This window comes from Pseudoxanthomonas sp. 134C1 (genome assembly GCF_057773065.1).
Window position 1 is genome coordinate 467,394 of record NZ_JBYMTH010000001.1, and the last position, 113,316, is coordinate 580,709.

Sequence of the window (113,316 nt, forward strand, 5' to 3'; positions counted from 1 at the left end):
GTGGAGAATTTTGACGATAGTCACAGAAGCAATGTTACCGGCGGCGCTACGGTGCACGCCGACATCACCGCGCCGGCCGCCTGCTGCGACCACGCGGCGTAGTCATTGTGCTCAGGGGGAATCTGGCAGACAGGCACGGCGCCGGACAGGCGGCGTCGCCCTGCGTCGCGTTTCCGGCCATGCGGCGCAATCAGGAAACTTCCTTGCCGTCCCGCTGCCAGGCCGCCCATTTGTCATGACCCGCCCCGATCTGCTGGAACGCGTCCACACCCAGCGCAAGCTGCGCGCCGCGCAGGGGCGCTCGCGCGTGCGCCGCACCGTCACCCGTCGCGACGGCGTGCGGGTGGAGGTCAACGGCCGCTGGCTGACCGAGTTCGCCGGCAACGACTATCTGGGCCTGTCGCGGCAGTTCGAAGTGCTGAACGCGCTGCAGGATGCGGCCAGCCGCGAAGGCGCGGGCGCCGGTGCTTCCCACCTGATCACCGGGCATCATCTCGCCCACGACGGGCTGGAACAGGACATCGCCGACTGGCTGGGCTATCCGCGCGCGCTGCTGTTCGGCAACGGTTTCCTTGCCAACCTCGCCGTGCAGCAGGCACTGCTGGAGGACGGCGACGTCTGTGTGCAGGACCGCCTCAACCACGCCAGCCTGATCGACGCCACCCGCCTGGCCGGATGCAAGCTGCGCCGCTATCCGCACCTGGATCCGGAAGGTGCGATGCGCCAGCTGCGGCAGGCACCCGAAGGCGCGGCGATGCTGGCCACCGATGGCGTCTTCAGCATGGACGGCGATGTCGCACCGTTGCGGGCGCTCAGCCTGGTGGCGCGGATGCAGCAGGCGATGCTGTATGTCGATGATGCGCACGGTGTCGGCGTGCGCGGACCGGAGGGACGCGGCAGCGTGGCCGAGGCGCGCATGGGCGTGGAGGAAGTGCCGCTGCAACTGGTCACGCTCGGCAAGGCGCTGGGTGGTTATGGCGCGGTGCTGGTCGGCAGCGATGTGCTGATCCAGCATCTGGCGGAAACCGCGCGACCGTACATCTACACCACGGCGCTGCCGCCGGCGCTGGCGGCCGCCACCCGGGTGGCGGTACGGCATGCGCGGCGGGATCACTGGCGGCGCGAGAAGCTGCAGATGCTGGTGGATCGGTTCCGCGGCGCCGCGCAGGGACGCGGGCTCGAACTGATGGCGTCGGACACGCCCATCCAACCGGTCCTGTGCGGCAACGAAGCCAACGCGCTGGCGCTGTCCTCGGCGCTGGAGAGCGCCGGATTCTGGGTCCCCGCGATCCGCCCGCCGACCGTGCCCGAGGGCAAGGCACGCCTGCGCGTCACCCTGTCCGCCCTGCACACGCCGCAGGACGTGGATCAACTGGTCGAGGTGCTGGCGCGGTCGTGGGACGCCGTACGCCGCATCCGCAACGTCGGCACCTGAACGTGCAGCACTTGTCCGGCCGGTCGCCGCCGCGGAATCGGCGACAATAGGCACCGTCATTTCCGCCGGCCCCACCGGCGGCCTTCCGTTCCGTATCGCATGCATATCGAAGTCGTGGGCCAAGGCCCCTCGCTGGTTCTGATTCATGGCTGGGCCCTGCACGGCGGCGTGTTCGCGCCGCTGATCGAACGGCTGGCGGATCGCTGCACCCTGCATCTGGTCGATCTGCCGGGCCACGGCCACAGCCGTGATTCGTCCACACCGCTGGAACCGCGGGCATGCGTCGAGGAGATCCTGGCGCGCACCCCGCCGGCGGTCTGGCTGGGCTGGTCGCTGGGCGGTCTGTTCGCGATGCAGGCCGCGGCCTCTTCGCCACGGGTGAAAGGTCTGGCGCTGATCGCGGCGACGCCGCGGTTCGTGCGCGGCGACGACTGGCCGCACGCGGTCGAATCCTCGGTGTTCCTGCAGTTCGGCGAGGAACTGCGGCGCGACTACCGCGGCACGCTGGAACGCTTCCTGGCCCTGGACACGATCGGCTCCGAACACGCGCGCGAGGAACTGCGTACGCTCAAGCAGGCCCTGTACGCGCGTGGTGAGCCGGCGCCGCAGGCGCTGCAGCAGGGACTGCAGTTGCTGGAACACACGGATCTGCGCGATGCGCTTGCCGGCCTCGCGCTGCCCAGCCTGTGGATTTCCGGTCGCCGCGACCGGCTGGTGCCCGCCGCCGGCATGCGCGATGCGGCAGCGCTGGCACCGTGGGGCCTGCACGTGGACATCGCCGGCGGTGGACATGCGCCCTTCCTCGGCCACGCCGACCGGGTGGCGCACGAGCTGTCCGACTTCCTCGCCGCCATCGGCCACACGGCCGGCCCGCACGGTTGAACACGGCAGGCCGGTCTTTCCACTCGATTAGAATCCCGCGATGAATTCCCAGTTCGATCACCGCCACATCCGCCGCGCGTTCTCGCGCTCGGCCGCCGGCTACGACGCGGTCGCCGTGCTTCAGCACGAGGTCGGAAAACGCCTGCTGGAATCGCTGGACTATCTGGGCGACCGCGCGCCGAAGCTGGCCGTCGACGTGGGCAGTGGGCCGGGACATGCCGCCGCGACGATGCACAAGCGCTGGCCGAAGGCGCAGGTGATCGCGCTGGATCTGGCGCTGCCGATGCTGCGCGAGGCGAAGAAACAGGCGGGGTGGTGGAAGCCTTTCGCACGCGTGTGCGCGGATGCGCGCGCGCTGCCGCTGGCCGAGGGCAGCGTCGACGTGCTGTTCTCCAACCTGTGTCTGCAGTGGGTGGAGGATCTGCCCGCCGTGTTCGCCGGGTTCCGCCGCGTGCTCAAGCCGGGCGGCCTGCTGCTGTGCTCCACGTTCGGCCCGGACACGCTGCAGGAACTGCGCGATGCCTTTGCCGAGGCCGACGACACGCCGCACGTCAGCCGCTTCGCCCCGATCGCGCAGTTCGGCGACGCGCTGATGATGTCCGGCTTCCGGGATCCGGTGCTGGATCGGGATCGCTTTACCCTCACCTACGCCGATCTTCCCGCGCTGATGCGCGAGCTGCGTGCGATGGGCGCGACCAATGCGATGAATTCGCGGCGGCACACGCTGACCGGGCGCCGCCGTTTCGCGGCGGCCAGCGCCGCCTATGAACCGCTGCGCGGCGCCGACGGCAAGCTGCCCAGCACCTGGGAAGTGATCTACGCCCACGCCTGGGCACCGGAACCCGGCGCGCCGATCCGCGGCCAGGGTGGCGAGGAGATCGTGAGCGTGCCGCTGTCGCGGATTCCGATCCGCCGGCGCGGGGAATAGTGACGGCAGCGTGTTATCCCCCTTCAAACAAGGGGGACCGAGGGGGATCAGCTTCGACCTGTCCCGACCCGCGCCGTACTACCTGCTTACCTGCGCAATCCAGTCCTGCAGGTTGTAGTAGTTGGTGACGCGGGCGATCCGGTCATCGCGGATGTCGAAGAACGCACCGCCCGGCAACACGTAGGCCTGGCCCTTGGCCGGCGGCAGGCCTTCGTCGGTGTTGAGATACTCGCCATGCACCACGTATTCGGCGGCGGCGCGATCGCCATCCAGCGAGGCGAGTACCACGATGTCCCGCAACTGTTCGCGGTAGCTGGCGTTCATCCGGCCGAGGAAGGCGGCGAAGGCTTCGCGCCCGGTTTCGCGCGCACCCTGGTTGAGGTCGTGCACCACGTCGTCGGCGAGCAGCGCCAGCATGCCGTCCCAGTCGCCGCGGTTGAAGGCCGCGTAATAGGTCAGCACCAGTTCGGTGGCGCGATCCTGCCTGCGGTTGCCGTCGATCTTCATGCGCGTGGCCTCATCCGGTGCGAACCCGGATGATACTCCCGGACGGCTCCGCGGCGGCGTCTCAGCGAGACTGCGGCAGGCGGTCGCGGTGGAAAAAGTACACCTCGGCCAGCAGGAAGCGCCAGCGCGTGGTGAAGCTGCGGAAACGACTGGTCGGCGTGGGCGAACCCAATGCGTCGATGCCCAGCTCGTGGCTGATGCGCAGCGCGCGCGCCATGTGCAGCGGATCGCTGACGACGACCGCGCTGTGCAGGTCATGGGTCTGCATCAGCGCCGCGGCCTGGCGCAGGTTCTCGTGGGTGTTGCGCGAGACCGATTCGATCAGGATGGCCCGGGCCGGGACGCCCTGTCGGATCGCATAGCGGCGGCCCACCTGCGATTCGGAGAAGCGCGCGCCGGACCCGCCGTAGCCACCGGTGAAGATCAGCGTCTTGGCCAGGCCGCGCTTGTACAGTTCGATGCCGTGACGGATGCGCTCCTCGAACACCGGCGAAGGCTTGGCGTCGTAGGCCGCCGCGCCGAGCACGATGATGGCGTCGGCGGGCGCGGCCTGATCGCGCTGGCCCACCCAGGTGATGTAGCCGGCCACGCCGGCCAGCCACAACAACAGCAGCAGCAGCAAGCGGCGGACCCAACCCCAGAATCCCGTGCGCCGCTTCCGGCGCGCCGTGCCCACGCTCACGCCGGCCCCCACGGAAGGGCATCGAGATCGACATTGCCGCCTGACAGCACCAGGCCGACGCGCTGTCCCGCGAAGTGTTCGCGATGTTTCAGCAATGCCGCCAGCACCAGCGCGGAGGAAGGCTCGACCACGAGTTTCAGGCATTGCCAGAGCAGGCGCATCGCCGAGATCGTTTCCGCATCGTCGGCCACCAGCACCTGCACTCCGTGCTGGCGCAGGGCGGCGAAATTGGGTTCGCCGACCAGGGTACGCAGGCCATCGCAGACTGTGTCCGGGCTGAAATCAGCCACGCGCCGACCGAGCGCCAGCGAACGCGCGGTGTCGTCGGCGCCGGCCGGCTCGGCCGCGTAGATCCGGCAGGTCGGGGCCATCCGCGCGGTGGCGATCGCGGTGCCGGTGCTCAGGCCGCCGCCGCCCACCGGCGTCATCACCGCGTCGAACGCGCCATGGCTGTTGTGCAATTCCAGGATCGCGGTGCCCTGTCCGGCGATCACCGCCGGATGGGTGAAGGGGTGGATCAGCCGGGCCCCGGTTTCGGCCTGCACCTGCGCGCAGGCGGCTTCGCGCGCGGCCTGGGTCGGGGCGCAGCGGTGGATCGTCGCGCCGTAGCGTTCAATGGAGGCGAGCTTGGTGGCCACGGCGCCTTCGGGCACGACCACATGGCAGGGGATGCCGCGGGTGCGCGCCGCCAGCGCCAGGGCGCCGCCGTGGTTGCCGGAGGAATGGGTCACCACGCCGCGCCCGGCATCCGCTTCCGGCAGCGACCACACCGCGTTGCAGGCGCCACGGAACTTGAAGGCGCCACTGCGCTGCAGCGGTTCGGCCTTGAAGAACAACGAACAGCCGGCCAGCTCGTCCAGTTCGCGCGAATGCAGGACCGGCGTGGCGTGGGCATGGGGGGCGATGCGGGCGGCGGCGGCCAGGATATCGTCGAACGTGGGCAGGGTATGCGGCATGGACAACAGGTTAACGCACCACCCGCCCCGACTGGATGCGCCGCCGGGGCAACCGCGGGTGAAGCAGGGCGCGCGTGATGGCCAGGGTTAAGCACGGATTCAATCCGCCGGCCCGATGCTGGCAACCGCAGGAAAAGTCAGGGGCTGCACATGAAACCAAGATTGCTGATCATCGCCGCGTTGGCCGCAGCCGCCTTGAGCGGTTGCGCCACGTACGACCATGTCGGCGCCAGTGCGGCCGGTGGCTATTACCAGGGCCGCCCGGTGGTCCGCTATTACGACGCCTATGGCTATCCGGTCTACGGCAGCTACTACGGTGGCGCCTACAACCGGCCCTATTACTCCGGTCGCCAGCCCTACTACGGCTACTACGGTCCGTATTACCCGTACTATCCGCCGCCGGTGCATCGGCCGCGTCCGGGCCACGATCACGGCGGCTACCGGCCACCGCCGGGCAGCGGTCCGGGCGGCAACCGCCCGGCTCCCTGGCGGGATCCGACCCGCGGGGCCTGGCGTGAGCACGGCCAGCAGCCGGCGGTTCCGGGCCAGCCACCCCGGGTTTCGCCGGGCGCGCCGTCGCGGCCGCAGTCGATGCCCCGGAGCATCAATGAGCGGCCGGCCGGGGCGCCGCGGATCCAGCCCCGTGGCGGGCGGGTCCGGGTCATCGAGAACTGATCCGGGGGCCAGACCGCCGGCCGTCGGGCCGTTGGAGCCGAAGTTGACCGGTTGCGTCGCTTTCTGACGTCACAGGCGATAAAGGTTCCATGTCGACGTCCGGTGGGGAGTTCTGGATCCCCCCTGTTCCGGTCCCTGCCGGGCGTCGGCGCCTCTTCAAACCCGGCTTCGGCCGGGTTTTTCATTGCCTGACGCGGTATCCTTCGCGCACAAAAAAAGGGCCGGCAGTCCCCCGACTACCGGCCCCCGGCATCCCCGCTGTGCGCATGGCTGGCCCCTGTTCCAATCCCAGCCCACGCCCCTGTCGCTTGCCACATCGGGTGCCGTGGATACTTCGCAGGAAGCGTGCCAATCCGGTACCACCCGGTCCGGCGCCCGCCACCGCGAACGCCGGTCGCCAAGGCTGAACACGAACCATGAACCACGACTTCTACCGTTACGACGTCATCATCATCGGCGGCGGCCACGCCGGCACCGAGGCCGCGCTCGCCGCGGCGCGCGCCGGCGCACGCACGCTGCTGCTGACCCACAACGTCGAGACCGTCGGCGCGATGAGCTGCAACCCGGCCATCGGCGGCATCGGCAAGGGCCACCTGGTCAAGGAAATCGACGCGCTGGGCGGGGTGATGGCATGGGCCGCCGATCGCGCCGGCATCCAGTGGCGCACCCTCAACGCCTCGAAGGGACCGGCGGTACGGGCGACCCGCTGCCAGGCCGATCGCGCGCTGTATCGCCGCGCCATCCGCAGCGCGGTGGAAGCCCGGCCCAACCTGACCGTGTTCCAGGCGGCGGTGGACGATCTGATCATCGGGGACGAGAGCATCCGCGGCGCCATCACCCAGACCGGGCTGCGTTTCCATGCGCCGGCGGTGGTGCTGACCGCCGGCACCTTCCTGGCAGGCAAGATCCATGTCGGCGAGACCCAGTACGCGGCCGGCCGCGCCGGCGACCCGCCCGCGACCGCGCTGGCGCACAAGCTGCGCGAAGGCCGCTTCGTTGTCGATCGGCTGAAGACCGGCACGCCGCCGCGCATCGACGGCCGCACGCTGGACTACGCGGTGATGGAGGAGCAGCCCGGCGACACGCCCATGCCGGTGATGTCCTTCATCGGCGACGTGGCGGACCATCCGGCCCAGGTGTCGTGCTGGATCACCCACACCAGCGAGCGCACCCACGAGATCATCCGCAACGCGCTGCACCGCTCGCCGCTGTACACCGGCCAGATCGAGGGCATCGGCCCGCGCTACTGCCCGTCCATCGAGGACAAGGTGGTGCGTTTCGCCGAGAAGGCCAGCCACCAGATTTTCGTCGAGCCGGAAGGCCTGGACGTGGTGGAGATCTATCCCAACGGCATTTCCACTTCGCTGCCGTTCGATGTGCAGTTGGATCTGGTGCGCAGCATCCGCGGCTTCGAGCAGGCCCACATCACCCGCGCCGGCTACGCCATCGAGTACGACTTCTTCGATCCGCGCGGACTGAAGTCCTCGCTGGAGACCAAGGCGGTCGCCGGCCTGTTCTTCGCCGGCCAGATCAACGGCACCACCGGTTATGAGGAGGCCGCCGCGCAAGGCCTGATCGCCGGCCTCAACGCCGCCCGTTTCGTGCAGCAGAAGGATGCCTGGTCGCCGCGTCGCGACGAGGCGTACATCGGCGTGCTGATCGACGATCTGATCACGCATGGCACCAACGAGCCGTACCGCATGTTCACCAGCCGCGCCGAGTACCGGCTGCAGCTGCGGGAGGACAACGCCGACCAGCGCCTGACCGGCGTCGGACGCGAGCTGGGCCTGGTCGACGACACACGCTGGGCGCGCTTCAGCGCCAAGCAGGAAGCGGTCGAGCGCGAGGCCGCGCGCCTGCGCGCGCTGTGGGCCACGCCCAACAACGCACTGGGCCGCGAACTGGAAACGGTGCTGGGCGTGGCGGTGAGCCGCGAGACCAACGCGCTGGATCTGATCAAGCGTCCCGAACTTGACTACGCGAAGCTGATGCAGGTGCCCGCGCTGGGACCGGCGGTGGAAGACGCCAAGGTCGCCGAGCAGGTGGAAATCGGCGTCAAGTACGCCGGCTACCTGGACCGCCAGCGCGAGGAAATCGAACGGCAGCAGCGCAACGAAGCCACCCCGATTCCGCAGGGCTTCGATTTCGCCGGCGTGCACGGACTGTCGGCCGAAGTGCAGCAGAAACTGGCGCGCGTGCAGCCGCAGACCGTCGGCCAGGCCCAGCGCATCCCTGGCATGACCCCGGCCGCGATCTCGCTGCTGCTGGTGCATCTCACCCGCGCGCGCCGCGCCCAGGTGGCCTGAAGCAGACAGGGCCAGTGTTTCTACTTGCCCGCGTCGCCGCGCCGATGCTTTCACCGGCGCGGCTCAAGCCGGTTTACTCCGCCGGCAGCCCCATTTCCTTCAGCAGGTGCGGCGCCGGCTGGACCTTGGCCATCAGCCAGCGCATGTAGCGCAGGTCCACGTGCACGGCACGCTTGTAGCGCGGGTCGAACATCCAGCTGGCGCTGACCGATTCCCAGTTGCTGTCGAAGTTCAGGCCGATCAGTTGGCCCCGCGCGTTGAGCACGGGTGAACCCGAGTTGCCGCCGGTGGTGTCCAGGTTGGTCAGGAAGTTGACCGTCTGGGTTTTCAGCGCCGGATCGGCGGTGCTGCCGAAATCGCCCTTGGCGATCGCGGCCAGCAGCGGCTTGGGCGCATCGAACGGCACCATGTTGGTGTTCTTCTCGACGATGCCGGCCACGGTGGTCACCGGCGAGTAGCTCACGCTGTCGCGCGGATGCAGCGATTCCACCTTGCCGTAGCTGACCCGCAGGGTGCTGTTGGCGTCCGGATAGACCGAACGGCCCTGGCTGCGGTACCAGCCGGTCAGCGCCTGCATGTAGGCCGGGCGCAGGCGCAGAAGATCGCCGTCACGCTGCTTGCGTTCGTTCTCGATGCGCAGCAGGGCGGGCTGCAACTGCGCGGCCAGCGCCAGCAGCGGATCGGTCGAGCCGGTGATCGCGGCCGGTTCGGCTTTCAGCAGGCCGACCCGGCTCGCTTCCTCGCCCAGTGCGGTGCCGCCGTAGACACGCGCGAGTGCGGCTTCCAGGCTGGCGGCGTCGCGGCCGAAGGCGGCATCGAATTCCGGCAGGCGCTGCGCGTCGGGCAGCTTCTGGTAGCGGCCGACCAGTTCGGTCAGGAAGGCGCGTTCCATGCCGGCGTCGTAGCGGCGCTGGACCTGCTTCAACTGGCCTTCGATGAGGGCCAGATCGCGCTCCTGGTAACCGCCTTCGCGGTCGGCGTCCGCCTTGCCGCGCTCCAGCGCCAGTCGTTGCAGGGTGATCGCGCTGCGCAGCAACTGGGTGCGGCCGTCGATCATGCCGACCAGCATGTCGCGCGCCCGCATGGCGCTGGCCTGGTCAAGCAGCGCCTGCGCCTGATCGATGCGCGCGCGCACCGCCTTGGCATCGCCCCCCGACTTCGCCAGCCAGGCGTACATCGCCTTCTCGGCGTCGGCGCGCACCTGGATGGCGTTGCTGCGGCGCAGGCCTTCCAGTTCGCCGCTGAAGCGCTTGCTGCTGTTCTTCAGGCCGGACAACTGGCTGGCGTATTTCACCCCGGCCGCCGGATCCGCCTTGCCGCGCTGCTGGACAATGTCGATCAACGCATCCAGCACTTCGACATTGGCCGGCAGACCCCATTCGATGCGCTCCTTGAACTCGCTGGCGAAGCGATGGCGGTAGGTGATGCCGGGATAACCGGCGAGCATGGCGAAATCGCCTTCCTTCGGTCCGTCGAGCGCGACCTGCAGATGCGCGGGCGCGCGATAGGGCACGTTGTCCGGGCTGTATGCCGCCGGCTTGCCGTCCTTGCCGACGTAGGCGCGCAGCAGGGTGAAGTCGCCGGTGTGGCGCGGCCACATGAAGTTGTCGATCTCGTCGCCGTAGTTGCCGATCGCGCGCGGTGGCGCGTAGACCAGGCGGATGTCGCGCAGCTCCAGCTGTTTAATGCGATAGAAATCGGCGCCGTAGTACATGGTGGCGACGCTGCAGCGCATGCCGGCTTCCTGCTCGCACTCGCTGACGATGCGCTTGTTGGCGCGATCCACCGCGTCGTAGTAGTCGCGACCGGTCTTGCCGTCGGCGGCCTTGAGCACCTCGTCGGTGACGCGATCGAAGCCCACCGTGACCAGCACGCGGAAATCCGGATTGGCCGGCAGTTCCGTGCCGCGATCGGCGGCGGTGTAGCCTTCGTCGATCAGGTTCTTCTCCGGCTTGGAGTTGTACTGGATCACGCCATAGGCGACGTGGTGATTGGTCAGCACCAGGCCGTCGGCGGAGACGAACGCACCGGTGGCGCCGCCCACCTTGACCACCGCGTTCAGCGGCGGCCGGGTCAGATCCGCCAGCGCGGCGGGATCGCCTTCGAATCCCGCCTGTCGCAGCGGTCCGGCCAATTGCGGCAGCTGCGAGGGCATCCACATGCCTTCGTTGGCCTGCGCGGGCAGGACCAGGGCGATGCCCAGGGCCAGGGCGGTGAAAGGCGTGCGTGCGCTCATCGGCGGGAATCCTCGGAAAAAGACAGCCTGCGACGATAGCGGCCCGCGCCGTGCGGGGCAATTGCGGCGGCCCGCGGGCCCGGATGTCAGCCCGCGTCCAGCGCCACCGGCCGGCCGATGAACTCCCCGTAGCGTTTGGCGGCTCGAGCGAGTGCCGGTCGATCCGCCTTGCGCAGGGGCCGCAACGGGGTCAGCGCGAGCGTGGCACCCTGCCGACCCAACGTGCGCTTCCACAGCGCGCTGACGCGTCCATCGACGATCAGGCTTGGACTGACCAATCCATTGATGCCGACGACTTGACGGTTGTGCGCGGCGTCCAGCATGGCACTGCGATCCTTGTAACCGACCAGATACTCGTCGAACGGCGGCAGCAGGTGCACCGCCGGCGCCACCGGCGCGGCGCCTTCCGCCGACGCGATGAACCAAGACCGGGCGCCGTCGTGATCGTGGTGCGAAAGCGCGGGCTTCGCGCCTTCCAACGCCGTCTGGGCATCGCGCACGGTCAGGCCCGACCACCAGGCCAGATCCTGCACGGTGGCCGGGCCGTGTCCGGCGAAATAGCGCCGCCCAAGTTCCGCCAGCGCCTCGTCGCGGTCGAGGGGCGCGGTGCGCGGTATCCATTCGTCCAGCAGCACGAAGGTCGGTTGCTTGCCTTCGCGCGGTCCCTGGCAGATCACGCCCTCGTGGGCGAGCCGGCCCAGGATGTGCAGGCCGCGTTGTCCTTCGGTATCGATACCGCGCTCGGCCAATGCCTCGTACAGCGCGCCGCGGGTCATCCGCCGGTCGCCTTCGAGCAGTCGCGTGATCACCTCGGCACAGCGACCCGTCGTACGCGCATCCAGACCGAAGTCGCGCTCCTGGCGCGCGCGGTCGCGGGCAATCGCGCGGCTGGCCATCAGCGTCAGCATCCAGCGCGTGTCCTCGGGCGCCACCAGATGCAGCGTGCCGCGCATCGGCCAGGTGCGCACGATGCGACGCTCGGCGATGGCTCGTTCGACATCGGCCTCGCGCGCGCCCGCGGTCCGCAGACCGACCGCCCACAGTGATCCGTAGTAGTCCTGCGCCTGTACCGCCAGCAGATGGCGGACGGTGGCCGCGGGATCATCGCCCAGCGGCGCGCTGATGCCTTGTTGCTGAAGCCGCCACTCGGCTACTGGCGGAGGGCCTTTCATCTCAGCGCTTGAGCTCGAAGACCGCCCTTACGTTCTCCCTGTATTCCACGGTGGGCTGAACGTAGCGTCCGGAGGCGTTGCTTCCGGTGACCGTCATCGCGTCCAGCGTTCCCCCCTGGTATCCCAACACTGCCTGCGAAGCGATGCTGTCGATGCTGTAGATGGGCCCGAGCGCCGCACCAAACGCTGCGGAGGTGTCGCGTGCCTGCGCCTGCGCATCCTGGATCGCCTTGCGCTTGGCCTCGGCGCGAAACTCGGCCGCGCGCGAGGATTCGAACTGAAGGTTGCGGAAACTCGTGGCGCCCGCGGCGAGTCCCGTGTCAATCAGATCATTGAGTTGGTGGATCCGTGTCAGCAGCACGGTGACGGTCCGGTTGGCCTCGTAACCATTGGAAACCCGCTTTCCGGCATCCGTGTAGTCCACATCCTCGGAAGCCTGCAGGCTTCCGGCCTCGATATCCCCGTCCGCGATGCCGAAGCGGGAAAGCGCCTCAAGCAACCGGTTGACCCCCTGATCCACGGCCTTCTTGGCGGGCAGCGGCTGTGCGGCGCGGGATTCGAACTCGAAACTCAGGCGCGCGCTGTCGGGCTTGGCGGTGACCTCGCCCGTGCCCGACACCACGATGTGCGGCGCGTCGGGAAGCGGAGTGCCGGCGAAGGCGGGGGCTGCCAGGACGAAAAGCACGGCGAGAAGAACCTGACGCATGAAATCTCCTTTTCCAGCGAAGTGGATGAACCCGTTCTATTTTTCCTTGCGCCAGTTGATCGAGCCACGGCTCTCGATCGTGCTGGATTCGATTTCGATGTCGAAGCCCTTGCGCAGCAGGTACTTCAGCGTCACCGCGGAGCCCGAGCCGACCATCGACACGCCGTAGCTGACGTACAGCCGGGGCGAAAGGTACTTGCCGACGCCGAACACCGAGCCGCCCAGCGTGCGCGACTCCAGCACGCCGGCGTCGTCCAGGCCGATCTTGGCGCCCAGCTGCGACGCCAGCAGGCCGGCGCCCGCCGACAGCGCCGAGGAGGCGGCGTTGATGCGCTGGCTTTCGTCGCTGCTGGCGCTGTTGAGCGAGCGGCCCAGCACCAGGTAGGCCAGCGCCTCGGATTCGGAACTGGCCGGATCCGACCACACCTTGGCGCGCGGCTGGCTGGCGCGGCCGGTGACATCGATGCCGGCGGTGACGCCGGCGCTGATGACCTCGCGCTGGGCGCGGATGTTGATGCGCGGGTCACTCACGGCATTGTTGCTCCAGGTCAGTTCGCCGCGGGTGATCTGCAGCTTCTGTCCATAGGCTTCGTAGCGGCCGTCCACGTCGAGCCGGCCGGTCGCGACCATCTCGCGGCCCAGGCGCGAGCGCACCCGCATGTTGCCGCCCAGCGTGCCTTCCAGGCCGTAGCCCTTCAGCGCGACCTTGTCGCCGAGGGTGATGCCGAGATCCAGATCCAGCCGCGAACTCGGCGTCCGTTCCGGATCCGCCGGATCCAGCACCACCACGTCCTCGGATGCGGAGACGCCGTCGTCGAGCTTTTCAACGTCGATGCTCGCCGACGGCACGGTGACGTCGCCGCGGACCTGGATGGTGTTGTCGGCGAAGCCGACCTGGATGTTGGGCGATGCGATCGCGCGGAGGTCGGTGGTGTCCGATACCAGCACGTTGTCGCCGCGCACGTTGAACTGCAGCGGCGTGGTGTCGTTGTTCCAGCCGAGGCTGCCGTCGATCCGCAGCACGCCTTCGCCGGACTTCACGCTGCCGTCGATGCGCGCGCTGCCGTCGGCCAGCGCGACCAGGCTCGCGGTGCCGTCGGTGAGGGTGATGCCGAGCGCGGGCAGTTCGCCGGTGAACTCGGTCAGGTCCGCTTCGCCGGTGAGCGCCGGGCGGCCACGGGTACCGGCCAGACCGATGTGGCCGGCCAGCTTGCCGCGCGGACGTACCAGATCCGGCGAGAACAGTTCCAGCCAGAACAGCCGCGAATTGTGGAAATACAGATCGCCACGCAGCGGCGAGAACTCGTCCCAACCGGTGTTGACGGTGGCGTCGACGTAGCCGTTGCCCTTGAAGCCGCTGCCCAGGCGGGCCTGGATGCGTTGCGGGTTGAAGTCGGCGTCGAAGGTGAAATTGTCGTAGCTGATCAATTCGCCGCGCGCGTTGGTGCCCAGTTTCATGCCGCCTTCCAGCGACGCCAGATGGACCTTGCCTTCCCAGGCGTTGCCGCGCGGCCGCAGGCTGGCGTCGAGGGCGAGATTGCCGCGCAGGATCAGCGGACGGCCGCTGTTCTGCGGCAGCCACGGATGCACCAGCGTCAACGGCAGCGAATCCGAATGCAGGCTCAGGCCCTGGCGCGGCCAATCGGCCTCGGCGCACAGCGAGCCGCCGTCATTCGACGCCAGGCAGGTGCTGCCCAGTGTCCAGTTGGCGCCACGCTGGGCGAACCGTGCCGGCTGCTGCAACTGCCATGCGCCGCCCTTGGACGGCGCGATGCGCAGCGCGTCCAGCGCGCCCTGCCAGTTTTCGCCGCGTCGCTGCGCGCTGCCGGTCAGCGCGATCGCGCCCATCGGATTGCGGGCATCGCCATCCACCCGCAGGTCCTCGACCGCGCCGCGGGCATCCAGCCGCAGTTGATCCAGCACCATGCCGACGTCGACCGCGCTCGCGCGTATAGCCAGTTCGCCGTTGCCGCTGCGCCACGGCAGGCGGCCGCGCAGGCTGACGGTGTCGGCGCTCCAGTCGTTCCAGCGCAACTGGCTGCCGGAAAGGTCGGCTTCGATGTCCGGCGCCGTGCGCGCGCCGGTCAGTTTCACCGTGCCCTGCAGGGTACCGCTGCCGGTCGGCAGCAGATCGGCCAGATGCAGCGGCGACAGCGAGGCATCCACCGCGAGCCGGTCACCGACCTTGCCCTTGGCCTGCACGCGGCTGCCGCCGAGCGTCATCGCCAGCTGGCCTTCGCCGTCTTCGCCATGCAATGCGAACTGGCCGCGCGCGTCCAGCGGCCTGCCGCGCAGCCGGCCCGCCAGTTTCGGCAGATCCAGGGTGGCGTCGAAGCCACCGGCTTCGCGCGCCTGGCCCCGGCTGCTGAATTCGCCGGACAGGTTGCCGTCCCAGTCGGCCAGGAAATAGCCGGGATCGAAGCCGGCCAGTTTCGCTTTCATGTCCCACTTCAACACCGGTGTCCATGCGACTTCGCCACCCGCGTCGAGCTGTCCAGTCGGCATCTTCGCGCTCAGTGTCTTCACCGTGGCGCGCTCGCCGTTGCCGGCGGCGTCGAACTGCACCTGCGCCTTGTCGCCGGCGCGGGTGAAGTCGGCCTTGCCGAGCGCCGCCCAGTTCTCCAGTTGTCCGGCCATGCCCAGATCGGCGTTGGCGCCAATGGCGGTTTCGGCGCTGTCGCCCCAGCGCAGCCCACGCGCATTCACCGCGAAGCGGAACTTCGGATTCGCGGGATCCTTGAAGTCGGCACGTCCGCGCAGGGTGGTGATGCCTTCGAACGCGCGCACGACCAGCGGTTCCACCGTCAGCACCTCATTGGCGATGGCGACCTGGGAAGGATCGATCACCACCGTGATTTGATCCTGGACGACGCGTCCTTGCAGGGTTGCTTTTCCGCCCGCGCCGTCGGCCTTCAGATCGAAGGCAAGCGGCAGACTGTCTTCGGTGACGGCCAGCGCCGCCAGATCCAGCGACTCGGTCTTTCCGGTGAAATGCCAGGTCGGATTCTCGGCGCCCTGCAGGGTGAGCAGCACCCGCACCGGCGCCGGCGCGTTGCCGGCCAGTGCCATCTCCATCTTGTTGATGTCGCCGCGCGCGACCAGGCCCAACCGGGCCGGGGCCTTGCCCGTCGGCGCGGGAAACACGCCGGTGGCGACCAGATCGGTGCGATAGGACTTGCCCGGCGCATAGCCGCCGTTTGCGTTGAAGTGACCGCGATCGGTGTCGATGGCGAGCTTCTCGGCGAGGAAATAGCCATTGCCGATGTCGATGCCGCCACGACCGCGGCGGATGTCGATCACCGGCTCGCCGGCCTGCGAAATCCTGAACCCGTCGATGACCAGCGTGTCGGCCTGGATCGCCAGCGGCATCTGGATCTGCGGCAGCGATTCGGGCCAGCGCGGCAGTTCGAACGGTTCGTCGCTCTCCGGAACGTCCAGGGTGGCGTTGCGGATCTCCAGCGCGTCCAGCCGCAGGCGCTTGCCCAGCAACGGCCTCAGATCCGGATCCAGGTACACGCGCTCGGCGGTGAAATGGATCTTGTCCCAGCGGAAATCCACGCCATGCAGGGTGAGCGGTCCCGCGATCGGTCCCTCGACCTGTTTCCAGGTCAACGACGAGTTGGCCGGCAAGCGCGCCACCACCTGCGCCAGCAACACATCACGACCGGCCACGGTCTGCAGCAACCAGTACAGGCCGAAGCACAGCAGCAGGACCAGCACGCCGGTGCCGATCGCGCTGCGGATGGCCAGCACGCGCATGCGCGCGCGGCGGCGCGCACGCAGTTCGGCGATGCGCGCCTCGCGTTCTTCCGGGGTGATGTCGTCGGCGGGCCGGCTCACAGATCGGTTCCGATGTTGAGGTAGATCTGGAATTGCGAATCGGGATCGTTCAGGCCATGCGCCAGATCCAGACGCACCGGCCCGATCGGCGAGCGCCAGCGGAAGCCGACGCCCACGCCGGTGCTCAGATCCGGCATGCCGCCATCGAAGGCGCTGCCGGTGTCGACGAACACCGCGCCGCCCCATGGCCCGCCGCCGGGGTAGTACTCATACTCGGCGCTGGCGGTGACCACGTTCTTGGCGCCCAGCGCGTACTTGCCGATGCGGGGCCCGACCTCGCGCCAGGCATAGCCGCGGATGCTGCGATCGCCACCGGCGAAGAAGCGCAGCGAAGGCGGCATGCCGACCAGGCTGCTGGTGAAGGTATGGCCATACTCGCCGCGGAAGATCAACGCGCTGTTGCGGCCATATTCGCGCGACCAGCGCGCACGGATGTGCGCCTGCAGGAAGCTGGCGTCGGAACCGGCGCCTTCCACGCCACCGCGCAGCAGCACCGAGCCGGCCAGCCGGTCGGGGCGGTTCGATCCGACCGGCGCATTGAGGTAGTCGGCCTGCAGCGACGGATAGGTGAAGGTGGCGTAGCGGTACTCGGGCGAGTCCAGCTCGTTGCCGTCCTCGTCCTCGTAATAGGCCCAGCGCTCGCGCAGCGCGTGGATCGAGGCGACCGCGGTCCAGTCCTCGTTGATCTGGCCGCTGCGGCTGCCGATGAATTCGATGTGGCGCAGGTCGATGTAGTCGGTCTGCTCGTCGCTGGCCTGCACCGCGAGGGTATACCAGCCATCCAGCCACTTGAAGGCGGGGATGCGGTACTGGGTGAGCAGGGTCTTGCGGTTCTGCGCGTAGTCGAGCTGGGTCGACAGCTTGTGCCCGCGAGAATTGAGATAGCGCCGATCCACGCCCATGCGGATACCGGCACCGCTTTCGGAGCCGTAGCTCACGCCGGCAGTGTAGATGGTGCGTTTGGCCAGGCTCAGGTTGACGTCGATCGGCACGCGCCCGTCCACGGCCTTGTCGGGGTTGGCCTGGATGTCGATGTTGCTGAAGTAGTCCAGTCCCACCAGTGATTCACGCAGGCGATCCAGCTTGCCCTGGTGGAAGTAGCTGCCTTCTTCCCAGTACACCAGTTTGTCCAGCAGCCCGGGCTCGAACTTGCTCTGGTGGAAGGTGGTGGGGCCCATGTCGTAGCGGATGCCGCTGACCCAGGCCAGGTCGATGTCGGCCGCATGCTCGGCGCGGGTGACTTCCACCCGGCGCTGGGTGAAGTCGGCGTCGAAGTAGCCGCGATCGGCCAGGCGCCGCACGATCTTGAGCTTGCTGGCTTCGTAGGTGGTGTGATCGAACACCTCGCCGGTGCGCGGCGCGAACGCGGCCAGGTCTTCCTTCAGGTAGCGATCGCCGCCACCTTCGCCATCGATGCTCAGGCTTGAACGGCGCACCCGCACCGGTTCGCCCCTGGACACGTGGATGACCACTTCCACCCGTTCGTTTTCGCCATCGCCGGTACGGTTGGCCTGGACCTGGATGTCGGGCGAGTAGTAACCGAAGGGTTCCAGCGCCTCGCGCGTCTGCGCGGTCGCCTCGTTCAGCAGGTACTCCAGGCGCGACTCGCCCAGGCGCTTGCCGACCACGTCGTTCAGTGAAAGCGCGACGTGGATGTTCTCCACCATCGTCTCGTCGTCGATGCCCTCGATGCGGATCTTGTCGACGGTGGCCGCGGCCCGGGCGGGGCCAGTGGCGGCAAGCAGGGCGAGCAGGATGGCGAGGGGGGCGATTCGTCGCATGCGGGCAGGATAACCGGCGAAGGGATTTTCGGGTTAAAGGAACATGAGGGCGTGCGTGGCCCCGATGCGATCAGCGGGTCGATGCTGAATGACGGAACGGGCTCATGCGAGATGAGCGCCCCAAGGTGAAAGCCCCGGGCTCCGCGCATCGATCGGCGCGCGGCGGAGCGATGCCCGGCGGGCGATGAAGCGGCCTCCCCGCGATCGCGGGGAGGCCGTCGATTCAGACCGAGAGATGTTCGATCGCGGCGACGGCGCGGAAACGATCGGCCAGCCGCTTGAGCAGGGCCAGGCGGTTGGCGCGGATGGCCGGGTCGTCGGCGTTGACCATCACGTTGTCGAAGAACGCATCGACCTGCGGACGCAGGCGCGCCAGCCGGTTCAACACGCTGACGTAGTCGTGGCGGTGCAGGGCGTCGTCCGTGTCGCCGAGCGCGGCTTCCACCGCTTCGGCGAGCGCGCTTTCGGCCGGCTCCTGCAGCAACGTGCGATCCTCCATCGCCGGAATCGCGATGTCGGCCTTCTTCAGGATGTTGTTGATGCGCTTGTTGGCCGCGGCCAATGCTTCGGCTTCCGGCAGGCTGGCGAAGGTGCCGATCGCGTCCAGGCGGGTGTCGAAGTCGTACAGCGAAGCGGGCTTGAGCTCGGCGATCGCGTTGAAATGCGCGGCCGGCACGCCCTTGTCGGCGTAGTAGCCGCGCAGGCGGTCGAGGATGAAGTCGTGCAGTTCGTGCGTGTCGGCCTGCACGCCGCGCGCGGCCAACGCCGCATTGGCGTGATGGAGCAGGGCAGGCAGATCAAGGTTGAAGCCGGACTCGATGATCGTGCGCGCCAGCCCCAGCGCATTGCGGCGCAGGGCGAACGGGTCCTTGTTGCCGGTCGGCTTCAGGCCCGCGGCGAAACCGCCGGCCAGAGTGTCCAGGCGCTCGGCGATGGCCAGCACCTTGCCCAGCGGCGAAAGCGCGATATCGTCTCCGGCGAAGCGCGGCTGGTAGGCCTCGTCGATCGCCAGTGCGATCTCCTTCGACTCGCCCGCGGCCAGCGCATAGTGGCGGCCGGCGATGCCCTGCAGTTCCGGGAACTCGTTGACCATGCGCGATTGCAGATCGTTCTTGGACAGTTCCGCGGCGCGACGTGCTTCGGCCGGCTCGGCACCGGCCTGCGGCGCGATCATCTCCGCCAGCGCGGCCACGCGCGCGGCCTTGTCCGCCACGCTGCCCAGCTTGGCCTGGTAGGTGACCGTCTTCAGGCCGTCACCCATCGACAGCAGGCCCTGCTTGAGATCCTCGTCGAAGAAGAACTTGGCATCGGAGAAGCGCGGGCGGATCACGCGCTCGTAGCCCTTGCGGACTTCGGCGGCGTTCTGCGATTCGATGTTGGCGATGCCGATGAAGTGCTCGGTCAGCTTGCCGGCGTCGTCCAGCACCGGAAAGAACTTCTGGTTGATCTCCATCGTTTCGATCAGCGCTTCCTGCGGTACCGCCAGGAACGCCGGCTCGAAGCCGCACAGCACCGCGGCCGGCCATTCGGTCAGGCAGACCACCTGTTCCAGGTTGTCGTCGGTGACGCGGGCGACGCCGCCGGCGGCACGCGCGGCCTGGTTGACCGCGTCCACGATGCGGCGGCGGCGCTCGTCGGCGTCGACCAATACCTTTGCCGAACGCAGCGAATCCACATAGTCGCCGGGCTGGCCGATCCAGACCGGCTTGTCATGCTCGAAGCGGTGGCCGCGGCTCATGCGGTCGGCCTTCACGCCGAGCACCTCGGCTTCAATCACTTCGCCGCCCAGCAGCAGCACCAGCCAGTGAACGGGGCGGGCGAACGCATAGTCGTGATCGCCCCAGCGCATCGGCTTGGGAATGGGCATGCCGGCCATGGCCTCGCGCACGATCTCCGGCAGCAGGCTGGCCGTCCTCGCCCCCGGCTTGATCGCGCGGTGGACGAAGCGCTCTCCCTTGCCGTCGGTGGTGCGTTCCAGCCGGGTCCAGTCGATCCCGGCCTTGGCGGCGAAACCCTGCAGCGCCTTGGTCGGCTCGCCGTTGGCGTCCAGCGCGATGTTGAGGTAGGGCCCCAGCACTTCCGATTTCTGTTCCGGTTGTTCCACCGCCACGCCCGGCAGCAGCACGGCCAGGCGGCGCGGCGTATACAGCGGCTTGGCGTCGCCGTGCCGGAAATCGATGCCGCGCTTCTCCAGCGCGCCGATCACGCCGTCGAAGAACGCCTGCGCCAGTCCGGGCAGCGCCTTGACCGGCAGTTCCTCGGTTCCGAGTTCGATCAGCAGGGATTTTTGTTCGCTCATGTCGTGCAACCTGGTTTTCTGTGCCGCTCCCCGCGTGGGGATCGTGGTGGAGCGTGCGGGCTTGCCCCCATCCGCCCTTCGGGCACCTTCCCCCGCGGGCGGGGGAGGGAGTGCGTCATGCCGTCTTCTGCTTCAATCCCGGAAAGCCGAGCTTCTCGCGCTGCGCGTGATAGGCCTCGGCGACCGCTTGGGCCAGCTTGCGCACGCGCAGGATGTAGCGCTGGCGTTCGGTCACCGAAATCGCGCGGCGGGCATCGAGCAGATTGAAGCTGTGCGAAGCCTTGCAGACCTGCTCGTAGGCCGGCAGCGGCAGGCCGGCCTCGACCAGCTTCATCGCCTCGGCCTCGCAGGCGTCGAAGCGATGGAACATCTCCGCGACGTCGGCGTATTCGAAGTTGTAGGTGCTCTGCTCGACTTCGTTCTGGTGGTAGACGTCGCCGTAGGTGACGATGCCCTGCGGGCCTTCGGTCCACACCAGGTCATAGACGTTGTCGCAGTTCTGCAGGTACATGCACAACCGCTCCAGGCCGTAGGTGATCTCGCCCAGCACCGGCCGGCATTCCAGGCCACCCGCCTGCTGGAAGTAGGTGAACTGGGTGACCTCCATGCCGTTGAGCCAGACTTCCCAGCCCAGACCCCAGGCGCCCAGGGTCGGCGATTCCCAGTTGTCCTCGACGAAGCGAAGGTCATGCACGCGCGGATCGATGCCCAATGCCTTGAGCGACTCCAGGTACAGCTCCTGGATGTTGTCCGGGTTGGGCTTCATCACCACCTGGTACTGGTAATAGCGCTGCAGGCGGTTGGGGTTTTCGCCATAGCGGCCGTCGGTCGGACGGCGGCTGGGCTGCACGTAGGCGGCATTCCACGGCTCCGGGCCCAGTGCGCGCAGGAAGGTGGCCGGATGGAAGGTGCCGGCGCCGACTTCCAGGTCCAGCGGCTGGATCAGGACGCAGCCCTGGGCGGCCCAGTACTGGTTCAGGGTCTGGATGAGCCCCTGGAAGGTCAAGGCGGGGGTCGAAGTGGCGGCCATCGGCTTATCGTGCACTGCGGAAAAGCGGGCTAGTATACGGGGGAAGCCCCCGCCCCACCTTCGTTTGCCCACCGTGGACGTCCCTGTGAAAGCGCCCTTCCTCATCGTCGAAACCGGCCAGCCGGTACCGTCGATGCGACGCTATGGCGGCTTTCCGCACTGGATCCGGGTGGCGGCCGGTCTGGAAGCGGACGAGGCGGTGGTGAGCAATGTCGAGCGCGGCGACGCATTGCCGCGCCGCGAGGGATTCGCCGGGGTGATCGTCAGCGGTTCGGCGGCGATGGTCACCGACCGCGCCGACTGGAGCGAGCGCAGCGCCGACTGGTTGCGCGAGGCCGCCCACGAAGGCGTGCCGGTGCTCGGCATCTGCTACGGCCACCAACTGCTGGCGCATGCGCTGGGCGGCGAGGTCGCCTACAACCCGGCCGGGCGCGAATCCGGCACGGTGACCATCGATCTGCATCCGCACGCGGACGGCGATCCGCTGTTCGCCGGCCTTCCGGCCAGCTTCGCCGCCCATGCCACCCATGTGCAGACGGTGCTGCGGGCGCCGGACGGCGCCACCGTGCTGGCCCGCTCCGAACAGGACCAATGCCATGCCTTTCGCTGGCGGGACCGGGCCTGGGGCGTGCAGTTCCATCCCGAGTTCGCCACCCACCACATGCGCGGCTATGTCCATGCGCGCGCCGACCACCTGCGCGACGAGGGGCGCTGCCCCGGCAGCATCGCCCGCAGCGTGACGGCGGCGCCGCAAGCCCGCAAACTATTGCGGCGTTTCGTCGCGCACGCGCGCGGGCTGCAGGCCCGCTAACCCCAAGAGAATCTGTTCATGTTAGAAGCACGCAAGCTGCCGCTGGAACGCGGTCTGGCTTGGTTCCTACAGGCCGTGAATGTTGGTCGCCGCAATCCCAGGACAGTCCTCGGAGCCGCGGCGCTACTGATCCTCACCCTGTATGTGATCACTTTCCTGCTGCTGCTTCCCGTGGCCTGGCAGGGGGTTGGCAGCGATGGCTTGCCGATGTTGGGTGTTTCCTCGCTGATCCTCATTTTCGCCACCTTGATGTGCATCCTTCCCGTACTCCTGGGAGGACTGATACACGTCGTCAGGGAATCCGAAGAGGGACGCGAGGTCGGCGTCCGCGATCTTTTCGTGCCTTTTCGCAATGGCAGCTTCCTGAAACTGTTCACGCTGGGCCTGGTCCAGCTTGGACTGAATGCGCTCGCGGCGGCGGCGGTGGCGCTGCTGGCCGGCCCCGACTACTGGAGCCAGTACTTCGCGGTTCTGCAGCAGGCGATGAGCGGAACCATCTCGGTCGCACCGCAGCCGCAGCATCCCTACCTCATGTTCATCGTGCAGACGCTGTTCAATTACGTCAGCGCCGCGATCCTGATGTTCTCGATACCCTCGTTGATGTTCCTGCGGGTATCGGTTCCCGAAGCGGTGAAGATGAGCTTGAATGCAGCGATCCGGAATGTGGTGCCAAACCTGGGCGCGGCCGCGCTGTTCCTGCTTGGCGTCGTGGTCGCCACCGTGGTGGCGAGCGTCATCGGCTTGATCGCAGCCACCTTGGGAAGCCTCGTCCATCCCGCCATCGGCGTGGCGATCCTCGCCCTCGTCTATCTGTGCTTCGGCAGCACGATCCTTCTGGTGCTGGCGGGCTGCGCCTTGGCCGCGTGGAGGGATACGTTCGGTATCAATGGCGAGGCGAACGATCCGCCCACGCCTCCAGGAAGCTTCGCGGCATAGTGGTTCCCGACCGTTCTGCGGCAAGCATCTTTTCAGGCGCGGTGCCCGGTCCCCAGATACTCCGCGCTCTGCATTTCGATCAGGCGCGAAGCGGTGCGTTCGAAGGCGCCCTGCAGGCGCTCGCCGGTGTACAGCGCCGTCGGCGCGGCATCGGCCGTGCATACCAGATTGACCTGGCGGTCGTAGATTTCGTCGATGAGGTTGACGAAGCGGCGCGCGGCGTCTTCGTTGAGGCGATCGAAGCGGGGAATCCCGCCCAGCAGCAGGGTATGGAACTCGCGCGCCACCTCGATGTAGTCGGTGGTGCCGCGCGGGCCTTCGCAGATTGCGGCGAAGTCGAACCAGACGATGCCCTTGCCGCGGCCACGCACCGGAATCCGGCGGTCGTCGATGATGATGTTGCCGTCGCGGGTCGCGCTGCCGGCGCTCAGTTCCTTCCAGCGTTCGCACAGCCAGGCGTCCGATTGCGCATCCAGCGGCGCGCGATAGACCGGTGAACGGGTCAGCGCGCGCAGGCGATAGTCCTCGGTGCCAATGGCATGGACTTCCACGCAGTACTTCCGCAGCAGCGCGATGGCCGGCAGGAAGCTGTCGCGCTGCAGCCCGTCCTTGTAGAGATTGTCCGGCGCGGTGTTGGAACTGGTCACCAGGGTCACGCCCTCGGCGATCAGGCGCTCCAGCAGGCGCCCCAACAGCATCGCGTCGCCGATGTCGGTGACGAAGAACTCGTCCAGCACCAGCACGCGCAGGCGATCCCGCCACTCCTGCGCGATCTTCGCCAGCGGATCGCTCTGGCCGGCATGTTCGCGCAGGCGTTCGTGCACGCCGCGCATGAAGCGGTGGAAGTGGGTGCGGTACTTGCCGCCGGCGGCGTGAGGTGAATCCGGGTGGAACGGTTCCAGCGGCAGGCCGTCGTAGAACAGGTCGATCAGGAAGGTCTTGCCGCGGCCGACGCCGCCCCACAGGTACAGGCCGCGGACCGGCTCGGGCTTCTTCCAGAAGGAGGACAGGCGATCCAGCCAACCGTCCTGGGAATCCTCGAGCAGGGCCAGATGGATCCGGTCCAGTTCACGCAGCGCGTCGTACTGCGCCGGATCGTCGCGCCAGTGGCCCTCGGCGACGCCGCGCGCGTAGGCCTGCGACGGCGTCAGGGGCGCCGGGGTGTCGCCGTCCGCCATCATGCCTCCGGCAGCCAGGCCTTCATCGCGTGCTTGATCGCGCCGCGCAGGTCCATCAGCTTGCGGTGGAAGAAATGGCTGGTCTCCGGCATGCGGATCAATTCCGGCGGATCCCTGAGCCCGTCAATCCAGTCGTAGACCGCCTGCGGCTCGACGATTTCATCCTGCTCGCCCTGGATCACCAGCCATGGGCAGGATGGTGGCACGATCGCGGCGAAATCCCAGCGCCCGGCCGGCGGCGCGATCGAAATCAACGCGTCGGGCCTGAGCGTGTCCGCGCAACGCAGCGAGACATAGGCGCCGAAGCTGAAACCGGCCAGCCAGAGCCGCGTCCCCGGCCGCTGCGCGCGCACCCACTCGACCACGGCCGTCAGATCCTCGGCTTCGCCGTCGCCGTGGTCGAAATTGCCGGCCGAGCCGCCGGTGCCGCGGAAGTTGAAACGCACCGTCACCGCACCCAATTCGCGCAGGCTGCGCGCGGTCATCACCACCACTTTGTTGTGCATGGTGCCGCCCTCGGTGGGCAGCGGATGGCAGACGATGGCGAGCAGCGGCAGCGGTGTGACGCCGTCGTCCGGCCACTCGACGGCCAACTCCAGCGGACCCTCCGGACCGGACAGGGTGAGCGTGGCGGTTTGCGGGGGGAAATCGGGAATCGACATGCGTCAATGATAAGCCCTGGCTTCTCCGCGGCCGCGATGAGACGTGGTGTCGGCGATGCCGGCAACGCAATGCTGCGTTCGACGATTCGTCTTGCGACGGCCATTGCTGCGGCGCACAATATCCCGCTTCCCCGCCCGCGATGTCCGGTTTTTCCGGCATTTCCGCCCGCATGCGCCTTCCCCTCCTTGCGCTCGCCGTGAGCGCTTTCGCCATCGGCACCACCGAATTCGTGGTGATGGGCCTGTTGCCGCAGATGGCGCAGGACCTCGATGTCTCGATCCCTTCCGCCGGCATGCTGGTGTCCGGCTATGCCCTGGGCGTGGTGTTCGGCGGCCCCCTGCTGGCGATGGCCACCGCCCGGTTGCCGCGCAAGGCGGTACTGCTGGTGCTGATGGGCGTGTTCGTGCTCGGCAATCTGCTGTGCGCGCTGGCGCCCGATTACCCGACCTTGATGGTGGCGCGCGTCGCCGCCGCGCTGGCGCACGGTTCGTTCTTCGGCGCCGGCGCCGTGGTCGCCGGTCATCTCGCGCCGCCCGGCAAGCGCGCGCAGGCGATCGCCTTGATGTTCACCGGCCTGACCGTCGCCAACATCCTGGGCGTGCCCGCCGGTACCTGGCTCGGCCAGGCGCTGGGTTGGCGGGCGACGTTCTGGGCGGTGGTGGCGCTGGGCGCGCTCGCGCTGATCGCCATCGCCCGCTGCGTGCCGGCGCTGCGCGACCTGACACCGCCGCGGCTGGGCCGCGAACTGCGTGTGCTGCGCGAACCTCAGGTGCTGCTGGCGCTGGGCATGACGGTGTTCGGTTTCGGTGGCGTATTCGCGGTGTTCACCTACATCGTGCCGATCCTGACCGACGAGGCGGGTGTGGCCAGCCATTCGGTGGGCGCGGTGCTGGTGCTGTTCGGGCTCGGCGCCACCCTCGGCACGCTGCTGGGCGGTCGCCTGGCCGACTGGAAACTGATGCGCGCGCTGATGATCGCCCTGTCCGCGCTGTGCGTGTTCTTCCTGCTGTTCGCCGCGACCATGCATCTCAAGCCGTTCGCGATCGCCGGTGTGTTCCTGATCGGTTTCATCGGCTTCATCGGCGGTCCCGGCCTGCAGGCGCGTTCGGTGCAGCAGGCGAAGGACGCGCCGTTGCTGGCGTCCACCCTCAACCAGAGCGCCTTCAATCTGGGCAATGCGGGCGGCGCCTGGATCGGCGCGACGCTGCTGGCGAATGGCGCCGCGTATCCCGTCCTGGGCGTGGCCGCCGCCGCAGTGACCGCGGTGGGACTGGGCCTGACCGTGCTCAGCGCCCAGCGCGATGCGCGGGACGCCCCGTTCGACGCGGTCTGCGAAAGCGGTACCGCCGGGCACTGATCCGCGACGGCGCGGCCGCCCGCGTCCGGACCCTCAGTCGGCAGGCACCGTGCGCTCGCGCGCCCATTCCCGCAGCGCACCGACCTGTTCGGCCATCAGCACCGACAGCGGGCGGGTGTTGCGGATTTCCTCCATCAACAACGCGGTGTCCAGCGCGCGCTGTTCGCCGTGTGCGGTATACAGCGCCGAGACGATGGCCTGTTCCAGTTCCGCGCCGGAAAACCCGTCGGACGCGGCGGCCAGCGCCGGCAGCTGCAGATCCTCCACCGGCAACTGGCGCCGGGCCAGGTGCACGCGCAGGATCTCCACGCGGGTGTCGGCGTCGGGCAGGTCGACGAAGAAGATCTCGTCGAAGCGGCCCTTGCGCAGCAGTTCGGCCGGCAATTCCTGGACCTGGTTGGCGGTGGCGACCAGGAACACCGGCGCCTTGCGTTCGGCCATCCAGGTCAGCAGGTAGCCGAGCACGCGCCGCGAGACGCCGCCATCCTCGCCGCCGCTGGCCAGTCCCTTCTCGACTTCGTCGATCCACAGCACGCACGGCGCCAGTTGTTCGGCCGAGGCGAGCACGGCGCGCAGGTTCTTCTCGGTCTCGCCGTGGTACTTGTCATACAGGGTGCCGAAATCCAGCCGCAGCAACGGTACGCCGAAACCCGCGGCGGTGGCCTTGGCGAGCATCGATTTGCCGCAGCCCTGCACGCCCAGCAGCAACACGCCGCGCGGCGGATCCAGGCCCGGCGGCGCGCTGCCGGCGAAGACCGCTCGGCGCTGTTCGATCCAGCGCTTCAGCCGGCGCGCGCCGGCCACGTCGGCGAAGCGCGCCGTGTCGTACTCGTAGTGCAGGTGGCCGCTGCGGTTCAGCAGTTCGAATTTGAGCCGGGCCAGCTGGGGCAGATCGTCGGCGTTGAGCGCGCCATCGGCATGGATCAGCTGGCGCGCGATGCGACGCGCGTCGGACAGGCTCAGGCCCTGCAGGTTGCGCAGGATCTGGCGGGCGGCATCGCCGTCCACCACGACCCGCCTCCCGCCGTTCTCGCGGGCATAGCCTTCGGCTTCCTCGCGCAGCATCTTCTGCAGGGCGGTGGCGTCGGGCAGGCGCGGGCTGAACCGCACCGCCATCGATTCCAGTTCCGGCGGCAGTTCCACCTTGTGGCCGATGAGCACGATCACGTGCGGCAGGCAGTGACGACGCTGGATCAGGTCGCGCAGCGCGCGCTGGCTGCTGGCGTAGCCCAGGTAGGGGTGGAAGTCCAGCAGCAGATAGATGCCGCGCTGGCTGGCCTGGCGCATCGCCTGGAGGGCGGCGCTGGCGTCGGGCGGCCCTTCCGGCTCGTCCTCGCGGTCCATGTCGATGCGGCGAAGGCCCTCGGTGATCGTCCACCGGTACAGGGCCCGCCATACCTGCGAGAGGGTCTGGCGGAACAGATCGACCGCGCGGGCCTCATCCTGGGTCTCGATCACGATCAGCGGGGTGTTGGCCCGGATCAGCGCGGTCAAATCCTGGAGTTCGTTCATGAAAGCGGTCGTTCCGTCGGGTGAAGAAAGATAGCAAAGCGATTCACGCCGCGTGGACACGTCGGGCGATTCCCGCCCGCCTGCCGCCGGTGTACCCTGCGGCTTCCCGGGCAATGAGGTGAGCGCATGAAGACGATTCTGGTCGCCAGCTCCAAGGGTGGCGCAGGCAAGAGCACCCTCGCGACGAACCTGGCGGCGAGCTTCGCCCTCGACGGCAAGCGAACGGTGCTGGTGGACGCGGATCCGCAGGGATCCTCCACCCGCTGGGCCGAGCGCCGGGCGGGACTGGAAAGCGCGGTGCTGCCGGTGGACGGCACCGGCAGGCGCGCCTGGCGCGACGCGGTGCCCGACGACGCCGACCGGGTGGTGATCGACGCGGCGGCCGGCGCGATGGCCGCCGACCTGGAATCGTTCCTGGACAAGGCCGACGTGGTGGTGGTACCGGTGCTGCCCTCGGCGATGGACATCGAGGCCACGGTCGGATTCCTCAACACCCTGGCCAAGGTGCCGCGGGTGCACAAGCGCAAACTGCCGGTGGGCCTGGTGGTCAACCGCAGCAAGCCCTGGACAAACGCCTCGCAGCAGGCGGTGGAAATGCTTGGCACCTGGCCTTATCCGGTGGTCGCGCAACTGCGCGACACCCAGGCCTACGTGGTGCTCGCGGGGCTGGGCCGCAGCCTGTTCGACTACCGTTCGGCCCAGGTCCGCGATCATCAATCCGATTGGGATCCGCTGATGAAGTGGATCAAGAAAGCCTGACCAGGAAGGAGTCCCCGCCCCAATGCGCCAACTGATCCTGCTGCGCCATGCGCACGCCGAGCCCGCCATTGCCGGGCAGTCCGACGTCGATCGGCCGCTTTCCCCCCAAGGCCTGGCGGAAGCCGAAGCGGCCGCCCGCTGGCTGGCCGAACACGGGCTGGTGCCGGATCGGGTGCTGTGTTCGCCCGCGCGGCGGGCCCGGGAAACCCTCGAGGCGGTGCTGGAAGCCATCGGCTATGTCGAGCAACGGCTCGAGGACGGTATCTACGAAGCGACCGCCGGGGGCCTGGCCGAACTGGCCGACAACCACCGCGAGGTCGAACGCCTGATGCTGGTCGGTCACAACCCGGGCTTCGAACACCTGGCGGCGCTGATGCACAGCGGCCAGTCCGGTGACTATCGCGGCATGCCGACCGCGGCGGTGGTGGTGCTGACCCTGCCCGCCGAAGCCAACATCGAACCCGGTGTCGCGACCCTGTCCTCGTTCTGGTGGCCATGACGCTGTTGACCGACAGGGGGTGGCTGAGTGTTGTCCTGGGACTCGGCCTGCTGTGCGCCTGGCCAGTCCGGGCGGGAGGAGACAAGGGGTTCGATCCGGCGCATACGCGACTGGGTTTCGAACTGCGCACGCGTTGGGGCCAGCGCCTGGAAGGGCTGTTTCCGCAATATGACGGACAGGTGCGGGTACTGGAGGACGGCCGCCAGCAGGTCCACCTGCGCATGTACACCCGCAGCGTCGAGATCGTCGGTTATCCGCGCTACACCGAATGGGCGCGCAGCGCGAAGTTCTTCGAAGCCGATCGCTATCCGGTGGTCACCTTCATTTCCAAGCCCTACGCGCCGCAGCTGCTGCGCGAAGGCGGCCTGCTGGAAGGCGACCTGAGCATCCGCGGGATCAGCCGGCCGCGCAGCCTGACCGTGGCGCCCGCCACGTGCCTGCGCCCGGCGCTGGATTGCGATGTGGTCGCCACCGGCGCGGTGCGTCGCAGCGATTACGACATGGACGACTGGAAGCTGGCGGTGAACGATCGCGTGCTGTTCGTACTGCGCGCGCGGGTCCGGGATGGAGCCTCCCAGTGAACCTGTCCCTGCCACGCAACGCCGCGCGCAGCGTGGCGATCGTGCTGTCCCTGGCCTGCACCGCCTGCGCCGGATTGAGCGAAGCCCAGCGGGACCGTGCGGCCGGCATCGCCATGGCCGCCCGCTCGGACGTGGTGGATTGCCGCGAAGCCGATGCCTGCGCGCTGCCATCGCCGCTGCACGATCTGGGGCCGCGCGCGCTGTCGGCGTCCACCCCGCAGGCCCCGCGGCACTACGCGCTGATCCTGGACCGCGGCGAGGATTCGCTGCTGGCGCGGCTCAACCTGATCCGCAGCGCGCATCGCAGCATCGATCTGCAGACCTACATCTTCGACAAGGACGACAGCGCCCGGCTGGTCCTTGACGAATTGGTGGCGGCGGCGCGGCGCGGCGTGCGGGTACGGCTGCTGATCGATCAACTTTCGGCGATCGCGGATCTGCAGATCCTGGGCGCGCTGTCCGGTGCCCACCAGAACTTCGCCATCCGCATCTACAACCCCAGCTTCGGCAAGGCCAAGCTCAACTACTTCGACTACGCGGGCAGCGTGCTGTGCTGCTTCCGCCGCTTCAACCAGCGCATGCACACCAAGCTGCTGCTGGTGGACGAGGAAATCGGCATCACCGGCGGGCGCAACTACCAGGACGACTACTACGACTGGGATGCGGAGTACAACTTCCGCGACCGCGACGTGCTGGTCGCGGGACCGGCGGCGCGCGGGATGGCCCGCAACTTCCAGGCGTTCTGGGACGCGCGCAGGAGCATCCCGGCCGAGCGCCTGAACGATGTCGGCCGCACCCTGTTGCGGGGGGGCGTGCCCGACATGCCGCCGGCACGTTTCCTGCGCCCGCAGCGGGTGGCGGAGATGGCGCGGGACGCGGGCGATCCGGCGGTGATCCAGGAACGGCTGGTGGAACCGGCCTTGCCGGTCGGCGAGGTCAAGTACGTGGCGGATCTGCCGCAGAAGCATCGCCGCGAACACGACAGCGACGCCGCGCCGTCCGCGCCGGAACTGGAGACCCTGATCGGCAATGCCAGCCAGGAAGTGCTGTTGCAGACGCCCTACCTGGTGATGTCCAGGCAGGCGCAGGACATCTTCCGGACGATGCGCAAGCGGCAGTCGCCACCGAAGGTGCTTGTGTCCACCAACAGCCTGGCCGCGACCGACAATCCGGTCGTCTATTCGATGTCGTTCAAGTACAAGCGCCGCTACCTGCGCGAGTTCGGCTTCGAGATCCACGAGTACAAGCCATTTCCGGAGGACGCGCCGGTCGACTACGCGACGCTGATGCCGGAGGGGCCGCCGGTGGCGCCCGCCGATGCGTCGGCGCGCAGCCGCCCGCGCGGTCCGTCGGGTTCGATGGGGCCCGCGTCGTCATCCTCGTCTTCTTCCTCGGGAAACCGCCGCGATCAGGCCGGCGAAACCACCCGAAAGCTGCAGCGCACCGAGGCGCGCCCCTCGTTCCTGAGCAGTGGCGCGGCAACCGGACCGGTACCGCTCAAGCGGGCCGGGGTGCGCATGGGCCTGCATGCCAAGTCGATGGTCATCGATGGCCGCATCGGAGTGATTGGCACCCACAACTTCGATCCGCGCTCGGAAACCTACAACACCGAGAGCGTGGTGATCATCGAGGACGAGGCGTTCGCGCGCGCGCTGGCCGACAGCATCCGCCGCGACATGCAACCGGAAAACTCCTGGCTGGTGGCGCGCAAGGTCAAGCCGCCGGTGTTCTCCGGTCTGGATTACAGTCTGGGCAAGGTCTCCGAGGCGCTGCCGCTGTTCGATCTGTGGCCCTGGCGCTATGCGACCAGCTACGAGTTCGTGCCGGGGCCCGATTGCCCCGAACCGCTGTCACCCGGTGATCCGCGCTTCCATCAGTGCTATCGCTCGGTGGGCGATTTCCCGGAAGTGAATGTCGGTCCGAAGTGGCTGTACACCCGCATCCTGACCGCGTTCGGCGCCGGCCTGGTGCCCATCCTCTAGCCTCCGGCCGGGTCGGCCATGCTGGCCTAAACTGGCCTTCCCCATTTACAGGACATCGCCATGGCCTTTCGCCAGCCCGTCGATCTCGACGCCATCAACGCCCATGCCCGCAACAGTCTGGTCGGCCATCTGGGCATCGTGTTGACCGAGGCGGGCGAGGACTGGCTGCGCGGCACCATGCCGGTCGACGCGCGTACCCACCAGCCATTCGGCATCCTGCACGGCGGCGCGTCGGTGGCGTTGGCCGAGACGCTGGGCAGCATGGCCGGCAACCTGACCGTGGACACCACCCGGGAAATGGTGGTCGGGCTGGAGATCAACGCCAACCACGTGCGTGCCGTACGCGAGGGCACGGTGACCGGCACCGCGCGCGCGCTGCATGTCGGCCGCAGCACCCAGGTCTGGGAAATCCGCATCGAGAACGAGGCCGGCAAGCTGGTCTGCGTCTCCCGCATCACCCTGGCGGTGGTGCCGGTGGCCGGTCCGGCGAAGTGACCGCCGTCCGGAACCGCCGCCGCCGGGCATTGGCTCCGTTTCGCTGAACGCGGGCATCCGGTATCGTGGGCGGATGAGCCTGACCCCCACTCCTGCCGCCGGACGCGGCGGTGTGGCGCGTGCGTTCCGCTACCTGTACCGCGTGCCGCTGCTGCTGATCCACTTGCTGGTCCTCCTGCCGCTGACCCTGTTGTCGATGGTGCCGCTCTGGGCGGGCATCGACGCGGGCGGAGAACGGCTGGAGCATCGCGTCGTCCGCGCGTGGTCGGCCGGGTTGATGCGCATCTTCGGTTTCCGCCTGCACCGCGAAGGCGCGCCGCTGGCGGGTCCGACCCTGTTCGTCGCCAATCACGTCAGCTGGGTCGACATCGAGATGCTGCACAGCCAGCGCATGATGGGGTTCGTGGCCAAGCGCGAGATTCGCGGCTGGCCGGTGGTGGGCTGGCTGGCCGAACGCGGCGAGACCATCTTCCACCAGCGCGGCAGCCAGGAATCGCTCGGTGGCGTGCTGCACGAAATGCTGCTGCGCCTGCGCGCCGGACGTTCGGTGGGTGTGTTTCCCGAAGGCCGCACGCGCGATGGTCATGAGGTCGGTCCGTTCCATGCGCGCATCTTCCTGGCGGCGGTCGAGGCGGAAGTGCCGGTGCAGCCGGTCGCGTTGCGCTATGGCGCGCACGCCAGCGCGCAGACCGTGGTGGCGTTCGCGCCCCGTGAGAGCTTCTTCGCCAATTTCCTGCGACTGCTTGGCGAACCGCCACGCGAGGCGGCGATCTGTTTCCTGGAACCGATCCGGGTGACCGACATGGAAGGGCGCAGGCGCATCGCCGATCTCGCCCGCGAGCGCATCATCGCGGCGATGCGGTAAGCTCGGTTACTTCGGTGCGGGTGAGGGGCCCGCCCACGACAACTCGAAGGGGAGACCATGGCAGCACGTTGGTGGAAGGCAACGGGTCTGGCGCTTTTTGGCGTGGCGATTGCCGCCATCGCGGTGGCGGAAGGTCCACCGCGGGCCACTTCGACATCCCCGCCACCGGCGCCCGCGCCGGCCATCGTCTCCGATGACATTCCCCTGGCCGCCGCCGACGCGGCCGCGGTCAGCGTGCCGAGTTCGCCGCAGGCCTGGGGTGGGCCGCGCACGGGCCAGGAGCCTACGCTGTCCGATCGCGTGGTCGACTACAAAATCCAGGTCAGCCTGGATCCGGACAAGCACACGCTCAAGGGCAAGCAGCAGCTGACCTGGCGCAATCGCAGCGATCGTCCCGTCCGTTCGGTCTACCTGCATCTGTACCTCAATGCCTTCCGCAACGAAGGCAGCACCTTCTTCCACGAGCAGCGCAACTTCGGCTTCGATTTCCGTTCCGACGTGCCGATGAAGGATGGCGAGTGGGGCTGGATCGACATGACCCGGGTCCTGCAGGCCGGTACCTCGGTGCCGCAGACGTTCGTGCAGCCCGACAACGGCCCGTCCACCGACATGACCGTGGTCCGTCTGGATCTGCCGCAGGCGGTCGCGCCGGGCGGCAGCACCACCCTGGACATCGATTTCGACGCGCAGTTGCCACGGGTGATCGCGCGCACCGGTTGCTTCGGCAGCTTCCACCTGATCGCGCAGTGGTTCCCGAAGATCGGCGTGCTGGAATTGCCGGGCGAGCGTGGCGCCACCACGCCGCGCTGGAACGTGCATGAGTTCCATCTCCACAGCGAGTTCTACGCCGATTTCGGCAGCTATGACGTGACCCTGGACGTCCCCAGCGAATACCGCGTCGGTGCGACCGGCGAACTGCAGGGCACGCCCACGACCGCCAACGGCCGCAGCCGGCACCGTTACGTGCAGCATGACGTGCACGACTTCGCCTGGACGGCGGACAAGAACTACGCCGAACCCCTGCTGGGCGACTGGACCGGTCCGGGCAGCCCGCCGGTCAAGATCCGCGTGCTGTACCCGCCCGAGTACAAGGCCAGCGCGGCGCCGGCGCTGAAGGCGACGCAGGAGTCGCTGACCTATTTCTCGCGCACGCTCGGTCCGTACCCGTACCGCACGGTGACGGTGGTGATTCCGGCCCACAACGCCACCGAGGCCGGGGGCATGGAATACCCCACCTTCTTCACCGCCGATTCGTTCGAACAGGTGCCATCGCTGGGCCTGAACGCGTTGGCGCTGGACTTCGTCACCATCCACGAGTTCGGGCATGGCTACTTCTACGGCATCCTCGCCTCCAACGAGTTCGAGGAGCCGATGCTGGACGAGGGCCTCAACGAGTACTGGGACCAGCGCATGCTGCGCGAAGCCGACCAGCACTACATCGTCGCGCCCGAGTGGCTGCGCCGGCTGGGCGTCCGTCCGCACCTGGGCGAGTTCGAACTGGAGCGTCTGGGCGCACGGCTGAATGATCCGGCCGACGGTACCGGTGCCAACTCCTGGGGCCGGCTGTCGAGCAGCAGCTACGGCGCGGTGTACTCGCGCACCGCGACGGTGATGCGGGATCTCGAGGCGCAGCTGGGCACGCCCGCCATCGAGAAGGCATTCAAGGACTACTACGCCACCTGGAAGTTCCGCCACCCCAGCATCGCCGACCTGCGCGAATCGCTGGCCGTATCGACCGGCCGCCGCGACGTGGTCGAGCGCGTTTTCGCGCAACAGGTCTACGCCACCCGCAAGGTCGATGATCGCGTCGAGCGCTTCACCAGCAGCGAGGTCCTGCCATTGGTGGGCGTGCAGATGGAGAAGGGCAAGCGCGTGGACGTGAGCGAAGCCGAACGCGACAAGCGGATCGACGAGCGCCGCGAAGCGTGGAACAAGGCGCACCCGGATGCCAAGGCCGGCAGCGGGCCATTCCCGTGGCGGACCACCGTGCTGGTGCGTCGCGACGGCGCGGCGGTTCCGCAAACCCTGGTGGTCACTTTCGCCGATGGCAGCCACAAGACCGTGCGCTGGGATGACGATGCGAGCTGGAAGCGGTTCGTGTGGGAGGGACCCAGCAAGGCCGTGTCGGTGCAACTGGATCCGCAGAAGCTGCATTACCTGGATGCCAGCAAGCTGGATGACAGCCGCACGCTGGACGAAGACGGCAGTGCCGCCCGTCGCTGGAGCGCCGACTTCGCGGCGCTGTTCCAAGCCCTGCAGACTTTCCTGGTGAGCCTATGAGCGCGCATTCCCGTTTCGGTTTCTGGCGCCAGCTGTTCGGCGCGTTCGGTGGCGCCCTGCAGTGGCGGGTGCTGGTGTTGTGGATGATCGCGCTGGGCCTGGTCGCGTTGATCGCGGCCTTCCCGGTCTGGCGCGCGCTGGATGGCGCGCTCAGCCATGCGGTTGACGCCGCCCGCCACGCGGTCGGCCTGGATGCCCTGGCGTTGGCGGATCTCAACCGGGTTTTCGACAAGGACGCCAGTGTGGGTTTCGGCGTGCTGATCAGTCTGCTGCTGAGCCTGTTGCTGTCGCCCTGGTTGACCGGCGTGATGCTTGCCGGCATCCGCTACGGTCGCGCCGGACGTCTGGGCGTGCTGGCCGGGGAAGGCATGCGCGAGTACGGGCGCCAGCTGCGTCTGATGATCTGGTCGCTGCTGCCGCTTGGCATCGCGATCGGACTGGGATCGTGGTGGATGGAGCTGGCGAGCACCCATGCCGGTGAAGCCGTGCTGGCGTCCAGCGCCCGCAAGGGCGAGCGGTTGGCGATGGTCGGCGCGGTGCTGGTGTTCATCCTCGCGCACGCGGGCATCGAACTGACCCGCGCCCGCATCGCGGTGCTCGACGACACCCGCTCGGTGATCCGCGCGTGGTGGCGCAGCTTCAGGCTGTTCCTGCGCCGTCCGTTCGCGGTGCTGGGCCTGTACCTGCTGGTCTGCGTGATCGGCTTCGCGGTGGCATTGGCGCTGGCGTGGCTGCGCAGCCGCGTGGCCGGCATCGGCTGGGGCGCGTTCGCGCTGGCGGTGCTGTGCGCGCAGCTGGTGGTGGTGACGCTGGCCTGGGTCCGGCTGGCGCGCCTGCGCGCGCTCGCCGCGGTGGTCGAGGACGATGCGGCGCGCCGGGCCGCCTGACGGAACGCTGCATGCCGCCGCGCGAGTGCCACGCGGCGGCCGTTTTGGAGCGACAATGCCGCCATTCCCTCCCCTGGGCATGGCTTGCCGTCGATGTTGACCGCCGCTGATTACCGGCCTCCCCTCTGGCTGCGCAACCCGCACCTGCAATCGGTACTGGGTTCCAGCCTGATCCGGCGCAGACGTGGCGTGCATGCGCTGCAACGCGTCGGCGCGACGAACGAGGAAGTCATCGTCGACGGTGGCGACGGCGTACGTCTGCAGGGCTTCCACAGTCAGGTGCCCGGCCGCGCGCCGCGCGCGCTGGCGGTGCTCCTGCACGGATGGGAAGGCAGCGCCGACTCCAGCTACATGCGGATGACCGCAGCCGAACTGCTGCTGCGCGGTTTCGACGTGTTCCGGCTGAACTTCCGCGATCACGGCGACACCCATCACCTCAACGAGGAACTGTTCCACTCCAACCGCCTCGACGAGGTCGTGCATGCGGTGGGTGACATCGCGAGCCGCTATTCGATCCGGCCGATGGTGCTGGCGGGTTATTCACTGGGTGGGAACTTCGCCCTGCGGGTGGCCCTGCGCGCACAGCAGGCCGGCTTGCCACTGCGGCGGGTGGCGGCGGTCTGCCCGTTGCTGGATCCGCACCGGACCATGGACTACATCGAGAACGGGCTGCAGATCTATGACTGGTATTTCCGCCGCAAGTGGCGCAGTTCGCTGCTGCGCAAGCGCCAGCTGTTTCCGGAACGCCATTCCTACGACGACGCGGTGCTGGCGCAGGACATGCGCGGACTGATGCGCTGGGTGGCGGAGCGCCATACCGGCTTCGGCACCCTGGAAGCCTACTTCGATGGCTACTCGATCGCCGGCGAGCGCCTGGCCGGCCTGCAGGTGCCGTCGGACATCCTGATGGCGCAGGATGATCCGGTCATCCCGTTCGAAGACTTCGAACACTGGCATCTGCCCGCCACCGCGCATCTTGAAATCGCGCCCTGGGGCGGGCATTGCGGATTCATCGAGAACGCCGCCTGCGACGGGTTCGCCGAGCGCTGGGTCGCCGATCGCCTGGAGGCGGCGTTCGCCGACGACTGAACCACCGCGCGTCAACATGGTGGCCGTTCAACGTCATCAGGGAGGCCCGCATGCGTATCCGCAGCCGGAGTTTCGAGCCCGGCCAGCCCATTTCCGCCGAGTTCGCCATGGGCCAGGCCGACGGATTCGCCGGCAACCGCAACCCGCACCTGATCTGGGATGACGTGCCCGCCGGCACGCGCTCGTTCGCGCTGCTGTGCATCGATCCCGATGCGCCGACGGTCGCCGAGACGGTCGGGCGCGAGGACATGGAGATTCCGCAGGACCAGCCGCGCGCCGATTTCGTCCACTGGACGATGATCGACATTCCCGCCGACCTGCGCGAAATCGCCGCCTGCAGTTGCAGCGATGGCGTCACCGCGCGCGGAAAGCCGTCGCCGCCCGGCCCGGCCGGCGCGCGCCAGGGTCTGAATGACTACACCGGCTGGTTTGCCGGCGACGCGCAGATGGGCGGCGACTACCTCGGTTACGACGGTCCGTATCCGCCGTTCAACGATCAGCGCGTGCACCGCTATTTCTTCCGCCTCTACGCGCTGGACGAGGCCTCGCTGAAGCTGCCGGATCGCTTCACCGCCGCCGACGTGCGGCGCGCAGCGCAGGGACACGCGCTGGCCGAGGCGGAAGTGCATGGCATTTATACGCTCAACCCGCGGTTGCGCTGAGTAAAGAAAAAAGCCGGACCTCGCGGCCCGGCTTTTCATTGGCGATGCATCGCCAATGCTTACTTCTTCACGTTCTCCGACTCGACCACCATGTCCAGCACGTAGGCGGTGTCGGAGGCGTCGGCGGGCACCGGGTTGCGCTTGAAGCGCTTCACCCGCACCACGTTGCGGATGCCGGCTTCATGGGTGTAACCCTCGATGTCCTCGTAGAAGTTCTGCCATTCGCCCTCGGACGACTTCACGCCCTTGTCGTCGTAGCGGATCTCGCGCACCTGCAGGCACTGCTTGTTCGGGATCAGCGGATGGCTGCACGGCTTGGTTTCGGCCGCGACTTCCAGGAACGCCTGCTCGCCCGGGCCGCCGTAGCGGGTTTCGGCGGTGGGTTCACCCGCGAAGGTCAGCACGTCGCCGGTGGCGGTGGTCAGGGTCAGACGGGCTTCGTCGCCGCCCTGCACCGTGAGGGTGGAACCGCCTTCCAGACGCTTGCCGGCTTCGCCTTCCAGCGCCATCAGCTTGCTGTCGGCGCAGGCCATCTGGGTCGACATCATCGGCGACACCGTCAGCTTGTCGCCTTCCAGGGTGTAGCCACCGCCCATCCGGTTGCAGGTGTTGCTCACGCCCAGGCGGCCTTCGGCGAAGTCGAGAGTGAGCGGATGATCGGCGCGGGCGAACAGCGCATCGATGCGCTTGCCCTGCGCGTCCTTCGCGTCCTGCAGGCGCCAGTGATAAGCGCCCAGCGCGGCGGTACCGGTGGGAGCGGCCGGCGTCGCGGCGGCGGGAGTCGTTGCGGCGGGCGGTTCGGTGGAGGCTGGCGGAGTCGCTTCCGGGGCCGGCTTGGCGCAGGCGGCCAGGGCGATCGGCAGGGCGAGCAGGATGAGTCGTTTCATGGGGTTCTCCTTGAGGGTGACCAATGCAAACGAATGGCGGTCCGGAATGGGGTGGACCCTTGGCCCACTCCGCTCAGGTGCCGTTCGGGGAAGCGCCGATCCCCGGGTCACCGCATGGCGCTGGTGTGGCTCAGCTTCCGGCGGGCATCAACAGCAGCAACAGCGCGCCGAAAACGATGCGGTAGAAAGCGAAGCCGGTGTAGCGGTGCGACTTGATATAGCCCAGCAACCATTTGACGACGATGAAGCCGGTCAGGGTGGCGGCGGTGAAGGCCAGGCCGACCTCGCTCCAGTTCTCGCTGCCGATGGCGCCGTCCTTGACCAGTTCCAGGAAGGCGTAGCTGCTGGCCGCGAACATGGTCGGAATGCCGACCAGGAACACGAACTCGGTGGCCGACGAACGCCGGCTGGTGCCGGCCAGCATCGCCATGAAGATGGCCGCGGCAGAACGCGAGGTGCCCGGGAACACGCCCGCGACCACCTGCGCAAGGCCCACCAGCACCGCGACTTTCCAGGTGATGTTGGATTGATCGCCGCGCTTGCCGGCGAAATGTTCGGCCACCAGCATCCACACGCCGCCGATGATCAGCGCCCAGGCGATCGGAGTCAGCGTTTCGGGCAATTCCCAGCCGGCCAGACGCACCGGCAGGCCGACCAGCGCGGTCACCAGGAAGGCGGTGATGATCTTGGCGATGTAATCGCGGTTGGCCGGCTCGCGCCAGCCGCGCGCCAGTTCCCACAGGCGATCGCGGAACACCAGGGTGATGGCGAGGATGGCGCCGGCCTGGATGACGATGTTGAAGAAGTCGGAGCGGTGGCCGAGCCAGCGTTCGGCGATGAGCAGGTGACCGGTGCTGGAGATGGGCAGGAATTCGGTGATGCCTTCGATGATGCCGAGCAGGAGCGCGGCGAGCAGGTCGGTCATGGGACGCGGGTGGCTGGGCGGGAAGCGACAAGGATAGAGGATTCCCGGTGTTTCAAATTGGTGCAATCTGTCCGGAGAATGCACCAAACAAGTGCTAATCGTCGAAACGAGAGGATTTCAGGCCTTTCAAAAACAATGGCTTATCAAGCTTCCCCGGTTGGCACACTGTTTGCTGAAGACAGGTCACGCTCCTACCAACCCGAGGTTCCAAGATGTCTGCGGACAATGTTGAAAAGCTGATCAAGGACAACAAGGTCGAGTTCGTCGACCTGCGTTTCGCGGACGTTCGCGGCGTGCAGCATCACGTCACCTTCCCGGTCAACATCGTCGAGCCCTCGCTGTTCGAGGACGGCAAGATGTTCGACGGCAGCTCCATCGCCGGCTGGAAGGGCATCAACGAGTCCGACATGGTGCTGCTGCCCGACGCCAGCACCGCCTTCCTGGATCCGTTCACCGCCGATCCGACCATCGTGCTGACCTGCGACGTGCTGGATCCGGCGACCATGCAGGGCTATTCGCGCTGCCCGCGCGGCGTCGCCAAGCGCGCCGAGGCCTACCTGAAGTCCAGCGGCATCGCCGAGCAGGCGTTCTTCGGCCCGGAACCGGAATTCTTCATTTTCGACTCCGTGCGCTACGCCAATGAAATGGGCCACACCTTCTTCAAGATCGATTCCGAGGAAGCGGCCTGGAACAGCGGCACCAAGTACGAAGGCGGCAACAGCGGCTACCGCCCGGGCGTGAAGGGCGGTTACTTCCCGGTCGCCCCGGCCGATACCCTGCACGACATCCGCGCCGAGATGTGCAAGACCCTGGAACAGGTCGGCATCGAAGTCGAAGTGCACCACCACGAAGTCGCCACCGCCGGCCAGTGCGAAATCGGCACCAAGTTCAACTCGCTGGTCAAGAAGGCCGACGAGCTGCTGACGATGAAGTACATCATCAAGAACGTGGCCTTCCGCAACGGCAAGACGGCGACCTTCATGCCCAAGCCGATCGTCGGCGACAACGGCAGCGGCATGCACGTGCACCAGTCGCTGGCCAAGGGCGGCACCAACCTGTTCTCCGGCGACGGCTACGGCGGCCTGTCGCAGATGGCGCTGTGGTACATCGGCGGCATCTTCAAGCACGCCCGCGCGATCAACGCCTTCACCAACTCCGGCACCAACAGCTACAAGCGCCTGGTGCCGGGCTTCGAGGCGCCGGTGATGCTGGCCTACTCGGCCCGCAACCGTTCGGCTTCCTGCCGCATTCCGTGGGTGTCCAACCCGAAGGCGCGCCGTATCGAGATCCGTTTCCCGGATCCGCTGCAGACTGGCTACCTGACCTTCGCCGCGCTGATGATGGCCGGCCTGGACGGCATCCGGAACCAGATCGATCCGGGCGCGCCCAGCGACAAGGACCTGTACGACCTGCCGCCGGAAGAAGAGAAGAACATCCCTCAGGTCTGCTCCAGCCTCGACCAGGCGCTGGAAGCGCTGGACAAGGATCGCGACTTCCTCAAGGCCGGCGGCGTGTTCAGCGACGACTTCATCGACGGCTACATCGCGCTGAAGATGCAGGAAGTGACCAAGTTCCGCGCGGCCACGCACCCGCTGGAATACCAGCTGTACTACGGCAACTGAGCAACCGCGGCGATGGCGACGGAAACCCCTCCCACCCGTCGCCATCGCCGCACCTCGACCCGGCTGGGGAGCCGGGGAGCCACACCGCTTCAAGGAGATCGCAACACCGGCAGCACAGGGGAACGCAACACAGAGCAACACAGGAGAGATCCATGAGCCGCCACTCCCTCCCACGTCACCTTCCGTCACCGCGATGCATCGCGGCGATGGCAGGTGCGGCTCATGGGTTGTTCCGCACCGAGAACGTGTACGCCGCCAGGGGGCTGCGCGCACGGGTGTCCTGAAACCACCGGCCGGCTGCGGCCGGCCGGTTCCATCCACCATCGGGGTATGCGCATGAAACTGATCACCGCCATCATCCGGCCGTTCAAACTCGACGAGGTCCGAGAGTCCTTGTCGCAGGCGGGCGTGTCCGGCATCACCGTCACCGAAGTCAAAGGCTTCGGCCGGCAGAAGGGCCACACCGAGCTGTATCGCGGCGCCGAGTACGTCGTCGATTTCCTGCCCAAGATCAAGATCGAAACCGTCGTCACCGACGAGCGCCTGGAAGCCGTCATCGAGGCCATCCAGCAGGCGGCCGGCACCGGCAAGATCGGCGACGGCAAGATCTTCGTGACCACCATCGACCAGGTCATCCGCATCCGCACCGGCGAAGTCGGCGCGGACGCGCTCTAACACTCGGAGCCCCCACATGAAGACTCGACTGTTCGACGGGTGGAAAGCCCGTGCGCAAGCGTTGTGCCTGGCCGCCGTGTGCGGCGTGATGACGATGGGATTCGCGGTGGGCGTTTCGGCCCAGGATCCGGCGCCCGCGCCGGCGCAGGACACCGCGGCGCCGGCCGCCGCCGAAGTCGCGGCGCCGCTCGCCGAAACCGCACCCGCAACCACTGCATCCACCGAAGCCGCTCCCGCCGTCGAAGCCGCGCCGGTGGTGGAAAAGGGCGACGTCGCCTGGATGCTCACCTCCACCCTGCTGGTGCTGCTGATGGTGGTGCCCGGCCTGGCGCTGTTCTACGGCGGCATGGTGCGTTCGAAGAACGTGCTGTCGGTGCTGATCCAGGTCGCCACCGTGTTCTCGCTGCTGGTGATCCTGTGGGTGTTCTATGGCTACAGCCTGGCGTTCTCGGGCGAGGGACCGTGGATCGGAAATCTCGACAAGGCGCTGCTGAAAGGCGTGACCCTGGAATCACTGGCGGCGACCTTCAGCGCCGGCGTGAGCCTGCCGGAGTATGTGTTCGTCGCGTTCCAGGCGACTTTCGCCGGCATCACCGGCGCGCTGATCGTCGGTGCCTTTGCCGAGCGCGCGCGGTTCGCGGCGGTGCTGCTGTTCTCGGTCCTTTGGTTCACCTTCGGCTACCTGCCGCTGGCGCACATGGTGTGGGCCGCGGGCGGGTTCCTGTTCGAGAAGGGCGCGCTGGATTTCGCCGGCGGCACCGTGGTGCACATCAACGCGGGCGTCGCCGGCCTGCTCGGCGCGTACTTCGTCGGCAAGCGCGTGGGCTTCGGGCGCGAAGCGCTCAAGCCGCACAACGTGACCCTCACCTTCGTCGGCGCCTCGCTGTTGTGGGTGGGCTGGTTCGGCTTCAACGCCGGCTCCAACCTGGAAGCCAACGCGGGCGCGGCGCTGGCCTTCCTCAACACCCTGCTGGCCACCGCCGCGGCGATCCTGGGCTGGGCGGCGACCGAGAAGTTCACCAAGGGCAAATCCTCGGCGCTGGGCGTGGCGTCCGGCGCGGTCGCCGGCCTGGTCGGCATCACCCCGGCCTGCGGCACGGTCGGTCCGTTCGGCGCGATCGTCATCGGCCTGGCGGCCGGCGTGATCTGCGTGTGGGGCGTGAATGGCCTCAAGCGCCTGCTGGGCGCGGACGACAGCCTGGACGTGTTCGGCGTGCATGGCCTGGGCGGCATCGTCGGCGCGATCCTCACCGGCGTGTTCAGCGCGGCCTCGCTGGGCGGGGTGAAGGGCGAGGGCTACGACATCGCCAGCCAGGTCGGCATCCAGGCGCTGGGCGTCGGCATCACCCTGGTCTGGATCGGCGTGGTGTCGGCGGTGTCCTTCCTGATCGCCAAGGCCGTGTTCGGGCTGCGGGTGCCCGAGGAATCCGAGCGCGAAGGCCTGGACATCACCTCCCACGGTGAATCGGCCTACGAGGCCTGACCCCGCCACCGGGGCGGCTTTGCACTAAACTGGTGCAATGTCGGCCCCGGTGACTTTTCCCATGTTTCCCGCACCCACCCCCGATGCGCTCAGTACGCCGGTGGCCTGGACGGATGACTCAGGCCATATCGCCGGGGTCAATGCGGCCTTCGCCCGCTGGCTGGGCGTCAGTGCCCGGCGCTTGCAGGGCCAGCCGCTGGCGGCGCTGGAAATGGAGGGCGACGCGATGGCGCGCTTCCTGGAAAACAGTGAACACGAGCTCCTGCGCCTGCACCGCATGGCGCTGGGCATGCCCGGCGAGGCGCCGCGTTTCGCCGAAGGCTGGCTGTCGCGGCGGGAAGGCGGTGGCTGGCTGCTGGAGGCGCATCCGGTGGACGAGTTCCCCGCGACGGACCCCACCCAGGTGCTGCCGAGCGCGCTGGGCGCCGCCCTCAAGGGCCTGGCCCATGAACTGCGCAACCCGCTGGCCGGACTGAAGGGGGCCGCGCAGTTGCTCGCGCGACGGGCCGGCCAACGCGCCGACAACGAGGACGAGCGCGAGCTGATCGACCTGATGGAATCGGAGATCGGCCGCCTCAACACCCTCCTCGATCAATTGCTTTCCCCCACACCGCAACGGCCGCATGCGCCGCTCAACATCCACGCGGTGCTGGAGCGGGTGCTGCGCCTGGCCGAAACCGAAGGCGGCTGGTCGGTGCGCCTGCAGCGCGACTACGACCCCAGCCTGCCGGAACTCCCCGGCGACGCCGATCGGCTGACTCAGGCGGTCTGGAATCTGGTCCGCAACGCCATCCAGGCCGGTGCGGCCAGCGTGATCCTGCGCACGCGGGTGGAGCATGGCCTGCGCATCCACGACCATCTGCACGCGATGGCGCTGCGGGTGGAAATCATCGACGACGGCCGTGGCGTGCCCGAGGAACTGGCCGAACACCTGTTCCTGCCGCTGGTCAGCGGACGCGCCGAAGGCAGCGGGCTCGGCCTCGCGCTGGCCCAGCAGGTCGCGCGCGAACACCGCGGCACGCTTACCTATCGCTCCCGTCCCGGACATACCGTCTTCACCCTGCTCCTGCCGCAGGGTGGCGACGGGGAAGAGGAACGCCATGTCCACTGACGCTTTTCCGCCGCCTGCGCAACGCATCTGGGTGGTCGACGACGACCGCTCGGTGCGTTTCGTCCTGGCCACCGCGCTGCGTGACGCCGGCTACGACGTGGACGGTTTCGACAGCGCCGCCGCGGCGTTGCAGGCGCTGGGCGCGCGCGGCGCGCCGGACCTGCTGTTCACCGACGTGCGCATGCCGGGCGACGACGGCCTCGTCCTGCTGGACAGGTTGAAGGCCTCGCATCCGCAGCTGCCGGTGATCGTGATGTCCGCCTATACGGATGTCGCCAGCACCGCGGGCGCGTTCCGTGGCGGCGCGCACGAGTTCCTGTCCAAGCCGTTCGATCTGGACGACGCGGTCGCACTGGCCGCGCGCGCGCTGCCGGATGCCGAACAGGAGGCGGCGCCTTCACCGGAGCCAGGCACGTCGGCGCAGGGCACACCGCACCTGATCGGTGACACTCCGGCGATGCGTGCGCTGTTCCGCGCGATCGGCCGACTGGCGCAGGCCCCCTTGTCGGTGCTGATCAACGGCGAGACCGGTACGGGCAAGGAACTCGTCGCGCGCGCGCTGCATCAGGAATCACCGCGTGCGCGCAAGCCTTTCGTCGCGCTCAACACCGCCGCGATTCCGGCCGAGCTGCTGGAGAGCGAGTTGTTCGGGCATGAGGCCGGCGCGTTCACCGGCGCGCAGAAGCGCCATGTCGGCCGTTTCGAGCAGGCCGATGGCGGCACGTTGTTCCTGGACGAAATCGGCGACATGCCCCTGCCGCTGCAGACCCGGCTGCTGCGCGTGCTTGCAGAAGGCGAGTTTTTCCGGGTGGGCGGACGCGAGCTCATCCGGGTCGACGTGCGGGTGATCGCGGCCACCCACCAGGATCTGGAAACGCTGGTCGCCGAAGGACGCTTCCGCGCGGACCTGTTGCACCGGCTCGACGTGGTGCGCCTGCAACTGCCGCCCCTGCGCGAGCGCCTCGCCGACGTGCCGCAACTGGCCGAGAACTTCCTGGCGGCGGCCACCCACAAGCTCGACATCGCCCCCAAACGTTTCTCGCACGCGGCGACGGCCCTGCTGCAGTCGCATGCCTGGCCGGGCAATGTCCGCGAACTGGAAAACGTGTGCTGGCGCCTGGCCGCCCTCGCCCCGGGCGACGTCATCACCGGCGCCGACCTGGAAGCCGCCCTGCCGCGCGGGACCTCGCCGGCGCCCGCGGCCACGGGATGGGACGAGGCGCTGGCGGCCTGGGCGCGCGCACGTCTGTCCGAAGGCGCCGATGGCCTGCATGCCGAGGCCCGTGAGCGTTTCGACCGGATCTTGCTGGAAGTGGCGCTGGAATTCACCCAGGGCCGGCGGGCCGAAGCCGCGACGCGACTGGGCGTGGGGCGCAATACGGTGACGCGCAAGCTCGGACCGGGGCGCAAGCGCCGTTGAGTTCATTGCACCTGAATGAAGCTGGGGTTACGTTTGCGGGCTCACGCTTTCAGGAGATGACCATGCGTACCGCACTGCTTGCCACCGTCACCGCCGTCGCGCTCGCCGCCTGCGGCAGCAATCCGAAGCCGGCCGAACAGCCCGCCGCCCCGGCCGCCACCAGCACCGCCAAGCAGGGCGTCGCCAACCTCGCCTCGGCGTCGGGCAGCCTGGTCAGCGGCAAGATCACCCTCGTGCCCATGGCCGACGGCGTGCATCTCACCGGCGAAGTCGGCGGCCTGCCGGCCAACAGCACCCACGGTTTCCACGTGCACGAGAAAGGGGATTGCAGTGCGGTGGATGCCAGCAGCGCCGGCCCGCATTTCAACCCGACCGGCAGCGCCCACGGCAAGGCCGGCGGCGGCGCGCATCATGCCGGCGACATGGACAACGTCGCGGCCAATGCGGAAGGCGTGGCGCGCATCAACATCCATCTCACCGGGGTCACCCTCGGCGGCGGCGCCCCCAACGACATCGCCGGTCGCGCGCTGATCGTGCACGGTTCTCCGGACGACTACACCAGCCAGCCGGCCGGCAACGCCGGCGCGCGCGTGGCCTGCGGAATCATCACGGTCACGCAGTAAGCCAACGCGATGGCGCGGGAGCGATCACCGCGGTCGCTCCCCGCGACGCCGGGCCTAGGTCTGGTCAAGGGCCTGGCGCGGGTCTGCGCCACCGCCGCAGTGCGCGAACACCACCGGGATGCCATGCGCCTCCAGCACCGCGGCGAACTGCTGCTGGCGGGCGAGGAAATGGTTGTAGGCCCGTTCGAGTCGTTCGTCGGTGGACTCCTGCGGCGCGTAGCGCGCGCGCCAGCTGGCCGGTTCGAACAGCGCGATGTGCACTTCGCCATCGCGGTAGCGCAACAGCGGTTCCGGCGGCGCATCCAGCCACTCTTCCTGCTCCGGCGCCAGCAGCGCGGTCTCGATGACCGGCCAGAGTGCGTCCAGACCGCCATGGCCGTACTGCATGGCGGTCATCGCGGCGAGATCGTGCAGGGTCAGGTAACGCGCGTGTTCGATCTGCGTGCCGAAGGCCTGCTGCGCCAGCAATGCGGTATCGGCCTGCGCCATGCCGGTTTCCAGCAACACCGCTTCCAACCGTTCGGCAACTTCGGAAACCGTATGGTGTTCGCCACTGAGCGTGAAGGGCAGCAAGCGCAAGGGGCCGCCCGCGAGATCGCCATCGGCGACGAAGGGCATCGGCACTTCGCCCTGTTCGTCGGCGCCGAACGCGATCATGCGCGGCCCGCTGTTGCGCCCCGGGGCGCGCAGGTGCAGTTCCTGCAGGCGGCGATGCAGCGGCCAGCCCGGACGCAGCGCCTCCGCGGGATCGAAATGCGCGGCTGCCAGGGTCAGATCCAGATCGCGGATGGCGGGCACGAGCGCGGCCAGATCCCGTCCGATCCGTTCCACCAGCACGGCGGCATCGGAGGGCCGGAGCGCGGCCTGCGCGGGAACGGATCCGGCGGAGAGTTCCAGCGCCAGGAATCCCTTCACGTCGGCGGTCGATGCGGATGAGGTCATATCTCGGTTTGGCGGCGATGGAGGGGGGCATTACACTCTCGCATTATGCCTGCCGCCGCCGCGGCTTCCGAACCATAAATCCGTGATGAGGTCCTCCATGCCAGCCGCCCGTCCCGTCGCCATCCTCGGTGGCGTCCGCATTCCGTTCTGCCGGCAGAACACCGCCTATGCGGATGTGGGCAACCTGGGCATGTCGGTGCGCACGCTGGGCGCGCTGGTCGAACGCTTCGGCCTGCATGGCCAGCAACTCGGCGAAGTGGCGATGGGCGCGGTGATCAAGCATTCCAGCGACTGGAACCTGGGCCGCGAAGCCACCCTGTCCTCGGGCCTGTCGCCGCTGACGCCGGGCATCACCCTGCAGCGCGCCTGCGGCACCAGCCTCGACAGCATCATCACGATCGCCAACAAGATCGCGCTGGGCCAGATCGAATCCGGCATCGGTGGCGGTTCGGACACCACCTCCGACGTGCCCATCGTCTACGGCAAGAAGCTGCGTGCGCGGATTCTCGCCGCCAACCGCGCCAAGACGACGCAGGACAAGATCAAGACGCTGGTGAAGGGTTTCAAGTTCAGCGAGCTCAAGCCCGAGTTCCCCGGCGTGGCCGAGCCGCGCACCGGCAAGAGCATGGGCGATCACTGCGAGGACATGGCGAAGGAGTGGAACATCTCACGCGATTCGCAGGACGAACTGGCGGTCGCCTCGCACAAGAAGTTGGCGGCCGCCTACGAGCGCGGTTTCTTCAGCGACCTGATCGCGCCGTTCCGTGGGCTGGAGCGCGACAACATCCTGCGTCCGGACACCTCGCTGGAAAAACTCGCCACGCTCAAGCCGGCGTTCGACAAGACCTCCGGACGCGGCACCCTGACCGCGGCCAATTCCACGCCGCTGACCGACGGCGCCGCCGCGGTGTTGCTGGCGAGCGAGGAATGGGCGCGCACGCACGGACACGAGCCGCTGGCCTATCTGCGTGACGCGCAGGTCGCGGCGGTCGACTTCGTGCATGGCGAGGGTCTGCTGATGGCGCCGACGGTCGCGGTGCCGGAAATGCTCAAGCGCCATGGCCTGACCCTGCAGGACTTCGATTTCTACGAAATCCACGAAGCCTTCGCCGCCCAGGTGCTGTGCACGCTGCGCGCCTGGGAGAGTGAAGACTATTGCCGCAACCGTCTTGGCCTGGATGCGCCGCTGGGCCGGATCGATCCGGAGAAGATGAACTCGAATGGCTCCTCGCTGGCCACCGGTCATCCGTTCGCCGCGACGGGTGCGCGCATCGTCGCCACCGCGGCCAAGGAGCTTAAGCAGCGTGGCGGCGGCCGTTGCCTGGTGTCCATCTGCACCGCCGGCGGAATGGGCGTGGTGGCGATCATCGAACGCTGAATCGCCTGGCGGCGGGAGTGTTGTCCCGGCGCGGGCGTTTTCTACCGGACATGCGAACGGCCGGAGGCCGCTTCCCGCGCTTATGCGTCGAGCGCGCGCCTGTCAGCCGCGCAACCTCGGCAAGCCGTGCTCGTCGCGCTCCTCGACTACCGCGGCGTCGAAGATCTTCTGCTTCATGTCGCGCCCCGGCAGTTCGACCGGGGCGTCTCCGCGTTGTGCGCGCAACGCGTTGGCGTAGCTGCGCCGCGCACTGGCTTCGTCGCCCGAGGCGGCAAAACCGTCACCCAACTCTTCCCAGGCATCCGCACCGGCGCCCTGCGCCAGTGCGCGATGCAGGAATTCCTGCGCCTGTGGCCATTGGCCCTGCTGGCGGGCGAGCCGCGCCAACGTGACCAGCAACGCGGAACTGGCCGGATGCGCCTGCAGCCAGCGCTGCGCGCTGGCCCGACGCGAATCGGCCTTGCCTACCGGCAGCCGCCCGTACAGATCGACCAGAGACTCGTCCCAACGCGCGTCGATCGCCGACTCCAGGCTGCGTATGGCGGCATCTTCCCAGCGCATCGCGGCGGCGCGTTCGGCGTAGGCGGCGACGACGTCGGGATCGTTGCGCAGCGGTTTGGGCAGTGTTTCCCAGCGTTCGGCCAGGATATTGGCATCGTTCGCCTCGCGTACCGCCCGCGCGGCCAGATCTTTCTCCAAGGTTTCAAGCTGGCCGCTCGAGAGGGATTGCTGTTGCTTCATCGCGCCCAGCAGGCCGTACGCCTCGCCGCTGCGATTGAGCTGGGTCAGCGCCTGCGCGCGCAACGCCAGGCCGCGCGGTGGCAGCGGCTGCGCCGTGGATGATTCCAGCGCGGTCAAGGCTTCGATCGGGGACTGCCGCGCCAGCGCGCGATCCGCGATGGCCAGCGCATGCGCCGCCGCACTGCGCTGCGCCAGCGCCTCCAGATGACGACGCGCGGCCGTATCGTCCTCGCGCGCATCGGCGGCGCGCAGTGCGGCGACGCGTGCGATCGCGCCGACCTCGTCGTCTTCGGCGGCACGTTCCAGGAGTTTCTCGGCCCGGTTCCAGTGTCCGCCATGCAGGCTGTCCAGGCCTTCGATGAGGCGCGCGCGCGCCTGCTTGCGACGATGCCGTGCCCAGGCGCGGAACGGCAGGGTCAGTACTTTCAACAACAGCCAGAGCACGCCGGCGACCAGCAGCAGCGACAGCAGTGCGCGCGGCACGTCGGTTTCCCAGTCGTTGCCACCGAACTCCACGAACACCCTGCCGAAATCGCGGGTGTGCTCCTGCGCCAGCCACTGCGCGGCGAACACGCCGAGGGCGAGCAGGATCAGCAGGACGACGGTGGTGCGGAACACCTTCATGGCGTGACCTCCGGTCGGGCCGCCGCGGGAGCGGGCGAGGGTGCGGTGAAGTCGGCGCTGCGCAGGCCGCGCAGCTGTTCCAGGGTGCTGCCCAGCAGCGGGCTGTCGCCGCGCAGCGGCAACCTGCGCATGGCGACCAGCTGCTGGCGACCCTGACGCAGGGCCGGTGAATCCGGCCACAACCGGGTGATCCATTGATCGATGCGGTTCAGCGAGGACTGGAAGCCGGCGGCGTCACCGCGCTCCAGAGCGGCATGGGCCAGACTGACCTCGATGCGCAGTGCCGCTTCGCCCGCATTGCGATCGGACGGGGCGACGAACGCGGCCTGGCGGCTGGGACGCACGTCCACCAGCGGGGCCAACCAGCGTTGCCAGCGACGCTGTTCCGATTCCGCCGCCGGGGACGCGGAACGCTGCGGCCAGCCGGTGAGGCCGGCGGCGAAGGCGTCGAGCTGCTGACTCAGGCGCGCGCGCGGACCCACGCCCAGCGCATCGAGCGCCTGGCGTTCCTGCGCGAGCGTCTGTTTCAGATTGAGCAGGCGGTGATCGTCGATACCTTCCAGCGCGCCTGCCGCGAGGGCATAGGCCCGTCGCGCGCCATCCAGATCATCGGCCACGCTCAGCCGTTGCCCGGCCAGCGACAAGAGCATCTCCACTTCGTCCAGGCGCAGCGCCTGCGCGCCGTGGCGGCTGGGATCGGCGAGTTTGGCGACGCTTTCTTCCAGCAAGGCGCCGCGTTGCCCGAGCCCCAGCACCTCGTCGCGCAGGATCCGGTTGGTGGCCGCCGCATCCTGCACCCGCTGGGTCAGCGTGCGCTGATCCCGGCGCACCGATTCCAGCCGCTGCTCGATGGCGGCCAGATGCTGCGCGGCATCGGCGGCGCGGGCCTGCGCCTGCGCGTCACGCGCCTTCCAGCCGCGCCAGCCCAACGCGGCGATCGCGGCAAGCGCGATCAACACCAGCAGCCAGATGAAGGCGCCTCGGCCGGTACGGCCGGTGCGGGTATGGGAGGGGGAAATTGTTTCGTCGTTCACTCGGCCGTCCTTGTCGTTCATTCTGGCGGGCGTCGTGTGCTCATGCTAGCGGATCACGCCGCATGACGGCGCTTGCCGCGCTGTCCAGCAACTGTGAGTTGCGCGGCCCGGCGGCCAGCACAATCCGGCTGAAGCCCCCCAGCGCCGCCTGTTCCGCCAGCCGTTCGCTGGCGGCGATCGCCGGCATGCGCAGCAACTTCGCGCGCGTCTCCGCAGGCAGGTGCGCCATGACCCGTTCAAGCGCGCCGCCACTGCTGATCAGCAGGCACGCGGGCGCACGCAGCCGGTCCAGCGCCTGCAAGCTGCGATGCGAAAGGGGAACGTCGACCCGCGCGTACACATCGGCGCGTTCCAGTTCGGCGCCGCGTGCTTCCAGGCCTGGCGCCAGCACGTTGCGACCGGACGGCGCGGTGACGAAACCAATCCGCCGGCCGGCGATCGATTGCAGCTCTGGCAGGGCCAGCAGGCCCTCGCTGTCCATCCGCGCCGGAGCGCTGACCCGGGGAATTCCCTGGCGACGCAGCGCGCGTGCGGTACCGCTGCCGACCGCCAGCCAGATCTGACCCGCCCCGGCCTGCAGCGGGCGCAGGCGCGCGGCCGCGGCGACAGCCGCGGGACTGGTGAACAGCACAAGGCCGGCATCCAGCGCCCGTGCCAGCGCGGCGCGTGCGTCGTCGTCGTCGCGCACGGCGACCCGCCACGGCGACAGCGCCAGCAGCGCCGCGCCGCGCCGCGCCGCCGCGCGGCGCAAGGCGTCATGCCCGCCCTGCGGCCGCAACGAGATCACGTACCATCCTGCGTCTTTACCGGAAGCCATGGGCCGATTATCCGTGATGAATGTCGAAGCTGCGCTGGAGCACCTGCGCGCGTACTGCCGCGGGATGCCGCCCGTGGCCGCGCTGCAGGTCGAGGTCGCCGGCTACGCGGACGGCACGCTGCGCCTTGCCGCGCCGCTGGCGGCGAACGTCAACGACAAGGGCACCGCCTTCGGTGGCAGCCTGACTTCGTTGATGACGGTGGCCGGCTGGGGGCGGGTGATGCTGGGCCTGGACATGGCCGGCGAGGTCGCCGAGGTCTACGTGGCCGACAGCAGCATCCACTACCTCGCGCCGCTGCGCTCGGATCTGCATGCGGAGGCCTGGGTCGCACCGGGGGAATCCTTCGAGGACTTTCTGGCGACCCTGCGCCAGCGCGGACGTGCCCGGATCCAGGTCGAGGCCGCGGTGCGCCTGCCCGACGGCAGCGCGGCCACCACCCTGAGCGGTCGCTTCGTGGCCATCGCCAGGCGGTAGGATGGGGAGACCTGTGGGGGAGAAGAGCCGATGCAGATGAGTCTGCGGTGGATGCTGCTGCTGGTCATGACGTTGGTCGCGTTCAGCGCGCAGGCCGCGGGGGCGCGACAACGGGCCAAACTGGAGCAGACCCAGAACGCCTACGCGGCGGCGATCCGCTGGGGGGATTTCGAAGGGGCTTGGACCTTCGTTGAACCCGCCTACGCCGGGGCGCATCCGATGGGCGAGTTCGAACTGCGCCGCTATGAGCAGATCCAGGTATCCGGCTATCGCGACCTGTCCAGCCTGGTGGAGCCGGACGACGTGGTCGTGCGGCTGATCGAGGTCCGGGTGATCAATCGCCATACGCAGGCCGAGCGGACGCTGCGTTACCGCGAGCGCTGGCGCTGGGATGCCGAGGCCAAGCGCTGGTGGCTGGTGGGAGGGCTGCCGGACTTCTGGGAAGGCCAGTAGGACCCTCCGCCGCAGTCCGTGCTCGCTATGCGACAATCGCGGTTTTCCCCGACCCGCGTATTCTTCCCGTGAGTTTCGAAAAACTGCAGGCGTTCGTCGCCCATAGTCCGGTCCTGTCGCTGCTGCTCGTCGGCCTGACCCTGGTCATCCTCTACACCGAAATCGCTCGCCTGTTCCGTGGCTACAAGGCCCTGCGGCCGGCCGAACTGACCGGTCTCATCAATCGTGAGAATGCCTTGGTGGTGGATCTGTCCGCCAGCGGTGACTTCGACAAAGGGCACATCGCCGGCAGTCGCAACGTCGCGCCCAGCCAGTTCGACCCGGAGAGCAAACTGCTGGCTCCGGCCAAGGCCCTGCCGGTGGTGATGGTGTGCCGCAATGGCCAGGCGTCCGCGGACGCGGCCAAGCGCCTGAAGAAGGCCGGCTTCACCCAGGTGCACTGGTTGGATGGCGGCATCGCCGCGTGGCAGCAGGCCGACCTGCCGTTGGTCAAGGGCCGCTGAGCCGCCCTTGATTCCGGCCGGTCGCGCCGCCAAGACATGCCATAATCACCCTCTTTACCTTCCGTTAACCGAATTCCCGGAGTTCCGAAATGTCCGAAGAAACCAACAATGGCGCCGTCGCGCCGGCCGAAGCTGGCGCCGCGTTCACCGTCGAGAAGATCTACGTCAAGGACGTTTCGTTCGAAGTCCCCGGCGCGCCGGCCATCTTCACCGAGAACGTGCAGCCCGACCTGCAGCTCAACCTCAATCAGCGCGTGCAGCGCCTGAACGAGAATGCGTTTGAAGTCGTGCTCGGCGTGACCCTGACCTGCAAGGCCGGCGACAAGACGGCCTACGTGGCGGAAGTCCAGCAGGCGGGCATCTTCGGCCTGGTCGGCCTGGAGCCGCAGGCGGTCGATGTGCTGCTCGGCACCCAGTGCCCGAACATCCTGTTCCCGTACGTGCGCCAGCTGGTCAGCGACCTGGTCCAGGCCGGCGGTTTCCCCCCGTTCTTCCTGCAGCCGATCAACTTCGACGCCCTGTACGCCGAAACCCTGCGCCAGCGCGCCGCGCAGCAGGGCGGCGAGGGCGAACTTGCCAACACGGAACCGGCGGGCAACGCCTGATTCATGAGGCACAATCCCGTCGTGGCGCGAACCGCGCCGATGGGGGCGACGCATGGCTGATTCCCTGAGGATTGCCGTCCTCGGCGCGGGCTCCTGGGGCACCGCGCTGGCGGCGCTGATGGCCCGCAACGGCCATCAGGTCGTCCTGTGGGGCCGCGACGAAAAGGTCGCGGTCGCCATCGACGCCCAGCACGAAAATCCGCGCTACCTGCCGGGCATCGCGCTGCCGGATACCCTGCGTGCCACCACCGATCTGGCTGTCGCCATGCGCGATGCCGAACTGGTGCTGGTGGTGGTGCCGTCGCACGCCTTCACCGAAACGCTGAAACTGATCGCGCCGCTGCGGCCGGCCGGTGCCGGTGTGGCCTGGGCGACCAAGGGCTTCGAACCGGGTTCGGGCCGTTTCCTGCACGAAGTGGCCGAGGAGATCCTGGGCGCGGGCGTGCCGCTGGCGGTGGTCACCGGTCCGTCGTTCGCCAAGGAAGTCGCACTGGGCCTGCCCACGGCGGTGACCGTGCATGGACATGACGCCGCCTTCGCCCAGCTGATGGCCGAAGTGCTGCACGGTCCCGCGTTCCGCGCCTATACCGGCGACGACATGGTCGGTGCCGAGCTGGGCGGCGCAATGAAGAACGTGCTGGCGGTAGCCACGGGCGTGGCCGACGGCATGCAGTTGGGATTGAATGCGCGCGCGGGCCTGATCACCCGCGGCCTCAATGAAATGCTGCGGTTGGCGGCGGCGATCGGCGGCAAGCCGGAAACCCTGATGGGTCTGGCGGGGCTGGGCGATCTGGTGCTCACCGCCACCGGCGATCTGTCGCGCAACCGGCGGCTGGGTCTGGCGCTGGGACGTGGCCAGTCGATCCAGGACGCCGTCCGCGAAATCGGTCAGGTGGTCGAGTCGATGCAGGCCGCCGACGAGGTCATGCGCCAGGCCGAGCGGCACGATATCGATCTGCCGATCTCCAGTGCGGTCCGCGCCGTGCTGCATGGCGAGCTGACGCCCACGCTCGGATTGCAGCAGCTGCTGTCGCGGGAACAGAAGCCGGAGTATCCGGAAACACTGTTCAAGTAATGCGTCGCTGAGTTGAAAGACTAGAAAGCCCGGCCAATGACCGGGCTTTTTTTCTGCCTGCCACAGGAACGCCGCGACGTGTCGGCGACGCAGCAGCGCAGGAACACGACCGAGCAAGAGCAAGAGCAAGAGCAAGAGCAAGAGCAAGAGCAAGAGCAAATCCTCCTCGGTCCGCCTTCTTCGAAGGGGCAGGTGGAGGCTGCATGGCGGCTGGGCCGCAATAGCCCCCTTTTCAAAAGGGGGCGGGCACCTGCGAAGCAGGTGACGGGGGGATTTGCTTCTGCAATGAAAGCCAGGATTCCCTGCATGCTCCTCATCAATGCGGGGAGCAAGCGCAGGTTCCACCAAACGCAAACCCGAAAAAAAGAAGCCCGGCTTGTGGCCGGGCTTCGGGTCGCGACGTGGGGAGAGAGAGACACGTCGCGGGAGGCGGTTCGCTTCCTGGATTACCAGCTGAAGCGCGGACCGACGAACCACTGGGTGTCACCACCGTCGACGATTTTCACGTCGGCCGCAGCGCTCCAGTTCGGGGTGAACTTCACCTGCGCGCCGAGGCGGCCGTAGAAGTCACCGTCGTAGTCGTCACCGTCTTCATAGCCGGCCAGGGCGTAGCCGTTCAGGCGATTGGTCAGCGCGCTGTTCACGCCGACCTCGACGCTGTAGCCATCGGCGCTGAAGCCCGGAACGCGGATGCCGGACGGGGTGGTGAAGCGATCGGTCTTGACCTTCTCATAGGCCACGCGGGTCAGCAGATCCACGCGCTTGGACAGCTCGTGGTTGTAGCCCACACCGACGCGCCACTGGTCGAAATCGACCTTCACGTCGTCCACTTCCTGCTGGCTGTAATCAGCGAACAGGTGGAAGTTCGGGTGGATGGCCACCGAACCCTTCAGCGCCCAGCCGTCGGAATCCGGACCATCGATATTCGTCTTGGTGTAGCCGCCTTCCACGTAGTTGTAGGAGACGCCATCGGCCGCTGAGGCGGCGAAGGGCAGGGCGGCCAGCAGGGTCAGGGCAAGCAAGGACTTCTTCATACTCTCAAACCTCGATTTTTGTAGTTGGTATCCAGCGCTGAAGGCATTGCCCGTTCGCAGCTGGTGATGTGAATTATCCGTTAGCGCCCTCAATGCGCCCTGAATATCAAACTGAGCAGTACATAAATTTGGCCGAAAAATCAGGAACTTTCGGCACATCCACACGCGTGTTTCGTGATCGCGGAAGCGGTGATGCGTCATCGGATTCCACTGCGCGGAACAGGCATGCATGGCATGCCGGGGACCGGTGGACATCGAGCCATGCGTGGCGAACGGTGTCCGCTGGCACCCGCCCGCATCGATACCGATGCTTCCCCATCATGTCCCTCCTGGATTCCGTATCCACGACACCAGCTGCGATGCCGCAATCGAATGGCGTGGTCGTACGTGATCATGCGCGTCGCAATCCGCGGTTTCATCCTGGGACGAAGCCAACGCTCTCGGAGCAATCAGAACCAGATCGCGAAGCGGCTGCCGCCACAAGGTGTGGCGCATGGCTCGACCTTCATTGCGCCGCGTTCCATCCGCGAGCGGATGATTTCCATGGCGGCTTGATAGGGCCAATCGAAAAGCGGGGCGCATCATCGACAGCATTCAACATCCGGATGAGGCGAGCTGCGTCCGTCATGCATGGCCTGATGAATGCCCCGCTGAAATTGGATCGATAAACACGATGCGCGGCAGCGCCCGAGCGCGACCGTGCATTCGATGCAGATTCCCGGAGAGCGTCTGCAAGCGTACAAATTATTCGGTTAGAACATAGTTGCCTACGGTTCTTGCCTTGCATGTTGTGGGCTAGCCTCCAGGCATGGTCGGGGAGACGTCTGGGAGGAACGTCGGCTATGCGGATTTCGCTGCTTCATTCAAAGCGTCGTGGCTTCACGGGAGCATCTGTTCCTGGCCAGGCGCACGTCATGTTCAACCGGGGATTGAGAATGAGTCGAAAGCCTGTCGGCTACGCGGTGCTGTTGCTCGCCAGTGCGATCAGCTTCCATGTGCGCGCGCAACAGAGTGAACAGAGTTATATGCAGGACCAGGAGCCCACGGACAAGAGCGCGGTCGAGCTGGACGCGGTCACCGTCACCACCGGATCGCGCACGGCGAAGGCGGTCGATCGCATTCCTGGCGCGGTCACCGTCGTTTCCAAGGCCGAGGTCGCGCACACCCTGGCGCTGACCGAGGACGCCACCGCCGTGCTGGCCCGTACCGTGCCCGGCTACGCGGAATCCTCGCAGCAGATGAGCAATTCCGGCGAAACCCTGCGTGGCCGGGTGGCGCTGAGACTGTTCGACGGGATACCGCAGACCTCGCCCCTGCGCGAGGGCAATCGTTCGGGAACCTTCACCGACATGGGGGTGATCGGCCGGATCGAGGTCATCAACGGACCATCCGCCTCCGAAGGCATCGGCGCTTCCGGCGGCATCATCAACTACATCTCCAAGGTGCCCGAGCCGGGTACCCACGTGCAGGTGGTGTCCAAGTACAGCACCCAATTCCATGACGACAGTGAAGGCTGGAAGCTCGGCGTGAACTTCGGCCACAAGCAGGACAGTCACGACGTGCTGATCAGCGCGGCACGCATCGATCGCGGCATGCCGTATGACGGCAATGGTCGGCGCATCGGCATGCGCGGGTCCGGAACCCTGTCGGACTCCAAGTCCAACAACCTGTTCCTGAAAGGCGGCATCAACTTCGGCCAGGACGGCAGCCAGCGGCTGCAGGCATCGGTCAGCCGCTTCAAGGTTGTCGGCAAGGGGCACTACTTCGGCGTCAATGGCAACCGGGCGCTCGGCATCACCAACACGTCCGAACGCGGCAGGCCGCTGGGCGGAAAGACCGAGTTCAACGACTTCCGGCAGGAAGCGCTCTCCTATCTCCACCAGGATCTGGGTGGAGGCACGCTGACCCTGGATGTGTATCGCGCGGATCAGGCGATGCGCTATCCGGCGGAAAACGGCTCCGACAAGCAGGATCCTGCCATCGCCCCCCTCGGCACGCTGGTGGATCAATCCGAGATCCGATCAAAGAAGAAAGGCGCACGCGGTTCGTGGACGCGCCAGGATGCGCTGACCATCGAAGGCCTGGAACTGCGCGCGGGCCTGGATGTGGTGGAGGATGAATCCGATCAGCGATTGGCCCTCACCGGCCGGTTGTGGGTCCCGCCCATGCTCTACAAGAGCGTGGCTCCCTATGTCCAGCTTTCCTACGATCTGGGGCCGGTGACGCTCAGTGGCGGTTTCCGTCGCGAAGACGGCGAGCTTTCCGTGGACAGCTACACCACCACCTGGTATCGGAACCGCGTGTTCGTCGAGGGAGGAAAGCTCGACTACCAGGCCAACCTGCCCAACTTCGGCGCAATCCTGCGCCTGGGTGAGCAATGGTCGGTGTTCGGTTCCTACGGAAAGGGATTCAGCCTGCCCAACGTGGGCATCCCGCTGCGCAACATCAACCAGCCGGGACAATCGGTCGACGGGATCCTGGATCTCCAGGCCATCGTGGTGGACAACCGCGAGTTCGGCTTCAACTGGCGTGGCGACAAGGCGGCCTTCGGTGGCTCCTACTATGTGTCCAGGTCGGATCTGGGCGTGTCCCTGACGGTGGATCCCATCACCAGCGACTACATCATGATGCGGCAGCCGGTACGCATCCAGGGTTTCGAGTTGAATGGATCCCTGCAGCCCTGCGATGGCTGCCGCCTCAATGCGGTGTACTCGCGCATCCAGGGCAAGACCGCCTCCACCACAGGCGGACGGCTGGACCGGGAAATGGGTGTCACCGACATCAATCCCGACAAACTGGCCGCGTCGTTCTCATGGTCGTTCCTGCCCAACGCGGATCTGACCATCGGCGCGACGAAGCTGTTTTCCCGGACGGTCAACGCTGGCAAGACCTCGCAGGAGCGGACCCATGGCTACACGCTCTACGACATGGCGGTGAACTACGACACCGGCCGTTTCGGCAAGCTGTCCCTGGGCGTGGAAAACCTGACGGATCGCTTCTATGTCCTCAGCTACTCGCAGGTTGGCGGGCAGGACAATTTCATGTCCGGCCGTGGTCGGGTCGTGTCGCTCACCCATACGATCTCGTTCTAGGGTCCATTTGATCCAACCCGTGCCAGTACGGGGCGGGCCATCATCGGGCGGCCGGTGCAACCGGTCGCCCGAATTCCAGGATTCGTCGAATGTTCCGTTATCGAAAACGCCATTTCCTGTTCGCTGCCTCGTTGTCCGCGTCACTCATCGTGATCGCTCCGGGATGCCAGTCTTCCGGCGCGCCCCGCACCGGTGTGAATATTCCCGAGATCCGGCCCGGGGTGGCCGCAGGCTACCTGCGGGCCGACGAGATGCCGGACAGCACGCGATTGCTGCCGCCGCCGCCAGCGCCGGGAACCGCCGCATTCGCCGCCGATGTGGAGGCGAGCGAACTGCGTCATCTGAGAGGCAGCGCGCGCTGGGAGCAGGCGCGACAGGATTCCATACTCAAGTTTCCGGAAGCAGCCGGCATCTTCGAATGCGCACTGGACGCGCCGGTCAGTGAATCGGAAACCCCGAATCTGTACGCCTTGCTGCGCAGAAGTCGCACCGATGGCGCGGTGGTGAGCGACGCGGCGAAAGCCAGATACCAGCGCCCGCGGCCCTTCATGCACAACCACGATGCGCTGTGCACGCCGGAGAAGCAGGAAGAGCTGGCGAAGAATGGCTCCTATCCATCCGGTCACACCTCCATTGGCTGGACCTGGGCGTTGATCCTGGGCGAAGTCGCCCCGTGGCGCGCCGATGAAGTGCTGGCGCGGGGACGGTCGTACGGAATGAGCCGCGTGGTCTGTAACGCGCACTGGAAGAGCGACGTGACCGAAGGGCGCTTCATGGGCGCCAGCGTGGTCGCGCGCCTGCACGGGAACGCGGAATTCCGCAGCGACGTGGCGGCCGCGCGGAAGGAACTGGAAGCCTTGCGTGACCGTGGCGCGAAGCCGGCGCGCGATTGCGCCGCCGAGCGGCGGGCGCTGGGCGATGGGGACGGCTGAAGCGGGTCCCGCGACGAAACCTTTCCATACGGGCCCGGAGATGGCTGGAGGCATCCACGGGGTTGCCCCGAGAGGGCCGCCATCGGGCATGGCGCATTCCCTCCCGCCAGCACGTCGCCGTCAGGGCCGCGGTTTGCGCCGCGTCAGGTAAAGCAGCGCTCCTATCACCAGCGCGACAGCCGCGGCGATCAGGTTGCCGACGTTGGCGCTGGCCAGCAGGCCCAGCGACAGGATCAGCGCGGCCAGTGGAATCAGTGGACCACCCGGCAGTTTCAGGCCGCCGGGATGATTGGCATAGCGACGCTGCAATACCAGTACGGACAGGGTGGTTCCGATGTAGGCGCACAGGCGCGCGACCACCGACAGCAGGGCCAGTTGCACGAAAGAACCCGACAGCGCGAGCGCGAGTGCGAGCACGCCCTGGGTCACGATCGCCACGGCGGGAGTGTGGAAGCGCGGGTGGATGCTGGCGAGCACGCGCGGTCCGAAGCCGTCTTCGGCCAGCGAGTACAGCACGCGTGGACCGAACAACATGGTGTTGCTGTTCGTGCCCAGGATGGAAATGGTCGCACCGACGGTCAGGATCAGCGCCAGTCCCTCACCGGAGAAGCTGGCGGCCGCGTCCGCCAGCGGCGTCTTCGACGCTGCCAGGCCGACGAGGGTGCCCTGGGCCACCAGTTGCACGGCCGCATAGATCAGGGTGACGGTCGCAATCATGGTGAGCAGTGCGAACGGCACATCGCGACGCGGATTCTTGAACTCGCCGGCGGCGGCCGGGATGTTCTCGAAGCCGGCGTAGGCGAACAGCAGCAACAGGGCCGCCTCGCCCAGGTTGCGCAACGGCGGCAGCTCACCGCTGCGCAGAAGATCCATGTCGAGGTAGAACACACCGATGACGATGAACAGCGCCAGCGGAAGCAACTTGCCGATGACGAGCGCCACGCCGGTGCGCGCCGCCGACTTCACACCGATGACATTGATCAGTGTCAGCAGGCCCAGCGAACCCACCACCACCGCCAGGCGGCCGCCACCGGAAGCCGCCGGTGCCCAGAACCGTGCGGTCGCATCCGCCAGGCCGTTGCTCAGCGCCGCCGCGGAAGCGATGCGTGTCAGCCAGACCATCCAGCCGATCTCGAAGCCGACGAACGGACCGAATGCCTCGCGCGCGTAGAGATAGCTGCCACCCGGTTGATCGAAGTAGCTGGCCGCCTGTGCGTAGCACAGCACCAGCAGCGCGACCGCCACGCCGGCCAGCAGCACCGCCCACACACTGGCAGGGCCCAGCAGCACCGCGGTGGCGGCGGGCAGCAGGTATATGCCGCTGCCGATGACATCGTTGATGGACAGGCCGACGATCTGCCAGCGGCTGACCGCGCGGACGAAACCCGGGGAAGAAGAAGAAGGTGCGTCGCTCATGGGGTGGCCTCCGCGAGCATGGGCAATTGCCAGTCGGCGCGCAGCCGTTGGTATTCGGACTCGGGCAGCAGCACGAACACCGGATGCTGTTCTTCATCCAGCCAGCCCAGCAGGCGATCCATCACCGGTTCCGCCATGGCGGTGCAACCGGCGGTGGACTCGCCGGGCGCCTTCCACAGATGGGCGAAGATGCAACTGCCGGCGCCACTGATGTTGTCGGGATTGTGCTGGATCACGAAGCCTTCCTTGTAGCGGGCGTCGCCGTCGGCATGCAGATCACGGCGCATCGGTTCGGTGGAACCCGAGACCGCGGCGGTGCCGACGGTGTCGCTGTCGACGATCTGGTTGTAGAGCGGGGCGGCGGGCACGTCGATGCAGTAGTGGGATCCCCGCATCGGCGCATAGACCAGCCCGGTATCGTGCTGCGCGGCATAACCGAAGGCCTCTCCCAGGGTAAACACACCGGCCGGCGCCTTGCCGTCGCCTTCGCGCTTCTGCGGACCGTCGGCCCGGGCCGGATGCAGGCCTCGCCCCCAGCCGGCGCCACTGCGCCCGACGGTGACCGGCACCGGCGATTCCGTGGCGCGCCAGCTGTCGCCGTCGCGCTCGAACGTCTGCATCCGGCCACCGCTGGCATTCCAGTCTGGTGTGACGACCAGGATCAATTGTTGCGCCTGTCGCCAGGCCGACGCCGCCTGCTTCCCCGTCGGAGAAGACGCCGCATGGGCGGGAAGGCCGATCGCCAGGGCGGCGGCCAGCACGAGGTTCGACAGCGCGAAGCGGAACGCAGAGGCCATGGTGGCTCCGGGGCGGGGAATCAGGAATCCAGCAGGTGCTGGATCCGTTCCAGATTGATGTTCAACTGCCGATGGCGGTCGTCGTGGTTGTGGCACAGCAGGACGAACAACACGTCCAGCAGGTACTGCAGCGAGGAACGATAGAGCAGCGCTTCGACGTGCGGCGCGGAGTCGTGCGCCGATACCACCAGGGAAACATCGGCATGGGCGCGCAGCGGGTTGGAGGTATGCCGGGTGATCGACACCACCTTGCCTTCCGCGTCCTGGAACTGCCGGCTGATCTGGGAGAGCGTGGGCAGCTTGCCGAACTCGGAGAACACCAGCAGCACGTCGCCGGGACGGGTGGCCGACAGATTGGCCATCATCAGGATGGGATCGGCGTGATGCACGGTCAGCACGCCCAGCAACGACAGGCGCATCGCGAACTCGCGCGCGAACAGGCCGTCATCGCCCAGGCCATAGACGAACACCTTGCCGGCGCCGTGAATCAGGTCGGCGATGTGTTCGATGTTGGCGGGCGGATTGAGCAGCCGTGTTTCCTCCTCGGCAGCGGCCTTGCCGCGACGCAGACCGGCTTCAAGGCGCTGATAGGCATTGTCTTCGGCTGCCCCGGCATCCGCGCTGTCGGACTGCCGTGGCTGTGGCGCGCCGCCGTTGCGGGCGACCGCCTCGCCGATGGAGAACTTGAGGTCCGGGTAGCCCCTGAAGCCGAACTTCTGCGCGAACTTCACCACGCTGGACTGGCTGATGCCCAGCGCGCTGGCCAACTGCTGCGAAGAGTAGTCGCGCAGCAGGTGGGCGTTCTCGAGGATGAAGTCGGCGATGCGGCGTTCGATCGCCGACATGTGGTCGCGTTCGGATCGGATTTTGACCAGGGGCGGCATATGCGCTCTTTATCCCATCCTGCTTCGGGTTGTTCCAGGGTCAGACCGAAATCAGTTCCAGCCCGTGGATGGTCTGGATGCCCAGGCCGGGCGCGTCGGTGATGGAAATCTCCGACTCGTTGAAGAGAACCCCGCCTTCCACCGGATTGAACTGGCACAGCGAGGGCCCATCCAGATCGACCTTGGTGATCGACTGCGACTTGGCCACCGCCAGGTGTACCGCCGCGGCGACGCTGATGCTGGTTTCCAGCATGCAGCCGATCATGCATTCCACTCCGTACAGCGAAGCGATGTCGGCGATGCGCACGGCGTTGGAGATGCCGCCGGTCTTCATCAGCTTGATGTTGATGATGTCGGCCGCGCGCATCTTGATCAGATCGATGACCTCGGTGGGACCGAACACGCTTTCGTCGGCCATCACCGGGGTGTGCACGCGATCGGTCACGTACTTCAGGCCGTCGATGTCCTGCGCCTTGACCGGCTGTTCCAGCAGTTCCAGCACCACGCCGGCGTCTTCCAGGTTGTGCATGGCGAACACCGCCTGCTTGGCGGTCCAGCCCTGGTTGGCGTCCAGACGCAGCAGCGCGCGCCCTTCCACCGCCGAATAGATGGCCTTGACCCGTTCGATATCCAGGCCGATGTCCTTGCCCACCTTGATCTTCAGCGACTCGAAACCGCGTTCCACCGCATTGATGGAGTCGGCCACCATCTTGTCGATGTAGTCGACGCTGATGGTGATGTCCGTGGTGATTACCGGATCGCCGCCGCCGAGGATCTTGTAAAGCGGCGCGCCATACAGCTGGCCGAACAGATCGTAGACGGCGATTTCGACCGCGGCCTTGGCGCTGGTGTTGCGCTCCAGCGCGGTCTGGATGAGGTGGGTGATGTGATTGAGGTTGGCGATTTCCTGGCCGATCAGGCGCGGTTTGATGAAACGCGCGATGGCTTCGATGATCGAACCATGGGTGTCGCCGGTGATGACCGCCGTGGCCGGTGCCTCGCCGTAACCGACCTGGCCGGTGTCGGTGCGCACGATGACCACGATGTCCTCCACCGTGTCGACCGTGCGCAGGGCCGTCTTGAAAGCGGTTTTCAGCGGCACGCGCAGCATGCCGAACTGGATGTCGGTGATTTTCATGGGGGCCTTAGGGGCGGATTCTCTGGATGCTGTAGATGCGATCGATGAAGGTCCTGTCGCCACCGGCCAGCAGGGGTTCCAGCGGGGTCACCGACACCGCGTTGAGCGAGGCGCGCACCAGCTGGCCGCGGCCGTCCTTGTAGGTGATGCCGGTGGTGTCGTGGATCAGGTAGGTCTGGCCGTTTTCCTTGCCGATCACCATCATCACGTGGCCGGGGATGTAGATCAGGTCGCCGACCTGCAGGTCCCGGATGAACTTCATGCGCGCTTCGCGATCATCCTTGTCGGTGAAGGCGATGCGGTTCAATGCCGGGCTCACGCCCTGGTCGCTGGTGTTGCGCGGCAGTTCCACGCCGAAGCTGCGATAGACCTCGGACACGAAACCACTGCAATCGCGGGTGTTGTAGGAATGGCCCCAGCCGTAGCGCTCGCCGAGGAACTTGAAGCCCTGCTGGAGCAGGTTGGCCTGGGTGAGCGGCAGGTATTCGGTGCCGACATCGGCGTTCTTCGGCAGCAGCGCCGGCACGAGTTCCAACTTGCCGTCCGCATCGCGGGTCGGCAACTGGATTACCCAGGACGTATACGGATGCTGGCCGTTCACCGGCTTGTCGGCCGGCCAGTCGTTCAGCAGCGGCACGCGCACCCCCATGTCCAGCTGCAACTCGGACACGCCGGGTTGTTCCGGCGTATGCACGGTATGCACGGTGGGGCCGGTGACGATCAGGGTGGGCGTACGGTGCGCGTAGCCGAACACCTGATCGCGCGGTCCTTCGGCCAGATGGGCGCTTTCAATCCATGCCGCATACAGCGGACTGATCACGAACGACCATTGCCGGTCGCGGCTCTGGTGCAGGACGATCACCGGCGTACCGGGAAACAGCGCACTTTCCTGGAAGCGATCGATGTCGGTGTCGCCCGGCTCGCGGAAGACCCGCAGCCGGGTGGGAAAAGTGCGCAGATCGGCGCGTTTGACCACCAGCGCGTAGCGCGTGTCGGTCTGCGCCGGCACCGCGTCCAGCGCCGCGTTGTCGACGATGCCGTCGAGCGTGGCCTTGTCGATAGCCTGTCCCTTGACGTCGTACAGCGCCCGGGTGGGCGCGCTGGACAGCTTGCCCACCCATTCGCGCACCTGGTCGGCGCTGAAGCGCGCCGGCAGGCCTTCGATGTCGTGGACCGAACGATCCAGTTCATGCAGACGACCGTTCTGTGCGGCGATCGCGCGGGGATCCAGGACAACGCGATCCGGCTGCGCCAGCTTGTCGATCCAGTACTGCGGGTCCAGATGCCGATCCTCCACGCCGATGACGGCATGGGTGGGTACGGGCAGCGCGGGGGCCGGCTCGCGGGCCAGCAATCCGCCCGCCGGCAGGACCAGCAGGACGGAAAGGAACAGGGCACGCATGCGACCGCGTGACGCCCCGGAGGCCGGGCGGGCGGCCCGGAAGGCGAATGTGGGCGCGGCGTGTCGCCGGGCCGGACCACCGGTGTCTTGTTTCATTAGCCTCCCCTCGGAACGGATGCGACGGCCCGGCGTTGCGCGGACGGCGAACGGCCGGGTCGATTCCGAGGAATATTTACTTCTTTTTCTAAAAGATTCAAGAATAAATTATTGACCGGGTTCTCCGGTCGTGTTACACAACGGTGACCAGTCGGCTGAGGGGCAAGTGATCGACGTGGACGCCAGCGGGGGCCAGCGTAACCATTCCATTCGTAGGGAGCACCGGAGTGCCGGGCGTTCCGTGCGCGTGCGTGCGACTGCATGGCCGATATTACTCCTGATGGCCCTCGCCGCGTCCAGCGCTGCCGGCGAACTGCCGCTGCCGGCGCCGTCGGCCATCGTCGCCCAGGTGGATGCGGGACGTTTCGCCGAGGCCGAACAGGCCATCGCGCAGGCGCTGGCCCAGCCGGGTCTGGATGATGAACAGCGTGATGCGCTGCAATACGAACGCGAGCGGATGCGCCGGATCCGCCTGGATTTCCGGCTCACCGAAGCAGACGTGCTGGCGCAGCTGCGCAAGCAGATTCCGGATTTGAAGGTGGAAGAGTTCACGGCCTGGGACCAGGCCCATCGCATCGAACGCATGACCATCGACGGCGAGAAGCGCTACTTCAGCCGGTCGGTGTCGAACCTGTTCCGCCTGTATCCGGATGTCGCCGCGCGCCGCGCGCCGCCGGTCAAGCCGTTTGCGGAAGGTCCGTTCGAGCGCCTGCATCCGCATCATCGCGAGGCGCTGGAGCAGGCCCGCGCCACCGCCGCCAACAGCGTCGCGCCGCGCCGGTTGCGGGTCACCCAATCGCTGGTGGTGAAACCCGACGCAGTGCCGGCGGGCGAAACCGTACGGGCGTGGATTCCCTATCCGCAGGCGATCACGGGGCAGCAGGACGACATCCGTTTCGTCGCCAGCGCACCGGCGCAATCGCGGATCGCGCCGGAAAATACGCCTCAGCGCACGGTCTACCTCGAGCAGAACGCGCGTGCCGGCGAGCCGACCAGGTTTTCCATTAGCTACGAACTGACCATCCACGCGCGCCATTTCGATCTCGATCCGGAGAAGGTGGTCCCCGTGGCGGTGACCGCGGAACTGGCCCCCTACCTGGCCGAGCGCGGTCCGCACATCGCGTTCACCGATGACATCAAGCGTTTCTCGGCGCAGGTGGTCGGTGACGAGAAGAATCCGTATCGCATCGCAAAAAGGCTGTTCGATGCGGTGGATCGGATTCCCTGGGGCGGCGCGCGCGAGTACTCGACCATCTCCAACATCAGCGACTACGCGCTGCACTCGGACCACGCCGACTGTGGCCAGCAGACACTGCTTCTGATGACGCTGCTGCGCTACAACGGCATCCCCGCGCGCTGGCAGTCGGGCTGGACCTACTCGGACGAGGCGGTCGGCTACGACAACATGCATGACTGGGGCTGGATGTATTTGGCGCCCTATGGCTGGGTACCCGTGGACGTGACCACCGGGGCCCTGCAGAGCGACGACGCGGGCCTGCGCGATTTCTACTTCGGCGGCCTCGACGCCTATCGCATCAGCTTCAACAACGACTTTTCGCAGCCGATGGTCCCGGCCAAGCAGCATTTCCGCTCGGAAACGGTGGATTCGCAGCGTGGCGAGGCCGAGTGGCGCGGAGGCAATCTCTATTTCGATCAATGGGACTACCAGTTCGAATGGACCATGCTGCCCATCGCGGGCAGTGACCACTAAACCGGGCGGGATCACTTCAACACCTAGCAGGAGAGAGCGGGGATGAATGGCAAGACTCTGAAGAAAGCAGCGCTGTGTATCGCGCTGGGCACGTGCATCGCGTCGATGGCGCCGATGGTGATGGCGCAGAACGTCAACGGTGCGGTGGCTGGCCGTGCAAGTGCCGGCGACCAGATTACGGTCACCAACCCGGCAACTGGCCTGAACCGCACGGTGACGGTCAGTGCTGACGGAAACTACCGCGTCAGCCAATTGCCGATTGGCGACTATCAACTTCAGGTCAAGCGTGACGGCCAGAATGTGGGTACGCCCATCTCCGTCGCGGTATCGCTGGGTGGCACCACCACCGTGAACGTTGGCAGCGAAGGCGGCCTGGTGAACCTGGAGGCGCTTCAGGTCGTGGGCTCCCGTGTCGTCAACCGCGTGGACGTGCGTTCAGTGGAGTCGGCGACCAACATCCGGCGCGATGAGATTGCCCGTCTTCCGGTGAACCAGAGCGTTGAATCGGTTGCCCTTCTGGCGCCGGGCGTGGTGTCTTCGGGTGCGACCTTCGGTGGCCTGACATTTGGCGGTTCGTCCGTCGCCGAAAACGCCGTCTACATCAACGGCCTCAACGTCACCGATCCATATCGGCGACAGGGCTTCTCCACGATTCCGTTCAATTTTTACAAGGAGTTCCAGATCAAGACCGGCGGTTATTCCGCCGAGTTCGGCCGAAGCACCGGTGGCGTCATCAACGGCGTCACGCGTTCCGGCAGCAATGAATTCCACGCCGGCGCCGAAGTGTCGTTGCAGCCGGCGGGCTGGGCGGCGTCCAAGGAGAACCATTTCCATCGAGACGGCACCGACGATGAGCGCAACCTCACCAGCCGGGACTCCAATGCGCTGTACAAGACCAATATATGGGCATCCGGCCCGATCCTGAGGGATCGCCTGTTCTTCTTCGCCATGTACGAGATGCGCGACAGCAGGCCGAAGGACATCGACAGGAACGAAGCCGCGTTCACCAAGAGCGACAACGACTTCTGGGGCGCCAAGCTGGATTGGCAGATCTCGGACAATCACCTGCTGGAAGTACTGGCCTTCTCCGACAAGGCGGATTCGACGACCACTACTTACTTGTACGACTGGGATAGTGGGCAGCGGAGTGCGGGTAGTGACGGCGGCACCAGCGGTACCGGCGGCGACAACTGGTCGGTGACCTATACCGGGCAGTTCGGCAGCAACTTCACCGCCAAGGCGATGTACGGCGAGAACAAGCGGCGGGCGGTAAGCGATTCGTCTGTGCAGGATGTGTGCAGTATCGTCACGCTGGCCAACAGCTATACCAGTGCCTTCGGCGACCTGGACGGCCGTGAGGGTTGTTATCCCGGAACCGGCGGCATCACCAACCGCTGGGACAAGCGCGAGGCATCGCGACTCGATTTCGAATGGGCGCTGGGCGACCATCTGCTGCGCTTCGGTGCAGATCGGGAAATCATGGATTCCGTCAGCTCGACGGTTTATCCAGGTGACGGGGTGAGCTACCAGGCGCAGAGCCTGGGTGCCAATGCCCTGCTGCCCAATGGCGCTACCGTCCCCGCTGGCGTCCTCATGACCATTGACGCGCGCCGCTACATCACCGGTGCTCCGGTCAGCACGGAAGCCAAGGCCATCTATGTCGAGGACAACTGGAGCATCACGCCGAATCTGTTGCTGAACCTGGGTATTCGATTTGACGCCTTCCACAACAAGTTGGCCTCCGGCGCGACCTTCGCCAAGGCAGATTTCTCCGACATGATCTCCCCACGCTTCGGTTTCAGCTGGGACATGAAGGGCGACGGATCCACCAAACTGTTCGGCAACGCCGGTCGCTATTACCTCCCGTTGACCAACAAGTTGACGGACTACTTCGGCGGCGGCACGACCGACGAGCATACCTACTACGTTCTCAACGGCTGGATAGAGCGCCCGCATCCGATTACGGGCGAGATGTACCTGTTCCCCGACTTGGGGCCGCAGATCGGGCCGGTCAATACCGAAGGGAATGCGCCGGCGCCCGACGACGTGCGCACAGCCGTCGCGGACAATATCAAGCAGGTCTTCCAGGATGAGTTCATCCTCGGGTTCCAGCAAGCGATCAACGAAGCCTGGTCGTACGGCGTGAACGCCACCTATCGCAAGATGACCCGTGCCGTCGAAGACGCGCGCATCAACCATGTCGAAGGTTGCCCCTGGTATTCCGGCGACTGGCCGATCATCAATCCCGGCGAAACCACCCGCCTGTGGTGCCCGGACACCAATAACTGGGTCACCTTCGACTCCTCGAAGGATGGTTACCGCGCATCCGGAAGCGGCGCGATCATGGGCTACAAGAAGCCCAGGCGCACCTACAAGGCGGTCGAGTTCCAGGTGGACCGCGCCTGGGACGACAAGTGGGCGTTCAATGCAAGCTATCTGTGGTCGAAGTCCGAAGGAAACATGGAAGGTCCGGTGAATTCGGATACCGGCTATGCGGACACCAATCTGGTGCAGTACTACGATCATCCGGCCGTCAACGAGCGTTACGGCGTGCTGTTCAATGACTACCGCCATCAGTTCAAGTTCCGGGGCAGCTACAAGCTCAACGAAATGTGGAGCTTCGGTTCGACGCTGTCGGTGCGCTCGGGTGGTCCGATCACCGCCTTCGGCGTGGTGTGGCCGAACGACAATCGATCGGCCGGTGGTCCCGGCGAGTTCAGCGGTGGCGGTTCGGGCTGGTTGTGCACGGCCAATTGCGGCGATTGGCAGACGCGGCAATTGCAGTACAGCCCGCGTGGTGCGTTTGGCCGGATGCCCTGGATCTGGGATCTGGGCGCCAGTGTGGTCTGGACCCTGCCGGTGGAAGGCATCGATCTGAAGGCGCGTCTGTCTGTGTACAACCTGCTCAACAACCAGAAAGAGATCAACGTGCATTCCCGCTACGAAAGCGCGCCGGGCACGCGGATGCCTTATTTCGGTGAGGGCACGGTCTGGCAGGCACCGCGCTACACGCAGTTTGTCGTGACCTACAACTTCTGAGTCATCACGGGCACTCCGGATTCGTTCCGGAGTGCCTGTGTGGTAAGGAAACATGGATGCCAAAGACAGGAAAGCGCGTGAATCCCCTCCTTCCCTGCCTCCTGCTGGCGGGGATTTCTTTTTCCGCCCTCGCGCAGTCACCGGACAGGTTTGGCGAAGCCGTCGAACAGACGGCCGAGCGGTACCACCTTCCCGGCATTGCCGTGGGCGTGATCGAAGACGGCAAAGTCGTCCACCTGAAAACCGCCGGCACACTCGAGGCCGGCCGACCAGAGGCCATCAACGCGAACACCCTCTTCAAGATCGCCTCCAACACCAAGGCCATGACCGCCGCCGTGCTGGCCCGGCTGGTAGACCAGGGCAAGCTGAAGTGGGACGACCCGGTCACCAAGTACCTGCCGCAGTTCCGCATGCACGATCCCTGGGTGACGCGGAACATGCAGGTGCGGGATCTGCTGATCCACAACAGCGGCCTGGGCCTGGGCGCCGGGGATCTGATGCTGTGGCCGGAACCCAACGACTTCATCCGCAAGGACATCATCGCCGGGCTGCAGCATCTCAAACCCACCCACAGCTTCCGTTCGCACTATGCCTACGACAACCTGCTGTACGTGGTCGCCGGAGAAGTGGCCGCCGCCGCCGGTGGCGCACCTTATGACGTGCTGGTGCGGCGGGAAGTGTTCGAGCCGTTGGGGATGAGTCGCTGCCAGGTCGGCGAATGGAACCGCGAGCGTGTCGGCAACGTCGCCCAGCCGCACATGCGGGCAGCTGGCGGCAATATGCCCATCCGCGAGGATGATGCCATCGTGCCCGACATCACCTCGATGGCCGCGGGCGGAATCCGTTGCAGCCTCAACGACATGCTGAGGTGGGTTGGCATATGGTTGTCGCCGGAGCAGAAGCCTGCCTGGCTGAGCACCGAACAGCGGCGCGCGGTGTGGACGGCGCACATGCCGATGCCGGTTTCCGCGCGGATGCGCGAATGGGACAACAGCCATTTCTCCGCCTACGGTTACGGCTGGCGCCTGTCCGATGTCGACGGCGTCTGGAAGGTCGCGCATACCGGTACGCTGGCCGGCATGTATTCCTCGGTCATCCTTCTGCCGGACAGGAAGATAGGCATCGTCATCCTGATCAATGGCGAAGGCGAGGATGCGCGCTCGGTGCTCGGCGAGGTGTTGACCAAGCACTACACCGCGCCGTCGCAGGCCGTGTCGGTGGCCCACTATGCCGATGCCATCGCCGCCGAGGATGCGGCGGTGCCCGCGCAGAAGCGCAAGCCGGACACCTCGTCGCGCGTCGTCGCAAGCGGTGACGAACTGGCCGGGGCCATCGGCCGCTATCGCGATCCCTGGTTCGGTGGCGTGTCCCTGTGCAAGCAGGGGAACGAGGTTCGCTTCCAGGCCGCGCGGTCGCCGATGCTGGCGGGGCGGGTGATGAAGGTGGATGATCGCTGGCTGGTGGACTGGGACGACGACAGCGTCGATGCCGAACCCTGGCTGCGGTTCCATCCGGCGAGCAACGGAGCGCCTCCGCGCATGACCCTGTCGCATGTCGATCCGGATGCGGATTTCAGCTATGACTATGCCGACCTCGATTTCCAGCAGGTGGGTGGTTGTGGCTGACATGATGCGCGGCTGGAGAAACGGGTGCGTGGGTGCGTGGATGATGCTGGGCGCGGTGGCCGCGCAGGCGGGCGACGTGAAGGTCTCGGAAGCGGTCCGTTTCGAGCAGGTCGACCTGGTCGATGTGGGAGCGCTCATTCCGAAGGCGACGCTGGAGATCCGCTACGCGGGTGACGACAATTTCGTTGGCCGCCCGGTGGATGGCTACCGGGCACCGAAGTGTTATCTGCTTCGACCGGCGGCCGAGGCATTGCGGCAGGTGGCCGACGACCTGGCCGCGGACGGCTATCGCCTGCGCCTGTTCGATTGCTATCGGCCGGTGCGGGCCGTGCGTGATTTCGTGCGCTGGGCGCACGATCCGGCCGATCAGCGAACCAAGCCACGCTTCTATCCCAACCTGGACAAGTCGACGCTGCTGGACGGCTACATCGCCGAAACCTCGGGCCACAGCCGCGGCGCCACGGTGGATCTGGGGCTGGAACGCTGCGATGGCGCACGTTGCGAGCTGCTGGACATGGGTACCGGGTTCGATCGGTTCGACACCTTGGCCAATACCGACGATCCACGCATCGTCGGCGAGCAGAAGACGAACCGCCAGCGCCTGCGGGCGGCGATGGAGCATCGCGGCTTCCGCAACTATCCGCTCGAGTGGTGGCATTACACCCTCCAGCCGGAACCCACGCCCACCACCGCCTACGACATCCCGGTGCAATGAGTCCGGCTTCGTGGGGACGGCGCCCGCGCGTCGTCGACGTCGCGGTGATCGGGTGCGGCGTCGTCGGCTTGTCCACGGCGTTCCAGTTGCGGCGGCGTGGCCTGTCCTGCCTGCTGATCGATCCACGGGGACCCGCTGGCGACGCATCGCATGGCAATGCGGGCGCGGTGTCGGTGGGCAACCTGATGCCGCAATCCGCGCCGGGCATGATCCGGCCGGCGCTGCTCGGCCTGCGCGATCCCCTGGCGCCTTTCAAGCTGGATGCCGGCGCATGGCCGCACTACGCGGGCTGGTTGTGGCGGTTCCTGCGTGCGGGCGGCGCGGCGCGGTTGGCGCCGATCGTCGATGCGACCCATGCTCTCAACCGTGCGGCGCGCGCAGCCTGGCTGGAGCTGGCGGACGCCATCGACGCCATCGATCTGATCAGCCCCACCGGCTATCTGCATGTCTACAGCGAGGACGCCGGTTTCGATCGTTCGGCGGGTGCGCGCGCGCACATGCGGCGCAATGGGGTGGCCTTCGATGTACTGGATGCCGCGCAACTGCGTGAGCTCGAACCCGGCCTGGCCGCGTTCGCGCGGCATGGCGTCCTCCAGCGCGATTCGCTGTTCGTGCGGGAACCGGGCGAATTCTGCCGGCGACTTTTCAATTGGCTGTGCGCGCGTGGCGCGGACACGCTGATCGCCAGCGCCCACGCGATCGAGCGCGAAGGCGAAGGCTATCGCGTGCGCACTTCGAGCGGCGACGCGCATGTCGATCAAGTCGTGGTCGCCGCGGGCGCCTGGAGCGGTGAACTGCTGCGACCGTTCGGATTGCGCCTGCCGGTGGCGGCAGCGCGTGGCTACCACGCGATGTATCCACGCCAGGAAGGGGTCGTGCGGCGTCCCACCTTGTGGGCGGAGCGCTACATGGTGGTGTCGCCGATGCGCTCGGGCGTACGGGTGACCGGGTTCAAGGAGATGAGCGCGCCGGGGCGGCCGCCGCGGCCGGCGTTGATCCGGGGACTCGCGCCGCAGGCCCGCCTGCTGTTCCCGTCGCTGGCCGGCCAGCCCGTCTCCGATTGGGCGGGGCTGCGCCCCTGCACGCCGGATTCATTGCCGATCCTGGATCGCGTCGATGACGAACGCATCTTCATCGCCACCGGCCATGGCCATCTGGGGCTGACCCAGGGGCCGATCAGCGGCGAATTGGTGGCGCAGGCGATGGCGGGCGAAGCGGTATCGGTTCCACTGGCGCCTTATGGTCTGGCGCGTTTCGGTCGATACGCGCGCACTTGATCGAAGAAGGATCAGGCGCCGCCGGGGAACCCCTGCTGGCGCCAGGCTTCGAACACCATCACCGCGACGGTGTTGGAGAGATTCAGGCTGCGGTTGCCGGGACGCATCGGCAGGCGCAGGCGATGCGCTTCGGGCAGCGCATCCAGCACTTCCCGGGGCAGGCCCCGGGTTTCCGGTCCGAACAGGAAGGCGTCGCCAGGCTGATAGCGCGGCTGGTCGAAGCGGATCGTGCCGCGGGTACTCAATGCGAACAGACGGACCGGCGCGACTGCCGCCAGCGCGGCGTCCAGAGAATCATGCACCTGCAGGTTGGCGTACTCGTGGTAATCCAATCCCGCGCGCCGGAGCTGGCGGTCATCCAGGTCGAAGCCCAATGGGCGGATCAGATGCAGATGCGCACCGGTGTTGGCGCAAAGGCGGATGACGTTGCCGGTGTTGGGCGGGATTTCCGGCTGGTAGAGCAGGACGTCGAGGGAAAGCGTGGTCATGCGCGGATTCTACGGGCCTGCTCCACCGCTTCCCATGTGCGGCGGCGCCTGGCCGGAAGAATGCAGGGGTGTCGAATCCGCTTGCCGGGGTTTGGGTGAAGCCGCATCGCTCGGATGCGGCCTCGCCGGGGCGACCGGGGGATCGCGGAAATCGCGGCCGGATTCAGCGGGAATCGACGGCCCGGGTGGTGCGGCCTGCGCGCGTCATGGACGGTGCGCGGCGGAAGTGCGGGTACTGCAGCGGCTGGAACGCGCTTTACCGGAGGATGGAGCGATGAAGCGGGTGAAACCTTGGAACGCTTGCGTGGATCAATCCGGTAATCAGCGCGCGGCCAGCTGCTGGGCCAGGACACCCGCCTGCACGGCGAACTGCTGCAGATCTTCCGCCGACGGACGCACCGTGATGGTCGGCATGTCGACGATGCTGGCGGTCTGGGTGGCCAGGTAGTACGCCAGATCGCGGGCGTCGGGGTTCACGGTCACGGCCGGCAGGTTGACCACCTTCGCGTCCTTGTAGGTCAGGTAGTGCGCCAGGTCGTCGGCGTCGGGGGTCACGGTGACGGCGGGCATGTCGACGATGCGGGCGGCGTTCGGGGCGGCGGCCTGGGCCTGGGTGGCGTTGTCGGCGTAGGTCTTGGCCGACAGGAACATGGAACCGGCACACAGCGCGAATACGGCGGCGGCGGTCAGCGGAAGCAGGGTCTTGGTGTTCATTGTTTTGCCTTTGTAGTGATGTTGTTGGGTGGTGTGGTAGTAATGTAGTACACCTAATCGGTCAGATCAAGCGGAACTTGTGTTTCCAGTTCCTATATTCAGCGTTCAGTCAGGATTGCTTGGGTCGGTCTTGCTGGCTTGAGTAGTAATGCAGAACCCGTGCCAATCTCAAGTCATTGAATTGAAAAGAAATCCGTTTCGTGCTTGGTGTCCGTGTCCGGCCAGTGTCCGGGTGAAACCGTCCGTTGTTCGGGTATCAGGACGAGTCTGGCGACGGGATGTGACCTCCAACACGCCCTTCCCACCGCCATCCGGTCATTTCCGGGACTTGCTGGTTTGGATGCGGTTTATGTGAGAACCGTTGCGATGAGTCCGGTTCTGTTGGCGTGCGTTCACCAGGGCAGGGTCTGGCCTTGCCAATCGAGGAAATCGCCGGACTGTTCGGGCGCGAGCTGGTGAATCACGTGCAGGAGGCCCGCCACCGACTCCGCCGCCGACAGCGCGGCCTGCGCGCCTCCCATATCGGTGCGGACCCAGCCCGGATGCAGGGCCACCACCTTGATGCCGCGAGGGGCCAGGGCCCGGGCGAGCAGCGAGGTCGCCATGTTCTGCGCGGCCTTGCCCATCGCGTAGCTGGGCGTGCGGAATTCCTGGCGCAGCGTGATCGAGCCGACTTCCGAGGAAATGTTGGCCACGCTGGCGCCGTCGGCCAGTTGCGCGGCCAGCGCCTGGGTCAGCAGGAAGGGTCCGGCGGCGTTGGTGCGGAAGCTGGCGTCCAGGTCGGACGCCTGCACCTGGCCGAAGCGTTCGCCGCCACGCAGGACGCCGGCGTTGTTGATCAGCAGATCCAGCGGCTCCTCATCCGTGACCAGCGCCGCTTCCGCGGCCAAGGCGCCGTGCGTGCGGGGATCAGCCAGATCCAATGGCAGGATCCGCAGGCGCCCCGGATGTTCGCCGGCCAGCAGGTTGAGCGCGGTGGCCTTGCCGGGATGACGGCAGGCGGCGATGACGTGGTCGCCACGCGCCAGCAACTGGCGGACGAACTCCAGGCCCAGACCACGATTGGCGCCGGTGACCAGGCAGTGGCGACGATCCATGGAACACCTCACTTCGAGGGGCACGTGCCATGAGGCCTAGTGTATGGCTCCCGCGACCGGGTTAGCATCCGGGGTTCTTGGGGAATCCCGTACCTGTATACAAGGAGTCACACGATGATCGCATCCCGTCGGCCGCGCGCCGCGCTGCTCGCCGTCGCCCTCGGCACCGCCCTCGGTGGTCTGGCCTACGCGCCGGCGCCCGCCCAGGCCCAGGCCAAACCGGCCGGTACCGACATCGTCATCCCCTACGAGGAATTCACCCTGCCCAACGGCCTGCGGGTGATCGTGCACACCGATCGCAAGGCGCCGATCGTGGCGGTCAACGTCTGGTACCACGTCGGCAGCAAGAACGAACAGCCCGGCCGCACCGGCTTCGCCCACCTGTTCGAACACCTGATGTTCCAGGGCAGCGAGAACAACAAGGGCGAGTTCTTCGAGCCCTTCGAACTGGTCGGCGCCACCGATCAGAACGGCACCACCAACCAGGACCGCACCAACTACTTCCAGAACGTGCCGACCACCGCGCTGGACATGGCTCTGTGGATGGAATCGGATCGCATGGGCCACCTGCTCGGCGCGATCGACCAGAAGGCGCTGGACGAGCAGCGCGGCGTGGTCCAGAACGAGAAGCGCCAGGGCGAGAACCAGCCCTACGGCCGCCGCATCTACACCAAGATCTTCGAAGCCCTGTATCCGCCGGGCCATCCCTACAGCTGGCAGACCATCGGCTCGATGGCCGACCTGGACGCGGCCACCCTGGATGACGTGAAGACCTGGTTCCGCAGCTGGTATGGCCCCAACAACGCGGTGCTGGTGCTGGCGGGCGACATCGACCTGAAAACCGCAAAGGAAAAGGTCACCCGCTACTTCGGCGACATCCCGGCCAGCGCGACGCTTGCGGACATGCCGGCCAACATTCCCACGCGCGCGCAGGACACCCGCGAGACCGTTCCGGATCGCGTGCCGCAGGTGCGCATCTACCGCGCCTGGCCGGTGGCCGAGATGGGCACGCCGGACGCGACCCAGCTGGAACTGTTCTCGCAGATCCTCGGCGGCAGCGCGTCCTCGCGACTGGACGCCCGTCTGGTCCACGGCGACAAGATCGCCGACCAGGTCAGCACCATGCCCTGGCTGAGTGAAATCGCCGGCACCTTCATCGTCAGCGCCACCGTCAAGGACGGTGTGGACCCGGCCAAGGTGGAGAAGGTGCTGGACGAGGAAATCCGGCGCCTGATCAGCGAAGGCCCGACCGCCGAGGAAGTCGAGCAGGCGCGCACCTACAGCCGTGCCGGCTTCGTGCGCGGCATTGAGCGCATCGGCGGCTTTGGCGGCAAGTCGGACGTGCTGGCCTCGTGCACGGTCTACCAGGGCAAGCCGGACTGCTACCGCGACGAACTCAAGGAACTGATGAGCGCCACCCCGGCCAGCGTCCAGGCCGTGGCGCGCAAGTGGCTGGGCAAGGGATCCCACACGCTGGTGGTGCAGCCCAGCGACAAGCCGCTGTCCTCGCTGCCGGAAACCGTGCTGGCCGCCCCGGCGACCCAGCCGGCGCAAATCCCGGCGGTGGATCCGAAGTTCAAGACGGTCAAGACCGATGTCGATCGCAGCGTGGGCGTGCCCAAGACCAGCGCGTTCCCGGATCTGAAGTTCCCGGCGCTGCATCGCGCCCGGTTGTCCAACGGCATGGAAGTGGTGCTGGCCGAGCGGCGCGAGACGCCGGTGGTGCAGCTGTCGGTGCAGTTCCCCGGTGGTTACACCGCCGACGTGGGCAAGAAGCTCGGCACCGCCAGTTTCACCATGCAGATGCTGGACGAGGGCGCGGGCGACTACAGCGCGCTGCAGTTCGCCGCACGCAAGGAAGCGCTGGGCGCGGAACTGAGCACCGGCGCCGGCCTGGACAGCGCGTCGGTGGGCCTGTCCGCGCTGAGCGACAAGCTGCCCGAATCGCTGGATCTGCTGGCCGACGTGCTGCGCCGTCCGACCTTCGACGGCGGCGAGATCGAGCGCGTCCGCGCGACCTGGATCGCCGGCATCAAGCAGGAGAAGGCGCGCCCGCAGACCGCCGCGCTGCGGGTGATGCCGCCGCTGCTGTATGGCCAGGGCCATCCTTACGCGATTCCGTTCACCGGCAGCGGCACAGAAGCCTCCATCGCCTCGCTGACCCGCGACGACCTGACCGCGTTCCACCGCGACTGGCTGCAGCCGGACAAGGCCCGCATCATCGTGGTCGGCGACGCCACCCTGGCCCAGATCGTGCCGCTGCTGGAAGCCCGCCTGGGCGACTGGAAGACCGCGCCGAACGCGCCGGTGCTGCCGGGCGTGCCGACGGTCGCCAAGCCGAACGCGCCGCGCGTGTTCCTGATCGATCAGCCCGGCGCGATCCAGTCCAACATCTACGTCGGCCAGTTGATTCCGCCGACCGGCGACAAGGGCACGATCGACTTCGATTTCGCCAACGGCGTGCTGGGCGGACAGTTCAGCTCGCGCCTCAACATGAACCTGCGCGAGGACAAGCACTGGGCCTATGGCTCCTACAGCGGCGCCTCGAACACCCTGGGCCAGCGTCCGTGGTTCGCGCAGGCGGCGGTGCAGAGCGACAAGACCGTGGATTCGGTGAAGGAACTGAAGTCGGAGATCACCCGCTTCGCCAGCGGCGAGGCGCCGGCTTCGGATGCCGAGGTCACCAAGATCCGCGCCAGCAACACGCTGGAGCTGCCGGGTGCCTATGAAACCGCGGCCGCGGTGATGGGCCAGATCACGAGCAACCTGCGCTACGGGCGTCCGGACGACTACATCCTGACCTACAAGGCGCGCAACGAAGCGATCACCACCAAGGACGTGAGCGCGGCGGCGAAGACGCTGGAACCCAACGCGCTGACCTACGTGGTGGTGGGCGACCTGGCCAAGATCGAGCAGCCGATCCGCGAGCTGAAGATCGGCGAGGTGACCACGCTCGACGCCGACGGCAAGCCGGTCACGGCCGGGAAGAAGTAAACCCGGCTCCGATGCCTCCCTTCCCGGGTCCGGGAGGGGAGGCTGGCTCTCCGATCGGCTTCCGCCACGGCGTGACGGCGGAAGCCACCCATGATTCATCCCGGCTGGGCGAGAATGCCCGCCGTTCCCCGCAAAAGAGGCGAATCCATGCGCAGCTTCATTCTCCTCACCGCCGTCGTGACCCTGTCGGCCTGCACCTGGGTGCCATTGGCGCCGGGCGCGAAGGGGGTGCGTGTCGTCGCCGCCGGCGCGGCCCCGGCCAACTGCGAGAAGCAGGGCGAGGTTTCGGTTTCGGTCAAGGACAAGGTCGCCTTCTACGAGCGCAACAACCTGCGCGTTCGCGACGAACTGGAAACCCTGGCGCGCAACGAGGCGCCTGGCATCCAGGCCAACACCATCCAGCCGTTGGGCGACCCGGCCAACGGTGAGCAGCGCTTCGCGGCCTATCGCTGCCGCTGACGTGGACGCGCCGCGCAAGAGCCAACGGCAGCGGCGCGAGGAAATCCGGAAGAAACGCCTGGTGCGCGCCGAGGCCGCCAGGCAACGGCTCGCGGCGCCGGATGTGCGCGGGCTCGGTCCGGACAGACTGGAACCGGGCGCGCGTCGGACCGATGGCGCGGTGATCGCCGACCGTGTTCGGCTGGCCGAACTCAACAACACTTACGGCGAGTTGCCCGAGGCGTACTTCGACCTCGATTTCGCATGCCGTGATTGCGGCGCCGACGCTGTCTGGACCGCTCGCCAGCAACGCTGGTGGTACGAGGTCGTCGGCGCGTCCATCCATGGCCGCGCGGTGCGCTGCCGCGATTGCCGCCGCGCGCTGCGCAGGCAACGCGACAATCCGGGTGCCACCCGGCTGAGTCGCGAGGTCGCGCAGGCGCGCCTGCTGGCGGAACAGTGCCCGGGCCCGGAAGCCTGGACGATCCTGGACGCGGCGCTGGCGAGCAAATGGACGGGCGTGCGCGGCGTGGCGATCGAAATCCTCGGCCATTGGGGGACCAGCGACGCGATGGGGCGTCTGTGGGCCATCGCGAAACCCGTGGCAAGGGCATCCTTCGGTACCGCGGAACATCAGGACCGGCGTGCGGTACTGCGCGTGCTGTCGTTGTGGCCGAGCGCGGACATCCCGGAAGACTGGCTGGAATGGCTGGCGGAAGTGCCGCACGGGGAAGCCCTGGAAGTGGTCCGGCGATTGCCGCCGGCCGTGGTCGAGGCCCATGTCGAGGCCACCCTGAGGATGGGCGACATCGATCGCCTGCGTCTGGCGATACCGCTGCTTCAGGCGGTGGCGCCACACCCCCGGGAGGACGGACTGCAGCAGCGCCTGCGGGACCATCCCGACGCCGTGATCGCCGCCGCCGCCCGCCGGGTGTGGCCGCTGGCCGGTGGGCGCACCAATAAATAGTGATGGAAATCACATATTTATCCCGGCCGCGACCATGACGGTACAGACATAAAGATGCGGTGAAGGCGCGAAGCCGGTAACCTTGTCGCCCCCTTCCGCCTGAGCCTTGGCGCTACTTTCGATGCTCTTCAAGAACGTCTCCATCGCGGGACTGGCGCACGTCGATGCGCCACACACGCTGACTTCCAAGGAAATCAACGAGCAGCTCAAGCCCACGCTTGAGCGCCTGGGCATCCGCACGGACGTGCTCGGCGACATCGCCGGCATCCATGCGCGCCGCCTTTGGGACGACGAACAGCAGGCGTCCGACGTGGCGACGCTGGCGGCGAGAAAGGCGCTGGCAGATGCCGGCGTGTCGGCCGAACGCATCGGCCTGCTGGTCAACACCTCGGTCAGCCGCGACTACCTGGAACCGTCCACCGCCAGCATCGTTTCCGGCAACCTCGGCCTGAGCGAGAACTGCCAGAACTTCGACGTCGCCAATGCCTGCCTGGCCTTCATCAATGGCATGGATATCGCCGCGCGCATGCTTGAGCGCGGTGAAATCGACTACGCGCTGGTCGTGGACGGCGAGACCGCCAACCTGGCCTACAAGAAGACGCTCGAGCGGATGATCGCGCCGGACATCACCGAGGAGCAGTTCCGCAACGAACTGGCCACACTGACCCTGGGCTGCGGCGCAGCCGCCATGGTGATGGCGCGCGCCGAACTGGTGCCGGAAGCGCCGCGCTACAAGGGCGGCGTGACCCGTTCGGCCACCGAGTGGAACAAACTCTGCCGCGGCAACCTGGACCGCATGGTCACCGACACCCGCATGCTGCTGATCGAAGGCATCAAGCTGGCGCAGAAGACCTTCATCGCCGCCAAGCAGGCGCTGGGCTGGGCGGTCGACGAGCTGGATCAGTTCGTCATCCATCAGGTCAGCCAGGTGCATACCGCCGCCTTCATCAAGGCGTTCGGCATCGATCCGAAGAAGGTGCTGACCATCTTCGGCGAGCACGGCAACATCGGTCCGGCCAGCGTGCCGATCGTGCTGAGCAAGCTGAAGGAACTCGGCCGCCTGAAGAAGGGCGATCGCATCGCCCTGCTCGGCATCGGTTCCGGGCTGAACTGCTCGATGGCCGAAGTGGTCTGGTAATTGCCGGCCCACTGACCTTTCCCGAGGGCCGGTTCGCCGGCCCTTTTGTTTACCGCGGCACCGACCGATGAACCTTCCCGGCTATCCCTTCACTCCCCAGCGTTTCGAGGTACGTCCCGGCCTGTCCATGAGTTACCTGGACGAGGGCCCGCGCGATGGCGAGGTCGTGGTGATGCTGCACGGCAATCCGTCGTGGAGCTACTACTGGCGAAACCTGGTGTCCGGCCTCAGCGATCGCTATCGCTGCATCGTGCCGGACCACATCGGCATGGGCCTGTCGGACAAGCCGTCCGACGATCGCTACGACTACACCCTGCAATCGCGCGTGGACGACGTGGCGTCGCTGCTGCGCCACCTGGGCATCACCGGGCCGGTGACGCTGGCCGTGCACGACTGGGGCGGCATGATCGGTTTCGGCTGGGCGCTCTCGCACGCGGATCAGGTCAAGCGGCTGGTGATCACCAACACCGCTGCCTTCCCGCTGCCGCAGGCCAAGCCGATGCCCTGGCAGATCGCGCTGGGCCGCGACTGGAAGTTCGGCGCCTTCATCATCCGCGCGTTCAACGCGTTCTCCGGCGGCGCGTCCTACCTGGGCGTGAAGAAGAAGATGCCGGCCGATGTGCGCCGCGCCTACGTGTCGCCCTACGACAGCTGGGCCAACCGCATCTCCACGGTGCGCTTCATGCAGGACATCCCGCTGGGACCGGGCGACAAGGCCTGGGCACTGCTGGCCGAAGCGGGCCGCCGCCTGCCGGAGTTCGCCGATCGGCCGGCGCTGCTGGGCTGGGGCCTGCAGGATTTCGTGTTCGACAAGCACTTCCTGGCCGGTTTCCGCGCGGCCCTGCCGCGGGCGGACCTGCATGCCTGGGACGACGCCGGCCACTACGTGCTGGAAGACAAGGCAGCCGAACTGGTGCCGCTGATCCGCGACTTCCTGGAACGGCATCCGCTGACGGCGGATTGATCGCCGGAATGTGTCCGGGCGCGGCCTCAGGCCGCCCGGATCGGTGGCAGCGGCGTCGACGGGTCGTTGTCGTGATCGTCCGGATTGCTGTTGTCGTCGTTGGCCGCGCCATCGCGCCAGCGCCAGTCCGCGGTGGTCAGGGCCGGCAGACCCCACGCGACGCGGGCCTTGTCGCATTGCGGGCTCGGCTCGCCGAATTCCCACGAGGCCGGCACGTCGCGGCAGACGGTCGGGCGCTGCGGATGGATGCTGCAGCGCGAACGCACGCCGATGTCCGCATCCAGCGCCACGCAGCGCGGCTTTTGTTCCCAGGTGCCCCGCATGACCACGCGATGCGGGTCGAACGGTTCGGTGAGTTCGGCCGGCACCGGTCCGCCGAGGGCGGGATCGGTTTCGCTCCAGTGGAAACTGACGCGGAAGTAGGCGCAGCAGGCGCCGCAGGTCAGGCAGGGATGCATGGGGAAGGCCCGGGCGGTGCGCGAGGAGGGCGAAGGGGTGCGGAATTGTGAGGCCTCTCTCGGCTGACGCAAGTACCGTCCAGCGGCGACAATGGGCGGATGACCGAACCCTGCAACATCGCCGCCACCCTGCCGCGACTGGCCCGCGAGCAGCCCGACCGCATCGCCATGCGCGTCCCCGGGCGTGATGGCCGCTATGCCGACGGGCTGACCTACGCCCAACTGGACGCCCGCAGCGACGCCATCGCCGCCGGGCTGGGTCGATACGGCATCGGCCGGGGGACCCGCACGGTGGTCATGGTCCGGCCGACGCCGGAGTTCTTCCTGCTGATGTTCGCCCTCTTCAAGACGGGGGCGGTGCCGGTGCTGGTGGATCCGGGCATCGACAGGCGTGCGCTGAAGCAATGCCTGGACGAAGCCGAGCCGGAAGCCTTCATCGGCATCCCGCTGGCCCAGATCGCGCGCCTGCTGCTGGGCTGGGCGCGCAGTGCGCGCCGCCTCGTCACCGTCGGCGCGCGCTGGGGCTGGGGCGGCACCACCCTGGCCCGGCTGGAACGCCTGGGGCAGGGGGCCGGCCCGCAGTTGGCGACGACCGCACCGGACGACATGGCTGCCATCCTGTTCACCAGCGGCTCGACCGGCGTGCCCAAGGGAGTGGTGTACCGGCATCGCCATTTCGTCGGCCAGATCGAGTTGCTGCGCGAGGCGTTCGCCATGCAGCCCGGTGGCGTGGACCTGCCGACCTTTCCGCCGTTCGCGCTGTTCGATCCGGCGCTGGGCCTGACTTCGATCATCCCGGACATGGATCCGACCCGGCCGGCCAACGCCGATCCGGAAAAGCTGCATGCGGCGATCGCGCGGTTCGGTGTCACCCAGTTGTTCGGATCGCCCGCGTTGATGAAGGTACTGGCCGACCACGGCCAGCCGTTGCCGACGGTGCGTCGGGTGACCTCGGCCGGGGCGCCGGTGCCGCCGGACACGGTGGCGCGGATACGCGCGCTGCTGCCGGACGATGCGCAGTTCTGGACGCCCTATGGCGCGACCGAGTGCCTGCCGGTGGCGGTGATCGAGGGCCGCGAGCTGGAGGCCACGCGCGAGGCCACCGAGGCCGGCGCCGGCACCTGCGTGGGTCGGCCGGTGCCGCCCAACCAGGTTCGCATCATCCGCATCGACGACGGCGCGATCGCCGACTGGGATGCGGTGCGGATGCTGTCCGCCGGCGAGGTCGGCGAGATCACGGTGGCCGGACCGACCGCCACCGATGCCTACTTCAACCGCGAAGCCGCCACCCGCGGCGCCAAGATCCGCGAGCGCCTGGATGGCGGCGGCGAACGCATCGTCCATCGCATGGGCGACGTCGGCTATTTCGACGGAGAGGGCCGGCTGTGGTTCTGCGGCCGCAGGACCCAGCGCGTGGAAACCGCGCAGGGACCGCTGTATACCGAACAGGCCGAGCCCATCTTCAACACGCACCCGGACGTGCGCCGGACCGCGCTGGTGGGCGTGGGCGAACCGGGACGCCAGCAGCCGGCCCTGTGCTTCGAACTGCTGCCGGAGGTGGCGGCGATGCGCCGCGACGCGGTCGCCGCCGACCTGCGCACACTGGCGCAACGTCATCGGCATACCGCGGGCATCGAGATTTTCCTCTGCCATCCGGGCTTCCCGGTGGACATCCGCCACAACGCCAAGATCGGTCGCGAGAAGCTGGCGGTCTGGGCGGCACAGCAGTTGGAGCGCGCATGAAGATCCTGGTCACCGGCGGCGGTGGATTCCTTGGCCAGGCCCTGTGCCGGGGCCTGGTCGAACGCGGCCATCACGTCATCAGCTTCAATCGCGGCCACTACCCCGCGCTGGCCGCGCTCGGCGTCGGCCAGGTGCAGGGCGATCTCGCCGACGCGCATGCGGTGATGCATGCCGCCGCCGGCGTCGACGCGATCTTCCACAATGCCGCCAAGGCGGGTGCCTGGGGCGCTTACCGGCTCTATCACCAGGCCAACGTGGTCGGCACCGAGAACGTGCTGGCCGCCTGCCGCCAGCACGGCATCCACCGGCTGATCTATACCTCCACGCCCAGCGTGACCCATCGCGCCACCCATCCGGTGGAAGGCGGCACCGCCGACAGCGTGCCGTATGGCGAAGGCTTCAAGGCGCCCTATGCCACCACCAAACTGATTGCCGAGAAGTCGGTGCTGGCCGCGAATGGTCCCGATCTGGCGACCGTGGCCCTGCGTCCGCGCCTGATCTGGGGCCCGGGCGATCACCAGATCCTGCCGCGGCTGGTGGAACGCGCGAAGTCCGGCCGCCTGCGCATCGTCGGCGACGGGGGCAACCGGGTGGATACCACCTACATCGACAACGCCGCGCAGGCGCATTTCGACGCCTTCGAACATCTGGCGCCCGGTGCGCGTTGCGCCGGCAAGGCCTATTTCATTTCCAACGGCGAACCCAAGCCGATGGGCGAACTGCTCAACACCCTGCTCGCCGCGGCGGGCGCGCCCGGGGTGGACAGGCACCTGTCGTTCAAGGCGGCCTACCGGATCGGCGCGGTCTGCGAAGCGCTGTGGACGGTGCTGCCATTGAAGGGCGAACCGCCGATGACCCGCTTCCTGGCCGAGCAGCTCAGCACCACGCACTGGTACGACATGACTCCGGCGCGCGAGGACTTCGGCTACGTGCCGCGCATTTCGTTTAACGAAGGCATCATCCGGCTGAAGTCGTCACTCCGCGACAACGCCGCCGTCACCTCTCCGTGACTCCGGGGCCCCCAGCATGGATGCGCGCCGAATGGAGCGCGCCCGTGTTTCAGGAGATCCCATGCTGCGCTATGCCGTCATCTTCTTCGTTATCGCGCTGATCGCGGCGGTGCTGGGTTTCAGCGGCATCGCCGGCGCCGCCAGCAACATTGCCTGGATCCTGTTCGTCGTCTTCCTGATTCTGGCCATCATTTCCCTGTTCCGCGGCAGGAGCGTGTAGCGCGCCTGGTTTCGCGGCGCGGCCGGCGGTGTGGGGCGGGGGCGTATGGGTAGAATGGCGGCATGTCCGCCTCTCCCTTCGATCTGCTCAAGCCCTTCGCCGGCCGTGCGCTGGAAGCCGCGCTCAACCGCGCGCTGACCCTGGATCCCGATACCCGCGCCGGCCTGGCGCCGCTGGAAGGCCGGCGCGTCGCTTTGGCGCTGGAATCACCCGCGGTCGCGTTGGAGATCCGGGTCGGGGGCGGCGAACTCCAGGTCGGCCCGGTCCATGAAGTCCACGAGCCGGATCTGGCCGTCCGCGCGACCTTGGGAGGCGTGTTGTCGCAGTTGCCGTTCCTGCGCCGCGACAACGCCGCGCCGGTCGGCCGCATGCGCATCTCCGGCGACGCCGATCTTGCGCGCCGCCTGCAGACGCTGGCCGAGCGTTTCGACCCGGACTGGCAACAGCCGTTCACCGCCGCGTTCGGCGACATTCTCGGCGTGCAGATCGCCAACGCGCTGAGCGCCGGCCTGCGCCAGGCCCGCACCGCGGCACGTGGATTCGCCGAGAACACCGCCGAGTACCTCACCGAGGAATCGCGCGACGTGGTCGCGCGCGCGGAGCTGAATGCCTTCCATGACGACGTTGATGCGTTGCGCGACGACGTCGAACGCCTGGCCGCGCGCGTGCAGCGGCTGGCGGTGAAACGAGGGAGCGCCGCATGAAGCCGGTGTTGCGGGCCAGCAAGATTGGCCGGGTCCTGCTGCGCTACCGACTGGATGATCTGCTGGACGACACCCCGGCCGAGCGCTGGCTGAAACTCGCACGGCCGTTCGTGCCGCGCGCTTCGGCCGAGATCGCCGCGCAGCCGCGTGGCGCGCGCCTGCGGCTGGCGCTGCAGGAGCTGGGACCGATCTTCGTCAAGTTCGGCCAGATCCTTTCCACCCGCCGCGATCTGGTGCCGCCGGACGTGGCCGAGGAACTGGCGCTGTTGCAGGACCGCGTCCAGCCGTTCGACGGCGCCGCCGCGCGCGCCATCGTCGAACAGGCGCTGGGGCGCCCCGTCGGCGAAGCGTTCGCCGCTTTCGATACCTCGCCGCTGGCCTCCGCCTCCATCGCGCAGGTGCACGCGGCCACCCTGCCCGGCGGGCGCGAGGTGGTGGTCAAGGTGCTGCGGCCCGACATCGAGAAGCAGATTGCCGCCGACATCGCGCTGCTGAAATCGGTGGCCGCGCTGGTGGAGCGCGCCCATCCCAGCGCGGACAAGATTCGCCCGCGCGAGATCGTGGCCGAGATCGAATCGACGCTGGCGGCCGAACTGGATCTCCAGCGCGAAGGCGCCAACGCCAGCGTGATGCGGCGCTTCTGGAAGGATTCCGACGACCTGTACGTACCGGAAATCCTGTGGTCGCACACCAGCGAGCGCGTGCTGACCATGGAGCGCGTCCACGGCATTCCCTCCGACGACATCGCCGCGCTGGACGCGGCGGGCGTGGATCGACGCGCGCTGGCGGCCAAGGGCGTGCGGGTGTTCTACACCCAGGTGTTCCGCGACAACTTCTTCCACGCCGACGCGCACGCCGGCAACATCTGGGTCGACAGCGATCCGGCCCGCAAGGCCAACCCGCGCTTCATCGCCCTGGACTTCGGCATCACCGGGCAGCTCTCGCCGGAAGACCAGTACTACCTGGCCGAGAACTTCATGGCCATCTTCAACAAGGACTACCGGCGCATCGCCGAACTCCATGTCGAAGCGGGCTGGATGCCGGCGACCGTGCGCATCGATGAACTGGAAGCCGCCGCGCGCGCGGTGTGCGAGCCTTACTTCACCCGGCCGCTGTCGGAAATCTCGCTGGCCGAGGTGCTGCTCAAACTGTTCCGCACCGCGCAGAAATACGAACTGACCCTGCAGCCACAGCTGATCCTGCTGCAGAAGACCCTGCTCAACATCGAAGGCGTCGGCCGGCAGATGGATCCGCACCTGGACATCTGGGCGGTGGCGCGTCCGGTGCTGGAGAAGATCCTGATCGAGCGTTACAGCCCGCAACGCGCAGTGCAGGAATTCCGCAAGCGGCTGCCGGAGATCATGACCCACGCGCCGGACATGCCACGGCTGGTCCACGCCTGGCTGACCCAGCAGGTCGAGGGCAAGCATGAGCTGGCGATGCGCTCGCGCGATCTGGCCGATCTGGCGACGACGTTGCGCGGGATGCAGCGCCGCATCGTGGCGGCGATCCTGGGCGTGGGCCTGCTGCTGGTGGCGGCGGTGCTGTACGGACTGGAAGCCGGCGGGCCACGTATCCTGTCGGTGCCCGCGTCCGCATGGATTGCCGGTGCCGGCGGCCTCTGGGCGCTGCTGGCGGCCTGGCCGCGCCGGTGATCGGGAAAATCCACCTGTGGGAGCGACGTCAGTCGCGAAGCTCTTGGCGATACCCGGTTCGCGACTGACGTCGCTCCCACATTCAGGCAATCCAGCGAGCGAAGAACCAATGCCGAAATCGAAACTCCTGAAACTGATGTTGGCCGTCCCACTCCTGGCATTGCTCGGTGCCTGCGCGCACACGCCGAAAGAACACCACAATCCGCTTGCGCGATGGGCCCCCTCTCCCAACCGCGAAGCGCGCAGGCCCATCCTGATCGTCATCCACGCCACCGAGCAGAACTCGGTGGCCGAGAGCCTGGAAACCCTGCGGACGGAAAACTCCGGTGGGCCGGTGAGCGCGCACTACCTGATTGGCCGCGGTGGCGAACGCTATCAACTGGTCGCCGACGAGCTGCGCGCCTGGCACGCGGGAGGCGGCCGCTGGGGCACGATCACCGACGTCAACAATGTCTCCATCGGCATCGAACTGGACAACGACGGGCACTCCGAGTTTCCCGCCGAACAGATCGACAGCCTGCTCGTGCTGCTGGAGGATCTGTGCACGCGGCTGTACATCCCGCGCACGCAGATCGTCGCGCACGCCGACTTCGCGCCGACCCGCAAGCAGGATCCGGGCATGCGCTTCCCGTGGCGGCGGCTCGCACTGGCGGGGTTCGGCATCTGGCCCGCCGCCGATGCGCCGCCGGCGCCGGATGGATTTGATCCGTGGAACGCGCTGCGCCTGCTCGGCTATCCGCTGGTTGACCGCGCCGCCACCGTGCGCGCGTTCCATCGTCGCTTCCGCGGTACCGAGACCGACGTACTGGATACGGAAGACCTGCGCATCCTGGCGTCACTGGTCCAGCAGGCCGGCGGCGAGTAGAGCCTCGGCCTAGCGACCCGACAATCCGTAGGCGACCGGCGAGCCGGACGGGAAGGACAGCCCGGGCAGAGGCGCAAGTGTTTCGCCATCCAGCCGGAACATGTGCATGCGGTGGTCGTTCATGCTCTGCGCGAATACCGTTCGTGCATCGTCGAGGAAACCGACGCCCTGCGCCCAGCCACCGAATTCGGCCGCCGCCAACGGCCGCAGCCGTCCGGATTCGATCGCCAGCACCACCAGCCGGCTGTGCGCCGAATGCAGCGGGTGTGAACGCGCCACGGTGCTCATGTTCTGCAGTGCCGCGGCCGCGTGGCGGCCATCCGGTGCGCATGCCACGCCTTCCGGGGAAACACCGACCGAGGTGGTGTCGATTACCCGGGGCAACGCACCGCGCGTATCGATCAGACTGATGGTGTCGACGTCGCCGGTCACCTTGCCGTAATTCGCGACCACCGCGAGCCCGGTATCACCGCAGAGCGCTAGCGCGGTGGGGCCGATGCCGGTGCTCATTTCGTGCGCGGCCGGCAACACCGGGCGCCCCTCGGCCACGGACAGCCAGGCAATCCGGCCGCTGCCGGGGAGGCTCAGCAACGCGTGCGCGCCGTCGGTGGTGAAGACAGCGGCGATCGGCGCGCTGCCGCTCTCGAAGCGAACCACGTCGATCACCTCCCAATGGCCCGCACGCTTTTCCAGCACGCTGACGCTGTCGGCGCCGGCATGCGGCACCCAGGCATGGCGTCCGTCCGGGTGCAGGATGACCGATGAAGGGGCCGCGGCCAGGACCAGCGCCTGGGCGACGCGCATCGGCGTCACCACAAGATCGACCACCGCCATCGTCTGGTTGGCGGTGAATGCGTCGGGGCGCCCGGGATCGACGCGGGTGAACGCGGTCACCAGCGCCTCGCGCCGGTCCGCGCTGATGGCGACGCTGGAAGGCGGCCCCTGGAAGCTGATGGGTACGGCCACCTCGCCCAGCGAACGCCACGGCATGCTGGCGGTGTCGTAGAACACCACCCGGTCCGGCGCCGGCGTTTCCAGGATCTCCACCTCGCCATCGACCATCCTGCTCTTGCCGTCCAGGGCGATGCCGATGGTCTGGGCATGCAGCGTGCCCAAGACGAGCCAACAGGACACAAGCAGCCCGAAAGCCGCGATGCGGCCAGACACGGTGCGACGACACGGCAAGCAACGAGGCATGGAGCACGTTTCCGCAGCGGACGAGTCGCGGATCCTAAAGGCATCCCGGCGGTACAGGTGTTCAGCATGCGTGACGGTGACGTTGATGAACGCCGGCGTGCCGGAACAGGACGAAAGGCGGCGACTTAAAGCCCTTTTAATGCGGCCGGCGCAGCATGCCCGCGACGCAATGCATGCCCCCGCCCGAGAAATCCCATGAACCTGTTCCCCGCACTCGTGCCGCGCGACCGCGTATCACCGCCGATCTTCCCCCCGACGCCGGGCCCCGTGGTCAGGCGGGTTACCCGCCAGGAAGTGGAGGTATTGATGGCCCTGTGCGACCAACATGGACAGGCCGCCCGACTGGCGTTGAGCGATGCCGATGCGCAGAGCGGCATGTTGGAACTGATGGAAGCGCTGTTCGATCCCCCGCTGCGCGCCTGGGCCTGGATCGCGCGCGAACGCGACACCGCGATGGGCTACGCCGCCGCGACGATCGGCTTCTCGCTGCTCGAACGCGGCTACTACCTGCGCCTGGAATCGCTGTATGTGGACCCGACCTGGCGCGGGCGCGAAATAGAAGCGCGCCTGCTGGCGGCGGTGCGCGAAACCGCCGCGCAGCTGGGCTGCATCGCCGTGCACTGGCAGCGGGGCGCCCATCTTTCGCCACTGCGTGTCGAAGGCGCGAGCATCGACGCCGGTGGCAATGGCGCGCTCCGCCTGGTTGCGTCGTGAGCCGCAGGCGCCGCCGCTCCTCCCCCCGGCGGCGCCTCGGCCGGCGCATCGCCACCTTCTTCCTGCTCCTGATCGTCGGAACGCTCTACATGTCCCTGTCCGCCTGCAGCACCGTCCCCTATCCGCAGTCACCGCAGTACCGCGAAAGCGCGTTCCGCAATCCGGTCGAACCGCGCCAGCCCGCGACCCGGGAAATGCCCGGACTGTGGTGGCGCTTCCTGTTCGGAAAATCCGACCGCACCGTCCCGCCGACCGCGCCGCCGATCCGCCGCATCACCCGCGCGGAACTGGACGCGGCCGCGGACGGCACGCTCTATCGCATCGGCCATTCCACCGTGTTGTTGAAGCTCGAAGGCGGCTACTGGCTCACCGACCCGGTGTTCTCCGAACGCGCCTCGCCGGTGCAATGGGCAGGCCCGCGACGTTTCCATGCGCCAGCCATCGCGCTGGCGGATCTGCCGCCGATCGCCGGCGTGATCCTGTCGCATGATCACTACGATCATCTCGACAAGGCCAGCATCCGCGCGCTGGCCGATCGCGCCGAGCGCTTCATCACCCCGCTGGGCGTGGGCGATCTGCTGGCGCGCTGGGGCGTGCCGAAGGAAAAGATCACCCAGTTGGACTGGTGGCAATCAGTGCGCGTCGGCGGTCTGAATCTGACGGCCACGCCCGCCCAGCACTTCTCCGGCCGCGCGCCTTTCCAGACGAACCCCACGCTGTGGGCATCCTGGGTCATCGAGACATCGCGGCAGCGGATTTTCTTCAGTGGAGACACTGGTTACTTTTCCGGCTTCCGCGAGATCGGCGACCGGATGGGTCCGTTCGATCTGACCCTGCTCGAATGCGGTGCCTACGATCCATTGTGGGAAGGCGTCCACATGTTGCCGGAGCAGAGCGTGCAGGCGCATCTGGATCTGCGTGGCCGCTGGATGATGCCGATCCACAACGGCACCTTCGATCTCGCCTTCCACGACTGGAACGCACCGATGGAAGCGGTCAGCGGCATCGCCGCCGCGCGTGGCGTGGCGGTGAGCATGCCGATGATCGGGCAGCCGGTCTCGGTCGCCGAGCCGCAGCCGTTCACGTCATGGTGGCGGCTGCCGCGCTGAGCCAGCTCAGCGATCCGGAAAACGTACCCGGATCGACAGGCCGCGCCCATCCAGGCCGTCGTCCAGAGTGACTTCGGCGCCATGGGCCTGGGCGATGCGCCGCACCAGCGACAGGCCGATGCCGCTGCCGCGCTCGCCATTGCCGTTGCTGCCACGGAAGAAGCGATCGAAGATCTGTCCGCGTTCCTCCCGCAGCACGCCGGGACCGTTGTCGGTGACGATCAGCTCCACACCGGTGTCGTCCGCATCGCGGCCGCACGCGACCACGATCCGGCCGCCTTCGCCGCTGTAGCGGATGGCATTGTCGATCAGGTTGCGCACCAGCACGCCCAGGTCGTCCAGATCGCCGGACACGGGCGCGACCGCGGTGTTGAGCACGATGGTCTGTTGCCGGCGCGACGCCATGATCTCGAACTCGCGCACCACCATCGCCACCACGTCGGCCAGCTCGACCGGCGCGTATTCGTGACGACGTTGCGACGCGTCGATGCGCGCCGAGTCCAGCAACTGCTGTGCGAGCCGGGAGGTGCGCTCGATGCCGTGCGCGAGCTGGCCCAGCGCCTGCCGCGCATCGGCCTCGCTGCCGGCGCGCAGGGCCACCTGGGTCTGGGTCTGCAACGCGGCCAGTGGTGTGCGCAGTTCGTGCGCGGCGTCGGCGAGGAACTGGCGCTCGCCCTGCATGGCCTCGGCCAGCCGTGCCAGCAGCCCGTTGAATGATTCCATCAGGGGCTGGATTTCGCGCGGGATGCCGGCCGTGGGCAGTGGCGTCAGATCCAGCGCCTCGCGCCGTGACATCTGATCGCGCAGGCGATTCACCGGAAGCAGGCTCCAGCCGATCGCCGCCCAGATCGCCAGCGCCAGTCCGGCCATCAGCGCCACCGCCGTCAGCAGGGAAATCTTCACCCACCAGGCGACTTCGGCCCGCAGCTGCTTGCGCGACATGCCGACCTGCACCTGCACCCGGCCACTGGCATCGGTGACCGCGTAGACCCGCCAGTCGTCGCCGGCGGTGCGGGTGTTGGCCAGGCCCGGCTGGAAGCTGGGCTGCAACGGCGTCTTCGGCGCGCCGCTGGACGACACGATGCTCTCACGCCGTTGCAGGCTCCAGACCTGGAAGCGGATCTTGTCGAACTTGTTGTGGGGTCGGGCGGGCAGACCGGCAGGCAGCTGCAGGCGCGAACGCCCGCCGACGATGTCCACGTCGCTCGGCATCGACAGCAGGATCTGCTGGCCGACCTCGCGCAGTGATTGATCCCAGTACCCGTTCTGCTGGCGCGAGACCTGCACGTATTGGCAGCCCAGCCAGATCAGCCAGCCGATCAGGGTCACCCCCATCAGCGTGGCCAGCAGCTTGCCCTTGAGCGAATGGTGCCGCCTCATCCTCATTCCACCTCGCCGACGCGATAGCCGAAGCCATGCACGGTGGTGATGAAATCGTCGCCGAGCTTGCGTCGCAGCTGGTGGATATAGACCGCGATGGTGTTGCTCTCGATCGTGCCGTCGCCGCCGTAGACCAGCGATTCCAGCGCATCGCGCGCCACCACCCGGCCCTGGCGCTCCATCAGCGCCATCAGCGTGCGGTACTCGTGCACGCCCAGTTTCACCACTTGGCCGCCGCGGGTGACCTGGCGCGCCGCCGGATCCAGGACCACGTCGCGGCACGACAGCACCGGCGCAACGCGGCCCTGGCTGCGGCGCACCACCGCGCGCAGGCGTGCGCATAGCTCGTCGGTCTGGAACGGCTTGACGATGTAGTCGTCCGCCCCGGCGTCCAGCCCGCGGACGCGGTCGCTGAGCTGGTCGCGGGCGGTGACGATGAGGACCGGGGTGGTGTCGTAGCGCTGGCGCAGCGCGTTCAGGACATCCAGGCCGGAGCCGCGCGGCAGCCCCAGGTCCAGCAGCACGGCCGCGAAAGTGTGGTCAATCAGCGCGGTCTTGGCCGCGCCGGCATCCTCGGCCCGCGCGACTTCCCAGCCATCCTGGCGCAATGCCGCCGCCACGGCATCGCCGAGCATGCGATCGTCTTCCACCAGCAGGATCGGGGTCACGGCGAAGGTCCGGGCTTTCAGGGGACACGATGGTAAACGGACGGCTTTAAAGCCGTCTTAATCCCTTCCAGCGATACCTCGCGGGTGAGACGGGATGGGTTTTCCATCCCGTCACCTCGCCGTTGGCCCGCGGAAGCCCTTACCGGGGCGTCGACGGCGCATCGGTCGTCTTCGCGAAATCACCCGCCACGTACACGCTCAGCGTTTCCGGCTTGAAGTGCTTGCGGATGGCGGCATTGACCTGTTCCCGGGTCAGCGCGCCGTAGGCGGCATCCAGATCGGTGGTGAACTGCATGGTCCGGCCGTAGTAGGCCTGATCGGTGAGCATGCCGGCGACCGCGCCGTCCTCGGCGCGGCCCTGCCGGCGCTCGGTCAGCGTGCCGGAGACCGCATCGCGCAGTTCCTCTTCGGTGATGCCGTCCTTGATCAGATGCGCCAGTTCCTCGCGGACGGCGGCTTCGACCTTGGCCATGTTTTCCGGCGCGGCGATGGCCTGGATGTTGAAGCTGCCGTTGTCGTCGGTGCCTTCGCGGCTGTCGTCGGCGCGCACCGCGCTGGAGACGCCGTAGCTCAAGCCTTCCTTCTGGCGGATGCGATCGCCCAGCCGCGACTTCAGCGCGCCGCCACCGAAGATGCGGTTGGCCAGCAGGATGGCCGGATAGTCGGGGTCGGTGACCTTGAGCGAGAGGTTGCTGCGCGCCAGCAGCACCGCGTTGGGCTTGTCCGGCGTCGACAGACGCTGGTTGATCGCCGGGACCGCCGCGTAGCGGGTGTTGATGGGGGCGTAGGAGTGCCGCGAGGTCCAGTCGGCGAACAGGGATTCCAGCTGCGCGCGCACCGCCACCGGATCGAAGTCGCCGACCACCGCGATCTCGCCGTCGGCGGTGCCGTAGAAGTCGCGATGGAAGGCGGCCAGGTCCTCGCGCTTGAGCGCCTTCACCGCGGCAATGGCTTCATCGAGGGTATCGATATGCAGCGGATGGCCCTTGGGCCAGGGATCGAAATGATGCGCCAGCGCCTGGCCGGCCACCGCGCCGGGCTCCTTGCGCGAGGCTTCCATGCCGGTCAGGGCCTGCAGGCGCAACTGTTCGAACTCGCTTTCCGGAAACGCCGGGTGACGCAGGATGTCGGCCGCCAGCGCCAGCGCGTCGGCGAGCTGGGTACGCCGGCTCAGCAGGGAAATCCCCGCGCCCTGCAGGCCGCCGCTGACGCTGGCCTGGGTCTTCAGGGCCTCGAAGCGCTGATCGATCTGTTCCCGGCTCAGCGCGGTGCTGCCGCGCATGAGCATGGCGCCCGCCAGGCCGGAGGCGTCCTGCCGCCCGGTCAACGAGGCGACATCGCCGAACCGGAAGTTGGCATCCACCACCACGGTTTCGCCGCGCGTCTTGCGCGGCAACAGCGCCACCCGCAAGCCATTGCCCAAGGTGAAGCGCTGGGTACGCGCTTCCAGATTCTGCGGCGTCGGGTCGAACTGTTCGCCGGAGGAGACCGCCGCGCGCCCGACGTAGCCGTCCACCAGTTTCGCCACGTCGGGTCGCGGCGTGATGGTGACGCGATCCGGCGGGTCGGTGGGAATGAAGCGGCCGAGGGTGCGGTTGCCCGGTTTCAGATACTCGTCCGCCACACGATTGACATCGGCGGCGGTGACCCTGGCGATCGCGTCGCGGGTGATGAACAGCAACCGCCAGTCGCCGGCGGCAAGGAATTCTGACAGCCCCATGCCCACCGCGTTGACGTCGGTGAAGTAAAGCTCGTAGGCGTTGGCGATACGCTGCTTGGCTTCCTCGACTTCCGCGTCGGTCACCGGTCTGCGCGCCACGCCCTCGACTTCGGACAGCAGTTCCCGCTCGGCCTTGGCCGCGTCACCGTCCTTCGGCAGCACCGCCAGCGCGGTGAACAGGCCGGGATCGCGCAGCGACTCGCTGCCCGCGCCGGTGCCGGCGGCGGTGCGCGGCTGCACCAGCGTCTTGTGCAGGCGGCCACCGGGGGTATGGCCCAGCACGTTGCCGAGCACGCTCAGCGCGGCGCTGTCCGGATGGCCGGCGGCGGGGATGTGATAGGCCGCGGCGACGATGCGGACATCGCCGACCCGGCGCACATCGACCTGGCGCTCGCCGTCCTGGGCGGGCTCGGCGGTGTGAAAGGCGGGCAGGGCGCGCGCGGGCTTCTTCACCGGCCCGAACCGGGTGGCCACGCGCGCCAGCACCGCGGCCGGATCTATGCGGCCGGCGATGATCAGGGTGGCGTTGTCGGGCTGGTACCAGGTCCGGTAGAAGCCCTGCAGCCGCTCGATCGGCACCCCTTCCACGTCCGAACGCGCGCCGATGGTGCTGTTGCCGTAGTTGTGCCACAGGAACGCGGTCGAACGGATGCGCTGGAACAGCACGCCGCCGGGATTGTTCTCGCCGGCCTCCAGTTCGTTGCGGACCACGGTCATCTCGCTGTCCAGATCCTTGCGGGCGATGTTGGAATGGACCATGCGATCGGCTTCCATCGCCAGCACCCAGTCGAGGGTGTCGTCGTCGGCGGGAAAGGACGCGAAGTAGTTGGTGCGATCCAGTCCGGTCGTCGCGTTGAACTGGATGCCGCGCTTCTTCATCTCGCCGCTGATGTCGGCATGCGTCGGCGTGCCCTTGAACAGCAGATGTTCCAGCAGATGCGCCATGCCGGTCTCGCCGTAGTTCTCGTGCACCGAACCCACGCCGTAGACCAGGTTCACCGTCACGGTGGGCTTGCTCGCGTCGGGGAACAGCAGCACCCGCAGACCGTTGCCCAGCCGGTACTCGCTGATGCCCTCGACGCTGGGGCCGGCGACCACGCCACGGGGCAGGCTGGCGTCGGCGAACGCCGTCGGCATGGCGCCGAGGCTTAGCGTCATGGTCAGGCCAAGTGCGAGAATGAGGCGGCGTGGTTGCATGCAGGACTCCTGGAAAACGGCAGCCCCGAGTTTCGCAGATTTGCCGGAGACAGGCGTTACATGAGTGAGAGTGAGAGCGATAACGACATGGGTGGCGTGCTGTACCAGGACGCGGATCTGGCGATCATCGACAAGCCGGCTGGATTGATGGTCCACGACAGCAAGCTGGCGCGAGGCGAAACCGAGTTCCTCGCCGATCGCCTGCGCGAACACTTCGGCAAGCCGATCTTCCTGATTCACCGGCTGGATCGCGCGACCAGCGGATGCCTGCTGGTCGCCTTCGACCGGGACGTCGCCTCGGCGCTGGGGCGTACCTTCATGTCGCGTGAAGTGGAGAAGGATTACCTGGCCATCTGCCGGGGGTGGCCGGAGCCGCACATCGATCTCGACTATGCGCTCGATGGTGGACCCGGCAAGCCGGAGAAGCGGCCGGCGCTGACCCGGTTCACCTGCCTGGCCACGGGTGAATTGCCGATACCGTCGGCGGGATTCGCCAGCTCACGCTACGCGTTGCTGCGCTGCCGCCCGGAAACCGGGCGCTTCCGCCAGATCCGCCGACACCTCAAACACCTGTCGCACCATCTGATTGGCGACAGCAGCCATGGCGACGGCCGCCACAACCGCAACTTCCGCATGCGGGGCGTGCATCGCATGCTGCTGCACGCGGTGCGGCTGTCGTTCCTGCATCCGGTCAGTGGCGTGCGGATCGAAGCCATCGCGCCGCTGGACGCGGAATTCCGCCGCGCCTTCGGGCTGTTCGGCTGGGACGAATCGCTGCGCTGATGGATCCTGGCGGCCGAGCACGCCCCGCTCTACCGGAGAACGTGGAGCGGAGCTTGCTCCGCTCCCGCCCGGTCAGGCAATCCTCAACGCCGCCATCACGATCAGCGCCAACGCGCTGGCGAACCCGATCGCCCATACCAGGCTGCGCAGCGCGGCCTGGTTGGCGATGTAGAGCACGCCATGCAGCACGCGCGCCACGATGAAGACGATCGCCAGCAGGTTGATGGTGGCGGGATCGACGCCGGCAAGCTGCGCCATCAGCACGCCGGCGACAAGGGCCGGGAAGGATTCGAAACCGTTGAGGTGCGCGGCATGGGCGCGATGCGAGCGCGGGTTGTCCTGTCTGGCCTGCCACTCGCGCGGCGCGCGGTTGTTGTAGCGCTCGCCCGAACGCTTGGCGATGGTGACCCAGAGGTAGGGCAGGACGGCGGCGATCAGAATGCACCAGTAGGCGATGGACATGGATTCCTCCTTGGACTGCCGCATAGCCTAGCCGAAGCGCGTGCGACGCAGGGGCGACGTCGGTCCGGAATGCCCGTCGCGCCATTGGATGCATTCCCGTCACGGGACATGGGCCTGAAACAGCAACGGCGCCCTGGGGCGCCGTTGCCGTCATGCGTCGCGGCTTACTTCGCCGCCGGCTGCATCATCTTGTCGCGGGCCGCCTTGAACGGGTTGCCCGGGTACCAGTTCGGCCACTTGTCGCCGCCGGCGATGTCCTTGCCGACGCCGTACAGGGCTTCCAGATCCTGCACCGTGCCATCCAGCTTCCAGGTTTCCGGATAGTACTGATCGCTCGGCGAGTGATAGTGCCTGGCGTAGTCCTCGGCCGCCTTCTTGCCGGCCTCGGTGCCACCCTCGACCAGATCCTCGCCGCCATCGGCGTACAGCGCGGGCACGCCGGCCTTGGCGAAATTGAAGTGATCCGAGCGGAAGTAGAAGCCGCTCTGGACCGAGGTCTCACCGTGCAGGGTGCGGCCCTGCGCGGTGGCGATCGGCTTGAGCACGTCTTCCAGTTCCGAACTGCCGAAGCCGACCACGGTGATGTCCTTGGCCTTGCCGGCCACCGACATCGCATCGATGTTGATCACCGCCGCGATCTTGGCGAGCGGGAAGGTCGGATGGGCGACGTAGTACTTGGAGCCGAGCAGGCCGGATTCCTCCAGGGTCACCGCCAGGAACACCAGCGAACGCTTCGGCTTCGGGTCCTGATGGGCGAAGGCATCGGCGATTTCCAGGATGCCGGCCACGCCGGTGGCGTTGTCGATCGCACCGTTGTAGATGTTGTCGCCGGTTTCACCCTCGTGCTTGCCCAGGTGATCCCAGTGCGCCATGTACAGCACCGCTTCGTCCTTGCGATCGGTGCCCGGCAGCACGCCGACCACGTTGCGCGAATTCTTTTCGCTGATGGTGCTCTTCAGATCGATGGAGGCCTTGGTCTTCAGCGTCACCGGCTTGAAGCCGCGCTGGTTGGCCGCCTTGTAGGAAGCGTCCAGATCCAGGCCGGCATCGGCGAACAACTGCTTGGCCGCTTCAGCGGTCAGCCAGCCCTGCACCGGGATGCGGCGTTCCGGATCGTCCTTGGCCGGCAGGTCGTACTGCGCGCCGGACCAGGAGTTCTTCACCACGTCCCAGCCGTAGCTGGCGCCGGGCGTATCGTGGACGATGAACGCGGCGGCGGCGCCCTTGCGCGCGGCTTCCTCGAACTTGTAGGTCCAGCGCCCGTAGTAGGTCATGCGCTTGCCTTCGAACAGCTTCTCGTCGCCGGTGTGGAAGCCGGGATCGTTGACGAACATGACGACCGTCTTGCCCTGCCAGTCCTGGCCGGCGTAATCGTTCCACTGCTGTTCCGGCGCGTCCACGCCATAGCCGACGAACACCATCTCGCTGGCGTCGACCTTCACTTCCTTCTCGCCGGTGCGGGTACCGGCCACGAAGTCCACGCCGAACTTCAGTTCGCGCGACTTGCCGTTGCTTTCCAGTTTCAGCGCGGTGCCTTCGCTGGCGGTGGTCTCCACCATGGGCACGTCCTGGAAGAAGCTGCCGTTGTTGCCCGGCTGCAGGCCGATGCGCTTCATCTGCGCTTCCAGATAGGCGACGGTCTTTTCCTCGCCGGTGGAACCGGGGCCGCGGCCTTCGAATTCGTCGGAAGACAGCGTCTTCACCAACTGGGCGAAATCGGCCTCGTTGATGGCCGGAGCGAAGGCGTGATCCGCGGGCGCCGGGGCGGCGGGAGCGGCGGCGACCGGCGCTTCGGCTTCAGGCTTCTTGCACGCGGCGAGCAGGGTGGTGGCGGCCAGGATGGCCGCCGCCAGAGGGAGCTTGCGGGACATCGGGATTCCTCAAATCCAGGAATCCCGAGTGTATGCGATCGTCCCGCGCGATGTGCCCGGCGCTCAGTCGGCCGGTGCGGTCGGGGTGTCGAACGGCCGGGCGGTGGCGCCGGTGACCGGGCCGATCCTGGCCGTACGGTGGACGTGCAGGACCACTTCGCGTTCGAACACCAGCGGACCGTCGATGGTGGCGTTCGGGCCGATCACGATGCGCGGCGGACGCTTGCGCTCGATGTTGAAGTTGCCCTTGGGCTTCTCGACCTTCAGCCCGCCACGCACGTGCGAATCCACGCCGACGGTGATGTCGCCATTGACCGTCTCGATGCCGCCGCCCACTTCGGTGCCGACCAGACCGATGGCGCCGTTGACGGTGGAGACGCCTTCGCGCACGCGGCTGCCGCGATCCAGGAATATCGGGCCATTGACGGTTTCCACGTCGCCATCCACCTGGACCTTGCTGCCGGCGCGGATGCCGCCGTTGACCGTCTCGATGCCGCCGGTGCGGGCGCCGTCGCCAATCTTGAGCGAGCCGTTGACGGCTTCGACAGAGCCCGTCGTGGCATTGTCCTCGACGGTGATGGATCCGTTCACCGTGCTCAGATCGCCATGGTTCTGGCCGGCCTGGGCGGTGATGGAGCCGTTGACCTTGGAGATGTCATTACCGGCGAAGGCGGGCGTGGCCGCCAGCGCCAGGGTCAGCAGCAGGGCAGAGGATGTGCGGGTCATGGTGAAGTCCTGTTCGTCGAAAGTTACGGGTTGGATGCCGGTGCGGCCGCCAGGGTTTAAATCGCCGCGCGAAGCGCTGGGGCGGCCGCGTTCAGGGTAACGCCGCCATCGCAGCATGCTTCGCTACAATCTTCACCTGCCTGAAGTCACCGGAACCCCCACCGTGTCCCCATCACCGTCCGCCTCCCCGCGCCCCAAGCCCGTCGTCCTGCTGATCCTGGATGGCTGGGGCCATCGCGAAGACCCCACCGACAACGCGCTGGCGCAGGCGGACCTGCCGAACTGGCGACGCCTGCTGGCAACGGCGCCGCATACCCTGATCCACACCGAGGGTCGCCACGTGGGCCTGCCGGATGGCCAGATGGGCAATTCGGAGGTCGGCCACATGAATCTGGGCGCGGGCCGGATCGTCTACCAGGACCTGACCCGGATCGACGCCGCCATCGAGGATGGCAGTTTCTTCGAGACCGCCGAACTGGTGGCGGCCTGTGACGCCGCCAAGGCGGGCGGGCATGTCCTGCACCTGTTCGGCCTGCTGTCGCCGGGCGGCGTGCACAGTCACGAAAACCATATCTTCGCCATGCTCGATCTGGCACATCGCCGCGGCGTGCAGAAGGTCGCCGTGCATGCCTTCCTGGATGGCCGCGACACCCCGCCGCGGTCCGCCGAGCCGAGCCTGCGCGCGCTGCAGGAGCGGTGTGCCGGGCTGGGCAATGCCCGCTTGGCCACGGTCAGCGGCCGCTACTACGCGATGGACCGGGACAAGCGCTGGGATCGCCTGCGCAAGGCCTGGGATGCCATCGTCGAGGCGCAGAGCGAATACCACGCCGCCGACGGCGTGACCGCGCTGGAGGCCGCCTACGCGCGCGGCGAGAACGACGAATTCGTGCTGCCGACGGTGATCGACGGCACCGAGCCGATGGCCGATGGCGACGCGGTGGTGTTCATGAATTTCCGCGCCGACCGCGCACGCCAGCTGACCGCGGCGTTCGTATCGCCGGATTTCGACGGGTTCCAGGCGCGCCGCCCGCGGCTTTCGCGTTTCGTCTGTCTGACCGAGTACGACGCGAAATTGCCGGCGCCGGTGGCGTTCCCGCCGGATGATCTGCGGCACACGCTGGGCGAACTGCTGGCCGAGCAGGGCCTGACCCAGCTGCGCATCGCCGAGACCGAGAAGTACGCGCACGTGACGTTCTTCTTCAGCGGCGGCCGCGAGGATCCGTTCACCGGCGAGGAACGCATCCTCGTGCCCAGTCCCAAGGTCGCGACCTACGACCTTCAACCGGAGATGAGCTGCCCCGAACTGACCGCCAAACTGGTCGACGCGATCGGTTCCGGCCGCTTCGACGTGATCATCTGCAACATCGCCAATCCCGACATGGTCGGCCACAGTGGCGATCTGCAGGCCGCGATTCTCGCCGCGCAGGCGGTGGACCAGGCCATCGGCGCGGTGGACGCGGCGGTGCGCGCGGCGCATGGCGCGCTGATCATCACCGCCGACCACGGCAACCTGGAAATGATGCGGGATCCGGAAACCGGGCAGCCGCACACCGCGCACACCGTCGGGCCGGTACCCCTGGTGTACGTGGGCGAGCGCGCGGCCAGGCTGCGCGCGGGCGGCGCGCTGCGTGACGTCGCTCCGACCCTGCTGGATCTGCTGGGTCTGCCGCAGCCGGCCGAGATGTCCGGCCAGTCGCTGATCGCCGCCGCGCAATGATCCCGCGTCCGCTCCGCGCCGGCATCGCCCTGCTGATCACGCTGGCCATGATCAGCGGCGGCACCCTGGCGCAGAGCCAGCGTGACGCGCAGAAGCGGCTGGAGAAGGCGCGCGGCGAACTGAAATCGATCGCCCAGGAACGGCGCAAACTGGAGGGCGAGCGCGGCGACGCTTCGCGCAAACTGCGCGCGGCCGACGAACAGGTCGGCCGCAGCAGCCGCACGCTGTCGGAGACCGAGTCCTCGCTGCGGCGCGAGGAAACCGCGCTGGCCGAGCTGCAGCAGCGACGCGAGCAGATGCTGAAGCATCTGGGTGGACAGCGCGAGCAGTTGGCCGCGCTGGTGCGCTCGGCCTACACGAGCGGGGGCGACGCACCGTTGAAAGTCCTGCTGTCGCAGGACCGGGCCGCCGATGCCAGCCGCACCCTGGCCTACCACGGTTACCTGCAGCGGGACCGGGCGGCGCGGATCGAGAGCCTGACCACCGAGCTGCAGGCACTGGCGCAGGTCGAGCAGGACATCGCCACGCGGCGCGCGCAACTGGATGCCGATCGCCAGCGTCTGCGCGGACAGGTGAACCAGTTGCAGCGTGATCGCCAGACCAGTGCGAAGCTGATGGCCGATCTCGATCAGCGCTACCAGGATCGTTCGGTCCGGGAGAAGGCGCTCGGCCAGGACGTGCGTTCGCTGGAGCGCCTGCTCGCCAACCTGCGTGCGGCGGCGGCGCGCGCCGAGGCCGAGCGCAAGGCGGCCGCACGCAAGGCGGCCGAGGAGCGAGCCCGCGCGCAGGCTCGCCAGGGTACGACCCGAGGCACGGAAACCCCGGCGCGCCCGCGTCCGGAAGTCGCCAACGCGCCGGCATTGAAGGTCGGCGGCCTGGGCTGGCCGCTGTCCGGCAACCTGCTGGCCCGCTATGGCGGACGGATGCCGGATGGACGCACCAGCTCGGGCGTGCTGATCGGTGCGCCCGCCGGCAGCACGGTGACCGCGGTGGCCGACGGCACGGTGGTTTTCTCCGAATGGATGACCGGATACGGCCTGATCCTGATCGTCGACCACGGCAATGGCTACATGAGCCTGTACGCGCACAATGAAAGCCTGCTGCGCGACACCGGTGATCGGGTCAAGCGCGGGGAGCCGGTGTCCAAGGTCGGCACATCCGGCGGGCAGGGCACGCCGGCGCTCTATTTCGAACTGCGCCGAAACGGCCAGCCGGTGGATCCGGGCAGCTGGCTGCAGCGGCGCTGAACCGGGGCGCCATTCACGGCCGGTTCGCGCATAATCGGGCGAACTTCATGGACCGCGCGGAGTCCATGATCCGCCGCTTTCCCCACGGAGCTTCAATGCGTTCATCCCTGCCCCTGGCCCTGCTGCTCGCCCTCGCCGGCGCACCCGCGCTCGCGCAAGAGACCGCCAAGGAACCGGAGGTGGGCGCCAGCGACGACCCCTCCGCGGCGGAAACCGCGCCCTCGAAAGTGCCGTTGGAGGAAATCCGCCGGTACGTGGCGGTGTTCAACGCGGTCAAGGAGGCCTATGTCGAGCCGGTCGATGATCGCAAGCTGATGCAGTCGGCCATCCGTGGCCTGCTGCTGGATCTGGATCCGCACAGCATCTATTTCGACAAGGAAGACGCGCAGGCATACGACGAGCAGACCTCCGGCGCCTACGAAGGCATCGGCGTGGATCTGCTGCAGCAGCCGGACAATACCCTGCTGGTGGTCTCGCCCATCGACGACACGCCGGCGGCGAAGGCCGGTGTCAAGGCCGGCGACGTGATCGTGGCCATCGACGGCAAGCCGATCGAGAAGACCGACGGCATGGAGCCGCTGCGAGGCAAGCCCGGCAGCAAGGTCACCCTGACCCTCGTGCGCGAGGGCGCCGCCAAGCCGTTCGACGTCAGCCTGGTGCGCGATGTCATCCGCATCGCCAGCGTGCGCAGCCGCCTGCTCGAACCGGGCTATGGCTATGTTCGTGTCAGCGCGTTCCAGACCGAGACCGCGGCCGATTTCCAGAAACACGTCGCCGATCTGAAGGCGAAGGGCAAGCTGCGCGGATTGGTGCTGGATCTGCGCAGCAATCCCGGTGGCCTGCTGCTGGCGGCGGTGCAGATCGCCGACGACCTGCTGGAGAAGGGCAATATCGTGTCCACCCGCGGCCGCATCGTGGTCAGCGATTCGCGCTTTGACGCCACTCCGGGCGATCTGCTGGATGGCGCACCGGTGGTCGTGCTGGTGGACGCCGGTTCGGCCAGCGCGTCGGAAGTGCTGGCCGGCGCGCTGCGCGACAACCAGCGCGCGCGCATCGTCGGCAGCCGCACCTTCGGCAAGGGATCGGTGCAGACGGTGTTGCCACTGGACAACGGCGATTCGGTGAAGCTCACCACCGCGCGCTACTACACGCCCAGCGGCAAGTCGATCCAGGCGCGCGGCATCGTCCCGGACGTGGAACTGCATCCGGAGTCGGTGGACAAGCAGCCTGAAATCATCGATTACAGCGAAGCCACCTTGCCCGGCCATCTGCGTGGCGATGACGAAGGCCAGGAAGGCTACGCCTCGGGCGAAGTTCTCGACGGCGAGAAGCCGATCGCCGCCGCCCTGGCCGAACTGAAGAAGCAGGTGGCGTCCGCGGCCGCGAAGGCGCCCGCCACCCGGCGCTGAGGGGAGCCGGCCTCAGGCCGGCCGTTCCGCCACCAGCCCGTACATCAGCGGCAGGCTCGGCATCGTCGCCGGCGGATACATGCGCCGGCCTTCGCCTTCACGCATGCCGTCGAACCCGCGCCAGCCGTTGGCGTAGGGATACTCCCGCAAGCGGCGCAGCCGCAGGCCCGCGCGCAGCAGCGCATCGACCACTTCGCCCAGGCTCCACTGGAACTCGTAGCTCGGATGCGGATTGCGGAAGTCCCGCACGCCCGCCTCGTTGCCCGAGGGCGACAGCGCATCGCCGGACAGCGCCACGTAGTCGCTGACGCCGTCCTCCCAGACCAGCGGCTCGCCATGGGCGAAGTACGGATACTTCGGTTGCCACTGTGGATCGAAGATCATCGCCACCGGATGGAATTCGACGCAGACGAAACGTCCGCCGGGTTCCAGCACCGCCGCCAGCCCGCGCGCCCACGCGTCCAGATCCGACAGCCAGCAGAGCGCACCGTAGGAACTGAAGGCCACGTCGAACCGCCTGTCGGCGTCCCGGGCGTGTTCGAACCAGTCATATACATCGGCGCGTTCGAAGTCGGCCGTGATGCCCGCCTCGTGCGCCAGCCGGCGGGCGAAATCGGTCGCGGTGTCGCTGATGTCCACACCGATGACCCGCGCGCCCCGTCCGCCGAGGCTCAGCGTGTCCTGGCCGGCATTGCATTGCAGGTGGACCAGGCGCAGGCCGTCAATGTCGCCCAGCAGGGCAATCTCTTCCGGGAACAGCGTGCTGCCGCCGGCGCGGAAGAAGGCCGCCTGGTCGCGCTTGTGGCTGTTGTGAGCCACGGTCGCGGCGTTCCAGGACCGGCGATTGCCTTCGTGAAGATCCTTGCGCATGGCGGATGGCGGGAAAGGATGGGAGGCCGATTCTAGAACGCCGGTTCCGGCAGGATCACATCGCGGTATCGCCCGCCCTCAAGGCAGGGAAGGATCGCCGGCCACCTTCGCAGCGGTCGCGCCGTGATTGCGCATGATGCGGTTGAACAGCGGCGTGGCCATCAGCGTGGTCAGGATCGCCATGATGACCAGGATCGAGAACAGCCCGGGTTCGATCACGCCCGCCTGCAATCCGATGTTGATGATCAACAGCTCCATCAGGCCGCGCGCATTCATCAGCGCGCCGATCGCCTTGGCGTCGTGCGGAGATTCGCCGGACAACCGGGCGGCCGCCCAGCAGGCGATGGCCTTGCCGCCGAAGGAGGCCAGCAGGATTGCCGTCGCCGGCAGCAGCATCGCCGGATCCAGGAATACGGACAGTTCGGTCTTCAGGCCGGAATAGGTGAAAAACAGCGGCAGCAGGACCACCACCACCATCGGCTGCAGCAGTTCGCGCAGGCGTTCGGTGAGCACACCGCGCGGCAGGCAGGCGCCGAGGATGAAACCGCCGAACACCGCATGGATGCCGATGGCATCCATCGCCCACGCGCACAGGAAGAACAGGGCCATGATCCAGGCCAGCACCGACGGCGGCAGCGGCCCCTGTTCCGGAACACGGGCGGCCAGCGGTTGCAGCAGGCGCCGGCCCGCCAGCAGCATGAAGGCCAGATAGGCGATGCCGCCTCCGATGGCCAGCCAGGCCTGCATCCAGCTGCCGCCGAAACTCGCCAGCACGATCGCCAGGATGCACCACGCCGCGGCGTCGTCCATGGCGCCGGCGGTCAGCGCCAGGGTGCCCAGTGGCGTGCCTGCTAGGCCACGCTCGTGGATGATCCGCGCGAGCATGGGGAACGCGGTGATGGCGATGGCCGCGCCCAGGAACAGCGCCACCTCGATGAAGCGGGTTTTTTCCGAGAACAATCCGGGTACATGCTGCAACCAGGGCGCCAGCGCGAAGGCGAGCAGGAACGGCACCAGGATGCCGGCCCAGGACACGGCCATCGCGCTGCGGTAGCGCGCACGGAAATGGTCGGCGCGGAACTCGGTACCCACCAGGAACATGTACATGCCCACGCCGACCTGTCCGGCGACATAGAGCATGTCCATCGAGGCCTTGGGAAACAGCAGCGCCTGCGTTTCCGGCAGCAACGCGCCGAACAGCGAAGGGCCGAGGGTGACGCCGGCGATCATCTCGCCGACCACCTGGGGTTGTCCGAAACGTTGCGCCAGCCGGCCGACCAGGCGGCAGACCAGGATGATGACGCCCGCCTGCAGGAAGAAGTAGACGGACAGTTGCGCTGTGGACATCAAGACGACCCCGGGACTCGACGCGCCATCATAGGCGGTCGACAGGGGCGCGGGAGCGTAGCGGGCGTTACCGCGGAGAGACGATCAGCGCGGCTTGGCCGGTAACGGGAATGGCGTGACGACTTTCTCGCCGGTGGCGGCGTCGCGGATGGCCGACTGGCCTTTGCGCTCCACTTCCTCGACCCGGATGATGCTCTGCATCGGCAGGTGCAGGACCCGGGTGCCGCCGAATTCGTCGCGCAACCGCTCCTCGGTGGGATCGACCACCAGGCCGTCATGCAGATCGAACACCAGCTCGCCCACTTCGGTGAAACCCCACAGTCCGCTGGCGGCCACGTGGCCCGCGTACAACTCGTAGACCTTGTTGTGGTTGAGGAAGGTGACCTTGTAGAGCTTCTTCGCCATGGGCCGGGGACAGTAAACAGTAACTGGAATGCGATGCGGTGGGCTTGAAAATGAGGCAGTCCCGTCGCGGGTTCAATAGCCCTGCCGCTTGCGCAGGCGCCGGGCGATGGCGGCGCGGACGAACAGGGCGAACACCACCCCGAACAGGAAACCGGCGATGTGCGCCGACCATGCCACCGCGCCGAAGGCCGGACCGGTATAGGCGAACACGACCTGCAGCAGCGCCCAGATGCCGATCAGCAGCGAGGCCGGCGCCTTGACGAACTCCAGGAACAGGCCCAGCGGCAGCACCACGCCCAGCTTGGCGGTCGGGAACAGCGCCAGATAGGCGCCGATCACCGCCGAGACCGCGCCGCTGGCGCCAATCACCACCCGATCGGGAGCGCCAATGGTCAGCACCGCCGCCAGGTTGGCGACCGCCCCGCCCAGCAGGAACAGCACCAGGAAGCGCCAGGGACCCATCGTTCGCTCCGCCGGCATGCCGAAAATCAGCAGGAACACCAGGTTGCCCAGCAGGTGCGCCCAGTCCGCGTGCAGGAACAATGCGGTGAACAGGCGCAGGACGCTGCCGTCCTGCAGATCGGCCAGCCAGGCCGGCAGCGAGGTCAATCCGCCCGACAAGGCACCCCATTCCTGCAGCAGGCGGGCGCGATCCGGCTGCATCGCCGCCCACAGGAAGGCCAGCCACAGCAGCCCCAGCAGCGTGGGCGTGGCCCAGCGCAGGGAGGGCTTCCGACGGGAGGGCAGGGAGACGAACATGCCGGCTCACTTTACCTCGCAGCGGCTGTCCGACGTGTCCTTTCCCTGTTCAGGGAATTACGCGGGACCCTGCCATGAGTTTGTTAGCTTTCGGTTAGCGGACGTGGGTATACTGCATACGGCGTCGTATGTCGGGAGGGGCTTCCGGCGGACGAACCGGCGGGCATAACGCCGGTCGAACCAACGGCGCATTGACCGTAAACCCACGTCCTCCGGAGAGAGACACCATGCATTCCGTCAACAGTTTTGCCCGTATTTCCGCGCTGGCCTTCGGCATCGCCGGCGTTCTGGCTTTCGGTCAGGCGCACGGCGCCGCATTCCAGCTGAAGGAAAACAGCGCCAAGGGCCTCGGCCGCGCCTTCGCCGGTTCCGGCAGCGCCCCCGGCGACGCCTCGGTCATCGCGACCAACCCGGCCGCCATGCGCCACATGAAGGAAACCCAGTTCCAGGCCGACGTCAGCGCCATCAGCTTCGCGGCTGATTTCAAGGGCGGCGGCCGCCTGCCGAGCTTCGTCACCGGTCCCGGCACCGGCGCACAGCTCACCGGCGGCAACGGCGGCGACGCCGGCACCATCGCGGCGGTTCCGGCCGCGTATTTCCACACCATGATCGGCGAGAAGGCCCACCTGGGCGCGTCGCTGACCGTGCCGTTCGGCTTCAAGACCGAATACGACCGCAACTGGGTCGGCCGCTACCACGGCGTCAAGACCGATCTGAAGACCGCCGACCTCGGCCTGTCCTTCTCCTATGACGTGAACCCGTACGTGTCGTTCGGCGCCTCGGTGTTCGTCGAGCGCCTGGAAGTGGACCTGAGCAACATGGTCGACCTCAGCACCGCGGTGGTGTCCTCGGCGCCGGTCGCGCAGCGTCCGACCCTGATCGGCATGGGCTTCGTGCCGGGTTCGGCCGACGTCTATTCGCAGCTGGAAGGCAGCAGCAATGACTGGGGCTTCACCGTCGGCGGCCTGTTCAGCGTCAACGAGCAGACCCACCTCGGCCTGAGCTACCGCTCCAAGGTCAAGCACGAGATCACCAACGGCAAGGCCAAGTTCACCGCCACCAACACCCAGGCCACCCAGGGCCTGGCGTTGATGGCGCCGCGCGGCGTGTTCGTGAACACCGGTGGCCGCGCCACCATCGAACTGCCGGCCTCGGCGACCCTGAGCTTCACCCGCCAGGTCAACGACAAGCTGACCATCATGGCCGACGTGTCGCGCACCTTCTGGGCGCCGTCGTTCGACGCCGTCACGGTCGACTTCGCCTCCAACCAGCCGAACAACGTGCTGCCGTTCCGCTACCGCGACACCACCTTCAGCTCGCTGGGCGCCGACTATCGCCTGAGCGACACGCTGACCCTGCGTGGCGGCGTGGCCTACGACCAGACCCCGACGACCGCCGAGCACCGCGACGTGCGCGTGCCGGACACCAGCCGCAAGTGGCTGTCGCTCGGCCTGACCTGGGCCCCGTCGGAGAAGGCGGAGTACAGCTTCGGCTACACCCACCTGTTCACCAAGGACCCGACCGTCAACCAGGTGTCGGCCACCGGCAGCACCCTGTCCGGTTCCTACGACGTGGCGGGCGACGTGCTGGCGGCTTCGATCAATTACAAGTTCTGATCGAAAGCGGCTTTGCCGATGCAATCAGAAAGCCCCGCTTCGGCGGGGCTTTCTTTTTCCGCGATGAGAACCGCGCGCGAGGTGGTTGCGGCGCGTTCGCCGATCAGCGCGCCCGCGCCGTATGCAACCGCAGTTCGATGCAGTTGCGGCCGTTGCGCTTGGCCGCGTAGAGAGCCTCGTCCGCCAGCCGCATCATGTCGTTGAACAGGGTCTGGCGATGGCGGGTGTGGGCGATGCCCAGGCTGACGGTGACCCGGAACGCCGGCGCGGCGAACTCCAGCGCCATCACCTGCGTGCGGATGCGCTCGGCCAACCGGTGCGCGACTTCCGGCGAGGTCTCGCGCAGGACCAGCATGAACTCCTCGCCGCCCAGGCGGACGAATAGATCATCGCTGCGGATGCATCCGCGCACCACGTCGGAGAAACGCCGCAGCACCTGATCGCCGGTGTCGTGGCCATGGTGATCGTTGACCGCCTTGAAATGGTCCAGATCCAGCGCGACCACCGCCAGACCGCCTTCCAGGGTGACGAAGCGGTCGCGCGAGCGCAGTTCGTTGTCCAGCCCGCGGCGATTCAGCGCGCCGGTCAGCGGATCGAACAATGCGCTCTGGCGCAGCGATTCGGCGGCCCGGAAACTGGCCAGCATCAGCATGCAGAAGTTGAGCATGAACCAGATCGACAAATCCGCGTTCACCCAGGAAGGATTGGGCCCGTAGCGTCCGGTCAGGGCATGGGCGAGATCCCGACCATAGAGATAGACCAGCGCCACGCAGGCGATCATCATCAACCGCGCCGGCACGTGATCGGGACCGCTGCGCAGCAGGCGCAACTGCCAGATCACGATGGCGAGCACGATCACCTCCACCGCGCTCATCGCCGCGCCCTGCGCATCGCTGTCGCCCTGGATCAGCCAGCCGCCCAGCGACAACGCCACGGCCATCGGCATCAAGGCGCGTTCGCCGGCATGCAGCGCGCGCTGGTGCACGAACTGGATGACCGACCAGGCCAGGCCGACCAGGCCGGTGCAGGCCAGCAGGCCGCCCACGCCGGCGACGGCGCCCGCGGATTCAGGCGCGCCCGATTGCGAGAGCGTCTGCGCGGTCCCGTCGAGCAGGGCCGCGCCCAGCGAATAGACGAAATGGGCCACGCCCCAGGCGGTGATGCCGCGCACGCCGCGTGACACCCGCGACACGTAGAAGAAAAGGCCCAGCAACACCGCCGCCAGCGCGCAGTCACTGATCAGCAGGTGGTAGAAATCGGTGGTCATGAAGCCGGCAGCGCCCGTGTGGCCTGGATAAACGTCCTGTTCGGTCATCACAACGCAAAACACGGCGGATTCCGGCTATATCGAATCCGGAATGTGCGTGGACCGGCGACGGGGAGCAACTCAGGGGTGCATCTCGACCCGGTTGCGCCCCTTGCGCTTGGCCATGTACAGGGCGTCGTCCGCGCGCCGCATCAGCTCGGCGAACGGCTCGCCTTCGCTGTCGCCGATGGCGATACCCAGGCTGATCGTGACCCTGAACGGGCGTCCCTCCGGCGGACTGAAATCCAGCCGCATCATCTGGTTGCGCAGGCGTTCGGCCAATTGCCGCGCGGCCTCGCGATCGGTGCCGACGGTCACCACCGCGAACTCCTCGCCACCCATGCGGGCGAACAGTTGATCGCTGCGCAGGCCGCTGCGCACGGTTTCGCTGAAACGCTGCAGCACCCGGTCGCCGGTGTCGTGGCCGTGGCGGTCGTTGACGGCCTTGAAATGGTCCAGATCGATGGCGATCACGGTCAACCCGCGATCGTTGCGCTCCAGCCAGGTACTCAGTTCGCCATGCAGGCCGCGCCGGTTGAGGGCGCTGGTCAGCGGATCGAACATGGCGCTGAGCTTCAACGACTCGGCGGCGCGGAAGCTGCTCAGCATGAGCATGCAGAAATTGAGCATGAACCAGATCGACAGGTCCGCGCTGACCCAGATCTCGTCGAAGCCGAACTGGCTGAATGACCAGCCGGGCACCACGCTGCCGTACAGGGTGGCCAGCAGCGCGCAGCCGGCCATCATCATTCGCGCCGGCAGTCGATAGGGGTCTTCGCGCAGGACGCGCAGGTTCCACAGGATCCACAGCAGGAC

At 67.4% G+C, this 113,316-nt stretch carries 100 protein-coding genes (2 of these 100 running past the window's edge); 57 read left to right on the forward strand and 43 right to left on the reverse strand.

Going from position 1 to position 113,316, the window contains the following annotated elements:
• The 4 genes from bioB to bioC all read left to right on the forward strand — a co-directional run.
• Nucleotides 1-102, forward strand: partial view of a biotin synthase BioB gene (bioB, locus tag AC3DEZ_RS02045; RefSeq protein ID WP_488386721.1) — the 3' portion only. It extends 969 nt beyond the left edge of the window; only the last 102 of its 1,071 coding nucleotides appear in the window; the start codon falls outside the window, past its left edge; its stop codon occupies nt 100-102.
• A 133-nt stretch (nt 103-235) separates the two neighbouring features.
• Nucleotides 236-1,435, forward strand: coding sequence for an 8-amino-7-oxononanoate synthase (gene bioF, locus AC3DEZ_RS02050; RefSeq protein ID WP_488386722.1), 1,200 nt, complete (start codon nt 236-238; stop codon nt 1,433-1,435).
• A 99-nt stretch (nt 1,436-1,534) separates the two neighbouring features.
• Nucleotides 1,535-2,317 (forward strand): pimeloyl-ACP methyl ester esterase BioH, encoded by a 783-nt coding sequence (bioH, locus tag AC3DEZ_RS02055; protein ID WP_488386723.1) that lies wholly within the window; start codon nt 1,535-1,537, stop codon nt 2,315-2,317.
• Between the two features lie 40 nt (nt 2,318-2,357).
• Nucleotides 2,358-3,245, forward strand: a complete 888-nt coding sequence (gene bioC, locus AC3DEZ_RS02060; RefSeq protein ID WP_488386724.1) for a malonyl-ACP O-methyltransferase BioC — start codon at nt 2,358-2,360, stop codon at nt 3,243-3,245.
• A gap of 78 nt (nt 3,246-3,323) precedes the next feature.
• Here bioC and AC3DEZ_RS02065 read toward each other — a convergent pair whose 3' ends face one another.
• From AC3DEZ_RS02065 to AC3DEZ_RS02075, 3 genes are all read right to left on the reverse strand, one after another.
• Entirely contained in the window at nt 3,324-3,752 is a 429-nt protein-coding gene (locus AC3DEZ_RS02065) for a ketosteroid isomerase-related protein (protein ID WP_488386725.1), read from the reverse strand.
• 61 nt (nt 3,753-3,813) lie between these two features.
• Nucleotides 3,814-4,434 carry a YdcF family protein gene (locus AC3DEZ_RS02070; RefSeq protein ID WP_488386726.1) on the reverse strand — a complete coding sequence of 207 codons (621 nt, stop codon included), beginning with the start codon at nt 4,432-4,434 and terminating at the stop codon, nt 3,814-3,816.
• Nucleotides 4,431-5,390 (reverse strand): threonine ammonia-lyase, encoded by a 960-nt coding sequence (locus tag AC3DEZ_RS02075; RefSeq protein ID WP_488386727.1) that lies wholly within the window; start codon nt 5,388-5,390, stop codon nt 4,431-4,433. Before AC3DEZ_RS02075 ends, AC3DEZ_RS02070 begins: the two co-directional genes overlap by 4 nt.
• Before the next feature lie 150 nt (nt 5,391-5,540).
• Between AC3DEZ_RS02075 and AC3DEZ_RS02080 the strand changes: the two genes are divergently transcribed.
• Entirely contained in the window at nt 5,541-6,065 is a 525-nt protein-coding gene (locus tag AC3DEZ_RS02080) for a hypothetical protein (protein ID WP_488386728.1), read from the forward strand.
• Between the two features lie 416 nt (nt 6,066-6,481).
• Nucleotides 6,482-8,371 (forward strand): tRNA uridine-5-carboxymethylaminomethyl(34) synthesis enzyme MnmG, encoded by a 1,890-nt coding sequence (gene mnmG, locus AC3DEZ_RS02085; RefSeq protein ID WP_488386729.1) that lies wholly within the window; start codon nt 6,482-6,484, stop codon nt 8,369-8,371.
• A gap of 73 nt (nt 8,372-8,444) precedes the next feature.
• Here the strand turns inward: mnmG and AC3DEZ_RS02090 are convergent, their stop codons facing one another.
• The 7 genes from AC3DEZ_RS02090 to glyQ form a co-directional block, all read right to left on the reverse strand.
• Complete coding sequence (locus AC3DEZ_RS02090) at nt 8,445-10,607, reverse strand: S46 family peptidase (RefSeq protein WP_488386730.1); 2,163 nt, start codon at nt 10,605-10,607, stop codon at nt 8,445-8,447.
• Nucleotides 10,608-10,693: 86 nt separating this feature from the next.
• A complete protein-coding gene (locus AC3DEZ_RS02095) occupies nt 10,694-11,779 on the reverse strand; it encodes a winged helix DNA-binding domain-containing protein (protein ID WP_488386731.1) in 1,086 nt (361 codons plus the stop codon).
• Nucleotide 11,780: 1 nt separating this feature from the next.
• Complete coding sequence (locus tag AC3DEZ_RS02100; protein WP_488386732.1) at nt 11,781-12,485, reverse strand: SIMPL domain-containing protein; 705 nt, start codon at nt 12,483-12,485, stop codon at nt 11,781-11,783.
• 36 nt (nt 12,486-12,521) lie between these two features.
• Nucleotides 12,522-16,244 (reverse strand): translocation/assembly module TamB domain-containing protein, encoded by a 3,723-nt coding sequence (locus AC3DEZ_RS02105; protein WP_488387036.1) that lies wholly within the window; start codon nt 16,242-16,244, stop codon nt 12,522-12,524.
• 77 nt (nt 16,245-16,321) lie between these two features.
• Complete coding sequence (locus tag AC3DEZ_RS02110) at nt 16,322-18,106, reverse strand: autotransporter assembly complex protein TamA (RefSeq protein ID WP_488386733.1); 1,785 nt, start codon at nt 18,104-18,106, stop codon at nt 16,322-16,324.
• Nucleotides 18,107-18,329: 223 nt separating this feature from the next.
• The gene (gene glyS / locus AC3DEZ_RS02115; protein WP_488386734.1) at nt 18,330-20,405 is read right to left on the reverse strand and encodes a glycine--tRNA ligase subunit beta; all 2,076 of its coding nucleotides are present in this window, start codon (nt 20,403-20,405) and stop codon (nt 18,330-18,332) included.
• A gap of 115 nt (nt 20,406-20,520) precedes the next feature.
• Complete coding sequence (gene glyQ, locus AC3DEZ_RS02120) at nt 20,521-21,435, reverse strand: glycine--tRNA ligase subunit alpha (RefSeq protein ID WP_447104168.1); 915 nt, start codon at nt 21,433-21,435, stop codon at nt 20,521-20,523.
• Between the two features lie 85 nt (nt 21,436-21,520).
• Here glyQ and AC3DEZ_RS02125 point away from each other — a divergent pair, with 85 nt between their 5' ends.
• Together AC3DEZ_RS02125 and AC3DEZ_RS02130 are read left to right on the forward strand one after the other, a co-directional pair.
• The gene (locus AC3DEZ_RS02125; RefSeq protein ID WP_447104169.1) at nt 21,521-22,246 is read left to right on the forward strand and encodes a glutamine amidotransferase; all 726 of its coding nucleotides are present in this window, start codon (nt 21,521-21,523) and stop codon (nt 22,244-22,246) included.
• Between the two features lie 18 nt (nt 22,247-22,264).
• On the forward strand, nt 22,265-23,182 hold the full coding sequence (locus AC3DEZ_RS02130; protein WP_488386735.1) for a hypothetical protein: 918 nt from the start codon (nt 22,265-22,267) through the stop codon (nt 23,180-23,182).
• Between the two features lie 32 nt (nt 23,183-23,214).
• Here the strand turns inward: AC3DEZ_RS02130 and zapE are convergent, their stop codons facing one another.
• Both zapE and AC3DEZ_RS02140 read right to left on the reverse strand, forming a co-directional pair.
• A complete protein-coding gene (gene zapE, locus AC3DEZ_RS02135) occupies nt 23,215-24,360 on the reverse strand; it encodes a cell division protein ZapE (protein WP_488386736.1) in 1,146 nt (381 codons plus the stop codon).
• The gene (locus AC3DEZ_RS02140; RefSeq protein ID WP_488386737.1) at nt 24,360-25,022 is read right to left on the reverse strand and encodes an alpha/beta hydrolase; all 663 of its coding nucleotides are present in this window, start codon (nt 25,020-25,022) and stop codon (nt 24,360-24,362) included. Before AC3DEZ_RS02140 ends, zapE begins: the two co-directional genes overlap by 1 nt.
• A 170-nt stretch (nt 25,023-25,192) precedes the next feature.
• On the opposite strand from AC3DEZ_RS02140, the gene AC3DEZ_RS02145 reads away from it, so the two are divergent.
• Nucleotides 25,193-26,380 (forward strand): MFS transporter, encoded by a 1,188-nt coding sequence (locus tag AC3DEZ_RS02145; RefSeq protein ID WP_488386738.1) that lies wholly within the window; start codon nt 25,193-25,195, stop codon nt 26,378-26,380.
• A 33-nt stretch (nt 26,381-26,413) separates the two neighbouring features.
• Here the strand turns inward: AC3DEZ_RS02145 and AC3DEZ_RS02150 are convergent, their stop codons facing one another.
• On the reverse strand, nt 26,414-27,892 hold the full coding sequence (locus tag AC3DEZ_RS02150; RefSeq protein WP_488386739.1) for an AAA family ATPase: 1,479 nt from the start codon (nt 27,890-27,892) through the stop codon (nt 26,414-26,416).
• Between the two features lie 126 nt (nt 27,893-28,018).
• Between AC3DEZ_RS02150 and AC3DEZ_RS02155 the strand changes: the two genes are divergently transcribed.
• From AC3DEZ_RS02155 to AC3DEZ_RS02200, 10 genes are all read left to right on the forward strand, one after another.
• A complete protein-coding gene (locus AC3DEZ_RS02155) occupies nt 28,019-28,651 on the forward strand; it encodes a nucleotide-binding protein (protein ID WP_488386740.1) in 633 nt (210 codons plus the stop codon).
• A gap of 22 nt (nt 28,652-28,673) precedes the next feature.
• Nucleotides 28,674-29,150: a SixA phosphatase family protein gene (locus AC3DEZ_RS02160; RefSeq protein WP_447104176.1), complete on the forward strand. Its 477-nt coding sequence runs from the start codon at nt 28,674-28,676 to the stop codon at nt 29,148-29,150.
• Nucleotides 29,147-29,731: a YceI family protein gene (locus AC3DEZ_RS02165; protein ID WP_447104177.1), complete on the forward strand. Its 585-nt coding sequence runs from the start codon at nt 29,147-29,149 to the stop codon at nt 29,729-29,731. Before AC3DEZ_RS02160 ends, AC3DEZ_RS02165 begins: the two co-directional genes overlap by 4 nt.
• Nucleotides 29,732-29,733: 2 nt before the next feature.
• Entirely contained in the window at nt 29,734-31,713 is a 1,980-nt protein-coding gene (locus AC3DEZ_RS02170; protein ID WP_488387037.1) for a phospholipase D family protein, read from the forward strand.
• 60 nt (nt 31,714-31,773) lie between these two features.
• Nucleotides 31,774-32,208, forward strand: coding sequence for a hotdog fold thioesterase (locus AC3DEZ_RS02175; RefSeq protein WP_488386741.1), 435 nt, complete (start codon nt 31,774-31,776; stop codon nt 32,206-32,208).
• Nucleotides 32,209-32,281: 73 nt separating this feature from the next.
• Nucleotides 32,282-33,073: a lysophospholipid acyltransferase family protein gene (locus AC3DEZ_RS02180; protein ID WP_488386742.1), complete on the forward strand. Its 792-nt coding sequence runs from the start codon at nt 32,282-32,284 to the stop codon at nt 33,071-33,073.
• 57 nt (nt 33,074-33,130) lie between these two features.
• Nucleotides 33,131-35,353, forward strand: coding sequence for a M1 family metallopeptidase (locus AC3DEZ_RS02185; RefSeq protein WP_488386743.1), 2,223 nt, complete (start codon nt 33,131-33,133; stop codon nt 35,351-35,353).
• A complete protein-coding gene (locus AC3DEZ_RS02190; protein WP_488386744.1) occupies nt 35,350-36,240 on the forward strand; it encodes a hypothetical protein in 891 nt (296 codons plus the stop codon). Before AC3DEZ_RS02185 ends, AC3DEZ_RS02190 begins: the two co-directional genes overlap by 4 nt.
• Nucleotides 36,241-36,336: 96 nt before the next feature.
• Entirely contained in the window at nt 36,337-37,329 is a 993-nt protein-coding gene (locus AC3DEZ_RS02195; RefSeq protein WP_488387038.1) for a YheT family hydrolase, read from the forward strand.
• A 50-nt stretch (nt 37,330-37,379) separates the two neighbouring features.
• Nucleotides 37,380-37,991: a YbhB/YbcL family Raf kinase inhibitor-like protein gene (locus tag AC3DEZ_RS02200; protein ID WP_488386745.1), complete on the forward strand. Its 612-nt coding sequence runs from the start codon at nt 37,380-37,382 to the stop codon at nt 37,989-37,991.
• 59 nt (nt 37,992-38,050) lie between these two features.
• Here AC3DEZ_RS02200 and AC3DEZ_RS02205 read toward each other — a convergent pair whose 3' ends face one another.
• Together AC3DEZ_RS02205 and AC3DEZ_RS02210 are read right to left on the reverse strand one after the other, a co-directional pair.
• A complete protein-coding gene (locus AC3DEZ_RS02205; RefSeq protein WP_488386746.1) occupies nt 38,051-38,878 on the reverse strand; it encodes a DUF4377 domain-containing protein in 828 nt (275 codons plus the stop codon).
• 130 nt (nt 38,879-39,008) lie between these two features.
• A complete protein-coding gene (locus AC3DEZ_RS02210) occupies nt 39,009-39,803 on the reverse strand; it encodes an undecaprenyl-diphosphate phosphatase (protein WP_488386747.1) in 795 nt (264 codons plus the stop codon).
• A 212-nt stretch (nt 39,804-40,015) separates the two neighbouring features.
• Here AC3DEZ_RS02210 and glnA point away from each other — a divergent pair, with 212 nt between their 5' ends.
• The 6 genes from glnA (at nt 40,016) to AC3DEZ_RS02240 (ending at nt 46,737) form a co-directional block, all read left to right on the forward strand.
• Nucleotides 40,016-41,425, forward strand: coding sequence for a type I glutamate--ammonia ligase (gene glnA, locus AC3DEZ_RS02215; RefSeq protein WP_447104184.1), 1,410 nt, complete (start codon nt 40,016-40,018; stop codon nt 41,423-41,425).
• A gap of 336 nt (nt 41,426-41,761) precedes the next feature.
• Nucleotides 41,762-42,100, forward strand: coding sequence for a P-II family nitrogen regulator (locus tag AC3DEZ_RS02220; RefSeq protein WP_055941078.1), 339 nt, complete (start codon nt 41,762-41,764; stop codon nt 42,098-42,100).
• Nucleotides 42,101-42,116: 16 nt separating this feature from the next.
• Nucleotides 42,117-43,583, forward strand: a complete 1,467-nt coding sequence (locus AC3DEZ_RS02225) for an ammonium transporter (RefSeq protein WP_488386748.1) — start codon at nt 42,117-42,119, stop codon at nt 43,581-43,583.
• A gap of 61 nt (nt 43,584-43,644) precedes the next feature.
• Nucleotides 43,645-44,694, forward strand: coding sequence for a two-component system sensor histidine kinase NtrB (locus tag AC3DEZ_RS02230; RefSeq protein ID WP_488386749.1), 1,050 nt, complete (start codon nt 43,645-43,647; stop codon nt 44,692-44,694).
• The gene (gene ntrC / locus AC3DEZ_RS02235) at nt 44,684-46,114 is read left to right on the forward strand and encodes a nitrogen regulation protein NR(I) (RefSeq protein WP_488386750.1); all 1,431 of its coding nucleotides are present in this window, start codon (nt 44,684-44,686) and stop codon (nt 46,112-46,114) included. The genes AC3DEZ_RS02230 and ntrC overlap by 11 nt, the downstream gene beginning before the upstream one ends.
• Nucleotides 46,115-46,170: 56 nt before the next feature.
• Nucleotides 46,171-46,737, forward strand: a complete 567-nt coding sequence (locus AC3DEZ_RS02240) for a superoxide dismutase family protein (protein WP_447104188.1) — start codon at nt 46,171-46,173, stop codon at nt 46,735-46,737.
• Between the two features lie 54 nt (nt 46,738-46,791).
• Here the strand turns inward: AC3DEZ_RS02240 and AC3DEZ_RS02245 are convergent, their stop codons facing one another.
• The gene (locus tag AC3DEZ_RS02245; RefSeq protein WP_488386751.1) at nt 46,792-47,679 is read right to left on the reverse strand and encodes a hypothetical protein; all 888 of its coding nucleotides are present in this window, start codon (nt 47,677-47,679) and stop codon (nt 46,792-46,794) included.
• A 97-nt stretch (nt 47,680-47,776) separates the two neighbouring features.
• Here AC3DEZ_RS02245 and AC3DEZ_RS02250 point away from each other — a divergent pair, with 97 nt between their 5' ends.
• The gene (locus AC3DEZ_RS02250; RefSeq protein ID WP_488386752.1) at nt 47,777-49,057 is read left to right on the forward strand and encodes an acetyl-CoA C-acetyltransferase; all 1,281 of its coding nucleotides are present in this window, start codon (nt 47,777-47,779) and stop codon (nt 49,055-49,057) included.
• A gap of 102 nt (nt 49,058-49,159) precedes the next feature.
• Here the strand turns inward: AC3DEZ_RS02250 and AC3DEZ_RS02255 are convergent, their stop codons facing one another.
• The 3 genes from AC3DEZ_RS02255 to AC3DEZ_RS02265 all read right to left on the reverse strand — a co-directional run bounded on the left by AC3DEZ_RS02255 (nt 49,160) and on the right by AC3DEZ_RS02265 (nt 52,273).
• The gene (locus AC3DEZ_RS02255; protein ID WP_488386753.1) at nt 49,160-50,422 is read right to left on the reverse strand and encodes a heme biosynthesis HemY N-terminal domain-containing protein; all 1,263 of its coding nucleotides are present in this window, start codon (nt 50,420-50,422) and stop codon (nt 49,160-49,162) included.
• Nucleotides 50,419-51,393 carry a uroporphyrinogen-III C-methyltransferase gene (locus AC3DEZ_RS02260; RefSeq protein WP_488387039.1) on the reverse strand — a complete coding sequence of 325 codons (975 nt, stop codon included), beginning with the start codon at nt 51,391-51,393 and terminating at the stop codon, nt 50,419-50,421. Before AC3DEZ_RS02260 ends, AC3DEZ_RS02255 begins: the two co-directional genes overlap by 4 nt.
• A gap of 103 nt (nt 51,394-51,496) precedes the next feature.
• Nucleotides 51,497-52,273 carry a uroporphyrinogen-III synthase gene (locus AC3DEZ_RS02265; protein ID WP_488386754.1) on the reverse strand — a complete coding sequence of 259 codons (777 nt, stop codon included), beginning with the start codon at nt 52,271-52,273 and terminating at the stop codon, nt 51,497-51,499.
• A gap of 16 nt (nt 52,274-52,289) precedes the next feature.
• On the opposite strand from AC3DEZ_RS02265, the gene AC3DEZ_RS02270 reads away from it, so the two are divergent.
• The 5 genes from AC3DEZ_RS02270 (at nt 52,290) to AC3DEZ_RS02290 (ending at nt 55,384) form a co-directional block, all read left to right on the forward strand.
• The gene (locus tag AC3DEZ_RS02270; protein ID WP_488386755.1) at nt 52,290-52,748 is read left to right on the forward strand and encodes a YiiD C-terminal domain-containing protein; all 459 of its coding nucleotides are present in this window, start codon (nt 52,290-52,292) and stop codon (nt 52,746-52,748) included.
• Nucleotides 52,749-52,778: 30 nt separating this feature from the next.
• Nucleotides 52,779-53,201 (forward strand): hypothetical protein, encoded by a 423-nt coding sequence (locus AC3DEZ_RS02275; RefSeq protein ID WP_488386756.1) that lies wholly within the window; start codon nt 52,779-52,781, stop codon nt 53,199-53,201.
• Between the two features lie 68 nt (nt 53,202-53,269).
• Nucleotides 53,270-53,704, forward strand: a complete 435-nt coding sequence (locus AC3DEZ_RS02280) for a rhodanese-like domain-containing protein (RefSeq protein ID WP_488386757.1) — start codon at nt 53,270-53,272, stop codon at nt 53,702-53,704.
• 89 nt (nt 53,705-53,793) lie between these two features.
• A complete protein-coding gene (secB, locus tag AC3DEZ_RS02285; protein ID WP_141454559.1) occupies nt 53,794-54,309 on the forward strand; it encodes a protein-export chaperone SecB in 516 nt (171 codons plus the stop codon).
• A 52-nt stretch (nt 54,310-54,361) separates the two neighbouring features.
• Entirely contained in the window at nt 54,362-55,384 is a 1,023-nt protein-coding gene (locus tag AC3DEZ_RS02290; RefSeq protein WP_488386758.1) for an NAD(P)H-dependent glycerol-3-phosphate dehydrogenase, read from the forward strand.
• Nucleotides 55,385-55,830: 446 nt separating this feature from the next.
• On the opposite strand, the gene AC3DEZ_RS02295 is transcribed toward AC3DEZ_RS02290, so the two are convergent.
• A complete protein-coding gene (locus AC3DEZ_RS02295; protein WP_141454557.1) occupies nt 55,831-56,418 on the reverse strand; it encodes an OmpO family porin in 588 nt (195 codons plus the stop codon).
• 372 nt (nt 56,419-56,790) lie between these two features.
• On the opposite strand from AC3DEZ_RS02295, the gene AC3DEZ_RS02300 reads away from it, so the two are divergent.
• The 3 genes from AC3DEZ_RS02300 to AC3DEZ_RS02310 all read left to right on the forward strand — a co-directional run bounded on the left by AC3DEZ_RS02300 (nt 56,791) and on the right by AC3DEZ_RS02310 (nt 60,442).
• Nucleotides 56,791-56,973, forward strand: coding sequence for a hypothetical protein (locus AC3DEZ_RS02300; protein WP_488386759.1), 183 nt, complete (start codon nt 56,791-56,793; stop codon nt 56,971-56,973).
• A gap of 380 nt (nt 56,974-57,353) precedes the next feature.
• On the forward strand, nt 57,354-59,510 hold the full coding sequence (locus AC3DEZ_RS02305; RefSeq protein ID WP_488386760.1) for a TonB-dependent receptor: 2,157 nt from the start codon (nt 57,354-57,356) through the stop codon (nt 59,508-59,510).
• Between the two features lie 89 nt (nt 59,511-59,599).
• On the forward strand, nt 59,600-60,442 hold the full coding sequence (locus AC3DEZ_RS02310) for an acid phosphatase (RefSeq protein WP_488386761.1): 843 nt from the start codon (nt 59,600-59,602) through the stop codon (nt 60,440-60,442).
• Nucleotides 60,443-60,562: 120 nt separating this feature from the next.
• Here the strand turns inward: AC3DEZ_RS02310 and AC3DEZ_RS02315 are convergent, their stop codons facing one another.
• The 5 genes from AC3DEZ_RS02315 to AC3DEZ_RS02335 are packed head-to-tail and all read right to left on the reverse strand — an operon-like array spanning nt 60,563 to nt 66,079.
• Nucleotides 60,563-61,858, reverse strand: a complete 1,296-nt coding sequence (locus tag AC3DEZ_RS02315; RefSeq protein ID WP_488386762.1) for an APC family permease — start codon at nt 61,856-61,858, stop codon at nt 60,563-60,565.
• Nucleotides 61,855-62,655 (reverse strand): L,D-transpeptidase family protein, encoded by an 801-nt coding sequence (locus AC3DEZ_RS02320; protein ID WP_488386763.1) that lies wholly within the window; start codon nt 62,653-62,655, stop codon nt 61,855-61,857. Before AC3DEZ_RS02320 ends, AC3DEZ_RS02315 begins: the two co-directional genes overlap by 4 nt.
• Before the next feature lie 20 nt (nt 62,656-62,675).
• Nucleotides 62,676-63,539, reverse strand: a complete 864-nt coding sequence (locus tag AC3DEZ_RS02325) for a MurR/RpiR family transcriptional regulator (protein WP_488386764.1) — start codon at nt 63,537-63,539, stop codon at nt 62,676-62,678.
• Nucleotides 63,540-63,579: 40 nt separating this feature from the next.
• Nucleotides 63,580-64,677, reverse strand: a complete 1,098-nt coding sequence (locus AC3DEZ_RS02330) for a dipeptide epimerase (RefSeq protein ID WP_447104204.1) — start codon at nt 64,675-64,677, stop codon at nt 63,580-63,582.
• Nucleotides 64,678-64,684: 7 nt separating this feature from the next.
• Nucleotides 64,685-66,079, reverse strand: a complete 1,395-nt coding sequence (locus tag AC3DEZ_RS02335; RefSeq protein ID WP_488386765.1) for a C40 family peptidase — start codon at nt 66,077-66,079, stop codon at nt 64,685-64,687.
• Nucleotides 66,080-66,455: 376 nt separating this feature from the next.
• Here AC3DEZ_RS02335 and AC3DEZ_RS02340 point away from each other — a divergent pair, with 376 nt between their 5' ends.
• Genes AC3DEZ_RS02340 through AC3DEZ_RS02360 form a run of 5 tightly spaced genes read left to right on the forward strand, consistent with a single transcriptional unit; the run spans nt 66,456 to nt 74,542 of the window.
• Nucleotides 66,456-67,886 carry a transglutaminase-like domain-containing protein gene (locus AC3DEZ_RS02340; RefSeq protein ID WP_488386766.1) on the forward strand — a complete coding sequence of 477 codons (1,431 nt, stop codon included), beginning with the start codon at nt 66,456-66,458 and terminating at the stop codon, nt 67,884-67,886.
• Nucleotides 67,887-67,928: 42 nt separating this feature from the next.
• Nucleotides 67,929-70,925 (forward strand): TonB-dependent receptor, encoded by a 2,997-nt coding sequence (locus AC3DEZ_RS02345; RefSeq protein ID WP_488386767.1) that lies wholly within the window; start codon nt 67,929-67,931, stop codon nt 70,923-70,925.
• Between the two features lie 56 nt (nt 70,926-70,981).
• The gene (locus AC3DEZ_RS02350; protein ID WP_488386768.1) at nt 70,982-72,550 is read left to right on the forward strand and encodes a serine hydrolase; all 1,569 of its coding nucleotides are present in this window, start codon (nt 70,982-70,984) and stop codon (nt 72,548-72,550) included.
• Nucleotide 72,551: 1 nt separating this feature from the next.
• On the forward strand, nt 72,552-73,265 hold the full coding sequence (locus AC3DEZ_RS02355; RefSeq protein WP_488387040.1) for a M15 family metallopeptidase: 714 nt from the start codon (nt 72,552-72,554) through the stop codon (nt 73,263-73,265).
• Nucleotides 73,262-74,542: an NAD(P)/FAD-dependent oxidoreductase gene (locus AC3DEZ_RS02360; protein WP_488386769.1), complete on the forward strand. Its 1,281-nt coding sequence runs from the start codon at nt 73,262-73,264 to the stop codon at nt 74,540-74,542. Before AC3DEZ_RS02355 ends, AC3DEZ_RS02360 begins: the two co-directional genes overlap by 4 nt.
• Nucleotides 74,543-74,553: 11 nt before the next feature.
• On the opposite strand, the gene trmL is transcribed toward AC3DEZ_RS02360, so the two are convergent.
• The 3 genes from trmL to AC3DEZ_RS02375 all read right to left on the reverse strand — a co-directional run bounded on the left by trmL (nt 74,554) and on the right by AC3DEZ_RS02375 (nt 76,841).
• Nucleotides 74,554-75,030, reverse strand: coding sequence for a tRNA (uridine(34)/cytosine(34)/5-carboxymethylaminomethyluridine(34)-2'-O)-methyltransferase TrmL (gene trmL / locus AC3DEZ_RS02365; RefSeq protein WP_488386770.1), 477 nt, complete (start codon nt 75,028-75,030; stop codon nt 74,554-74,556).
• Between the two features lie 321 nt (nt 75,031-75,351).
• Nucleotides 75,352-75,744, reverse strand: coding sequence for a hypothetical protein (locus tag AC3DEZ_RS02370; RefSeq protein WP_488386771.1), 393 nt, complete (start codon nt 75,742-75,744; stop codon nt 75,352-75,354).
• Between the two features lie 392 nt (nt 75,745-76,136).
• Nucleotides 76,137-76,841 (reverse strand): SDR family oxidoreductase, encoded by a 705-nt coding sequence (locus AC3DEZ_RS02375; RefSeq protein ID WP_488386772.1) that lies wholly within the window; start codon nt 76,839-76,841, stop codon nt 76,137-76,139.
• A 114-nt stretch (nt 76,842-76,955) separates the two neighbouring features.
• Between AC3DEZ_RS02375 and AC3DEZ_RS02380 the strand changes: the two genes are divergently transcribed.
• From AC3DEZ_RS02380 to AC3DEZ_RS02390, 3 genes are all read left to right on the forward strand, one after another.
• Nucleotides 76,956-79,835, forward strand: a complete 2,880-nt coding sequence (locus AC3DEZ_RS02380; RefSeq protein ID WP_488386773.1) for a M16 family metallopeptidase — start codon at nt 76,956-76,958, stop codon at nt 79,833-79,835.
• Between the two features lie 147 nt (nt 79,836-79,982).
• Nucleotides 79,983-80,294 (forward strand): DUF4156 domain-containing protein, encoded by a 312-nt coding sequence (locus AC3DEZ_RS02385; RefSeq protein WP_447104215.1) that lies wholly within the window; start codon nt 79,983-79,985, stop codon nt 80,292-80,294.
• 61 nt (nt 80,295-80,355) lie between these two features.
• Complete coding sequence (locus AC3DEZ_RS02390) at nt 80,356-81,240, forward strand: zinc-ribbon domain-containing protein (RefSeq protein WP_488386774.1); 885 nt, start codon at nt 80,356-80,358, stop codon at nt 81,238-81,240.
• Between the two features lie 9 nt (nt 81,241-81,249).
• On the opposite strand, the gene AC3DEZ_RS02395 is transcribed toward AC3DEZ_RS02390, so the two are convergent.
• The gene (locus tag AC3DEZ_RS02395; protein ID WP_488386775.1) at nt 81,250-81,372 is read right to left on the reverse strand and encodes a hypothetical protein; all 123 of its coding nucleotides are present in this window, start codon (nt 81,370-81,372) and stop codon (nt 81,250-81,252) included.
• On the opposite strand from AC3DEZ_RS02395, the gene AC3DEZ_RS02400 reads away from it, so the two are divergent.
• Both AC3DEZ_RS02400 and AC3DEZ_RS02405 read left to right on the forward strand, forming a co-directional pair.
• Nucleotides 81,362-82,378, forward strand: coding sequence for a 3-oxoacyl-ACP synthase III (locus tag AC3DEZ_RS02400; RefSeq protein ID WP_488386776.1), 1,017 nt, complete (start codon nt 81,362-81,364; stop codon nt 82,376-82,378). The two genes, AC3DEZ_RS02395 and AC3DEZ_RS02400, sit on opposite strands and share 11 nt — an antisense overlap.
• 67 nt (nt 82,379-82,445) lie before the next feature.
• Complete coding sequence (locus AC3DEZ_RS02405) at nt 82,446-83,342, forward strand: alpha/beta fold hydrolase (RefSeq protein ID WP_488386777.1); 897 nt, start codon at nt 82,446-82,448, stop codon at nt 83,340-83,342.
• 26 nt (nt 83,343-83,368) lie between these two features.
• On the opposite strand, the gene AC3DEZ_RS02410 is transcribed toward AC3DEZ_RS02405, so the two are convergent.
• The gene (locus AC3DEZ_RS02410) at nt 83,369-83,800 is read right to left on the reverse strand and encodes a YkgJ family cysteine cluster protein (protein WP_488386778.1); all 432 of its coding nucleotides are present in this window, start codon (nt 83,798-83,800) and stop codon (nt 83,369-83,371) included.
• A 99-nt stretch (nt 83,801-83,899) separates the two neighbouring features.
• Between AC3DEZ_RS02410 and oleC the strand changes: the two genes are divergently transcribed.
• The 6 genes from oleC (at nt 83,900) to AC3DEZ_RS02440 (ending at nt 89,997) form a co-directional block, all read left to right on the forward strand.
• Nucleotides 83,900-85,543: an olefin beta-lactone synthetase gene (oleC, locus tag AC3DEZ_RS02415; RefSeq protein ID WP_488386779.1), complete on the forward strand. Its 1,644-nt coding sequence runs from the start codon at nt 83,900-83,902 to the stop codon at nt 85,541-85,543.
• Nucleotides 85,540-86,553, forward strand: a complete 1,014-nt coding sequence (oleD, locus tag AC3DEZ_RS02420; protein WP_488386780.1) for a 2-alkyl-3-oxoalkanoate reductase — start codon at nt 85,540-85,542, stop codon at nt 86,551-86,553. Before oleC ends, oleD begins: the two co-directional genes overlap by 4 nt.
• A gap of 61 nt (nt 86,554-86,614) precedes the next feature.
• Complete coding sequence (locus tag AC3DEZ_RS02425) at nt 86,615-86,773, forward strand: DUF1328 domain-containing protein (protein WP_141454537.1); 159 nt, start codon at nt 86,615-86,617, stop codon at nt 86,771-86,773.
• A gap of 62 nt (nt 86,774-86,835) precedes the next feature.
• Entirely contained in the window at nt 86,836-87,477 is a 642-nt protein-coding gene (locus AC3DEZ_RS02430) for a ubiquinone biosynthesis accessory factor UbiJ (RefSeq protein ID WP_488386781.1), read from the forward strand.
• Nucleotides 87,474-89,132, forward strand: a complete 1,659-nt coding sequence (gene ubiB / locus AC3DEZ_RS02435) for a ubiquinone biosynthesis regulatory protein kinase UbiB (protein WP_488386782.1) — start codon at nt 87,474-87,476, stop codon at nt 89,130-89,132. Before AC3DEZ_RS02430 ends, ubiB begins: the two co-directional genes overlap by 4 nt.
• Before the next feature lie 139 nt (nt 89,133-89,271).
• Nucleotides 89,272-89,997 (forward strand): N-acetylmuramoyl-L-alanine amidase, encoded by a 726-nt coding sequence (locus AC3DEZ_RS02440; RefSeq protein WP_488386783.1) that lies wholly within the window; start codon nt 89,272-89,274, stop codon nt 89,995-89,997.
• A gap of 9 nt (nt 89,998-90,006) precedes the next feature.
• Here the strand turns inward: AC3DEZ_RS02440 and AC3DEZ_RS02445 are convergent, their stop codons facing one another.
• Nucleotides 90,007-91,113: a YncE family protein gene (locus AC3DEZ_RS02445; protein ID WP_488386784.1), complete on the reverse strand. Its 1,107-nt coding sequence runs from the start codon at nt 91,111-91,113 to the stop codon at nt 90,007-90,009.
• A 276-nt stretch (nt 91,114-91,389) separates the two neighbouring features.
• Between AC3DEZ_RS02445 and AC3DEZ_RS02450 the strand changes: the two genes are divergently transcribed.
• Both AC3DEZ_RS02450 and AC3DEZ_RS02455 read left to right on the forward strand, forming a co-directional pair.
• The gene (locus tag AC3DEZ_RS02450; protein ID WP_488386785.1) at nt 91,390-91,908 is read left to right on the forward strand and encodes a GNAT family N-acetyltransferase; all 519 of its coding nucleotides are present in this window, start codon (nt 91,390-91,392) and stop codon (nt 91,906-91,908) included.
• An 89-nt stretch (nt 91,909-91,997) separates the two neighbouring features.
• Complete coding sequence (locus AC3DEZ_RS02455) at nt 91,998-93,017, forward strand: MBL fold metallo-hydrolase (RefSeq protein WP_488386786.1); 1,020 nt, start codon at nt 91,998-92,000, stop codon at nt 93,015-93,017.
• Between the two features lie 6 nt (nt 93,018-93,023).
• Here AC3DEZ_RS02455 and AC3DEZ_RS02460 read toward each other — a convergent pair whose 3' ends face one another.
• The 3 genes from AC3DEZ_RS02460 to AC3DEZ_RS02470 form a co-directional block, all read right to left on the reverse strand.
• Nucleotides 93,024-94,397 carry an ATP-binding protein gene (locus AC3DEZ_RS02460; RefSeq protein WP_488386787.1) on the reverse strand — a complete coding sequence of 458 codons (1,374 nt, stop codon included), beginning with the start codon at nt 94,395-94,397 and terminating at the stop codon, nt 93,024-93,026.
• Nucleotides 94,398-94,399: 2 nt separating this feature from the next.
• A complete protein-coding gene (locus AC3DEZ_RS02465; RefSeq protein WP_488386788.1) occupies nt 94,400-95,065 on the reverse strand; it encodes a response regulator transcription factor in 666 nt (221 codons plus the stop codon).
• 139 nt (nt 95,066-95,204) lie between these two features.
• Nucleotides 95,205-97,982, reverse strand: coding sequence for a M16 family metallopeptidase (locus AC3DEZ_RS02470; RefSeq protein WP_488386789.1), 2,778 nt, complete (start codon nt 97,980-97,982; stop codon nt 95,205-95,207).
• A gap of 60 nt (nt 97,983-98,042) precedes the next feature.
• Here AC3DEZ_RS02470 and AC3DEZ_RS02475 point away from each other — a divergent pair, with 60 nt between their 5' ends.
• Entirely contained in the window at nt 98,043-98,765 is a 723-nt protein-coding gene (locus AC3DEZ_RS02475; protein WP_488386790.1) for a pseudouridine synthase, read from the forward strand.
• A 72-nt stretch (nt 98,766-98,837) separates the two neighbouring features.
• Here AC3DEZ_RS02475 and AC3DEZ_RS02480 read toward each other — a convergent pair whose 3' ends face one another.
• From AC3DEZ_RS02480 to AC3DEZ_RS02490, 3 genes are all read right to left on the reverse strand, one after another.
• Complete coding sequence (locus tag AC3DEZ_RS02480; protein ID WP_488386791.1) at nt 98,838-99,227, reverse strand: MAPEG family protein; 390 nt, start codon at nt 99,225-99,227, stop codon at nt 98,838-98,840.
• Nucleotides 99,228-99,391: 164 nt separating this feature from the next.
• Nucleotides 99,392-101,098 carry a M28 family metallopeptidase gene (locus tag AC3DEZ_RS02485; RefSeq protein ID WP_488386792.1) on the reverse strand — a complete coding sequence of 569 codons (1,707 nt, stop codon included), beginning with the start codon at nt 101,096-101,098 and terminating at the stop codon, nt 99,392-99,394.
• 63 nt (nt 101,099-101,161) lie between these two features.
• Nucleotides 101,162-101,824, reverse strand: a complete 663-nt coding sequence (locus tag AC3DEZ_RS02490; protein ID WP_488386793.1) for a DUF4097 family beta strand repeat-containing protein — start codon at nt 101,822-101,824, stop codon at nt 101,162-101,164.
• Nucleotides 101,825-101,987: 163 nt separating this feature from the next.
• Here AC3DEZ_RS02490 and gpmI point away from each other — a divergent pair, with 163 nt between their 5' ends.
• From gpmI to AC3DEZ_RS02505, 3 genes are all read left to right on the forward strand, one after another.
• Entirely contained in the window at nt 101,988-103,541 is a 1,554-nt protein-coding gene (gene gpmI / locus AC3DEZ_RS02495) for a 2,3-bisphosphoglycerate-independent phosphoglycerate mutase (RefSeq protein ID WP_488386794.1), read from the forward strand.
• Nucleotides 103,538-104,788, forward strand: coding sequence for a murein hydrolase activator EnvC family protein (locus AC3DEZ_RS02500; RefSeq protein WP_488386795.1), 1,251 nt, complete (start codon nt 103,538-103,540; stop codon nt 104,786-104,788). Before gpmI ends, AC3DEZ_RS02500 begins: the two co-directional genes overlap by 4 nt.
• Nucleotides 104,789-104,883: 95 nt before the next feature.
• The gene (locus tag AC3DEZ_RS02505; protein ID WP_488386796.1) at nt 104,884-106,197 is read left to right on the forward strand and encodes a S41 family peptidase; all 1,314 of its coding nucleotides are present in this window, start codon (nt 104,884-104,886) and stop codon (nt 106,195-106,197) included.
• A gap of 12 nt (nt 106,198-106,209) precedes the next feature.
• Here the strand turns inward: AC3DEZ_RS02505 and AC3DEZ_RS02510 are convergent, their stop codons facing one another.
• The 4 genes from AC3DEZ_RS02510 to AC3DEZ_RS02525 all read right to left on the reverse strand — a co-directional run bounded on the left by AC3DEZ_RS02510 (nt 106,210) and on the right by AC3DEZ_RS02525 (nt 109,578).
• Nucleotides 106,210-107,067, reverse strand: coding sequence for a class I SAM-dependent methyltransferase (locus AC3DEZ_RS02510; protein WP_488386797.1), 858 nt, complete (start codon nt 107,065-107,067; stop codon nt 106,210-106,212).
• A gap of 78 nt (nt 107,068-107,145) precedes the next feature.
• Nucleotides 107,146-108,414 (reverse strand): cation:proton antiporter, encoded by a 1,269-nt coding sequence (locus AC3DEZ_RS02515; protein ID WP_488386798.1) that lies wholly within the window; start codon nt 108,412-108,414, stop codon nt 107,146-107,148.
• Between the two features lie 84 nt (nt 108,415-108,498).
• Nucleotides 108,499-108,819, reverse strand: coding sequence for a DUF1820 family protein (locus tag AC3DEZ_RS02520; RefSeq protein WP_488386799.1), 321 nt, complete (start codon nt 108,817-108,819; stop codon nt 108,499-108,501).
• 72 nt (nt 108,820-108,891) lie between these two features.
• Complete coding sequence (locus AC3DEZ_RS02525; protein WP_440469327.1) at nt 108,892-109,578, reverse strand: rhomboid family intramembrane serine protease; 687 nt, start codon at nt 109,576-109,578, stop codon at nt 108,892-108,894.
• A 227-nt stretch (nt 109,579-109,805) separates the two neighbouring features.
• On the opposite strand from AC3DEZ_RS02525, the gene AC3DEZ_RS02530 reads away from it, so the two are divergent.
• Nucleotides 109,806-111,194 (forward strand): outer membrane protein transport protein, encoded by a 1,389-nt coding sequence (locus tag AC3DEZ_RS02530; RefSeq protein WP_488386800.1) that lies wholly within the window; start codon nt 109,806-109,808, stop codon nt 111,192-111,194.
• A 103-nt stretch (nt 111,195-111,297) separates the two neighbouring features.
• Here AC3DEZ_RS02530 and AC3DEZ_RS02535 read toward each other — a convergent pair whose 3' ends face one another.
• Nucleotides 111,298-112,461, reverse strand: coding sequence for a GGDEF domain-containing protein (locus AC3DEZ_RS02535; protein WP_488386801.1), 1,164 nt, complete (start codon nt 112,459-112,461; stop codon nt 111,298-111,300).
• 120 nt (nt 112,462-112,581) lie between these two features.
• A protein-coding gene (locus tag AC3DEZ_RS02540) for a GGDEF domain-containing protein (RefSeq protein WP_488386802.1) crosses the window boundary here: on the reverse strand, nt 112,582-113,316 show its 3' portion. Its footprint extends 399 nt past the window's final position; 735 of the gene's 1,134 nt are visible here — the last part of the coding sequence; the start codon falls outside the window, past its right edge; it ends in the stop codon at nt 112,582-112,584.

Excerpts from the sequence above, each read along its gene's own strand:
- AC3DEZ_RS02460 (WP_488386787.1), bottom strand. The coding sequence starts at position 94,397 with ATGAGGCGGCACCATTCGCTCAAGGGCAAGCTGCTGGCCACGCTGATG.
- AC3DEZ_RS02310 (WP_488386761.1), top strand. The coding sequence starts at position 59,600 with ATGTTCCGTTATCGAAAACGCCATTTCCTGTTCGCTGCCTCGTTGTCC.
- AC3DEZ_RS02185 (WP_488386743.1), top strand. The coding sequence starts at position 33,131 with ATGGCAGCACGTTGGTGGAAGGCAACGGGTCTGGCGCTTTTTGGCGTG.
- AC3DEZ_RS02265 (WP_488386754.1), bottom strand. The coding sequence starts at position 52,273 with ATGGCTTCCGGTAAAGACGCAGGATGGTACGTGATCTCGTTGCGGCCG.
- AC3DEZ_RS02225 (WP_488386748.1), top strand. The coding sequence starts at position 42,117 with ATGAAGACTCGACTGTTCGACGGGTGGAAAGCCCGTGCGCAAGCGTTG.
- AC3DEZ_RS02190 (WP_488386744.1), top strand. The coding sequence starts at position 35,350 with ATGAGCGCGCATTCCCGTTTCGGTTTCTGGCGCCAGCTGTTCGGCGCG.
- glyS (WP_488386734.1), bottom strand. The coding sequence starts at position 20,405 with ATGAGCGAACAAAAATCCCTGCTGATCGAACTCGGAACCGAGGAACTG.
- AC3DEZ_RS02320 (WP_488386763.1), bottom strand. The coding sequence starts at position 62,655 with ATGGCCTCTGCGTTCCGCTTCGCGCTGTCGAACCTCGTGCTGGCCGCC.
- AC3DEZ_RS02240 (WP_447104188.1), top strand. The coding sequence starts at position 46,171 with ATGACCATGCGTACCGCACTGCTTGCCACCGTCACCGCCGTCGCGCTC.
- AC3DEZ_RS02130 (WP_488386735.1), top strand. The coding sequence starts at position 22,265 with ATGTTAGAAGCACGCAAGCTGCCGCTGGAACGCGGTCTGGCTTGGTTC.
- AC3DEZ_RS02270 (WP_488386755.1), top strand. The coding sequence starts at position 52,290 with ATGAATGTCGAAGCTGCGCTGGAGCACCTGCGCGCGTACTGCCGCGGG.
- AC3DEZ_RS02175 (WP_488386741.1), top strand. The coding sequence starts at position 31,774 with ATGGCCTTTCGCCAGCCCGTCGATCTCGACGCCATCAACGCCCATGCC.
- AC3DEZ_RS02535 (WP_488386801.1), bottom strand. The coding sequence starts at position 112,461 with ATGACCACCGATTTCTACCACCTGCTGATCAGTGACTGCGCGCTGGCG.
- AC3DEZ_RS02405 (WP_488386777.1), top strand. The coding sequence starts at position 82,446 with ATGAACCTTCCCGGCTATCCCTTCACTCCCCAGCGTTTCGAGGTACGT.
- AC3DEZ_RS02385 (WP_447104215.1), top strand. The coding sequence starts at position 79,983 with ATGCGCAGCTTCATTCTCCTCACCGCCGTCGTGACCCTGTCGGCCTGC.
- AC3DEZ_RS02525 (WP_440469327.1), bottom strand. The coding sequence starts at position 109,578 with ATGTTCGTCTCCCTGCCCTCCCGTCGGAAGCCCTCCCTGCGCTGGGCC.
- oleD (WP_488386780.1), top strand. The coding sequence starts at position 85,540 with ATGAAGATCCTGGTCACCGGCGGCGGTGGATTCCTTGGCCAGGCCCTG.
- AC3DEZ_RS02375 (WP_488386772.1), bottom strand. The coding sequence starts at position 76,841 with ATGGATCGTCGCCACTGCCTGGTCACCGGCGCCAATCGTGGTCTGGGC.
- AC3DEZ_RS02450 (WP_488386785.1), top strand. The coding sequence starts at position 91,390 with ATGAACCTGTTCCCCGCACTCGTGCCGCGCGACCGCGTATCACCGCCG.
- AC3DEZ_RS02145 (WP_488386738.1), top strand. The coding sequence starts at position 25,193 with ATGCGCCTTCCCCTCCTTGCGCTCGCCGTGAGCGCTTTCGCCATCGGC.
- AC3DEZ_RS02500 (WP_488386795.1), top strand. The coding sequence starts at position 103,538 with ATGATCCCGCGTCCGCTCCGCGCCGGCATCGCCCTGCTGATCACGCTG.
- AC3DEZ_RS02475 (WP_488386790.1), top strand. The coding sequence starts at position 98,043 with ATGAGTGAGAGTGAGAGCGATAACGACATGGGTGGCGTGCTGTACCAG.
- AC3DEZ_RS02300 (WP_488386759.1), top strand. The coding sequence starts at position 56,791 with ATGGCGTGGTCGTACGTGATCATGCGCGTCGCAATCCGCGGTTTCATC.
- ntrC (WP_488386750.1), top strand. The coding sequence starts at position 44,684 with ATGTCCACTGACGCTTTTCCGCCGCCTGCGCAACGCATCTGGGTGGTC.
- AC3DEZ_RS02325 (WP_488386764.1), bottom strand. The coding sequence starts at position 63,539 with ATGCCGCCCCTGGTCAAAATCCGATCCGAACGCGACCACATGTCGGCG.
- AC3DEZ_RS02075 (WP_488386727.1), bottom strand. The coding sequence starts at position 5,390 with ATGCCGCATACCCTGCCCACGTTCGACGATATCCTGGCCGCCGCCGCC.
- oleC (WP_488386779.1), top strand. The coding sequence starts at position 83,900 with ATGACCGAACCCTGCAACATCGCCGCCACCCTGCCGCGACTGGCCCGC.
- glyQ (WP_447104168.1), bottom strand. The coding sequence starts at position 21,435 with ATGGCCGCCACTTCGACCCCCGCCTTGACCTTCCAGGGGCTCATCCAG.
- AC3DEZ_RS02370 (WP_488386771.1), bottom strand. The coding sequence starts at position 75,744 with ATGAACACCAAGACCCTGCTTCCGCTGACCGCCGCCGCCGTATTCGCG.
- AC3DEZ_RS02520 (WP_488386799.1), bottom strand. The coding sequence starts at position 108,819 with ATGGCGAAGAAGCTCTACAAGGTCACCTTCCTCAACCACAACAAGGTC.
- AC3DEZ_RS02510 (WP_488386797.1), bottom strand. The coding sequence starts at position 107,067 with ATGCGCAAGGATCTTCACGAAGGCAATCGCCGGTCCTGGAACGCCGCG.
- AC3DEZ_RS02295 (WP_141454557.1), bottom strand. The coding sequence starts at position 56,418 with ATGAAGAAGTCCTTGCTTGCCCTGACCCTGCTGGCCGCCCTGCCCTTC.
- AC3DEZ_RS02155 (WP_488386740.1), top strand. The coding sequence starts at position 28,019 with ATGAAGACGATTCTGGTCGCCAGCTCCAAGGGTGGCGCAGGCAAGAGC.
- AC3DEZ_RS02065 (WP_488386725.1), bottom strand. The coding sequence starts at position 3,752 with ATGAAGATCGACGGCAACCGCAGGCAGGATCGCGCCACCGAACTGGTG.
- AC3DEZ_RS02105 (WP_488387036.1), bottom strand. The coding sequence starts at position 16,244 with ATGCGCGTGCTGGCCATCCGCAGCGCGATCGGCACCGGCGTGCTGGTC.
- mnmG (WP_488386729.1), top strand. The coding sequence starts at position 6,482 with ATGAACCACGACTTCTACCGTTACGACGTCATCATCATCGGCGGCGGC.
- zapE (WP_488386736.1), bottom strand. The coding sequence starts at position 24,360 with ATGGCGGACGGCGACACCCCGGCGCCCCTGACGCCGTCGCAGGCCTAC.
- AC3DEZ_RS02505 (WP_488386796.1), top strand. The coding sequence starts at position 104,884 with ATGCGTTCATCCCTGCCCCTGGCCCTGCTGCTCGCCCTCGCCGGCGCA.
- AC3DEZ_RS02205 (WP_488386746.1), bottom strand. The coding sequence starts at position 38,878 with ATGAAACGACTCATCCTGCTCGCCCTGCCGATCGCCCTGGCCGCCTGC.
- glnA (WP_447104184.1), top strand. The coding sequence starts at position 40,016 with ATGTCTGCGGACAATGTTGAAAAGCTGATCAAGGACAACAAGGTCGAG.
- AC3DEZ_RS02485 (WP_488386792.1), bottom strand. The coding sequence starts at position 101,098 with ATGTCCCGCAAGCTCCCTCTGGCGGCGGCCATCCTGGCCGCCACCACC.
- AC3DEZ_RS02345 (WP_488386767.1), top strand. The coding sequence starts at position 67,929 with ATGAATGGCAAGACTCTGAAGAAAGCAGCGCTGTGTATCGCGCTGGGC.
- AC3DEZ_RS02210 (WP_488386747.1), bottom strand. The coding sequence starts at position 39,803 with ATGACCGACCTGCTCGCCGCGCTCCTGCTCGGCATCATCGAAGGCATC.
- AC3DEZ_RS02425 (WP_141454537.1), top strand. The coding sequence starts at position 86,615 with ATGCTGCGCTATGCCGTCATCTTCTTCGTTATCGCGCTGATCGCGGCG.
- AC3DEZ_RS02315 (WP_488386762.1), bottom strand. The coding sequence starts at position 61,858 with ATGAGCGACGCACCTTCTTCTTCTTCCCCGGGTTTCGTCCGCGCGGTC.
- AC3DEZ_RS02530 (WP_488386800.1), top strand. The coding sequence starts at position 109,806 with ATGCATTCCGTCAACAGTTTTGCCCGTATTTCCGCGCTGGCCTTCGGC.
- AC3DEZ_RS02250 (WP_488386752.1), top strand. The coding sequence starts at position 47,777 with ATGCCAGCCGCCCGTCCCGTCGCCATCCTCGGTGGCGTCCGCATTCCG.
- AC3DEZ_RS02095 (WP_488386731.1), bottom strand. The coding sequence starts at position 11,779 with ATGAAAGGCCCTCCGCCAGTAGCCGAGTGGCGGCTTCAGCAACAAGGC.
- bioF (WP_488386722.1), top strand. The coding sequence starts at position 236 with ATGACCCGCCCCGATCTGCTGGAACGCGTCCACACCCAGCGCAAGCTG.
- AC3DEZ_RS02110 (WP_488386733.1), bottom strand. The coding sequence starts at position 18,106 with ATGCGACGAATCGCCCCCCTCGCCATCCTGCTCGCCCTGCTTGCCGCC.
- AC3DEZ_RS02220 (WP_055941078.1), top strand. The coding sequence starts at position 41,762 with ATGAAACTGATCACCGCCATCATCCGGCCGTTCAAACTCGACGAGGTC.
- AC3DEZ_RS02305 (WP_488386760.1), top strand. The coding sequence starts at position 57,354 with ATGAGTCGAAAGCCTGTCGGCTACGCGGTGCTGTTGCTCGCCAGTGCG.
- bioH (WP_488386723.1), top strand. The coding sequence starts at position 1,535 with ATGCATATCGAAGTCGTGGGCCAAGGCCCCTCGCTGGTTCTGATTCAT.
- AC3DEZ_RS02230 (WP_488386749.1), top strand. The coding sequence starts at position 43,645 with ATGTTTCCCGCACCCACCCCCGATGCGCTCAGTACGCCGGTGGCCTGG.
- bioC (WP_488386724.1), top strand. The coding sequence starts at position 2,358 with ATGAATTCCCAGTTCGATCACCGCCACATCCGCCGCGCGTTCTCGCGC.
- secB (WP_141454559.1), top strand. The coding sequence starts at position 53,794 with ATGTCCGAAGAAACCAACAATGGCGCCGTCGCGCCGGCCGAAGCTGGC.
- AC3DEZ_RS02430 (WP_488386781.1), top strand. The coding sequence starts at position 86,836 with ATGTCCGCCTCTCCCTTCGATCTGCTCAAGCCCTTCGCCGGCCGTGCG.
- AC3DEZ_RS02290 (WP_488386758.1), top strand. The coding sequence starts at position 54,362 with ATGGCTGATTCCCTGAGGATTGCCGTCCTCGGCGCGGGCTCCTGGGGC.
- AC3DEZ_RS02360 (WP_488386769.1), top strand. The coding sequence starts at position 73,262 with ATGAGTCCGGCTTCGTGGGGACGGCGCCCGCGCGTCGTCGACGTCGCG.
- AC3DEZ_RS02340 (WP_488386766.1), top strand. The coding sequence starts at position 66,456 with ATGGCCCTCGCCGCGTCCAGCGCTGCCGGCGAACTGCCGCTGCCGGCG.
- AC3DEZ_RS02350 (WP_488386768.1), top strand. The coding sequence starts at position 70,982 with ATGCCAAAGACAGGAAAGCGCGTGAATCCCCTCCTTCCCTGCCTCCTG.
- AC3DEZ_RS02080 (WP_488386728.1), top strand. The coding sequence starts at position 5,541 with ATGAAACCAAGATTGCTGATCATCGCCGCGTTGGCCGCAGCCGCCTTG.
- AC3DEZ_RS02150 (WP_488386739.1), bottom strand. The coding sequence starts at position 27,892 with ATGAACGAACTCCAGGATTTGACCGCGCTGATCCGGGCCAACACCCCG.
- AC3DEZ_RS02140 (WP_488386737.1), bottom strand. The coding sequence starts at position 25,022 with ATGTCGATTCCCGATTTCCCCCCGCAAACCGCCACGCTCACCCTGTCC.
- trmL (WP_488386770.1), bottom strand. The coding sequence starts at position 75,030 with ATGACCACGCTTTCCCTCGACGTCCTGCTCTACCAGCCGGAAATCCCG.
- AC3DEZ_RS02100 (WP_488386732.1), bottom strand. The coding sequence starts at position 12,485 with ATGCGTCAGGTTCTTCTCGCCGTGCTTTTCGTCCTGGCAGCCCCCGCC.
- AC3DEZ_RS02455 (WP_488386786.1), top strand. The coding sequence starts at position 91,998 with ATGTCCCTGTCCGCCTGCAGCACCGTCCCCTATCCGCAGTCACCGCAG.
- AC3DEZ_RS02380 (WP_488386773.1), top strand. The coding sequence starts at position 76,956 with ATGATCGCATCCCGTCGGCCGCGCGCCGCGCTGCTCGCCGTCGCCCTC.
- AC3DEZ_RS02165 (WP_447104177.1), top strand. The coding sequence starts at position 29,147 with ATGACGCTGTTGACCGACAGGGGGTGGCTGAGTGTTGTCCTGGGACTC.
- AC3DEZ_RS02255 (WP_488386753.1), bottom strand. The coding sequence starts at position 50,422 with ATGAAGGTGTTCCGCACCACCGTCGTCCTGCTGATCCTGCTCGCCCTC.
- AC3DEZ_RS02180 (WP_488386742.1), top strand. The coding sequence starts at position 32,282 with ATGAGCCTGACCCCCACTCCTGCCGCCGGACGCGGCGGTGTGGCGCGT.
- AC3DEZ_RS02275 (WP_488386756.1), top strand. The coding sequence starts at position 52,779 with ATGCAGATGAGTCTGCGGTGGATGCTGCTGCTGGTCATGACGTTGGTC.
- AC3DEZ_RS02410 (WP_488386778.1), bottom strand. The coding sequence starts at position 83,800 with ATGCATCCCTGCCTGACCTGCGGCGCCTGCTGCGCCTACTTCCGCGTC.
- AC3DEZ_RS02490 (WP_488386793.1), bottom strand. The coding sequence starts at position 101,824 with ATGACCCGCACATCCTCTGCCCTGCTGCTGACCCTGGCGCTGGCGGCC.
- AC3DEZ_RS02160 (WP_447104176.1), top strand. The coding sequence starts at position 28,674 with ATGCGCCAACTGATCCTGCTGCGCCATGCGCACGCCGAGCCCGCCATT.
- AC3DEZ_RS02355 (WP_488387040.1), top strand. The coding sequence starts at position 72,552 with ATGATGCGCGGCTGGAGAAACGGGTGCGTGGGTGCGTGGATGATGCTG.
- AC3DEZ_RS02330 (WP_447104204.1), bottom strand. The coding sequence starts at position 64,677 with ATGAAAATCACCGACATCCAGTTCGGCATGCTGCGCGTGCCGCTGAAA.
- AC3DEZ_RS02245 (WP_488386751.1), bottom strand. The coding sequence starts at position 47,679 with ATGACCTCATCCGCATCGACCGCCGACGTGAAGGGATTCCTGGCGCTG.
- AC3DEZ_RS02090 (WP_488386730.1), bottom strand. The coding sequence starts at position 10,607 with ATGAGCGCACGCACGCCTTTCACCGCCCTGGCCCTGGGCATCGCCCTG.
- AC3DEZ_RS02480 (WP_488386791.1), bottom strand. The coding sequence starts at position 99,227 with ATGTCCATCGCCTACTGGTGCATTCTGATCGCCGCCGTCCTGCCCTAC.
- AC3DEZ_RS02400 (WP_488386776.1), top strand. The coding sequence starts at position 81,362 with ATGCTCTTCAAGAACGTCTCCATCGCGGGACTGGCGCACGTCGATGCG.
- AC3DEZ_RS02200 (WP_488386745.1), top strand. The coding sequence starts at position 37,380 with ATGCGTATCCGCAGCCGGAGTTTCGAGCCCGGCCAGCCCATTTCCGCC.
- AC3DEZ_RS02470 (WP_488386789.1), bottom strand. The coding sequence starts at position 97,982 with ATGCAACCACGCCGCCTCATTCTCGCACTTGGCCTGACCATGACGCTA.
- AC3DEZ_RS02335 (WP_488386765.1), bottom strand. The coding sequence starts at position 66,079 with ATGCGTGCCCTGTTCCTTTCCGTCCTGCTGGTCCTGCCGGCGGGCGGA.
- AC3DEZ_RS02515 (WP_488386798.1), bottom strand. The coding sequence starts at position 108,414 with ATGTCCACAGCGCAACTGTCCGTCTACTTCTTCCTGCAGGCGGGCGTC.
- ubiB (WP_488386782.1), top strand. The coding sequence starts at position 87,474 with ATGAAGCCGGTGTTGCGGGCCAGCAAGATTGGCCGGGTCCTGCTGCGC.